The organism is Tardiphaga sp. 285_C5_N1_2 (genome assembly GCF_052076065.1).
Taxonomy (GTDB): Bacteria; Pseudomonadota; Alphaproteobacteria; order Rhizobiales; family Xanthobacteraceae; genus Tardiphaga; species Tardiphaga robiniae.
On the sequence record NZ_CP197241.1, the window covers coordinates 4,939,948 to 5,053,620 of the forward strand.

Genomic DNA, 113,673 nt, shown 5'->3' on the forward strand with positions numbered 1-113,673 from the left:
AACCGGTCGCCACTTTTCGGGATCATGCGCGCGGCGCCAATAGCCGTAACAGATCGATCTCCGTCTCCGACGAGCGCCGTCCGATCATCGCGCGCTCCATCGAATGATCCGGGCCGAGACGAAACCGCTGCATCATGCCAACGCACATCACGCCCCAGCGCAGCGTGCCCATCACTTCCCAGAATTTCACGCGTGCCACATCGACGGCGATGCCGCTGGCCGCCTCATAACCCGAGAACAATTCCTCATAGACGCCGAAACCGCCGACCGGCTTGTCGATGACGCCGAAGCGCCAGGAATTGACGCAGATCCAGCCGAGATCCTCCATGGGATCACCGAGATGCGCCAGCTCCCAGTCCAGCACCGCGCAGACGCCATCGGGCCCGATCATCAGATTGCCGTGACGGAAATCACCGTGCACCAAAGTGACGCGCTCGGATGGGCCGGGATCGTTGTCGCGCAACCAGCGCAGCGCCAGCTGGAACACCGGGCGCGGCCAGCCAAAACCGTCGATCTCACGCTGTAATTCGGCGATTTCTGCGGCGGCAGTCATGCGGCGCAGTTGCGGCAGGCTTGCAGCGGACAGCCCGTGAATGCCGGCAAGGATCTCGCCGCATTGCCGGGCGAGTTTGGGCCGTGCGTCGGCGAATTCTTCGTCGCGCAAAATCTTGCGCGGGATGGTTTCGCCAGCGACTCGCTGCATGATGAAGCCCGTTCCCAGATCGTCATCCGGTCTGAGAACGTGCAGCACCTTCGGCGACGGTACGCCAGCATCAAAGGCCAGCTGCATTAGCACCGCTTCGGCATCGAGCCCTGCGGCTCGGCCGGGCGCAGCACCATAGCCCGACGGGGCGCGACGCAGGATTGCGCCGATGGCGCCATCAGGATGCGTGATGTCTAACGACCACGTCTCTTGGCTGGCGCCACCAGACAAACGCTTTGCATCCGTCACGCCGGTGGCGCCATTGCACCACGACGTGACGCTGCGTGCGAGCAGCTCCGCGACGGAAGCTGAGCTCAAGGCCTATTTGCCCGTGAACTTGGCCGGACGTTTTTCCAGGAACGCCGCGACGCCTTCCTTGAAGTCCGGCGACGCACCGGCCGCGCGCTGCGATTTGACCTCGAGATTGATCTGGTCCTCGAAGGAATTCTCCGGGCTTTCCCAATAGAGCTTGCGGATCAGCGACAGTGCGATGGTCGGGCCGTTGGCGAGTTCATGGGCGAGCTTCATGGCTTCATCCATCAGCGCCGCATCGTCATAGACGCGGTTGACGAGGCCCCATTCCAGCGCCTTCTCGGCCGGCAGCTTTTCACCAAGCAACGACAGTTCGACCGAACGCGCCTTGCCGATCAAGCGCGGCAAGATCCAGGTCGAGCCGCAATCCGGCACCAGGCCGATACGGCGGAACGCCTGCAGGAAATAGGACGAGCGCGCGCACAAAATGAGATCTCCCATCAGCGCGAAGCTCATGCCGGCGCCGGCGGCGGGACCATTCACCGCAGTAACGATCGGGCAATGCAGGTTCTGCAGCCGGCGCAGAAACGGATGGAAGGCGGTCTCCAGCGTGGCGCCGGCGTTGCTGCGCGCCTTTGTGAGCTGATTGTTGCGCCCCTGAAGATTGGCGCCCGTGCAGAAGGCACGGCCGGCACCGGTGAGGACCACGCAGCGCACGTCGGCCTTGCGATCATCGATCTCGTCCAGCGCCTCGCCCAGGCCGCCGAGCATGTCGACCGACACCGCGTTCATGACCTCCTGATGATCGAGCTTCAGGATGGCGACATTGCCGTCGAAATCGAGCGTGACGTGTTTGAACTGCATGGTTTCCTCACGAGATGATCCGCGTGTTTATTCCGCGGTGTGGAAGCTTTGTCTGGGCATGATCTGATCCGAAAACCGGCATCCACTTTTCGGGATCATGCGATTGTATGTCTAGCGGCATATTTGATTTTTCGGACGCGCTTGTCCATGCTTCCTGGGGAACACCAGCCCACCGACGGACGCACGGCATAACGTGCGCCAAACATGGAAACGCTGACATGGCAACGTCTACACAGATATTCGACCTCAGCGGCCGCGTGGCCGTCATAACCGGCGGCAATGGCGGTATTGGCCTCGGCATCGCGCAGGCGCTGGCCACCGCCGGTTGCAACGTCTCGATCTGGGGCCGCAACGCCGAGAAGAACAAGGCCGCGGCTGCCACCATGGCGGACTGCACCGGCAAGGTCGACACGCTGGTCTGCGACGTCACCGACACCGCCTCGGTGAAATCGGCGATGGATGCCACGCTCAGGACATTCGGACGCGTCGATGGCTGCTTCGCCAATGCCGGCATCGGCGGCGGCGGCCGGCACAATTTCATCGACCGCACCGAAGAGCAGTGGCGCACCATGTTCGCGACCAATCTGGACGGCGTCTTTCATGCCTTCCAGGTTGCCGCGCGCCACATGACCGAACGCGCCGAAGCCGGTGACAAGTTCGGCCGGCTGGTTGCGACATCGAGCCTTGCCTCGATCTTCGGCACCGCGCGCAACGAGCACTATGCGGCGACCAAAGCGGCGATCAATGCGCTGGTGCGCGCGCTGGCCGTCGAACTGGCACGGCAGGGCGTGACAGCCAATGCGATCCTGCCGGGCTGGATCAAGAGCGACATGACGGCCGGGATCATGGGCAACGAGAAATTCGTCGCCAATGTCATGCCGCGCATTCCGGTGCGCCGTTTCGGCGAACCATCGGATTTCGGCGGCATCGCGGTCTATCTGATGAGCAAGGCGTCATCGTATCACACGGCGGATACATTCGTGATAGATGGCGGGTATACGGCGTTCTAACCACAAACGCTGTCATGCCCGGACTTGATCCGGGCATCCATCTTTGCCCCTGCAGCCAATGAAGATGGATGGCCGGGTCAAGCCCGGCCATGACGACCGAGGGGACCTAGTTTCTCGGCCCACCTCTACAAGGCCACCGCCTCCTTTGGCCGCGCGCCCACCGTCATCGCAAATCCCTCATAGTCCTTCGTCGCCACATCGTTACAAATCTGCCGGTAGACCCCGACGCCGCCGATATAGGGCATGAATATCTGCGGCTTGCCGGGGATATTCGCGCCCATATACCAGGAATTGGCCTGCGGATAGAGCGTGCCGGCCGCGACCTCATTGACATGCGCGACCCACTTGTCCTCCGCGGGATGCGTTGCCTCGATCACCTCTGCGCCACGGTCACGCATGTAGCTAAGGCAGTCGGTGATCCAGTCGACATGCTGCTCGATGGACACGATCATGTTCGACAGCACAGACGGCGAGCCGGGGCCGGTCACTATAAAGAGGTTCGGGAAGCCGGCGCTCATCAAGCCGAGATAGGTTCGCGGACCTTCCGCCCATTTGTCATTCAGCGTCTGGCCGCCGCGGCCGCGAATGTCGATCTTGGCGACCGAGCCGGTCATCGCGTCGAAGCCGGTGGCAAGCACCAGCGCGTCGACCTCGTAATCCTTGCCGCCGGTGCGCACGGCATTCGGCAGAATCTGCTCGATCGGATGGGCCTTGATATCGACCAGCGTCACATTCGGGCGATTGAAGGTCGCATAGTAATCTGTATCGACGCAGATACGCTTTGAACCAACCGGATGATCGGTCGGCTGCAGCAGCCTTGCCGTTTCGGGATCGCTGACGATCTCTGAAATTCTCTCACGGATAAAATCGGCGGCGGTATCGTTGGCGCGCTGATCCAGGACTAGGTTATTGTAGACGCCCATGAAGGTAAGCCCGCCCGATGTCCATCGCGCATGATACTTCTCGCGCCTTTCATGCTCCGGATCGTCGAGCGCGCCGCGATCCGGAATCGGCTGCACGATGCCGTTCTTGAAATCCTCACGCGCCTGCCGGCGAATCTCCGGATAGTTGTCGCGAAACGATTTGCGCTCATCATCGGTGAGCGGCGCGTTGCGCGCCGGCACGCTGAAATTTGCTGTGCGCTGGAACACAGTGAGCTGGCTCGCCTGCTCGGCGATTAGCGGGATCGACTGGATTGCTGACGATCCGGTGCCGATGACGCCGACGCGCAGACCGGTGAAATAGACTGTCTCATGCGGCCAGTTGCCGGTGTGATAGACCTTGCCCTTGAAATCCTTCATGCCCCTGAATTCGGGCGTACGCGCATTCGACAGACAACCCGTCGCGAGCACGACATGCTGCGCGGTGGTGGCCTGACCATCGGAAGTCGTTACCGTCCATCGATTGGCGCGCTCATCGAATACCGCGGATTTCACCGTCGTATTGAACTGGATGTCCTTCCTCAGATCGTAGCGATCGGCGACATGGCCGGCATAGCGCAGAATTTCGGGCTGCGGCGCGTAGCGCTCGCTCCAGTCCCATTCCTGCTGCAATTTGTCATCGAACGAGAACGAATATTGCATGCTCTCGACGTCGCAACGCGCGCCGGGATAGCGGTTCCAGTACCAGGTGCCGCCGACATCGCCGCCCTGTTCGAACACCTTCACGGCGAGGCCGAGGCCACGCAATTTGTATAGCAGATAAAGCCCCGCGAACCCTGCGCCGACGACCACGACATCGATGCGCGCGTTGTGATGCGAGACAGGTTGCGGCTGAGCAGCGGCCATGCGTTCACTCCCGTATTTTTTGCTTTGCTTGTTACAGGTAGCATTTCCCGCATGACGCGAAAGCGCAAGCAGGAAATCGGGCGTCGTTGCCGCGGTATTTTGCCAGGCGGAATGCCCCTCGTCCGCTTGGCATCGCCCTTCCCCATACGCTAGCGTTCATCACGAACTCGCCACATGAAGCGGGTCACAAGAGATTCAGGGAGACACGCCGATGAAGTCGCCAATCTGCGAGATGCTGGGCATCGCGTTTCCGCTACTCGCCTTCAGCCATTGCCGCGACGTGGTTGCTGCCGTCAGCCGTGCCGGCGGCTTCGGTGTGCTCGGCGCCACCGCGCATTCGCCGGAGACGCTGGAGCAGGAACTGAGGTGGATCGACGATCATGTCGATGGCAAGCCCTACGGCATCGACGTGCTGATTCCGGAGAACATCTCCACCGCAGGCGAGAAGGATGTCACCTGGAAATCGCTGGAGCGCCGCATCACGCCGGAACATCGCGCTTTCACCAGGAGCCTGCTGAAGAAATACGGCGTCGATCTCACGATCACCGAAGTCTCCTCCGATCAGCCGCAGCCATTCGACGGCGAGACCGCGCTGCGGCTGCTCGACGTCTCCTTCAATCATCCGATCCGGCTGATCGCCAATGCACTCGGCGTGCCGCCGAAGGCGATGATCGAGATGGGCAAGGCGCATGGCGTGCCGGTGGCGGCGCTCGTCGGTGCCAAGGAACATGCGATCCGGCAGGTTGCAGCCGGCGTCGATATTCTCGTGGCGCAGGGCACCGAGGCCGGCGGCCATTGCGGCAAGGTCTCGACCATGGTGCTGGTACCGGAGGTGATCAAGGCCATCAAGCCGATGCGCGAGGTCCCGGTGCTCGCCGCCGGCGGCATCATGACCGGGCGGCAGATGGCCGGCTGCATGGCTATGGGCGCGGCAGGCGTCTGGACCGGTTCGGTGTGGCTCGCGACCACGGAATCCGAAACCTCCGAAATCTTTCGCGAGAAAATGATTGCCGCCTCGTCGCGTGACGCGATCCGCTCCAAGGGACGCACAGGCAAGCCCGCACGGCAATTGCGCTCGGTCTGGACCGATGCCTGGGATCGCGGCGAAGACAGCCCCGGCGCGCTGCCGATGCCACTGCAGAGCCTGATCAGCCGCGACGCCTTCGCCTCGATTGATCGTTCCGCAGCCGCGGGCAATGCGCAGGCACGGGATCTGGTCAGCTATTTCGTCGGGCAAGGCGTCGGCCTGATTGACAGCGTCAAGTCGGCAGGCGCAGTTGTGCAGGAATTCAAGGAGGACTTTGCCGAAGCGGCAGAGCACCTCACCATGCTGGTTTCCGAATAGAGGCAAGAGCAAGAACAATGGCAGTGTCGAACCAAGCTGAAGACCGCATCCCCGTCATCGTCGGCGTCGGCGAATTCTCGGATCATCCGAAGGAGCTCGCCGAAGGTCTCGAGCCGCTCGCGCTGATGATCGAGGCGCTGAAGCGCGCGGAGCAAGACTCTGGCGGGAAGCTGCTTGGGGATATCGACTCGCTCGACATCGTGAACTTCCTGAGCTGGCGTTACACCGCGCCGGAGAAGCAGCTCAGCAAGAAGCTCGGCATCGCGCCGAAGCACGCCTATTACGGTCCGGTCGGCGGCGAGAGTCCGATCCGTTACATTCATGAAGCAGCCAAGCGTATCGCGCGCGGCGAATCGCACGTCGCGGCGATCACGGGCGCGGAATCGCAGGGCACGGCCACCAAGGCCGAACGCGCCAAGGTGGATCTGCCCTGGACGCCGTTCGCCAAGGATGCGCCGGAGCCGCTCCGCGGTGCCAACTATCAGAAGCCGATGGCGACCAAGCTCGGCGTGGCCAAGCCGGTCACGGTCTACCCGTTCTATGAAGCCGCCTCCGCCGCGCATTGGGGCCAGACGCCGCGCGAGGCCCATCGAGAGTCTGGAGAATTGTGGTCGCGCTATGCAGGCGTCGCGGCGACCAATCCGGAAGCGTGGAACAAGAAGGCCTTCGCGCCCGACGAGATCACAACGCCGACGCCTGACAATCGGCTGATCGCCTGGCCCTATACCAAGCTGATGGTCGCCAATCCGATGGTGAACCAGTCGGCCGCCATCCTCGTCACCAGCCTTGCCAAGGCGCGCGCTGCCGGCGTGCCCGAGGATCGCATCGTGCATATCTGGGGCGGCGCTTCAGCCGAGGAGCCGCGCGACTATCTCGACCGCGACCAGTATGTGGAGAGCCACGCGCAGAATGCCGTGCTGAAAGTCGCGATGGATCTGGTCGGCGGCTCTGGCAAGAATTTCGGCGCCATCGAGCTCTATAGCTGTTTCCCCTGCGTGCCCAAGATGGCCCGCCGCACCCTCGGCCTTGGCAGCGACGTGCAACCAACCGTGACCGGCGGTCTCACCTTCTTTGGCGCGCCGCTGAACGACTACATGGCGCATGCCGCCTGCGCGATGGTCCGCAAAATCCGCGCGGGGACCAAGACGGGCCTGCTCTACGCGCAGGGCGGCTTCGTCACCAAGCACCACGCATTGGTGGTGTCGAAGGAGGCACCAAAGGAGACGCTCGCGCAGGACACCAATGTGCAGGCGGACGCCGACCGCAACCGCAAGCCGGTCCCGACATATGTCACCGAGGCCTCGGGCAACGGCACTGTCGAAAGCTTCACGGTGATCTACGGCCGCGGTGGCGAGATCGAACATGGCGTGGTGATCCTACGCACCGCGGCCAATGAACGCGCACTGGCGCGTGTGCCGGTACAGGACCAGGCGACGCTGGCGTTTCTGATGGATCAGGACAAGACGCCCGTGGGATCGTCAGGCGCGATCAGCACGGCGGGTGATGGCGTGCTGGAGTGGCGAAAGGCGCAATAAGGCGAGATGACCAAATTCATTCCAAAGGATGCAAACTTCGAGGCCCGTGTGCAGGCGAGCTTCGCCCGCCAAACGGCGATGACAACACTGGGTATCGAAGTTGCGCGTCAGGCAGCCGGCGAAGTCGAACTAAAAATGCCGTACAAGACCGCCTTTACGCAGCAGCACGGGTTCATTCATGCCGGCATCATCACGACAGCGCTGGATACAGCCTGCGGGTATGCCGCATTCTCGCTGATGCCCGACGATGCCGCGGTTCTGACCGTCGAATTCAAGACCAATTTTCTGGCCCCGGCCCGCGGCGAGCAGTTCCTGTTTCGGGCCCGCGTGCTCAAGCCCGGCCGAACCATAACGGTTTGTGAGGGCCAGGCCTTTGCGGTGGAGAGAGGCGAGGAGAAGCTGATCGCAACAATGAGCTGCACCTTGATGGCGCTATTCGATCGCGAAGGCATCACGCACTAGATAATCGTAAACGGAGGGGGCGCTATGCCCGGCATACGAGCCCGGCATAGCGCGGCGTCAACGCCCTACCCCTTCACTTCCTTCTTGTCCGTCTCGGCCGTCGGCTTGCCGTTTTTCGGAGTACCGCTGCCGCCAGTGATACGGACCTTGTCGCCGTCGTTGAGGCCGTCCGGCGGGGCAATGACGATGCGATCGTCGGCGGCGATGCCGGATGCGAGCTCGATGTCGCGGCCGAGATCCCTGGCGATTGTCACGGTCTTGAACAGGATCTTGTCGTCCGGTCCAACGGTCGCGACGCGCATGCCGCTCTTGTTGAAGATCAGCGCCGAGGCCGGAACATGGAGCGGCGCGGAGTCGCGCGCCAGGCTCATCTTCACATTCGCATAGCCACCCGGCAGCAACTCGCCGCTCGGATTATCGAGCACGAGCTGCATGCGCGTGGTGCCCGATGCCACATCGACCGATTGCGACGAGGCTTCCACCGTGGCCGGGAATGTCTTGTTCGGATGATCTGGCACGCTAATGATCGCCTTGGCGCCTAACCTGATCGCCGGCACATAGCTCTGCGGCACGTCGACATAAACGCGCAGCTTCTTGATATCAGATACCACAAACATCGCGGCGCCGGTGCCGGTGCCGCCCGAGATCAGCGCGCCGACGTCGGTATTGCGCTGGGTGACTACGCCATCGAACGGCGCAGTGATCTTCTTGTAACCGGCCAGCGCTTCCAGCCGCTCGACATTAGCCTGGCCGGAATTCACGGCGGCGCGCTTGTTGTTCAGATCGGCGGTGCGCTCGTCGATTTCCTGCGCCGAGACGAAATTCGACGCCACTAGCGTCTTGCGGCGGTTCAGCGTCGCTTCCGACAGTTTGGCGCTGGACTGCTGACTGACGAGATCGGCGCGGGCCTGCAGCAACTGCTGATCGAGATCCGGGGCTTCGATCTCGGCGATCACCTGGCCGGATTTGACCTGTGCACCGATATCGGCGCTCCAGCTCTTCAGATAGCCCGAGACGCGGGCAAAAATCGGCGCGCGGTAATAGGCTTCGAGCCGGCCGGGCAGATCGAGCGACGCGTTGAGAACGCGGGCATCCGGCGGAGCCACAGCCACCGTCGGGATCGCCTGATCGTCGGTCCAGGCCTTTAAATCGCTCTCGGTCTTGGCGCGGGCCATGATGCCGGTGACGACGATGGCGCCTGCGGCGCACAGGCCAATCACTCCGACCAGGCCGAGCTTGCGGCGCGATACCGGGGGGGTCTGCTCAGTGGGCATGCAAAGTCTCCGAGGTGGCCGCGTCCGGCGCAGGCTGCTGTTTCTTGTGAACCATGCTGAACACCACCGGCACGAACATCAACGTGGCGATGGTAGCAAAAATCAGGCCGCCGATGACAGCGCGGCCAAGTGGCGCATTCTGCTCGCCGCCTTCGCCCAGCCCGAGCGCCATCGGCGCCATGCCGATGATCATGGCCAAAGCGGTCATGAGCACAGGGCGGAAGCGGACGAAACCGGCTTCCGAGGCGGCCTTGATGGGGTCGCCGAGGATTGCGTAGCGCTCGCGGGCGAAGGAAATCACCAGCACCGAGTTGGCCGTCGCGACACCCATACACATGATGGCGCCGGTTAGTGCCGGAACCGACAGCGTCGTCTGCGTCGTGAACAGCATCCAGACGATGCCGGCCAATGCCGCCGGCAGCGCGGTGATGATCACGAACGGATCGGACCAGGACTGGAAGTTCACGACGATCAAGAGATAGATCAGCACGATAGCGCCGAGTAGGCCGAACAACAGGCCGGCAAAGGCGCTGTTCATGGTCTGCACCTGACCGAGCAGCGCCACATTGCTGCCCTTCGGCACATCCGCCTTGGTCTCTTCGAGCACCTTGTAAATATCGTTGGACACGGAACCGAGATCGCGCCCCTGCGTGGTGGCATAGATCTGCACCATCGACTGGATGTCATATTGCGACACCACGGCATTCGAGGTCGAGCGATTGATGCTGGCAATGCCGCCGAGCATCGGGGAGTTGTTGCTGGCATTCACGGCCGTGATCGGCAGCGTCTCCAGCGCACCCAGCGAATCCAGTTTGTATTGCGGCGTCTGCATCACGATGGAATAGGACACGCCGTTATCAGGACTGAGATAATAGGTCGGCGCGACTTGCGACGAACCTGCGAGGTTGACCACGAGGCTGTTGGTGACATCGCGCTCGGTCAGGCCGACATATTGCGCACGGGTGCGGTCCACATCGATGTTGAAGCCGGGATTGTTCGGCGACTGCTGGAGCCGTGCATCGGCAATGCCGGGAATGCGACGGATCTTGCCGAGCAGCTTGTTGGCATATTCGAAGTTCGCCGCGAGATTCGCACCGCGGATCTGCAGGTCGATCGGGGCCGGGGCGCCGAAGTTCAGGATCTGGCTGACGATGTCGGCGGGCAGGAAGGCAAAGCTGACGCCTGGGAACTGCCGCGGCAGTTGCTCGCGCAATTGCCGCACATATTCCTCGGTCGGCCTGTGGCCTTCCTTCAGCTTGATCTGGAAGTCACCATCCTGCGGGCCGATCACGCCGGTGTTGTTATAGGTGAGATTGATGCCGGAGACGGGCATGCCGATATTGTCGGTCATGGTCTCGATCTGATCCGGCGGGATGATCTTGCGCACCGCCTTGGTGATATCGGCGAACTGGTTCGCGGTTTCCTCGATGCGGGTGCCGACCTGGGCGCGGACATGCATCAGGATGGCGCCGCCATCGACCGATGGGAAGAAGTTGCGGCCAAGGAACGGCACCAGCAGAAACGACACGCCGACGACGCCGAGGAAGCCGACCACAAAGACCGGACGCCGCGCCAGCGCCATATCCAGCAGGCCGTGATAGCCGCCGCGGATACGCTCGAAGCCGGCCTCAAAGCCACGCTGGAAGCGCACCAGCGGATTGCGGGTCGGCGGCTTCTCGCCGTCATGATGGACATGCGGCTGCAGCAGATACTTGGCCATGGTCGGCACCAGCGTGCGCGACAGCAGGAACGACCAGACCATCGCAAACATCACCGCTTCGGCCATCGGCACGAACAGGAATCGCGCGATGCCGTTGAGGAAGAACATCGGCACAAAGACGATACAGATACACAGCAGCGACACGAAAGCCGGCGTCACGATCTGTGCCGCACCGTCCATGATCGAGGTCTCGACGTCCTTGCCCTGCTCCAGATGGTAATTGATGTTCTCGATGGTCACCGTCGCGTCATCGACGAGGATGCCGACTGCGAGCGCCAGACCGCCCAGCGTCATGATGTTCAGCGTTTCGCCGATCATCGACAGCATGATGATGGCACCGAGCACCGCCAGCGGGATCGACACCGCGATGATGACGGTGGAACGCCAACTGCCGAGGAACAACAGGATCATCACCGACGTCAGCAAGGCCGCGATGATGCCTTCCACGGCCACGCCCTCGATGGCGCCGCGCACGAAGCCGGATTGGTCGCCGATATAGCTGATTTTCAACGCGTCCGGCAGCGCCGCGCGATAGTCGATCACCTTCTGCTTGATGCCGGATATGATATCGAGCGTGGAAACCGAGCCAGCCTTCAACACCTGCATCAGCACCGAACGATTGCCATCCACATGCACGATATTGGTCTGCGGCGGATTGCCGTCGCGCACGGTGGCGACGTCATCCACATAGACCATGGCGCCGTTAACGCTCTTGATCGGCAACCGTCCGAGCTCTTCGATCTTCAGCGGCGAGTTGTTGAGATTGATCGTATATTCGAACTCGCCGATCTTCTGCGTGCCGACCGGCGTGATCAGGTTCTGCGCCGCCAATGCATTGGCGACGTCCTGACCCGAGAGACCACGCGCCTGTAGCGCGCCGGGATTGAGGTCGATCTGGATCTGGCGCTGCTTGCCGCCGAACGGATATGGAATCGCGGCACCGGGCACGGTGACCAGCGGCGTACGAAGCTGATTAATGCCGATATCGGCGAGGTTCTGCTCAGTGAGACCGTCGCCTGACAGTGCAACGTTGATGATCGGCACCGTCGAGGCCGAATAGTTCAGGATCAGCGGGGGCGTGGCGCCGGGCGGCAACTGCTTGATCAGCGTCTGTGAGATCGCGGTGACCTGCGCGTTGGCTGTGCGGATGTCGACATTGGGCTGGAAGAAGATCTTGATGATGCCGAAGCCGGCATAGGAATTCGCCGTGATGTGCTCGATGTCATTGACCGTGGTGGTCAGTGCGCGCTGGAACGGCGTGGTGATACGGCCGGACATCTGGTCCGGCGGCAGGCCGGTATACTGCCAGACCACGCCGATGACGGGGATGCGAATATCCGGGAAAATATCGGTTGGCGTGCGAAGTGCGGCCAGCGGCCCGACAATCAGCAGCAGCAGGGCCAGCACCACAAAGGTGTAAGGCCGGGTCAGGGCGATGCGCACCAACGAGATCATGAACGGGCAGTCCTCGATACATTGACGAGAGGGGCACAGCGGAAGACCCGCCTGCACGCGGTCGAATTCACCTGTTTAGAGAGATCGTCCGCATCCGATTAGTGAGCCGGGCCGGCATAAGCCTATCGGCTCGGTTCATGAATGAACGGGCAATCCTCTTGCATGAAGGGCTGCGAACGAGCGGTTTCCGCGCCTGTCCACGCCAGCAGATTTACCCGACCTGCGACAAAATAGCTAACGCGCGAAGCCTCACGGCAATTCACTTCAGCGGTATTGTTAATTGTTTCCGGGCCGCCGTGGCGTCCGCACAACAGTTTTAGGCTTAAAAAGACGCGGTTGCGGCTCGCGACATGCAAGGTGTCATGGGCCGGTCAAGATGAACTATCTGTAATGCGTGCGACGTTGGCAACGTCCTGCCGATTCGGGCAGCGTGTCGCCCCTGGATTGGGCGACAGCCATCACACCATCAGGCCAAGCGCGTCCGCGAAGAAATCCGGACCGCCGAAATTGCCGGACTTCAATGCCAGCAACATCTGGTGCTCCGCTGTACCGACCGCGCGCAACACCGGCACACCGGCGGCGATTTCCGCACCGACCAGGAAGCCCGGAATGCCCAAACGATCCACGACAGCGCCGGATGTCTCGCCACCAGCCACGACGAGCCGTTGTACGCCGGCGCGGACGAGACCTTCAGCGAGATCGGCCATCGCCTGCTCGATGGCGTGCCCCGCGGCATCGCGGCCATGGCGCTTTTGCAGGGCCGTCACCTGATCCGGCGTCGAACTGCTGGCGATCAGGACCGGGCCTTTGCCGAGCCGCTCTTTCGCCCAGCCGAGCGCGCGCTGAACTTCCGCGCCGCCGGCAATCACCTGTTCGGGATCAAGATGCAGCACTGGCATTACCTGTTCGGCGCGCGCGATCTGCTGCAGCGTCGCCTGCGAACAACTCCCAGCCAGACAGGCTGCAGCACCGCCCACAGGCGTATCCTTGATCGAAGTCGCCGCGTTCGCCTTGACGCGGCCGGACGCGACCAGTGCGCGCGCCAGGCCAAGCCCCATACCGGATGCACCGACAGAGACGCGATGACCCAGGGCGACCGCACCGATGGTTTCCAGATCGCTGGCAAACACCGCGTCGATGATCGCCGCGCCAAAACCATTCTCCGACAGCCCATCGAGATGCGTCCGCACCACGTCGGCGCCGCAGGCGACAACTCCGAGATCGACCAACCCGATATTGGTCGTGCTCTGCCGCGCCAGTACGCGGACGAGATTGGAGTCGTGCATCGGATTGAGCGGATGATCCTTTAGCGGGCTCTCGTTCAGCGGCACGGAACCAACGAACAAATTGCCCTGATAGACCGTGCGGCCGGTCTCGGGGAATGCCGGCGTCACCAGCACGATGTTGTCGCCGGAATCGATCCGCAGCGCATCCATCACCGGGCCGATATTGCCGGCATCGGTGGAATCGAATGTCGAACAGATCTTGAACAGCACATGATCCGCGCCGCGGCTGCGCATCCATTTTTCGGCGGCGCGCGATTTCTCGACCGCCCTGCTGGCCGCGATCGAGCGACTCTTCAGCGATACTACAACGGCATCGACGTCTGGCAGCTGCAGATCATCCGCAGGAATGCCGATGGTCTGCACCGTGCGCAGACCGCAGCGGGTCAGCGTGTTGGCCAGGTCGGACGCACCCGTGTAGTCGTCAGCGATGCAGCCCAGCGCCAGCGTCATGCTTTCACTCCGGCATAGGGCTTGAACCAGCCAAGTCCTGCGACCGTGTCGCCGGCCGGGCGATATTCGCAGCCGACATAATTGTCGTAGCCGAGCCGGTCGAGTTCATCGAACAGGAACGGATAGTTCAGTTCCTCACCGGACGGTTCGTTGCGCGACGGCACGCTGGCGATCTGGATATGCCCGATCCACGGCAGCATCTCGCGCAGCCGCATCGTGACGTCACCGTGCATGATCTGGCAGTGATAGATATCGAACTGCAGCCCGAGATTGGGAATCTTCATGTCAGCGATGATGTCGCGCGCGAACATGAAGTCGTTGAGAAAATAGCCGGGCACGTCGCGCGGGTTGATCGGCTCGATCACCACGTCGACGCCATGTTCGCCGAGAAAATTCGCGGCCCATTCAACGGATTTGCGGAAGGCCGCGACGGCCTTCGGATCCTTGCGATCGGCGAGACCCGCCATCATGTGCAGGCGGCGGACATTGGTGGCCAGGGCATAAGGCAGTGCCGTGTGAATGCTCTGCCGGAGCTCATCGAACTTGTCGGGACGTGCGGCAAAACCCTTTTCGCCGGCATTCCAATCGCCCGGTGGCAGATTGAACAGCACCTGCTTGAGCCCGTTGCGTTCCAGTCGTTCGGCGATCGCTTCCGGCGGATGCTCGTAGGGGAACAGGAACTCCACCGCAGTAAAGCCTGCCTTGGCCGCGGCATCGAAGCGATCGAGGAATGCGTGTTCGTTGAACATCATGCTGAGATTGGCGGCGAAGCGGGGCATCGATCGTCCTCGTGTTCTTAATTCGGCTCGCCCGGCAGCTTGGTGCCGGTGACCTTGGCATACATCCGCGCCACCGACGCGTCGTCATCGCGGCCCATGCCTGACGCCGAGGTCATCAGAAACATCTGCAAAGCCGCAGCGGAGACCGGCACGGGGAATTTCGCTGTACGCGCCATGTCCTGGATGATGCCAAGATCCTTGACGAAGATATCGACCGCGCTGCGCGGCGTGTAATCGCCATCGAGCACATGCGGCATGCGGTTCTCGAACATCCAGGAGTTGCCGGCGGAGGCGGTGATCACCTCGTAGACCTTGCGGATATCGAGACCCTGCTTGGCGGCAAACGCGATGGCTTCCGAGGCGGCGGCGATATGTACGCCTGCGAGGAGCTGGTTGATCATCTTGAAAGCGGCGCCCTGCCCGGCGGCATCACCGAGTTCGTAGAGCTTGGCGGCCATCGCATCGAGCGCCGGCCGCGCCTTGGCAAAGGCAGCCTCGCTGCCGGATGCAAGAATGGTGAGTTCGCCCTGCGCCGCGCGCTGTGCACCGCCGGAGATCGGGGCATCGAGGTAATGTCGGCCGGTGGCTTCGAGATCCCCAGCGAGACGGCGGGCGACATCGGGATCCATCGTCGCGGACGATACGAATACCGCACCTTTCGGCAGCGTTTCGGCAACGCCATCCGTCCCGAACAGGATGGTCGCCGTCTGCGCGGCATTGACGACGACGCTGATGACGATATCCGCGCCCTGCGCAGCGCCGGCCGGGGTATCAGCGCCCTGCCCTCCGTCGGCCACGAAGCGCTTCACCGCATCCGCCGAGACGTCGCAGCCGGTCACCGCGAAGCCGGCCTTCTTGAGCGACAAGGCCATGCCATAGCCCATCGATCCCAGACCAATAACGGCGACGCGTGGTCTCTCAGAACTTGGTTTTTCAGATGCAGGTGACATGCGGCAATTCCCTAGGGGTCCTCGATGGCCAGCTTGAGGCGGCCTTGCCTCTCGGTAACACGGCTTGGCCATCATGCGAAAGCGTGGGAAAAAGCATCACGAGGAAATGCCAAGAAAAGACCGAGGACATCCGGTGACTGACACAAAGCTGCGTGAAGAGATCTGCCGGCTCGGCCGCTCGCTGTTCGACCGTGGGCTGACGCCGGGCTCATCAGGCAATATCAGTGTGCGCTGCGATGATGGCGGCTGGCTGGTGAGCCCGACCAATGCGTCACTGGGCTCACTCGATCCGGCCCGGCTCTCGCGCCTCGACAGCAACGGCCGCCTCATATCTGGCGACGCGCCAACCAAAGAGGTTCCGCTGCATACGGCACTGTATGAGACACGCAGCGCCGCCCGCGCCGTGGTGCATCTGCATTCGACCCATTCGGTCGCCATCTCGATGCTGCCGGAAATCGATCCGCGCGCCGCGCTGCCACCGATGACGCCCTATTACCTGATGAAATGCGGCGCGACGGCCCTGGTGCCGTATTATCGGCCCGGTGACCCCGCCGTCGCCGACGCTATCAGGGGGCTCGCCGGCAAATATTCATCGGTTCTGCTGGCCAATCACGGCCCGGTGGTCTCCGGCGACACGCTGGAAGCAGCGGTCTATGCCATCGAGGAACTCGAAGAAACCGCGAAACTCTATCTGCTGCTCCGCGGGCTCAACCCGCGGCACCTGACGCCGGCACAAGTGAAGGACCTGGTGGCGACGTTCGGGCTGGTTCTGCCCGATCATGACGCGCATGGGCACTGACCGAAATTGACGGCATTGCCCCTCCCCCGTCATTGCGAGGAGCCCTTGCGACGAAGCAATCCAGTCTTCGCTTGTTGCTTCTGGATTGCCGCGTCGCTTCGCTCCTCGCAATGACGGGGAGAGGACGGTGAACCATCGATGTGGAGGGAGCTGTGAAAGAACCTTGCGTCTACATCATGGCCAGTCGTCGAAATGGGACGCTCTATACGGGGGTCACCAGCAATCTGCCAAAGCGCATCTACGAGCATCGCGAAGGCCTGGTGTCCGGCTTTTCCAAGTCCTACGGATGCAAGCTGCTCGTCTGGTTCGAGGTCCATGAGACAATGGAATCGGCGATTGCGCGCGAAAAACAGATTAAAGCCGGCAGCCGAACCAAGAAATTGGCGCTGATCGAAGCAGTCAATCCGAACTGGAAAGACCTTTACGGCAGTCTCTTCGAATAGCCCCGGCCCATCCTCGTCATTGCGAGCGCAGCGAAGCAATCCAGAAGCGGCAAGCGCAGATGGAACTGGATTGCTTCGTGGCTGCGCTCCTCGCAATGACAGCCGAAGCGACCGAGCGCTACAGCCCCAGATACGCCTTGCGCACATCCGGATTGGTCGCAATCTCCGAGGCCTTGCCCTGCATCTGGACGCGGCCGGTCTGCAGGATATAGGCGCGGTCGGCGATCTCCAGCACTTCGGCCATGCGCTGCTCGACGATCAGCACAGTCATGCCCGCGTCGCGGATCTTGATGACCGCCTGAAAGATCTCGTCCACCAGCTTCGGCATGATGCCCTGCGACGGCTCGTCGAGCATCAACAGGCGCGGACGGGTCATCAGTGCGCGGCTGATGGCCAGCATCTGCTGCTCGCCGCCGGACAGGGTTTCGGCGCGCTGCTCGAGACGTTCGGAAAGGCGCGGGAACAGGTCGAACACCAGCTTCAACGGCTCGTCGCGATCGGGCTTGCCGCGATACATGTAGCTGCCGAGGCGGAGGTTGTCTTCCACCGACAACCGCGGAAACAGCCGGCGGTTTTCCGGCACATAGGCGATGCCGCGCGCGGTGATGAGATGCTGCGGCACGCCGTTGATCTGCTCGCCATCGAAGGTGACGGTGCCCGAACGCGGGCGCTCGGCGCCGGCAATGGTCTTGATCAGCGTCGACTTGCCGGCGCCGTTGGAGCCGCAGACGGCGACGATCTCGCCCTTGGCGACGTCGATGGTGACGTCCGAAATGGCGACCAGCCCCTGATAGGCGGTGGTGGCCTCACGCACCGACAGCATGGCGATCCCCGAGATATGCACTGATGACTTCAGGATGCCGCACGACATCCGCGGGTTTGCCCTCGACAAGCTTCTTGCCGAGATTGAGCACGATGGCGCGGTCGACCAGCGGCATGACGATTTCCATGACGTGTTCAACCATCAGCACGGTGACGCCGGTCTCGCGGACCTTGCGGACCAGGGCCACGCCCGACTGCGCCTCGAGCGGCGTCAGGCCGGTGAGACATTCGTCGAGCATCAGGAGCTTCGGTTCGGTGGCCAGCGCACGGGCCACTTCGAGGCGACGCTTCTCCGACGGAATGAGATCCCTAGCAAGCTTGTCGGCGCGCGGGGCAAGACCGCAGAACTCAAGCACCTCATGTGCCTTGCGCCGCGCATCGCGCATCTTTTCGTTGCGGATCAGCGCGCCGACGATGACGTTGTCGATCACGGTCATGGTCTCGAAGCTCTTCACCACCTGGAAGGTGCGCGCGATACCGCGCTGGCAGCGTTCCGCCGCCGGCATCTGCGTGACGTTCTCGCCGTTGAACCAGATCGTGCCCTGCGTCGGCGGCAGCACGCCGGCGATCAGGTTGAACAGCGTCGACTTGCCGGCGCCGTTCGGCCCGATCAGGCCGACGATTTCGCCAGCGCCGACGGAGATCGAGACGTCGCTATTGGCGATCAGGCCGCCGAAGCGCTGCCAGACGCCACGGGTTTCGAGAAGAGGTGTCGTCATTGCGGCACTCCTTTCGAAGCCGGACGTCGCGAGAACAGGCCGATCAAACCATCGGGCCGCGCCAGCGAGATCACGACGATCACTGCGCCATAGAGGATGAGATCGACGCCGCGGCCGGAGCCGCCGATGAAGGAGCGCGTCAGTTCGGTCATCGGGATCAGGATGACCGCGCCGAGCACCGGGCCCCACAGCGTGCCGATACCGCCCAGCACCGCAGGCAATGCCATCAGCAGCGAGAACTGGAAGGTCATGACGCTTTCAGGATCGATATAGGAGACGAACTGCGCATAGAAAGCGCCGCCGATCGCGGTGAGGAAGGCCGAGACGGCCGCTGCGCCCATCTTGGAATTGAACACCACGACGCCGAGGCTTTCGGCCGCATCGGGATTATCCTTCACCGCGCGCCACCAGAAGCCCCATTTGGAGTCTTCCAGCCACCAGGTGATGAACCAGGCGACGCAGCAGAACACCAGCGCGAAGTAATAGAACGGCAGCTTGCTGCGCGTGAACTGGAACTTGGCCCAGCTATCGCCGCGCACCGGGATGTCGATGCCGAGCGCCGCACCGGCATAGTCCCAATTGTGGAACAGCAGGAAGCCAATTTCGGCGATGACGATTGTGGCGATGACGAAGTAATGGCCGCGCAGGCGGAAGGTCGGATAACCCAAGGCGAGCGCGATCAGCGCGGAAATGATGCCACCGCCGAGCATGCCGAACCACGGCAGCACGCCGAATTTGGTAAACAGCAGCGCCGTCGTATAGGCGCCGAGGCCAAAATAGAGCGCGTGGCCGAGCGAGATCTGGCCGCAATAACCGCCAAGGATGTTCCAGGCCTGCGACAGCGCCGCATACATCAGGGTCAGCACCATGATGTTCTGGACATAGACGTCCTTGACGAAGAACGGCACGCAGGCGGCGATGGCCGCAAGCGCGGCGGCGAGAATGAGGTCGCGGCGGCGACGTTGGGTGAAGCTGTCCATCAGATCGATCCGAACAGGCCGCGCGGCCGGACAAAGACGACGAGAAGATAGACGGCATAGATGCCGACCGATTTGAGCGACGGCGGCAGGATCATCGCCGTGGTCGCCTCGACCAGACCGACGATGATGCCGCCCGCGAACGCGCCGAACACGCTGCCAAAGCCGCCGAGCGCCACGGTGACATAAGCGATCAGCGCAAAGGACGCGCCCACATCAGGGTAGATATAGAAGAAGATCGCCATCACGCCGCCGGCCAGACCGATCAGCGCCGAGCCGAGGCCCCAGCCGAGGGCAAACACCTTGTTCTTGTCGATGCCGACCAGCGCCACGGCACCGGCATCCTCACGGGTCGCTTCCAGCGCGCGACCGAAATCGGTCTTCTTCATGAAGAAGTAGAGTGCGCCGAAGGCGGCGATCGAGATCAGCGCACCGACCAGCTGCGGCACCGGCAGGAACACCCCGAAGATCGAGATCGTCTTGCCGCCGAGGAACGAGGCCGGGATGCTTCGATAATCCGGGGTGAAGAAGAACTGCGCGAGGCCGCGCATCAGGATGGCGAGGCCGAAGGTTGCGAAGATCTGCACCATGCCGATATTGGCCTTGGCTCGCATCGCGAAGCGTATGATCACGAGATAGATCACCGCGCCGAACACGAACATGCCGGCGGCCACCAGCGGGATCGACAGCAGTGGATCGACCGCCCAGAACATGAACAGGAAGAAGGTGAGGTACATCGCCAACATCAGGAATTCGCCATGGGCGAAGTTGGTGACGTCCATCAACCCGAAGATCAGCGCGAGGCCGACCGCGAGCAGGCCGTAGAGCAGCCCCATCAGCAATCCGCTGGCAAGGCTCTGGATGATGGTCGCGGCGGTCACGAAGTAATCCTCTCTGTCTGTCGTCCCCGCGAAAGCGGGGACCCATAACCACCGACATCACAACTGGGCAATGCCGGTCAGACCAGGTGCAAACCAATCCTTCGGAGGATATGGATCCCCGCCCCCCGCACGCCTTCGGCGTGCTAGGCGGGGATGACACCGGAGTATGTGGTGGCATCGTCGAGTCCGACGACGCCACCACATGCGTTTAGAGAACGCGCCTTACGGCATCGGCCAGATCGCATCCGCCACGGCGGCCTGCGGCGGGAAGATGGTGACGAACTTGCCACCATTATACTGCAGCAGTACCGGATCGGCGTTGTTGTTCTGGCCCAACTCGTCGAACTTGACCTTGGCCCACGGCATGATCGTGCTTTCGCCCGGCATGTCGGTGGCGACCAGCGCTTCGCGGATTTTCTCACCATCGGTGGACTTGGCACGATTGATGGCATCGGCCATCACGATCAGGCCCATGAACTGGCGCGAGGAGTAGTCGTTGAAGTCCTTGCCGGACTTCTCCTTGAACATGTCGTTGATCTTGCCGACCATCGGACGCTTGGCGGCGAGATCGAGCGAGAACGAACCGCGCGAGATCACGCCCGGAATCTTGTCACCGACCGCATCATACAGCGCCTTCTCGGAGAAGCCGGCGTCCTGTGCGACGATGTTCTTGGCCTTGTAGCCGAGTTCGCCCATGGTCTTGATGAGCAGGATGCCATCGGTGGTGTAGCTCGACGGCATCAGCACGTCGGCATTGGCAGCCTTGAGCTGCTGCACTTCGGCAGTGAGTGACGGCGAATTGGCGCGATACTTGATGTCGGCGACGATCTTGTAACCGCGATCGGCAGCGAGCTTGAGCTGCGCATTCGCGGAGTCCGTGCCGAAGATGGTGTCTTCGTGGAACAGCGCCAGCGTCTCGATCTTCTGGCCTTTTTTCTTCAGCGCATCGAAGAAATCGAACATCGCCGTCGAGAACATTTCGTCATGCGGGGCGGCGCGGAAGTAATATTTCAAACCGCGGCGATGCAGGCTTGGCGACGAGTTGTCGGCCGACAGGAACGGGATCTGGTAGCGTTCGCAGATCTGGCTGACGGTGACGGCGACGGCGCTCTGATAGGTGCCGACGATGGCCGAGACCTTCTCCTGGGTGATGAGGCGTTCGGCTTCAGCGCGGCCCTTCTGCGGATCGGCTTGGTGGTCGGCAAATACGAGACGCACCTTGGCGCCGCCGAGACCGGTGAAGCCTTCGCCCTTCGCCATCGGCAATGCGAAATCGTAATCCTTGTTGATGATGTCGGCAGCCGTTTCGAAAGCCTTCTGCGCATCGACACCGATTTGCGCGCTGGCGCCAGACAGCGGATAAATCACGCCAATCACGACTTCCTTGACCTGCGCGCGCGCGGGCTTGGCGAGAGGCAGCAGCGCGGCGGAAGCGGCGCCTCCAAGCAATACGTTTCGGCGAGAAATCGTCATGTCTTTGTCCTTTGTGACCGGCGGCTATCGATGAAACTAATCAAGGTTACGGTAAAGCCCGAAAGATCGGCAAGCTGCTTCTTATAAAACAGCCAAATGCTTATTCTTCAGGTCCGTGACGAGCATGACACCCGGCGCATGCGTAATCGCGAACGGCACGCGCGCTGCAGCAATGACCGCTTGCGGCGTGACGCCACAGGCCCAGAACACCGGGATTTCATCGTCGTTGATGTGCACCGCATCGCCGTAATCAGGCTTGTTGATATCCTTGATGCCGATCGACTGCGGCAGACCCAGATGTACCGGCGCGCCATGCACTGCGGGAAACCGCGAGGTGATCTGGACGGCACGGATCGCATCAGCCGGCTTCAGCGGTCGCATCGACACCACCATCGGCCCGGCGAACGGGCCAGCGGATTTGCAGGCGATGTTTGTGCGATACATCGGCACCAGCACATCCTGTTCGATGTGACGGATCGGCAGGTCATCGGCCATCATGGCTTCTTCGAACGAATACGAACATCCGATGACGAAAGACACGAGATCGTCGCGCCAGTACTTCGTCACCTCGTAAGGGCGATCAATCGCCTCGCCGTCCTTCCAGACGACATATTGCGGAATGTCAGTCCGGATATCGAGATCAAGACCGAGCGCGGGAATGCTTGGATTGCCGACATCCGACATGCCGATGATCGGGCACGGCTTCGGATTGAGCTGGCAGAAGCGATGGAAAGCCGCGGCCTGGGCTTCCGGCAGAATGACGAGATTGCCCTGGACATAACCCGGGGCCACTCCGGCGGTGCTGCCATATTTGCCCGCGCGATATTCGCGGCGAGCAACCGCGCTGGGCAAATCCGAGGATCGATCGTCGCTTTGCTGCGCTGCCGAAGAAATAGCCATCTTAGTGTCCTGCCTAATTCTGCCTCGACACGCACTGAAACTCAGGGCTAGTATAATGTCTAATCGTTGTTTTTAATCGATATCCATAAATCCTACTTATCTATAGCCGGATCGCATCCATGGCGGACTTCAAGGCGCTGGAGACTTTTCTCTGGGTGGTCAATCTCGGCAGCTTCCGCGGCGCGGCCCAGAAGCTCAACACGACCCAGCCGGCAATCTCCCAGCGTATCGCGCAACTGGAACACGAGATGGGCGTGCGGCTTCTGCAGCGGGACCGCCGTATGGCCTCGCCGACGACGGCCGGACGGCAGATGCTGGTCTATGCCGAAAAGCTGATCGGCCTGCGCTCCGAGATGATGGCGGCGGTTGGCGATCGCTCGGCAATGCGCGGCGTTCTGCGGCTCGGCGTCGCCGAGACCATCGTCCACACTTTGCTGACGCGGCTGATCAAGCACGTCAACATCTCGTATCCGAACCTGTCCCTCGAAATCGAGGTTGATATCACGCCGAACCTGAACGCGCGGTTGCAGGCACAGGAGATCGATCTCGCTTTCGTGCTCGGGCCGCTTTCGACATCCAACATTCGCAACCGTGTGCTGTGCGACTACCCCGTCGGCTTTCTCGCCAGCCCTTCGCTCGGGCTCGGCAATGATCTGCTCTCGATCCATGACCTCGCGAAATTTCCCATCATCACCTTCTCGCGCAAGACCCGGCCCTACGAGATCGCGCGCTCGCTGTTCAACCGGCCCGACCTGCCACCGATCCGGCTGCACGCCAGCGCGTCGCTGTCTACCGTAATGCACATGGCGATTGAGGGCTTAGGCATAGCACTGATCCCGACAGCCATCATCGAGAACGAACTCGCGGACGGACGGCTGCAATTGCTCAATACCAACCTGCAACTCCAGCCGCTGACATTTTCGGCAAGCTGGCTCGCGTCACCCGACACGGCCGCGATCGAACTCGTCGCAGGCATTGCTGCGCAACTGGCGCAGAACAGCCCATTGGTTGACGAGCCGGCATCGCCGGGTCATTGAAAAGCAGGCCTCTTCAACACAAACTTCTCGGGACAGACCGCATGACCAAGCTTGGCGACAACCTCAAAATCGATTCCGCGCGGCTCTGGGACACCATCAACGAGACGGCGAAATTCGGCGGCACGCCAAAAGGCGGTGTGCGGCGTTTGACGCTCGGCCCTGAAGATAAACTGGTGCGCAACTGGTTCCGCAAGGCGTGCGAAGATGCCGGCCTGGAGGTGCATGTCGATGCCCTCGGCTCGATGTTCGCGCTGCGTAAGGGCCGCGACATGTCGACGGCCCCGATCGGCATCGGCTCGCATCTCGACACTCAGCCGACTGGAGGCAAGTTCGACGGCATTCTCGGCGTACTCGGCGCGCTCGAAGTCGTCCGCACGCTGAATGATGCCGGCATCGAAACCGAGATGCCGATCTGCATCGCCAACTGGACCAACGAGGAAGGCTCGCGCTTTGCGCCGGCGATGATGGCCTCCGCCGCCTATGTCGGCGACTTCACCACCGACGACATTCTGTCGCGCAAGGACATTGCAGGTGTCACCGTCGGCGAAGCGCTCGACGAGATTGGCTATCGCGGCGACGTTGCGGTCGGCACGCAGAAATTCTCGGGCTTCGTCGAACTGCATATCGAGCAGGGCCCGATCCTGGAGGCCGAAAGCAAGACCATCGGCGTGGTCGATTCCGGCCAGGGCGTGCTGTGGTTCGACGGCAAGATCACCGGCTTCGAGAGCCATGCCGGCTCGACCCCGATGCCGCTGCGCAAGGATGCGCTGGCGACACTGTCCGAGATCGTGCTGGCCACCGAGCGTGTCGTCAGCAATATCGGCGCGCTCGGCACTATCGGCGAAGCCGTGATCGCAAATCCGTCGCGCAACGTGATCCCCGGCGAGATCGCCTTCACCATGGATCTGCGCAGCGCCGACGCCGGCAAGCTGGACGCCATCGAGAAAGGCGTGCGCGATGCCATCAAGGAGATCGCCGCGCATCGCAAGGTCGACGTCGCCTTCGACAAAGTCTGGCACAAGCCGCCGACGCACTTCAACAAGGACTTCGTCAATGCGGTCGAGACCGCTGCGACCTCGCTCGGCTACTCGCATCGCCGTATCACCTCTGGCGCCGGCCACGACGCCTGCAACCTCAACAACATCATGCCGACAGCGATGGTGTTCATTCCGAGCAAGGATGGTATCAGCCACAACGAGCTCGAAAGCTCGACGCAGGAAGATTGCGCCGCCGGCGCCAATGTATTGATGCATACGGTGCTGGCGCTTGCCGGCGTCGCATCGAAATAACGAAGACAGACAGGGGATAGTGATGCGGGGTGTATTCGTCGATGCCAGCGAAGAACTGGCGAAGATTCTGGAACGGCTGACGCAGCCAGGCGACATCGCAATCAAGATCAATCGCGATGAGGACATCAAGTCAGCCGATTTGCCTGGGGTGCTGGACGGCGCCGAGATCGCCATAGTCGATCACACCTATCTGCCGACCGATGTGGCCAAGCAGTGCGCCGGCCTGAAGCATGTCGTGTTTCTCGGCACCGGTGCGCGTAGCTACATGCACATCGAGGAGCTCGCCGAACTCGGGATCGAGGTGCATCTGATCCGCGGCTACGGCGACACCGCCGTCGCCGAATGCGCCGTCGCGCATATGTGGGCTGCCGCGCGCGGCCTTGCCCAGCAAGACCGTGAAATGCGGGCCGGCAACTGGTTGCGCGACGAGGGCATGGAGCTGACTGGCAAAACGGTTGGTCTGATCGGCTTCGGCGGCATCGCTGCGGAAGTCGCGCGTATTGCGCTCGGTTCGGGCATGAAGGTGATTGCCTGGAACCGGTCGCCGAAGACCCATCCCGGTGTCGAGTTCACTGACATGGAAACCGTGCTGTCGCAGAGCGACGTCGTTTCAATTCATCTTCTGCTGAATGACGAGACGCGCGGCATGATAACACGCGACCGCATCGCGCAGATGAAGAAGGGCGCGATCCTCGTCAATACTGCCCGCGGCGCCGTGATCGATGAAGCGGCGATGATCGATGCGCTGCGCTCCGGCCATCTGCGCCATGCCGGTCTCGACGTGTTCGACATCGAACCGCTACCCGCGAACCATGTGCTGACGACACTGCCTAATGTGACGCTATCGGCGCATTCCGCGTTCCGCACGCCAGAGGCCAGCATCAATCTGATCGCAGCGGCGTGGAAGCATTGCCGGCGGATTGCGGCTTAAGCGCTGCGAACTCCCAAAATGAAAATGCCCGGCTCAAAAGCCGGGCATTTTTCTAGATGCGCAAGAAGCAGAATTACTCCACCATCTCCGCGACGGCCTTGCCGCAAGCGCCTGTATCGGCCTGACCGCCGAGATCGCGCGTCCGCAGCGTGCGTTCACCGAGCGTGCGTTCAATCGCCTTGACGATGGAATCCGCTGCAGCCTTCTCGCCGAGATGCTCCAGCATCATCGCGCCGGACCAGATCATACCGATCGGATTCGCGATGCCCTGCCCGGCAATATCCGGCGCCGAGCCATGCACCGGCTCGAACACCGACGGGAAATCGCCAGTCGGATTGATATTGCCGGATGGCGCGATGCCGATGGTGCCGGTGCAGGCCGGGCCCAAATCGGACAGGATGTCGCCAAACAAGTTGGATGCAACCACGACGTCGAACCAGTCCGGATGCATTACGAAATTCGCGGTGAGAATGTCGATGTGATACTGGTCCCACTTCACATCGGGATAGTTCGCGCCCATCGCCTTCACGCGTTCGTCCCAATAGGGCATCGTAATCGCGATGCCGTTGGACTTGGTCGCCGAGGTCAGGTGCTTCTTCGGCCGCGACTGCGCGAGATCGAACGCGAACTTCAGGATGCGGTCGACACCGGTGCGGGTCATCACCGTCTGCTGGGTAACGAATTCACGGTCGGTGTCCGGGAACATGCGACCGCCGACGGATGAATATTCACCTTCGGTATTCTCGCGCACCACCCAGAAGTCGATGTCGCCGGGTTTGCGACCGACCAGCGGACAGGGCACGCCGGGCATCAGGCGCACCGGGCGTAGATTGACGTATTGGTCGAATTCGCGCCGGAACTTGATCAGCGAGCCCCACAACGAAATGTGATCCGGAATCTTTGCCGGCAGGCCGACGGCGCCGAAATAGATCGCATCGTGCTTGCCTATCTGCGCTTTCCAGTCGTCCGGCATCATCTGGCCATGCTTCTCGTAATAGTCATAGGACGAGAAGTCGTAATGATCGAAATGCACCTTCACACGATGCTTTTTCGCTGCCGCTTCAAGGACACGCAGGCCTTCCGGCATCACTTCCTTGCCGATGCCGTCGCCGGGGATGACCGCGATCCGATATTCTTTTTGTGCGCTCACGTGGGGTTTCCTTCGCCAGTAATTCTGCCTGCAGATGTGGACCAAAGCCGGCCTGCGATCAACGCTGCACTGCAATGTTGACCGGTTTTGCCGCAGGGGCCTAACTCTGTCGCAGACAATCCCTTCTGCAATCCAGAGGCATTCCATGGATCTTCATTTGCGCGGCAAGCGCGTCCTGATCACGGGCGCATCCAAGGGTATCGGCGCGGCGGCCGCGGAAGCGTTTGCCGAAGAAGGCTGCGATCTCCGCCTCGCGGCCCGCAATGTGGAGCAGATGCAAGCGCTGGCGGACCGGCTGCGATCCAACCACCAGATCGACGTCGCCGTGCATGGCGTCGATCTGCGCAAGCCGGACGATCTGGCCGCGCTGGCGGTCGCAACTGGCGATATCGACATCCTCGTCAACAATGCCGGCGATATTCCCGGCGGATCGCTCGACAGGATCGACGAGCCGACCTGGCGCCATGCCTGGGACCTCAAAGTGTTCGGCTTCATCAATCTGACGCGCCTCGTCTATGCGCAGATGAAGGCGCGCGGTCATGGCGTGATCGTCAACGACATCGGCGCTGCCGGCGAGAAGTTCGACGCCAATTACATCTGCGGCAGCGCCGGCAATGCCGCGTTGATGGCGTTCACGCGGGCGCTGGGCGGCAAGAGCCTGAAGGACAATATCCGCGTCGTCGGCATCAACCCGGGCCCGGTGGAGACCGAGCGCCACATCACGCTGATGAAGACCCGCGCCAAGGCGCAATTCGGGGACGAGAACCGCTTCCGGGAATTGCAGCAGGGCTTGCCACTCGGCCGCGCTGCGAAACCGCGCGAGATCGCCGACATGATGACGTTTCTGGCGTCAGATCGCGCGGGCTATACGACCGGCGTGATCTACACGGTGGATGGTGGCTACAGCGCAGGCTGGGGTAGTTAGTTGCTTTTCTTAACCTCGCCCCGCTTGCGGGGAGAGGTCGGAGCACGAGCGGCAGCGAGTGATCCGGGTGAGGGGGAGCCAGTGTTTCACTCGCTGGCTCCCCCTCACCCGTCGCGGACTTCGTCCGCGCCACCCTCTCCCCGCAGGCGGGGCGAGGGAAAAAGCGCGCTAGCTCAGCGCGCCGGCATGCACCCACCACAGCGGGTGGGCGAGTTGAATGGCACCGGCCGCGCGCTGCGCATCGGTGTCGTTGCCGAACAGCGCAAAACAGGTCGCGCCCGAACCCGACATGCGAGCCAGGCGAACGCCTTCGGCACCGCGTAAGGCCGACAGCACGGTGTCAATCGCGGGCTCGACCTTCAGCGCAGGCGCTTCGAGATCGTTGGTTCCGGCATTGAGCGCATCGATCCAGGCATCGAGTGAGCCGCCTTCATTCGGCCAGGTGGCCCGTTTCAACACGTCCTTGACCCCGACACGCAGCTCGCCATTCTTCAGACCGAGCTCCTTGAACACATCCTTGGTCGCTACCGGCACGCGCGGATTGACCATCACGCAGGGTAAACGCGGAATGCTGAGCGGCAGCAGGTTTTCGCCCACACCCGTCATCACGCAGGCGTGCGACGGCACGCAAACCGGCACATCGGCGCCGGTCAGGCGCGCCACTTCGAGCACGCGGGGATCGTCCATTTCGAGATTGTTGGCGCGCACCAGGAGGCGGAGCGCTGCGGCAGCATCCGCCGACCCGCCGCCAATGCCGGCGGCAACCGGCAAGTGCTTGTCGAGTGCAAAGCGCCCGAATGTAAGATCCTCAACCCGCTCGCCGAGCAAGCGCGCGGCCTTGATAACGAGATTATCGGCGGTGTCGCCACATTCCTGCGCGCGCGGACCGGTGGCCGTGAGCGACAGATCGCCGCCAGCTTCCAGCGTCAATCTGTCGGCGCAATCGGCAAAGGCCACGACGCTTTCGAGATCATGATAGCCGTCAACTCGACGGCCGATGACGCGCAGGGTCAGATTGACCTTGGCGCGCGCATCTTCTTCGAGAACCGGGCTCGTTGAACCGGTCGTGCCCCCAACCATGGAATTAGCCGCCTTTGCCGTCTTCTTTTTTCTTGTCGTTGGATGCGGCCGAAGACGAAGGTTCGTCCGACAGACCGTTTTCCATCTTGGCTTCGATCTTCGGAATCTCTTCGGCTTCAGGCTTCAGGTCCTTGGCGTGCTGCCACTGGAACTTGGCTTCCAGCTTGCGACCGACGCGCCAATAGGCATCGCCGAGATGGTCGTTGATGGTCGGATCTTCCGGCTTCAGGTCGATGGCGCGCTCGAGCTGTTTCACAGCGTCGTCGAAATTACCGATGCGGTAATAGGCCCAGCCGAGCGAGTCGACGATGTAGCCATCGTCCGGACGCTGGTCGACGGCGCGCTTGATCATCTTCATGGCGTCGTCGAGGTTGATGCCCTGATCGATCCAGGAATAGCCGAGATAGTTCAGCACGTGCGGCTGCTCGGGCTGCAATTCGAGAGCCTTGCGCATATCGACTTCAGCCTTGGCCCACTGCTTCGAACGCTCAAGGCAGATGCCGCGGAAGTAGAAATACACCCAGTTCGGCTTGTCCTGGTTGGCGGCGATGACATCGATGCCCTTGGTGTAGGTTTCGGAGCAGTCCGCAAACTTCTTGCGCCCGCGTTCGATATTGCCGAGCGCCATGATGGCTTCGAGATCCCGGGGATCGTCGGCGACAACACCCTTGAGAATCTTGATGCCTTCATCGCTGCGATCAGCCGCATCGAGATCGGTGGCCTGCTGGATCTGCGCATTGCGCTTCAGCGCCGAATTGGCGGGCACGCGCTCATAGACCTTGATGGCCATCTGCGGCTTCTTCACCGACTCATAGAGGTCGGCGAGCGACAGCAGCGCCAGCGAATGATCCGGCTTGAGATAAAGCGAGAGCTGCAGATAGACCAGCGCGAGGTCTTCACCGCCGCGGCGGGTTAGCGATGCGCCGATGCCATAAAGTGCTTCAGCAGCGCCAGCCTGCGGGCTGTCGACCAGCGGTGCCAGTTTCTTGCCGGCCTTGGTTTCGCGGATACCTTCCAGCACCAGCGGATGACGAGCGAGCTTTTTGTTGAAGGTCTCGTAGATGCCGAGCGCCGCAGCATCGTCCTTGTTGCGCGAGGTCCAGCGGCCATAGGCGTCGACCACGCGCAGCGCGGAATCGTCGAGCTTGTAGGCGCGCTCGAAACGGGCGCCCGCATCCTTCTGCTTGTTGGCAAGATCGAGGATCAGGCCAGCATGCAGATCCTTGAAGATCGGATACCATTCCGGACCGGCCAGCTTGTCGATATTGGCAATCGCCGTCTTGCTCTCGCCGGCGCCGTAGCCGGCCCAGGCCGACAGCAGCGTCGCAACGAGGTCGGTGATCGGGCCGCGCACCGACTGGTTGATATTGGTCTGCGCGGCAGCGTATTTCTTCAGCTTGAGATCGCGCACACCCACAACGAGACGGGCGACGCGGTTCGACTTGTCGATGGTGAGGATGCGATCGGCGAGCTTGACGGCCTCTTCGATATCGCCATCAGCGAGCGAGGAGATGAAGGCGCGATCGAGCAGTTCGTTGTTCTTCGGATCGGTACGCAGCGCGGAGCGGTAAAACGCCGCAGCCGAGGTGGCGTCGCGCTCGACGCTGGCGTGGCGGGCGGCCAGATAGCTGCCGGCGGTGGTGAGCGACTTCAGATCGCGGGAGGTGGGAAACTGGGCGGCGGAGCTATCGCCGGTATGATCCGGGGTTTGCGCTAGCAGCTGACCGGGCATCGCGAGGACGGCGACCGTGGCGGCAGCGAGCGTCAAACGATTGAAACGGATGGACAACATAGGGTTCGCCTAGCTCCAGGATTTACGGGCAGGATATCGAGCAAAATGCGAGCAAGACTGCAAGACAGGCTCGGATGCGCAGCCGACCCGGCAATAGTGCGCATGCCAACAATGCCGCGTTTGGCGGTCAATCGCAAGGATCGGAGGCGCGATCGCACCAGTGGCACCTTGAAGCCTGTCAGCAATTGGGCCGCCGGATTGCGCCACTGCCCCTGAGAACGCTCGCACTGTGGCGTTATCGTGACATCCGGCCGGTGTAGCGGCCCGCCTACGGGCGCCGCCGCTCACACAATCGTAATCAGCGAACCGGTTACATCGCCTCGTAGTTCGGGCCGCCGCCACCTTCCGGCGGAACCCAGGTGATGTTCCCGTTGGGATCCTTCACGTCGCAGGTTTTGCAGTGGACGCAATTCTGCGCATTGATCTGGAATCGCGCACCGCTCGACTCTTCAACCCACTCATAGACGCCTGCCGGGCAATAGCGATTTGACGGGCCGGCAAAGACGTCGTGCTCCGACGACTTCTGCAGTGCCATGTCGGCAACCTTGAGATGGATCGGCTGGTCCTCCTCGTGATTGGTGTTCGACAGAAACACCGAGGACAGGCGATCGAAGGTGATCTTGCCGTCCGGCTTCGGATAGACGATCGGCTGATACTGCTTGGCGGGCTTGAGCGCCTTGCGATCAGGCTTCTCATGCTTCTGCGTGCCGAACAGCGAGAAGCCGAACGTGTTGCACCACATGTCGAAGCCGCCGAGCGCGTTGCCGAGGAGGGTCCCGAACTTGGACCACAGCGGCTTGGCGTTGCGGACCGGATAGAGATCCTTGCCGATCGAGGACAACCGCCAGCCGGCCTCGTATTCCATCAACTCGTCATTGGCGCGACCTGCAGCCAGCGCAGCGGAGACGTGCTCGGCAGCCTGCATGCCTGACGCCATGGCGTTGTGAACACCCTTGATGCGCGGCACGTTGACGAAGCCTGCGGCGCAGCCGATCAGCGCCCCGCCCGGGAAGACCAGCTTCGGCACCGACTGGTAGCCGCCCTCGGTGATCGCACGCGAACCGTAGGCGAGGCGCTTGCCGCCTTCGAATGTGTCGCGGATCAGCGGATGGGTCTTGAAGCGCTGGAATTCCTCGAACGGATAGAGATAGGGGTTTTCGTAGTTCAGGTGCAGCACGAAGCCGACAGCCACGAGGTTATCGTCGTAGTGGTACAGGAACGTGCCGCCGCCCACGTCATTGTCGAGCGGCCAGCCGAACGAGTGCTTCACCGTGCCCTTCTGGTGCTTGGCCGGATCGATCTGCCAGACTTCCTTGATGCCGATGCCGAACTTGCCGGGCTCGCAATCCTTGTCGAGGGCGAATTTGGCGATGATCTGCTTGGTCAGCGAACCACGCGCGCCTTCGGCGAACAGCGTGTATTTGCCGAGCAGTTCCATGCCTCGGGTGAACGAATCCTTCGGCTTGCCGTCGCGGCCGATACCCATGTCGCCAGTGGCGATGCCGCGCACGGCGCCATTGTCGTCATACAGCGTCTCGGCAGCCGCGAAGCCGGGATAGATTTCGACGCCAAGCGCTTCCGCCTTCGCACCCAGCCAACGGCACACCATGCCAAGCGAGGTGATGTAGCAGTGATGATTGTTCATCAGCGGCGGCATCAAGAAGTTCGGTAGCTTGAAGCCGCCGGTCTTGGTCATGAAATAGAACTGGTCGTCCTTGACCTGGGTCTTGAGCGGGCAGTCTGCATCTTCGCGCCAATCCGGGATCAGCTTGTCGAGATTGACGGGATCGATCACCGCGCCGGACAGGATGTGCGCACCGACTTCGGAACCCTTTTCCACCACGACAATGGACAGGTCCGCATTGAGCTGTTTCAGCCGGATCGCGGCCGACAGACCGGAGGGCCCGGCACCGACGATGACGACGTCGAATTCCATGGACTCGCGCGGCGGAAGTTCTTCAGTGCTCATAATCTCGTCTCAGACCCGTTTCCAACCCGTTCAGAACGCTTCTAAGGGCTGTTGTTTCCGATTTTTGACGGAAGAACAACCACCTAAATGCACAGGGGGCGTTTCGCTGGGCGGCGATCCGGCCTAGATTGCTGGCATGCCTGTGACCCCCCTCTCATGACGCCTGAACCCCACCCCAGCGTTGCGCAACTGCTCGCCTTTTATCTGGAGGCCGGGGTCGATTGCGCATTGATGGATGAGCCGGTGAACCGGCTGTCGGACGACCTCCCGCCGCCTGCCCGGGAGCTGTCCGACAGCGCGCCGAAGCGACCACCGCTCAATGGCATGCCGCCGCCCCCAGCACGCCCACCCGCCCGTGTCGAGGTCGCCCCAGACATTGCCATCGCTGCCGCCCGGGACGCCGCACGCACCGCGCCCTCGCTTGAGGTGCTGCGTGGCATGCTGGATAGATTCGACGGCTGCGCCCTGAAATCGACTGCGACCCAACTGGTGTTTGCCGATGGCAATCCGCAGGCGCGGATCATGTTCGTCGGCGAGGCGCCGGGCCGCGACGAGGACATCGAAGGCCTGCCCTTTGTCGGCCGCTCCGGCAAACTGCTCGACCTGATGATGCGCGCCATCGGCCTGAAGCGCACCGACGTCTATATCGCCAATGTCATTCCATGGCGGCCGCCGGGCAACCGCACGCCGACGCCGCAGGAGACGCAGATCTGCCTGCCGTTCATCCAGCGCCAGATCGAGCTGGTGAATCCGGACATCCTCGTGACGCTGGGCAATCCCTCGACACAGACGCTGCTGCAGACCCGCGACGGCATCATGAAGTCGCGCGGCCGCTGGGTCGATTACGACACCGGCACCCGCAAGATCAAAGCGCTGGCGACGTTCCACCCCGCCTATCTGCTGCGCTCGCCGTCTTATAAGCGGATGACCTGGATGGATCTGCGTGCGATCGCAAAGGCGCTGGAAGCACCGTCGGGCAGGACCAGCTAGGGCGCCTTTGGCCGCACGATCGCCCAGCCGATCCGCAGCAAGGGTTGCCGGCCATTCACCAGACGTTCGAAGGCGCGCGGGACTTCCGGTACGAGGTTAGGGAAGCGCTGCGCGATCTCCGCGGGCGGCGTGCCGATCGTATCTGCCGCGCGCCACACCACGACGCCGCCGGTCTCGGCGAACTTCGCGGGCGTGATCCATGGCGTGCGCGAAGGCACTGCATCGTTCAGCAAATGCGGCCGTGACGCGCTCATCCCGATCAATGCTGCGAGTTGCGCATCGCCGGCCACCGCCGGCAATGACTTATTGGTCCGGCGCTCGAAGCTCTCGCCGAAGAAGCGCCCGATCTCGCGTGCAGGCAGCGCCGTCACATCTTCGGGGCCGTCGACCCAAGGCAGAATCACAAGACTGGCGAAGGCTGCGAGGGCCGGCGCGATGATGGCGAAGGCCCAGACCTTGCGCAGCACGCGCTGGCGCCGCAGCGCGATCAGATCGCCCGACGCCACGACGACGGCCAGACCCGACATGACCAGAGCAATGCCGGCGCCGCCGACAACGCGATCGAGGCCGTAAAGCGCGCCGAACAGGCTGCCGAGCAATCCCGGCGCGAGTGCGAAGAAAAACACATAGCCCCGCGCCGGCGGATCGACCGGTGGGCGGAAGATGATGGGAGCTTCCTCGGTCTTCGGAACGATGCGGCCCCAGTTCATCACCGTGAGAACGATCACGCCGGTAATTGACGCAAGCAGCCAGGCCATCAGCACGCCCCACTGCCGCGCCTGGCCGGCGATATCGGTCAGTTGCGGCGGTACAGGCACAATCGGTGCCCCGGCCCGGATCACCCACATGGCCCATGGCAATGTCAGCACCGCGATGACCAGTAAGGCATAAAGCGGGTCGAACGACGTCAGGTTACGGCGGCCACGCGAGGTCGCGAGACCGAAGACGAGCGGCAGCGGCAACAACCACATGGCATGAGGCGTGGTCAGCAGCAGCAGGCCGGCCTCGATGGACAGCGCGAACCAGGCATTGCGACGGCCCTGCCCGATCGCGAGCCAGGCATGCAGCAGGAACATCGCCCAGAGCGGACGCGCCAGGATCAGCGGGCCGAATTCGATGCTGGGCGTGCTAAAGGCCGTAACCGTCATAGTGAGCAGCACGGCGATGACAGCCTGCGGGCCGCCGACGATGGCACTGCCCAGCTGATAGACCGCGCGGAAGGTGAGGACGGCGCAGATCTGCGCCAGCAGATAGACACCGAAAACATGATTGCCGGCGGCCCGAAAGGCGATGTCGGCCAGCCAGAACGCCAGCGGCGGTCCCATATGGGTACCGACTTGATATTCCCGGCCATAGGCCAACACGGTGGCGAGATCGCCCGGCGGTCCGCGATACAGCAGCAGGGGGACGACGAGCCAGATCGCGGCCTGACACAGCACGACGATCCAGAACACCAGCCGTGGCCGGGCGCGGATCAGTTCGACGATCAGGGAGGTGAAACGCATTGAACGTCTGAACCGGCCAGCAGGGAATGAAGCGTGCTCAGGTGATACGGCGCAGAGCCAAGAGAGGCAACCGCCTGAGCGCTCAGGCGGATATCTCGATATCGATGGTGGTGTGGACTTCGATCAGACCCGCCGCACGGACGCCAGTCTGATGACGCGCACGCGCCGCAACAACCGGCGCGAACAGGCTGCGATGATGAATGCTGGGCCCCAATTCGTTCAGCGCGGCCATATGCTGCGGCACGCCATAACCTTTGTGCACCTCGAAACCATAGCCCGGACAATCCTCGGCCAGCCGGCACATCAGCCGGTCGCGCGACACCTTGGCGATGATCGAAGCTGCTGCGATGGAGAGCACCAACGCGTCGCCGCCAATGACCGCCTCGCAATCGGCCGTCGTGTCGATCTTGTCGCGGCCATCGACGAACACATGTTTCGGCGCGTCCGGGAGCGACGCGACGGCACGCGCCAGCGCCCAGAGCGACGCCCGCAGGATGTTGTCGCGGTCGATCCGGGCGGGTGATGCGTAGGCGACGGCAAATGACGACGTAGCGCAGATTTCCTCAAACAGCGCCTCGCGCTTGCTCTCTGTCAGCTTCTTGGAATCGTCGAGGCCTTTTGGAATGTTGTTCGGGTCCAACACAACCGCGGCGGCAACGACCGGTCCTGCCAGCGGACCACGCCCGGCCTCGTCGCAACCAGCCACCGGCCAGATGCCTCTCTCCAGCAGCGCGAATTCGCGCGTAAAGCATGGCGCGACAACGATCTTGCTCTTGCGCGGCTTGGCGGGGGGCTTCTTTTTCGCATCTCGAATCATCCGGCGATCCTGCTGAAGCAGGCCAACACGCGCAACCGGGAACTCGGGATCGTGCCCGCTATTCAGATTGCCGCTTTAATCGTCCAGATGCACCCGCCGGTCGTCGCCGACCTCGATCCCCGGTGCCGTCACCACGTCCCAGGCGTGCCCGTCCGGGTCCGCAAAGTAGCCGGAATAGCCACCGTAATCGGTCTTTCGCGCTGGCTTCAAAAGCGATCCACCACAATCGACAGCGAAAGCGAGGACCGCATCGACCTCGCCTTCGGAGCGGCAATTCCACGCCAGCGTGCTGCCGCGAAACGCCTGCGGCCTTGGATGGTCAGGCAATGTCGCGTCCTGCGCCAGTTGATCCCATGGAAACAGCGCGAGGACGCTGGCGCCGGTGTCAAAAAAGGCGATGGCCTCGCCAGAGGCACGGGCCTTTCGCGTAAAGCCCAGCGCTTCGTAGAACGCAATGCTCCTGCGCATATCCGCCACGCCCAACGTGATTACCGTCATGCGCGCGATCGGCGCCGGTGGTTTCGTCATCGTCATGCGTGTCACTCCTGTACTCACTCTATAGATCGAAAAGAGGGACGTTGGCAGGCTCTGGTTTCCTGCCAACGTCCCCTCTCCACCACTCCGTACGCTGCGAGACCTGCGGAGTTAGAACAGATTCAGTTGCTGACCGGCACCGGCCGGCTTCTCGAAATGATCGAGGGTGAGTTTCGAACGACGCTTGTTGAGGCCAAGCTTCGTGCAGGCGATCTCGAAGCGGCGACCGATCATCCAGGCCATCGGTCCGGTGCCCTTCATGCGCGTGCCCCATTGCGAGTCGTAATCGCGGCCACCGCGCATTTCGCGGATCAGCGTGAAGACATGGCGGTAGCGATCCGGATAATTCGCGATCAGCCATTCGCGAAACAGATCGCGCACTTCCATCGGTAGCCGCAACAAAACGTAACTGGCTTCCTTGACGCCGGCATGCGCGGCGGCATCGAGAATGCGCTCGATCTCGCTGTCATTCAGCGCGGGGATCACCGGCGCCACCATCACCGTGGTCGGAATGCCAGCCTCGGATAGCTGCCGCAAAGCTTCCAGCCGCTTCGACGGCGTCGACGCGCGCGGCTCCATGGTGCGCGCGAGCTTCGGATCGAGCGACGTCACCGACAGCGCCACTTTGACCAGATTGCGCTTCGCCATCCGCGCCAGGATATCGATATCGCGCGTCACCAAGGCAGACTTCGTGACGATGCCGACGGGATGGCCGGTCTTCTCCAGCACTTCGAGAATGCCGCGCATCACCTGCCGCTCGCGCTCGATCGGCTGATACGGATCGGTATTGGTACCGATCGCGATCATCTTCGGCTCGTATTCGGCGGCGGCCAGCTCCTTCTCGAGCAGCGCCGGCGCATCGGGCTTCACGAACAGTTTGGATTCGAAATCGATCCCGGGCGAGAGACCGAGATAGGCGTGGGTCGGCCGCGCGAAACAATAGACGCAGCCATGCTCGCAGCCGCGATAGGGATTGATCGAACGGTCGAAGCCGATATCCGGCGACTCATTGCGCGTGATGACCTTGCGCGCGGTGTCCGTCGCAACGGTCGTCTTGAACGGCGGCAATTCATCGAGGCTCTGCCAGCCATCATCAAAGGCTACCCGGGCCTCGGCCTCGTAGCGCCCGCTGTCGTTGGACTGGGCACCGCGGCCGCGCCGCCGCTGCTTGTCGATCGCCACTGCGATCTCGGGAAAAGGGGAAAGCGCACCCGCCGGCTTATCGGAGGGCGCCGGGACCGGCGGGTGCTTGAGGGCAGCGATCTGGCGACTCATGAAGCCACGATAGCGTACACATGGAACAAAGCAAGAACATAAATAGGGTGGCACACGGCCGGGGCACTGTGCATTCTCCCGCCGCCTTGCAGGGGCGGCCGAAAGTCGAACCGCCCCGAAATTGCAGCAGCCGCCGGTGCCGCATAGACTATGACGAAATGATAACGCGGCCACCCCGTTGTTGAGAGGTATTATCCGACACCCATGCTGAGCGTGATCATCCCCACCGAAGGCGTCGAACAGCCCGCTGTTGCCACACTGGCAGCGCTGGTGCCGGGCGCTGCTGCCGGTGTGATCCGCGAAGTGCTGCTGGTCGATCGCGCTGGCACCGATGTCATCGAACGTGTCGCCGATGTCGCCGGCTGCGGCTTCCTGACCTCGCAGGGATCGCGCGCCGCGGCGATGGCCGCCGGCGCCAAGCAGGCGCGCTCGCCCTGGCTAATGTTTCTCCATGCCGGCGCCGTGCTCGATGCCGGCTGGATCGAGGAGACCCAGCAATTCATCCAGCGCGTATCGACCAGCAACCGCCCCCGCGCGGGCATTTTCCGCTATGCGCGCTCGCCCTATGACGAGACCAATTTTCGCGATGGCCTGAAGCACCTGGTCCGGATGATCACAGGCCCCAAGGCCGATCAAGGTCTGCTGATTGCACGCGAACACTACGACCGTCTCGGGGGCTACGCACCCGATGCCCGGCGCTCCGAAGCGCGGCTGCTGCGCCAGCTCGGCCGCTCCTCACGCACATTGCTGCGCAGCCGGATCATCGTCGCCTGACCATGGCCGCCCAAGCCCCCGATGCCGTTCAGCTTGCAGTGCTACGCGATCTCCAGCCTGGCGATATCGACTGGGTCATCCGCAGTCACGGCGAACTCTATGCGAGTGAATACGGGTTCGATGCGTCCTTCAAGGCGCTGGTAGCTGACATCGCCGCAGAATTCGTCGCATCATGCGATGCCACGCGCGAACGCTGCTGGATCGCCGAGATGGACGGCGCGCCGGTCGGCTCGCTGTTTCTCGTGAAGGCATCCGACGACGTCGCCAAGTTTCGGCTCTTGCTGATCGATCCCAAGGCGCGCGGACAAAAGCTCGGCCAGCGCATGGTGACGGAATCCATCGCCTTTGCGCGGCAATGCGGTTATCGCAGGATCACGCTGTGGACCCAGAGCAATCTCGGCGCTGCGCGAAAAGTCTATCAGGATGCAGGTTTCGCGCTGGTCGCCACCGAGCCGCATCGCAGTTTCGGGCAGGATTTGATCGGCGAGACCTGGGAACTCGTGCTCTAGACCGACGCGCCCTTCGCCTTCGGGCGTCGCAAATGCTCATCCAGCCGCGGCATGATCTCCACGAAATTGCAGGGCCGCGTGCGGTAATCCAGTTGCGCGGCAAGGATGCCGTCCCAGCCATCGCGGCAGGCGCCGGGCGAACCCGGCAGGCAGAAGATAAATGTCGCGCCGGCGGTGCCAGCAGTCGCGCGGCTCTGGATCGTCGAGGTACCGATCTTGGCGTGGCTCAGCATGTGAAACGCAATCGAGAAACCATCCATCCGCTTCTCGAACAGCGGCTCGATGGCTTCCGGCGTGACATCGCGGCCGGTGAACCCCGTGCCGCCGGTCGTAATGATCGCGTCCACGCCGGGATCGGCAATCCATGCGCGCACGATCTTGCGGATCGCTTCGACATCGTCCGTGACGATCTCGCGCTTCGCCAACACGTGACCGGCCGATGTCAGCCGATCGGCCAGCGTCGCGCCGGACTTGTCGTCATCGAGCGACCGCGTGTCGGAAATCGTCAGTACCGCAATGTTGAGCGGTACGAAGGCTTTGGTCGTGTCGGGCTCCATCGTCGTTACAGTCGATCCGTCGCGAATGTATTGCAGGCCTGCACGGTGCCCTGCTGATAGCCGGTCATGAACCAGCGCTTGCGCTGTTCGGCAGAACCGTGCGTGAAGGAATCCGGCACGACGCGACCCTGTGCCTGACGTTGCAACGTATCGTCGCCGATGGCGGACGCGGTCTGCAGCGCAGCATCGATGTCGCCGGCTTCGAGGAAACCGGGGCGCTTCTTCGATTCGCGATTGACCCAGACGCCCGACAGACAATCGGCCTGCAACTCGACGCGGACCTGCAGCAGATTGGCCTCAGCCTTGCTGCCGGCCTGCTGCTGCAGGCGTGTCACGCGCGGAATGATCCCGAGCAGGTTCTGAATGTGATGGCCGGCTTCATGCGCAATGATATATGCCGCGGTAAATTTGCAGGCATTGCCCGAGCAACCGCGGAATTTGGTTTCAACCTGACGGAAGAAGCCGGTGTCGAGATAGATCTTCTTGTCGGGCGGACAGTAGAACGGCCCCATCGCCGACTGCGCATTGCCGCAGCGCCCGCCATTGGTGGCATTGCGAAACAGCACGATCTGCGGCCCGGTATATTTCTGCCCGCTCTCCTTGAAGATTTCGTCCCAGCGATCGTCGATCTCGCCGAGCACGCCGGAGATCATGCTGCCCATCTCGTCGGTGGGTGCGCCTGATTTCGTCGGCGTCGAGCGCCGATCGGTCTGATAGGTCGGCGCCTGCTGGCCGCCGGTGAGAATTTCTGCACCGCCGATAAGAATGCGCGGATCGATGCCGAACGCCCAGCCAACGAGGCCAAGCACAATCACCGTGCCGATGCCGAGACCACCGCCACCGCCCGGAATTCCGAAACCACCGCCACCTCCGCCGCCATATCCGCCGCCGCTATCGTCACGACGGTCGTCGATATTGTCGCTGCGACGGAAGTCATCGTAACGCATGAGGTAATTCCTTCATTTCAAGTCGCAGCATTTTAGACCGGTTTGACGCGATCCGAACACCATAACGCAATTGCAGCGTAAAATTTCCATTCCATTAAGCATTAACCTGCCCGGCAAAACTTGCCTAGTTCGAACTCGTTACCAATTAAGTCGATTTTTACTTTGCCCGGTCAATGTCTGCCTGTCGGTTGTTTAGTCCCGCGTCGCCGACAGCGTCGCCTGAGTCAGAGTAATTGAGTCATGGTTGTTTCGCGTCGCGGGGCGTCTGCAAGGGCGCCCCGCTCTCACTTCGAAACCTCTCCGAGCAGCAGCATCGTCATTGGTGATTGCGTCGCAGAGATGTCAAAACTCCCGGCAGGGTCGGTCGATCTGGTGTTCGCAGATCCGCCGTACAATCTGCAGCTGAAGGGCGATCTCAAGCGCCCCGATGAATCCCATGTCGATGCGGTGAATAATGACTGGGACAAGTTCTCGTCATTCGCCGCATATGACGACTTCACGCGCGCGTGGCTCCTGGCCGCACGCCGTATCATGAAGCCGTCGGCGACCTTGTGGGTCATTGGCTCCTACCACAACATTTTCCGCGTTGGCGCCATCATGCAGGACCTTGGCTTCTGGGTCCTGAACGATATCGTGTGGCGCAAATCCAACCCGATGCCGAATTTCCGTGGCCGTCGCTTCACCAATGCGCATGAGACCATGATCTGGGCTGCGCGCGATGAAAACGCGAAGGGCTACACGTTCAATTACGAAGCCCTCAAGGCCGCCAATGAAGACGTGCAGGCGCGTTCCGACTGGCTGATCCCGCTGTGCACCGGTGACGAACGCCTGAAGGGCTCGGACGGCAAGAAGGTTCACCCGACACAGAAGCCGGAAGGTCTGCTCGCCCGCGTGCTGCTGTCGTCGTCGAAACCCGGCGACCTCGTCATCGATCCGTTCAACGGCACCGGCACCACTGGCGCTGTCGCCAAGCGCCTCGGCCGCAATTACATCGGCTTCGAGCGTGACCGCGACTACGCCGCCGCTGCCGAAGCGCGCATCGCCGCGATCGAGCCACTGCCCGAGGCAACACTGGCGCCGTTCATGACCGCCCGCAGCGCGCCCCGCGTGGCGTTCTCGGAACTGGTCGAGCGCGGCATGATCTCGCCCGGTACCAAGCTGGTCGATCTCAAGAAGCGTCATGGTGCATTGGTGCGCGCCGACGGCGCCATCATGTTCGGCGACAAGGTCGGCTCGATCCATCGCATGGGCGCGATGGCCCAGGGCTCCGCCTCCTGCAACGGCTGGACGTTCTGGCACGTCGAGACCAAGAAGGGCCTGCGCTTGATCGACGAACTCCGCGCTGAAATCCGCAGCGAGATGGGCGCGGTCTAAAGTCCCCGCCCATGCCACCGGCCGGACGCATGCGCCCGGCCTTCGTCAAAACACCGCTTGCACTCCCCCTGAATTCCAAGCACGAGACGATGGTTCGCGCCCGCGGTCCTCGCCTCGCGCTTTGACGTACAAAATCCAGGGAGATTTGAGATGCTGAAGTTTTACTTCAACGGGTCGCCAAACCCGACCAAGGTCGCGCTGTTTCTGGAAGAAGCCGGCCTGGCCTATGAGCCGATCGCCATCGACACCCGCACCGGTGCGCAATTCAACCGGGACTTCCTCAAGGTCAATCCGAACGGCAAGGTGCCTGCAATCGACGACGACGGCGTCAAGGTGTTCGACAGCAACGCCATCCTGCTCTACCTCGCCGAGAAGACCGGCAAATTCCTGCCCGCCAACACCCCGGCCAATCGCGGCGAAATGCTGTCCTGGCTGATGTTCGTCGCCACCGGCGTCGGTCCGTTTTTCGGCCAAGCCGTGCACTTCAAGCATTTCGCGCCGGAGAAGGTCGACTACGCGCATAACCGCTATCAGTTCGAGGCGAAACGCCATCTCGGCGTGCTCAACGACCGCCTCGCCGGCCGTCAATATATGGTCGGTGACAGCTACACGATCGTCGACATGGATGTCTGGGGCTGGGTGCGGATGACCAACTTCATTCTCGGCGACGAGGGCTTTGCCCAATTCCCCAACGTAAAGCGCCTGCATGATGAGATCTCGGCGCGCCCGGCCGCTGCGAAGGCTGTCGCCCTGAAGGACACATTCAAGTTCAAGGCCGAGATGGACGACGAAGCCCGCGCCGCCATGTTCAAACATCTCGCCACCAGCGCAGCCTGATCACGAACCATTCGACGAAGGCCGGGCGCAACACTGCGCCCGGCATTTTTGTGTCAGGCAGGCACGCGCGCCATCTCCTCCGGGAAAGGACCCAACACCCGCTCCACAAGCGCAGTGTCGCAATATTCCTTGATCATGGTGATCTTGCCGTTCTCGACACGCCACACCATGCAATAATCGTTGTCGTAACGATCGCCGGTCTTGGTGACATTGTCGCCCTTGGCCTCGACCACCACCAGATTGCCTTCCGCAATGAAATTGGACGCGACCGTGCGCGGCCGGATGTCGAATAACGACCTGAAATGTCCCATCAGGCCGTTGAGGATCGCATCCTTCCCCTTGAACGTGCGTCCCCAGGAATACTGCCCGACGACGATCCAGCACGCATCATCGGCGAGATGATCGGCGAAGGTCGTGCCGCTGCGGTTGGCTGAATCGCTATAGACCTGCTGAATAAGCTTCTTGTTGTCTGCCGTGCTCATTGTTTTGCTCCATCGTTTGAACGATGACGCAGTATGGGTTGGACAATCCCCATTCTTCCAATCGATAGTCTGTATGATATATATTCGGCTCATGAATTTAGCCGCGCTCGATCTCAATCTGCTTGTCGCGCTCGATGCATTGCTGCTGGAAGGCAATGTCGGCCGAGCCGCGATGCGGATCGGCCTGTCGCAACCGGCGGCGAGCCACGCGCTGCGCCGGCTGCGCGACGTTCTCGGCGATCCTCTGCTGGTCCGCGTCGGCGCCCGCATGGAGCTGACGCCGCGCGCACAGGCCCTGCGCGGTCCACTTGCCCAGACACTGGAGCAAGTCCGCGGACTGTTCATCCCGGATGTCTTCGACGCCCGCCAAAGCGACCGGCACTTTCGGCTGATGATGCCGGATCTGGCCGTCGAACTGCTGATGCCGCCATTGATGAAGAAGCTCGACAGCGTCGCGCCGGGCGTCCAGATCAACGTCGTGCCATGGCGCGGCCCGGCGATCATGACGGCGGAATTCGCCCGCAGCCTCGACATGGTGATCAGCATCGGCAACGCCTTCAACGGCTTCCATCGTCAGTTGCTCTATGTCGATTCCGATGCCCTCGCCGTCCGCAGGGGCCATCCGGCGGCATCGCGCCTGAAAACGACCGAGGGGTTTCTCAAAGCCCGTCATATCGCCGTGGTGCTCCGCGGCCAGAGCGAAGATCTGATCGACGACTGGCTGCGCAGCAAGAAACTGGAGCGGCAGATCGCCCTCGTCGTGCCGAGCTATATCGAGGCGCTGCACGTTGTGGCGCGCACCGATCTCGTGGCCTTTGTGCCGCGACGCCTGATCGCCGCATTGGCTCAGCCGCTATCGCTCACAATCATTGCCCCACCGCTCGATCCCGGCATCGACGAACAATTCATGTTCACGCCGACACGCGCGCAATTCGATTCCGGATCGATCTGGCTCCGCAAGATCATGCTGGAGACCGGCCGCGAACTCGACCCGCCAAAGCGCCGCACGGCCTGACGCAGCGCGCCTCGGTCAATTTTGCCGGCAAAGCTTGCCGGCAGGCAACGCCTGACAGCTACTACAAATACCTAACCGCTTATGATTTCTGAATATTTCTGATGGCCTGATTTTTGCGTAGCGGGTCGCAAACATCTCACAGCAAGAGAAATTCAGATGTCGAACTCCATTATCTCCAGCATGCAGTCCTTCAAGCTTCCGACCAGACTGCAGCCATCCGACAAGGCCGAGAGCGGCCTCGGCAATGCAACAGTGATAGCAAAATCGCCGGAAGAGAAATTCCTCGACTACGCGAAAAAGACGCCAGCAGAAAAAATGCGCGACGCGCTGCTGTCGAGCATCGGCGTAACGGAAGAAGAATTGAACAACATGTCGCCGGAGCAACGCCGGGAGGTCGAGCAGAAGATTGCCGACAAGATCAAGGAAGCCGTGAACAAGAAGACCGAGAATGGCGGCAGCGCCAGCGGCTTCTTCACGGATATCAGCGCCTAACAGGCGCGCCTTTCACCACAAACGAAATTGGCGCCGCAACGGCGCCAATCCCAGATCATTCGAAATGAGCGGACGCGATCAGCGCGCGGCAGCCTGGCGTACCAGATTTTGCCGGGCCTCGCCGAGATAGCCGCGGATTTCCTTGGTCAGCAATCCCGACTGCGACGACAGATCGCCCGATGCCACCATGGTCGATGTGGCGAGTTGTTCGGTGTCCTTGGCCGTCGTTGCCAGCGACTGGATGTTGGTCGAGATCTCACGCACGACAGCGAAGGCCTCGTCGATGTTGCGCGCGATATCGGCCGTTGCCGCCGACTGCGCTTCGGAGGCGCTCGCGACCTTGCCGGTGATCTCGTTCACTTCCGCGATCACGGTGCCGATCTCGGTGATCGACGAGGAGACCTTGTCGGTCGCCGACTGAACCTGGCCGATTTCCTTCTCGATCTCGGCGGTAAAGTTGGCGGTCTGTGTCGCCAGTGCCTTCACTTCATGCGCCACCACTGCGAAACCACGACCGGCATCGCCTGCGCGGGCCGCCTCGATTGTTGCGTTCAGCGCCAGCAGATTGGTCTGGCTGGCAATCACATTGATCGAAGTCACGACTTCACTGATGCGCACCGCAACGGCGCGAAGCACATCGACATTGCTGGCAGCATCGGCGACCCGTTCGACGGCGCGCCCGGCAATCGCGGCCGAGCGATTGACGTCGGCGCCGACTTCGCTGGCGCTGGACGACAGCCGCGCTGTGGCCGAAGCCACCGATTGCATGTTGGCGGACGCCTGCTCGGATGCCGCCGCCACCGACGTGACGCGGGTCAATGTCGAGGATGCGCCGGTCCGCAGATTGCCTGCGGTGCTGCTCATCTCGACCGCGCCGCTGTCGAGTGCGGATACGATGCCACCCACTGTAGATTCGAGCTGGCTGGTCTGGCGCTCGAAATTCCTGATGCGGTCGGCAATATTGTCGGTCGCCGCATTCATCGCTTTCGCACCGTGCAGCAGGCCGCCATGCAATCCGCCCGGCAGGATGCGCCGGTAATATTTGTTGTCGTTGAGCGCTGCCATCGCCGCGGTGGATTCGCGCACGAAAGCATCGCAGCCGTCGATCATATCATTGACGCTGTGCAGCAACTCGCCGGTCACGCCGCGTACCGGGATTCCAAGGATACGGGCCTCGAAATCACCCTGCGCGATGCGCTGGCAGGCGACGCGTGCCTTCTCGATCAGGCGCGCCGTCTTGCCCATCAGAACAAGCGCGACAATTGCCGCCGCGATCGCAACAGCCTGGCAGACCATGGCTGCGACCGGAAGACCGAAGAACTGAAGCACCAGAGCAAGCGCAGAGCCGGCAATGACGACGAGCGTGCTAAGCTGCGCTCTTGAGAGAAAACATAAGTTCGTCATAGCTGACTTTCTGGGATGCAACGAAATCGGTTAGGGCCTTGTAGCCGGCGGCGAGGGATTCCTTGCCGTTCACGTGCCGCTTCTCGATTGCCAGCACGTCGGCATATACAGGCGCGATCGTCTTCTTGATGAGATCCGGCGGCGGGACACGGCGATTGGAATGATAGCCAGCGATCTTGCCGTCGAGACCATAGGACGGCGTGACATGGGCGAAGACCCAGTAGTGATCGCCATTGCTCGCCATGTTCTTCACAAAGGCGAAAATCTCGCGGCGCTCCTCGACCGTGTCCCAGAGCAGCTTGAAGACGCTGCGCGGCATATCGGGATGACGGATCAGGCTGTGCGGCTGGCCGAGCAGGTCGGCCTCTTCGTAACCGGCCATCTTGCAGAACAGACGGTTCACATAGGTCATGCGCCCCTTGAGATCCGTCTTGGATACGATGAGCTCCGACGCCGGAAAGAAAGTCTCGCGGCCACTCGGCTTAATCTGGTTGGACATCATTGACCTGTCGGTGACCGATTCACCCCAAAAGTAGTGCTACCGGTATTAGGGAACGCGGCTGAATTTTGCGTTAAGGTTCTGTCCACCATGAATTCGCTGCCGGCGGACGATCCGGACGCGTTTTTCCGTCGCGATCGTCCCAGTTGCCGCCATCGCCTCTCCCGTGCCATGACCTCGATCAAATCGAGGGGGAGGCAACAAAATGACCGTTCTCATTGCAGGCGGCGGAATTGGCGGACTGACGCTCGCGCTCAGCCTGCATCAGATCGGCGTGCCATGCCGCGTGTTTGAAAGCGTGCCGGCACTCAGGCCGCTCGGCGTCGGCATCAATGTGCTGCCGCATGCGGTGCGCGAGCTGATCGAGCTCGGCCTGCACGACCAGCTCGACGCGTCCGGCGTGCGCACCCGCGAACTCGCCTTCTTCTCCAAGCACGGCAAGCCGATCTGGAGCGAACCGCGCGGCATCGAGGCCGGCTACAAATGGCCGCAGTTCTCGATCCACCGCGGCAGGCTGCAGCAGATCCTGCTCGACACCGCCATCGAACGCCTCGGCGCCGAGAACATCCTCACCAGCCATCATTTGACCGGCTGGACGGAAACGCCCGATGGCGTCCGCGCCGACTTCATCGACAAGGTCACCGGCAAATCCGCTGGCAGCTATAACGGCACGCTGTTGATCGCCGCCGATGGCATCCATTCGGCGATCCGCCAGAAGCTCTATCCGGAGGAAGGCGCGCCGCTGTGGAACGGCCGCATTCTCTGGCGCGGCATCACCAAGAGCGATGCATTCCTGACCGGCCGCACCATGATCATGGCTGGCCACGAGATCCTGAAATTCGTCTGCTACCCGATCTCGCAGGAGCCGGATGCCAACGGAAAGTATGACATCAACTGGGTCGCCGAACGGCACATGCCGCCGACTTATGAGTGGCGCCGCGAGGATTACAACCGCGCGGCGCGGCTCGACGAGTTTCTGCCCTGGTTCAAGGACTGGCGCTTCGACTGGCTCGACGTGCCCGGCCTGATCAGCAACTGCCCGCACGCCTATGAATATCCGCTGGTCGATCGCGATCCGGTCGATCGCTGGACCTTCGGCCGCGTGACGCTGATGGGCGACGCCGCGCATCCGATGTATCCGATTGGCTCCAACGGCGCGTCGCAGGCCATCCTCGATGCGCGCGTACTGACGCGGGAGCTTCTTGCGCTTGGTGAAGTGCCGGCCGCGCTCGAAGCCTATGAGGCCGAACGACGCCCCGCGACCACCGACCTCGTGATGCTGAACCGCCGCAACGGACCGGAACAGGTCATGCAGATCGTCGAGGAGCGCGCGCCTGAGGGCTTCAACGTCGTCACCGACGTGCTGTCGCAGCAGGAACTCGAAGACATCGCCGCCAACTACAAGCGCGTCGCCGGTTTTCAGGTTGAAGGGCTCAACGCGAAGCCGCCGATCGTGACGCTGCCGCAATCGTCACAACTTTCCAGCGCGAGTTGATGCAGCTCGCGCGCTGGCGCGCATTCAAGCGTCCGGATTCAAACTTCAATCCAGTCCATGCGCGATGACCTTGCGCATGACGTTCGGCAGAGCTTCGTCGTCCAATGTTGCGATCGGGACCCAGCGCATCCCCTCCGGGGGGCGGGTGCGGGGGGGCACATGCGCCGTATAGACGGTGAGCTCCAGCGGGAAGTGAGTGAAGATATGGGTGACCGCGCCGACTTTGCGATGCCACGCCGTGAGATTTTTCAAAGTGGGCGCCTGCGTCAAGGCATCCTTGTCGTCGTGACCGGCGAGCCATTCCGATGACGGCACTTCGGTCATGTTTCCCAGCAGGCCCTTTTCCGGGCGGGTGCGCACCAAGAGTTCGTTGCCGCGCGTCACCACGAACGCCGCACCACGCCGCAGTGTGCCGGCCTTCTTCGGCGCCTTTCGCGGAAACGTCTCCTGATCGCCGCGCGTTCTGGCGGCGCAATCGTCATTGATCGGGCACAGCGCGCAGGCAGGTTTCTTGGGCGTGCAGATGGTGGAGCCGAGATCCATCAGCGCCTGGGCGCTGTCGCCGGCCCGCGAGGGACCAAGCAGCGTCGCAGCCAGGCCCACGATGACGGGCTTGGATTTCGGCAGCGGTTCTTCCACCGCATAGAGCCGCGACGTCACGCGCTCGATATTGCCATCTACCGGCATGCATTGGCGGCCGAAGGCAATCGCGGCGATGGCTGACGCCGTATAGGGCCCGATGCCGGGCAACGCGCGCAGGCCGTCTTCGGTATCCGGGAAGGCTCCGCCATGATCGCGCAGCACGGTGACGGCGCAGGCGTGGAGATTGCGCGCACGGGAGTAATAGCCAAGCCCGGCCCACATCCGCAGCACATCGTCCTGCGAGGCGCTGCCGAGATCGCTCACCGTGGGCCAGCGCGCCAGGAACTTGGCGAAATACGGCCCGACCGCCTGCACGGTGGTCTGCTGCAGCATGATTTCCGACAGCCAGACCCGGTAGGGATCGATGCCCTCGCCGGGCAATGGCCGCCACGGCAAGCGGCGGCGATGCTTGTCATACCAGGCGAGCAGTTGCGCCGGACGCTTGGCGGCGGCGCTTTCCCCGCTATCCCGTGCGGAAGGTTTCTTTCGTCGGGTGGCGGCGGCTGATAGACTCATGGCGACCATGTATCCAAAACGCCCGACCATGAACAAGCCCGGCTATATCTCGGCGAAACCGCTCTCCGTCCTGCTCGGCGGGGTGTTTGCCGATGCCTATGCCAAACAGGGCTTTGCTTCGCGCGAGCTGGTGACACGCTGGGCGGAAATCGCCGGCCAGCAGGTGGCGAATTTTTCGGAGCCGTTGAAGATCCAGTGGCCGCGCCCCGTCGAAGGCCAGCCGCAGGAGCCGGCGACGCTCATCCTGCGCGTCGAGGGGCCGATGGCGCTGGAGATCCAGCATTCGTCGGATGCGATCCTGCAGCGGGTGAATCGCTTTTTCGGCTGGAACGCGGTCGGCAAGATCGCGCTGCGCCAGGCGCCGCTGTCACGGCCGCAGCCTCGCCGCACCGTGAAGCCGCCGGATGCAAAGGCCATCGCCCAGGTGGCGGAAACGCTGCCCGAGGTCGAGGACGACGCCTTGCGCGAGGCACTGGCGCGGCTCGGCGCCTCGATCAAGCGAAGTTGAGGCTTTCCAGCTCGCCCGGAACCGGCGCGTGCTTGCCACATTTGTGGTTTCAAGTTAGCGAAGCGAACCTTTTCCCGGCGTCCGCCGCCGCTTTGGAGCATTCCTTTGATCATCACGCGCCGTGACTTCACCGCCGCCCTTGCCCTGACCGGCGCCGCAGCAGCCATCGGCCTGTCGCCGCTGCAGCTGATCTCCGAGGCATTCGCGCAGAACGCCGTCGACGTCGCCAAGCCGGTGTCGCTGCCCGACATGGCGCTCGGCCCGAAGGATGCCGCCGTCACCGTCACCGAATATGCCTCGATGACCTGCCCGCATTGCGCGGCCTTCACCGAGCAGGTGTTTCCGAAGATCAAGGAAGCCTTCATCGACACCAACAAGATCCGCTTCGTGTTCCGCGAATTCCCGCTCGACATCAAGGCCGCCGCCGGCTCGATGCTGGCGCGCTGCATCGCCAAGGAAGATTCGGGCAAGTATTTCGCCGTCATCGACATGCTGTTCAAGCAGCAGAACGATTGGGTGATGAAGGACACTGCCGCGACTCTGACCCGCATCGGCAAGCAGGCCGGCCTCAGCCAGCAGGCCGTGGAAGAATGCCTGAAGGACCAGGCGCTGCTCGACAAGATCGCCGCTGACCAGAAATACGCCAATGAAGTGCTGAAGGTGAACTCGACACCGACCTTCTTCATCAATGGCGAAATGCTGAAGGGCGAGCAGTCGTTCGAGGAATTCTCCAAGAAGATCACCCCGCTGCTGAAGAGCTGAGGTCTTCTTGTCCCTCCCTCGTTTTTGCGCGGGGAGGGATTCCTGAACGCCCGAGCCCTTTCATGACCCCGACCTTCTTCAACTACGCCGCCCTCGGCTGCGCCATCGTGCTGGAGACCATCGGCACGGCGCTGCTGGCGCAGTCGCAGCAGTTCACGAAGCTCTGGCCGACGTTCGGCATGGCCGTCTGCTACATCCTGTCGCTCTATTTCCTGTCGCACGCGCTGAAAGTGATGCCGGTCGGCATCGCCTATGCGATCTGGAGCGGGCTCGGCATCGTGCTGATTTCGGCGGTGAGCTATTTCGCGTTCCGGCAGGCGCTCGATCTCGCCGCCATTATCGGCATCGGCTTCATCCTGACCGGCGTTGTCATCGTCAACGCGTTCTCGGCCAGCGCGTCGCATTAGCGCGCTGCCGCGCCATCGTGTTCTCTGATTCTTCGCTTCAAACAGCCAAGCTCTCGCAGTCTCGCGGCGCTTGCGCGTCCGAGGTGTGAGCAGTCCCCCTCCTGAAACATGAGGGGCGGCGGCGCGCCATCAGGCGCAAAGGGTGGTGTCTGTCGCGATCCGCTCCACCGGAACGCCGGCAAGCTGCAACCGCGCAACGCCTTGAGGGCGCGCCACCGCGACGTCTTTTTAGCTGAGGGACCGTTCTTCCGGGTAAAGGGCAGAGCTCCGCACTCCGCTTATCCCGACGATTTCGCGCCGTTCACCAATACCACGTCCAGCCAGCATGAGTGGCAGAGCCCCGTAGTGGGCCCGGACGGTGACCCCAAGCCTCCCGAGTGTGCGGGGTACGTCATCCCACACCCGCAGGCGCCGCATCCTGTCCCACCTCAAGACGCCTCATGAAGCGCCCCTCGCGAACCGGATAAGATTTGATTATAATCTCATAGGAAAACTGTCAAGTGCCCGCCGCGCATCTTTTTGATGCCGGATGCAACTGAAGCCGCGCTCATGCGTTCATGTAGTTCACCCAAAAGAATAGTTCAGTTCCCCTCGTCCAACCCGATGAGACTTGCCCCATGCCGACACGCGCCAGCCACCTGCCGCATTATGTCGAGCGCACCGCGCTTCAGAAACTCCGCGACACGCCGGGCCTGCTCGCGCTGCATTTGATGCCTGCCGGGCCGAAGACCCTGTCCAAGATGGTCGAAAAGACCTGGATCGCGCTCCAGGCCGGCTCGCTGGTGCGTTATTGCATCACGCCCGAAGGCGAAGCCGCGCTGAAGGCCAAAATCCCGATGCCGCGCAACGCACAGACTCCGCCCGCTGACACCCTGCGATAGCAGACCGGCGACAGCCGCCAGTCGATAGCCGCGCGCCGCCGCGTCAGCCTATCTTAACGGATGACGCGCCTGCGGATTAACCCTGATTCCAGGTGTAAACGCGCGTTAAGGAACGCTTAAGCGCCATCTCCGCATTCTCGTCCCATTAGCGTGAGGGGCGTATCATGTTTGAAAATTTCATCTGCGAGATCATCGGCCTGGCATTTCTCGGCCTCTGCATCGCCGTGCTCGGCGCACCGCAGCAGCGTCGTCCGAATGGATATGCGCGGGACGTGTGAGGCACGCGTACCGATCATCATTCACGACCACAAATTTGTCTTATCCCAATCTGCCGGAAAGCCTGCCGATTTCAGGTTAACGACCGTAGAACTGGGGAAGTCAGACACGGTCGACTTGAACCGCGGCAACCACGTCGAATTCGGATTTATCGACTTCAGCAGATGCGCGCACAGACACGCCAATCCATAGATGCGTGTTTGAGCATTTGTATCACCGACAATATGCCCGAGATCAGGGACATCAACAGCAGAAGGCCATTTCGGCTGCACGACGCTGGGCTTGTTCCAAAATCGACTATGATGAGCGCAGATATTGCGAGCGACATTGATTGAACGAAGCCACGTCTCCATGACGTCGAAAGATGGCACGTTAAAAGTCTTAGCTACGGCAATCTGATCGGACTTACGCATTCCCGCATACAGAAATGACATCGTACCGAAGTCCCACAATTCTGCGGCTATCCAAATGGGAGGGATTTCACCAAAGTATTTTGTTCTAAAATGCTTCGCAAATTCCTCTTTTGACCTGTCAAACGCATCGTCGTTGCGAGCTAACCACTCGGCGTGTTGTGACTTGCCGGTTTTCTGATTTATCTGTCGCAGAAAATTGGGGTGAAGAGCCTTCGGATTTCTATGCGCATCCGCCCCTTGCTTGCCGAGTTGGAGAGTTATCTGAACACGTAGCGCTATTTCGATACGCTCAATGACGTCCAGGAAAACCAGGCGAAGCTTTTTGTCGAAGACGTACAGGTCTACGATTTCGGAGAATTTGGTACCACTTTTGAAGTCGTCGAGGACTTTCGTAATCCCGGCAACCTGCTTGGCTTCGCGATACGGATACCAGTATCCGCTGAGACGATAGTATCCGATTTTGTTGAGGTAGGACTCGGCAAGCGCCTCATCCGAAATGATCATCCCTCGCGATTTAATAAGGGCGAGCTGATCTTTTACGGTGAGGTAGGGCTTACTGTAGGCCATCAAGCGGACCTACAAAAAAGAAGACCGACCCGTACGCTTTCGCGCAGAGGGGCCGGCCATGTTGAAGAGACATATGATTCATGGGCACGAATCCGTCAAGGGGATATTTTTCTCACAACCGAGATCGATTGTTAACAACTATAAATAATCACTCAAGCGCCAGTACCATTTGCTTGGATTGTTTGGAGCCATGCCGAGAAGCTAAAGCGAAGTCTGAGGCTACTAAGTGCGGAACACGCTAACGCTCCGTAGAAATCGCGCGCTTTCCTCCCGCATCCCCCTTAAAACAAGCCCTTTTTCACGCCCTCCCCCACCTATCCCCCGCAAAACCCTTGGGAAAAGCGGGGTTCCGCGGTTGCGCCGCTGCCCTCGTCTCGCCATTGTCCGGGCCAATGAGAGCCGCGACCAGCGAGTCTCCGTCCGCGCGGCAGCTGCATTTATGCTATTGTTCGTGCTGGGGGATTCGCAATTCTCGGGGCTGTTCGGCTAACCTAGAGTACCGTATCCATGAAACTCACGCGCCTGCGCCTGCACGGATTCAAGTCGTTCGTCGAACCGACCGACTTCATGATCGAGCCCGGTCTGACCGGCGTCGTCGGCCCTAATGGCTGCGGCAAGTCCAATCTGGTGGAAGCGCTGCGCTGGGCGATGGGCGAAACCTCGCACAAGTCGCTGCGCGCCGCCGATATGGACGCGGTGATCTTCGCCGGCTCCGGCAACCGCGCCTCGCGCAACCACGCCGAAGTGGTGATGACGATCGACAATACCGATCGCACGGCGCCGGCCATGGTCAATGACGCCGAAATTCTCGAAATCTCCCGCCGCATCGAGCGCGAAGCCGGGTCACAATACCGCATCAACGGCCGCGACGTGCGCGCCCGCGACGTGCAGATCCTGTTTGCCGACGCTGCCACCGGTGCGCGTTCGCCCGCCCTCGTCCACCAGGGCAAGATCGGCGAAATCATTCAGGCGAAGCCCGAGCAGCGCCGCCGCGTGCTGGAAGACGCCGCCGGCGTCGCCGGCCTGCATGCGCGCCGCCACGAGGCCGAGCTGCGCCTGAAGGCCGCCGAAACCAACCTGACCCGCGTCGAGGACGTGATCGGCCAGCTCTCCGGCCAGATGGAAGGCCTGAAGAAGCAGGCCCGCCAGGCGATCCGCTACCGCGAAGTCGCCGGCAAGGTGCGCAAGGCCGAGGCCATGCTGTTCCACCTGCGCTGGCTGCAGGCGCATCAGGACAATGCCGAAGCCGCAACCCTGCACGACCAGTATGTCCGCGATCTCGCTGAACGTACGCGTGAGCAGGGCGAAGCCGCGCGTATCCAGGCGATCCGCGCATCTGAACTCCCTGCGCTGCGCGAGGCCGAAGCCGCCGCTGCCGCCGGCCTGCAGCGCCTGACCAATGCCCGCGACATGCTCGACCGCGAGGAAGAGCGCGCCAAGGAGCGCGCCGCCGAGCTCGACCGTCGCCTGACGCAGTTCGAGAGCGACGTCGCGCGCGAGATGAAGCAGTCGGAAGACGCTGAGTTTGCGCTGCTCCGTCTCGACGAAGAAGACGCGATGCTCAAGGAAGAGATCATGCAGCGCGTCGAGCTGCGTGGCGGCGTCGATGACCGAGTCTCCGAGGCCGAGGCTGTGCTGGCCGCCGCCGAGCGCACCTTCACCGAACTCACCACCGCGCATGCGGACATGACCGCCAAGCGCAACCAGCTGCAGTCCAACGTGCGCAGCCAGGCCGATCGGCTTGCGCGTCTGGGCCAGGAAATCGCCAGCGTCGAGGCCGAGATCGAGGCGTTGACGGCGCAGACCTCGGGCTTCGGCGATCTCGATGAGCTTGCAGCCCTAATGGAAACCTCGCAGGAAATCCTGCTGCAGGCCGAAGGCAGCGTGGCCGACAACGAGGCCGCGCATATCGCGGCCCGGCAGACGCTGGAAGCCTCGCGCGCGCCGCTGAACGACGCCGACCGCAAGGTGCAGCGGCTCGAGACCGAAGCCCGCACGATTTCGAAGATCCTCAACGGCGAGACCAAGAACCTGTGGCCGCCGATCATCGACGGCGTCAGCGTCACCAAGGGCTATGAAAAGGCGCTCGGCGCCGTGCTCGGCGACGATCTCGACGCGCCGGTCGATCCCTCGGCGCCGATGCGCTGGACCAATGCCGGCGATCACGCCAACGATCCGGCGCTGCCTGCGGGCGTGGAATCGCTCGCCTCGCATGTGAATGCGCCGGCCGAACTCGCGCGTCGCCTCAAGCAGATCGGCGTCGTCTCCAAGGATCAGGGCGCGGCCCTGGTGTCGCAGTTGCAGACCGGCCAGCGGCTGGTGTCGCTGGAAGGCGACGTCTGGCGCTGGGACGGTTTCGTCGCCGGCGCGCATGCACCGACCGGCGCCGCCCGTCGTCTCGCCGAACGTGCACGCCTGACCGATATCGAAGCCGATCTGGAAAACGCCAAGATCGACGCCATTGCCAAGCGTGAAGCGCTGGAAAGCGCCGAACAGGCGCTGAAGGCTGCGGCTTCGGCCGAAGGCGCATCGCGCGACGCGCTGCGCAATGCCCGCCGCGACGTCGACCAGGCCCGCGAGCGCCATGCCAATGCCGAGCGCGAGATCAACCGCCATGCGGCCCGCCGCGCGACGCTGACCGAAGCGCAGTCGCGACTCTCCAACGATCGCATGGAAGCGGAAGCGGCGCATGAGAGCGCGCATGCCGCGCTGGAATATCTGCCGGAAAGCTCCGACGCCGAGGCGCAGCTCGCCAGCGTGCGCGGCGAGATCGAAGGCCATCGCCGCGGCGCAGCGCAGGTGCGCGCAGAATCGCAGGCTTTGGCCCGCGAAGCTGAACTGGCCGACCGCCGCCTGCAGGCGATCATCGCCGAGCGCACCGACTGGGCGAACCGCAAGACCTCCGCCGCGTCGCAGATCGAAACGGTTGCTGCGCGCGTCGCCGAAGTGACTCGCGAACGCGCCGAACTCGAAGACGCCCCGGCGCTCTATCTGCAGAAGCGCCGCGCGCTGATCTCGGAAGTCGAGAGCGCCGAACAGGCCCGTCAGCTCGCCGCCAATGCCCTCGCCTCGGCCGAAAACGCCATGCGCGAGACCGACCGCGATGCCCGCGGCTCGCTGGAGGCTCTGTCGGCCGCGCGCGAAGCCTGCGCCCGCACCGAGGAGCGGATGGAAAGCGGCAAGCGCCGCCTGGAGGACATCGAGCGCGAAATCCGCGACATGCTGGAAGTCGAGCCGGAAGGCGTCGCGGCCCTCGCCGAAGTCCGTCAGGACGACACGCTGCCGCCGCTGGCCGATATCGAAGCCGATCTGGAAAAGCTGCGTCGCGATCGCGAGCGTCTCGGCGCCGTCAACCTGCGCGCCGAAGAAGAGCTCAACGAAGTCGAAGGCACGCATAACAGCCTCGCCACCGAGCGCGACGACCTCGTCGAAGCCATCAAGAAGCTGCGCACCGGCATCCAGAGCCTCAACAAGGAAGCCCGCGAACGGCTGATGACCTCGTTCGACATCGTCAACGGCCACTTCAAGCGCATGTTTGTCGAACTGTTCGGCGGCGGCGAAGCCGAGCTGAAGCTGATCGAGAGCGACGATCCCTTGGAAGCCGGTCTCGAAATCGTCGCCAAGCCGCCCGGCAAGAAGCCGCAGACCCTGTCGCTGCTGTCAGGTGGTGAGCAGGCCCTGACCGCGCTGGCGCTGATCTTCGCGGTGTTCCTGACCAACCCGTCGCCGATCTGCGTGCTGGACGAAGTCGACGCGCCGCTCGACGACCACAACGTGGAGCGCTTCTGCAGCCTGCTGCATGAAATGTGCGCCTCGACCGAAACGCGCTTCATCACCATCACGCATAACCCGATCACCATGGCGCGCATGCACCGCCTGTACGGCGTGACGATGGCTGAGCGCGGTGTGTCGCAGCTGGTCTCGGTGGATCTCGAAAACGCAGTGAAGATCCTCGATCAGGAAGTGGCGTAAGCTTCTTCGTTTTTAAAACGCTGACGGCCGCGTAATCCCTCCCCCCGTGCGAAGCGAAGCTTCGCTAGGCGGGGAGGGTCGGCCGAACGAAGTGGAGGCCGGGGTGGGGGTGCCCCACGCGCCGCTGAGTATGTGGCACCCCCACCCGACCGCGCTACGCGCGGCCACCCTCCCCGCAAGGGGGAGGGATAAGAAAGGGCGCGCTTAAGTTATGACCGCACCCGATCTCCCCGCCGAACTCACCGCGGCCCTCAACGCCCGCCTGCACGGCTTCTCGCGCAACGACGCGGCTGCGCGCTCCGATGCAATCTCGCAGACCTATCGCTCTGGCGGCGGCTCGACGACCATCCGTAGCGAGACCGACGCGCTGGCCTATGCGCTCGCCCGCATGCCCGCGACCTATGCGGCGGTCGTCGCCAGCCTCAATGCGCTGCAGGAGACACGACCGGACTTCGCACCGATCACGCTGCTCGATTGCGGCGCCGGACCGGGAACGGCGACATGGGCCTGCGCCGAAGCCTTCGCGTCGCTCAATGCGTTCACGCTGCTCGATGCCAATCCCGCTCTGCGCACGCTTGCGCTCGGTTTGGCGCAGGACAGCCACCGCATCCCCGCGATGAACTACACGCTCGGCGACGCTGCCGCGACAATCGCCAATGCCCCATCCGCCGATCTCGTCATCGCGAGCTATGTCATCAATGAGCTCAACGATGCCGCACGGACAAAACTCGTCGCGGCGATGTGGACGAAGACCAGTGATACGCTTGTTATCGTCGAGCCGGGCACACCGTCGGGCACTCAACGCATTCTCGATGCGCGTGCACAGCTCATCAAGAACGGCGCGCATGTGATCGCGCCCTGCCCTCATGACGATGCATGTCCGCTGGTGAAACCGGACTGGTGCCACTTCAGCCAGCGGCTGCAGCGCTCCCGTGTGCATAAACAACTCAAATCTGCAGAACTTCCCTATGAGGACGAGAAATTTATTTACGTCGCGCTGTCGCGTGCGCCTGTCGCGCAGCGGCCTTCGCGCGTGCTTGCGCAACCGGTAACAACAAAGATCGAAATCACGGCAAAACTCTGCACAAATGCAGGCGTCATCGCCGCAAACGCACCACGCCGCGACAAGGCGAAGTATGCAAAGTTCCGCAAGCTCGACTGGGGCGATGCGGTTTTCGATTCACCGACATCATCCGCGGAATAATTCTCTACGGCGGGCGTTTGTTCTCCTGACGCGACTGCGTCGCAATTCATCAGGAGTAACGCTGCAATGACCAAATCATTCGCCGCCCTCGCGGCTCTGACTCTCATGCTCGCCTCAAACGCCGCCTCGGCGCAGATGCTGAAGACCGCCGACACCGCCAAGGGAAAGACCTTCGTCGATGCCAAGGGCATGACGCTCTACACTTTCGACAAGGACGCCGGTGGCAAATCGATGTGCAACGGTCCCTGCGCCGAAAACTGGCCACCGCTGTTCGCGGTAGACGATGCCAAGCCGAGCGCCGACATGACCATCGTCGTGCGCGACGACGGCAAGAAGATGTGGGCCTATAAAGGCAAGCCGCTCTACACCTTCAAGAAGGACACCGCCGCCGGCGACACCAATGGCGACGGATTTTTGAACGGTGCGTGGCATATGGCGAAGCCGTAAGCGGCTTCTGCGCTGGAACGACCCGCTGGTCGCGAGATTGCGGCTAGCTCACTGCAAGGCCCCTCACCCGACCGGCTTCGCTGCGCTTCGCCAGTCGACCTCTCCCCGCAAAGAGCGGGGCGAGGTTAAGGAAGGTGGCGCCGTGCTTACCTCTCCCCGCTCTGCGCGGGGAGAGGTCGACATGCGCGCGTAGCGCGGATGTCGGGTGAGGGGCATGGCACCGCCCTCACCTACATTCGGTATTTGCGAATCTCGTTTTTCCTGCGGATAGCCCGCTCTCAGAACGAATGCCGGATGCGGCCCATCACCTGATGCGCGACGGCGTCGTTGCTGCCGACGATCGCATCATAGTTCACCGACAGCACCGTGAGCGGCGCAAGCTTGCCGGACAGACCGGCACCGATCACGCCGCGATCGCGCAATGCGCTGCCGGTCGCGGTGATGAACGAGCCCGGCAGTGTCGTATCGGCGAAGCTCGCATTGATGCCGCGCACGCCATCGCTGAATTCATGCAGCCAGGCCAGCCGCAATTCCGGCGTCAGCACGCCGCCATTCAGCGCGTAGTCATAGGCGAAGCGTGCGCCGACGCTGGAGCGCAGCGATTCCGAACTGTCCGAGCCGACCACCAGCGCCGCAGCGCCGCCGCGTTCAGCGAAGCCGTCGGTCATCACCCGCGTATATTGCAGGCCGATCTCCGGCGTGACGACCCAGCCGCTGACGCGCAGGTCTGTGCCGACCGTGCCGCGGATCGCATAGTGATCGCCGCTGAACGCCGCGGTGTTCGTCGTGCCGACCGCCACGCGCGTGGTGTCGTAATCGCTGAAGCCATAGAGGCCCATGGCGGTCGCGAACCAGCCGGGCGCCTGATAGGTGCCATAGCCGCCGATGGTACCGGTCGAGATCTTGGTGTGGCTGCCAACGTTGTCGATATCGCCGCGGGTCAGCGCGTAGCCACCGAACACGCCGGCGACGATGCTGTCCGTGATGCGCCGGTCGTAGCCGGCAAGCACGTTGACGGTGTTCGACTTGAAGCCCGGCGCGTCAGTTCGTGCGCCTTCGCGGGCGAAGCTGGCGCCCGACGTGATGAACAGGCCCTCTTCCGCGGCGAGAGCCACCGGACGCAGACCGGGCAGAGCCTTGGTCACCGGCGCATAGGCCATCGCATCGGCCGCATTGCCGCCCCAGCCCGCATCGGCCAGCGCAGAACTTGCGCTGCCAGGGAATCCCGTCACCGCGGCCAGCGCACGATCCGCACTGAAATTCTTGTCGAACATGCCGCCGTCGAACATCGCCAGCGCATTGCCGACACCGGACATGTCGGTGCCGAGGCCGCCGAGGCGGTTCTGCGTCAGGTGTTGGCCGACCAGCGAGGTCGTCTGGAACGCGTCATTCATGGTCATGCGGCCGAGGCCCTGATAGGCCGCGGGCGTGAGCTGCGCCAGCGCCGCGCCGACATCCGCCGAACTGGCAACGCTGTCGAGCAGATTGACCACCGAACTGCTGGTGGCGTTGGCCGGCAGATTGTCGAACAGCGAGGCGACGCCCAACGAGCCCGCGCTGGCAAAGGACGCGAACGAAGACGACGTTCCGGTGATCACCTCGAACGAGGTATAGAGTGTACCGCCGATATTCACGGTCTGACCGGCCTGCAACGCGGCGCGCTTGGCGTCGGTGAGGCCCGCTTTGTTGTAGTTCAGCGTGTCGGTGCCGACGCCGCCATCGACCAGACCGACGATGCGCGAGCCCTTCATGATGTTGACGGTGTCGTTGCCGCCTTCCATGTTCACGGCGCGACCGTTATTGCCGATGATGGTGCCGTAATTGGTCAGCACGTCGTTGCCTTCGCCCATCTGGATCGCCGAGCCGTCGCCGCGAATGAAGCGGGCGGAGCCGGTGCCGGTATAGGTGACGCCGTTGAGGGTGCCGACGGAATTGGGATCTGCCACGCCCGTATTCATCAACACGATCGCGTTCGGATCGGGGATCGAACCGTTGCCGATGATGGTGCCGTAGTTGACGATCGTGTCGTTATTGATGGCGGGAGTCGCCGTGCTCTTGTTTTCCAGACGGATCGCGTAGCCATTCTGGCCAATAATGGTGCCGCTCGCATAGTTGATAATCGTGGTCGCTGCGACGCCGCTGCGATCCACATTCGTGTCCTTATTGACGACGATCGCGGTATTTGCACCGCTTATGGTGCCGAAATTGGTGATCGTACCGCCGCCGATGGAGATGCCTTCGCTGGCATTGGCACGCCCGCCACTATCGAAACCGCCGGCGCCGGTGCCTTCGATGATGCCGTAGTTGATGATGGTTCCGACATTGTCGATATCGACGCCGTCGCCGTCGCCATTGATCTGCGCGATGCCGTCCGAGTTAAAGATGTTGCCGACACCAGCATAGGTGCCGGTGATGCGACCGTAGTTGGTGACGGTGCCGGCGCCGTCGGACCCGACGCCCGAGCCGTTGCGGCCGAGGATCGTGCCGCCGGCCGCGTTGTTGACCGTGACGTCGGTGTCTGCGGTGATGCCGTGGCGCGCGCCGGAAATCAGGCCGCCGGCCTGATTGTTGACGACGACGCCAAGATTGCCGCCGGTGTCGATGCCGTCGGACGTGCCGTTGGCACCACCGGACGTATTGGCACCGAAGCTGCGGATGATGCCGAAATTATTGATCACCGCGTTGGCGCCGGGCCGGACCGCATCGTCGGTCATCGCCTCGATCACGCCGGTCGCACGGTTGATGATGGTCATCGACGCGGCGCCGGTCATGCCGCGGAAATCGAGCGCCTGCCCGAGCGCAGCATAGCCGGTACCGCCGGCCTGGATCAGCCCGGCATTGTCGATCACGATCGTGCCAGATGTCATCGCCAGATTGAACCGGAACACGTCGTTCTGGGTCGATCGCACGATGGCGCCGACATTGTTAAGGAAGGTGAAGGTGCGGCCTGCCGTAGCACCGGTGGCATCGATGACGCGTCCCGTGCTGGTGTTTTCGATCACGCCGGAATTGGTGACGACGACGCCGGTCGATGCGCCGTTCCACCCGATGGTCGCCGTGCCGCTGGTGGATCGCAGCGTGCCGGAGGCGTCGACCGTCCCGGTTTGCGTGCCGCTGAGCGTTTTCGTCGTGGTATCCGTCGTGCCTGCAGGCACAGTGAAAGTCTGGGCCTCCGCCGTCATCGGCGCGACCAGCGCCCCCACAACCACGCCCATCGCAAGCCGGCTCGCGCCGTTACGCCATTCCAACATCACAGTTCATTCCCCAGCCCAAAGGTTAGGTTTTCATTAGGTTTTGCGCATGACGGCTGGATGACGGATAGCGCACCGGCGCTAACCCGCAGGCGCCACGTACAAGACTCTCGCAGACTGATGCATGACTGCAACGAAGTATGCCGGGGACAGTATCCCTAGGATTGCAGCACTGACTTTCTTCTCGTCATTAGCAGAATGGCGTGGGGACAACGCCGGCCATTGGCCGGGCCTCGCCACCTTGAACGTATTCCACGCTCAATGCGACCAATCCGTGCCGCGACGTGCCTGCGGCCCCTGCTCTGCGGCCGCATGATCGGCTAGGCTTTGGGTTTGATGGTTTCTTTTGGGGGTTCTCACATGTCGACCGGCTGGATCGTTCTTGGCGTCATCGTTGTCCTCGTCTTCCTGGCATTTGCTGCCTACAACCGACTGGTGGCGCTGAGCCAGCGGGTCAACCAGTCCTTTGCCGATATCGACGTGCAGCTCAAGCAGCGCCACGACCTGATCCCGAACCTGATCGAGACCGTGAAGGGCTATGCGGCGCATGAGCGCGGCACCCTCGACGACGTCATCAAGGCGCGCAATTCGGCGATGAATGCACAGGGGCCGGCGCAGGTCGGCGCCGCGGAAAACCAGCTCTCCGGCGCGCTCGGCCGGCTGATCGCGCTGTCCGAGGCCTATCCGGACCTCAAGGCCAATGCGAATTTCCAGCAGTTGCAAACCGAGCTCTCGGATATCGAAAACAAGATCGCGGCTTCGCGCCGCTTCTTCAACAATGCCGTGTCCGAATACAACACCGGCATTCAGCAGATGCCCGCGGCCCTGTTCGCCGGCACCTTCGGCTTCCATTCGAAGGAGTTCTTCGATCTCGGCGAGACCCGCAAGGAGGTCGAAGCCGTGCCGCAGGTCAAGTTCTGATCCTCAGACCCAGAACACATGCCCCTCCCCGTCATTGCGAGCGCAGCGAAGCAATCCAGAAAGCTACAAGCGAAGACTGGATTGCTTCGTCGCAAGAGCTCCTCGCAATGACGGCTGATAGTGAATCCTAGGACTGCATCATGGCCGCCTATGGTCTCTATACGCATATCGCCTCGAACAAGACGCGTTCGATGCTGCTGCTCGCAGGATTGTTCCTGCTGATTTACGTCATGGTGTTCGCCGGCGCCCTGATAGGCGAGGTGGCCGTTAACAGCAATGGCTCGGTTGCGTATTATATCAACGCCGCAACGCGCGACCTGATCAAGGCGCTTCCTTTCGCCACCATCGGCGCGGTGCTGTGGATCGTCATCGCCTATTTCGGGCATCAAAAGATGATCGACAGCATCACCGGCAGCGAAAGCGTGACGCGGCAGGAGCAGCCGCGGCTCTATAACCTACTTGAAAACCTCTGCATCTCGCGCGGCATTCCGATGCCGAAGCTCAAGGTGATGGACTCTGATGCGCTGAACGCCTTCGCCACCGGCCTCAACCCCCGGCAATATTCCGTCACGGTCACGACGGGCCTCCTGCGCGCGCTCAACGATGACGAGATGGAAGCAGTGCTCGGCCACGAGCTGACGCATATCCGCAATGGCGACGTGCAGCTGATGGTAGTCGCCGTCATCATCGCCGGCGTGGTCGGCTTTGCGGCTGAACTGTTCTTCCGGATATTCATCAATTCCGGCTTCCGCTTCGGCGGCAGCCGATCGTCGCGATCGTCTTCCTCGTCTGACAGCAACAGCAAGGGCTCCGGCGGCGGCGCTATCATCGTCATCATCATCGCCGTGGCACTGATCGCGCTGGCCTGGGCGCTGTCGCTGGTGGTGCGCTTCGCGCTCTCGCGCTCGCGCGAATTGTTGGCGGATGCAGGTTCGGTGGAACTGACCAAGAATCCCGACGCCATGATCTCGGCGCTGCGCAAGATCGAGAATCGCGGCGAACTGCCCGGCGCGACATCGGCCGTCATGGAGATGTGCATCGACAATCCCCGCGAGGGTTTTGCCGACCTGTTCGCGACGCATCCGTCGGTGGATTCGCGGGTCGCGGCACTGGTGAAATTCGCCGGCGGACACGATCCCGGCCGGATGGCACTGCCATCCGATACGGACGCGCCTGGAGAAGCCGACGACACGTCGCCGCTGCCACCGCGTTCCGGACCCTGGAGCGACGGCAAATCGACTACAGGCAGCGCACAGGACCCGCTACGGGGCCCGCTCAAAGGACCTTGGGGTCGCCACGCCTAGCTTGCTTAGTTGGTGGATTTGCGCAGCTCGAGCGCTTCGGTCTTTTCCGGCTCCGGCGTCTTGGCAATTTCCTTGGCCGGCTCGGACTTGATCGATCCGACGGCGTCGATCTTGCTGCTCTCGACGCGCGGGGTCGAGACGCGGGTCACGGTGTTGTCGGCGCCAGCGGAAGCATCGGCCGAACGGGTTGTCGACGGTGCGCGCAGCGAGCGCGGGGCCGACAGCGAGCGGGCCATCAGCATCTGGCCGCGGCCGCCCTGGTGGCGGAAATCGCAATAGGCGAAGCCCATGCCGGAGACCGAGCCACGGAAGCTGCGCTCGTCATTCTTGTTGAGATTGAAGCACGGCTCGAACGGGATGCCCTTGATCGAGGCGCAAATCGCTTCGCCGCGGACCTGCAGCGTATTGCCCGGCAGGCGCATGTTGCGCGCAGGACCGGAGCCCGAAAACTGCACAGCGCCCGCCGCACCGCCGTCGTCGAACACGCGGCCTGCGCCGCGGGTACCGTCGAAACAGGTAAAGGCAAAGACCTTGCCGGCGACGAACTTGCGGGCCTCTTCGGCCGTCATCGACCCAGCCAGCGCGGGGGTCGCCACCGTGGCGGCAAGCACCGCTCCCAACACATAACGCGCAACCATAGGATACTCCGAACAACCGAGCGCGGATGACCGCCTGATGTCTTTACCCGCTGCTTACCATACCAACCGTGGCAACAATGGAGCAGGTTGGTTGGTAAAGTCTGAACGTCGTTAGCCGATCTTTACCACGATTCGCCCGCGGACCTGCCCGGCCAGAACCTTGGCGCCGGCGTCGATCACTTGGTCCAGCGGAATTTCCTGAGTAATTTCAGCGAGTTTTGTGTGATCCAGATCCGTTGCCAGCCGTTCCCAAGCCTGCTGCCGCAGCTCGATCGGGCACATGACAGAATCGATGCCGAGAAGACACACGCCGCGTAAAATGAAGGGTGCAACCGAAGATGGCAGGTCCATGCCGGCTGCGAGACCGCAGGCGGCGATAGCGCCGCGATACTTGGTCATCGACAGGAGATTCGCCAGGGTGGTCGAACCGACGCTGTCGATGCCGCCCGCCCAGCGCTCCTTGGCCAGCGGTTTGGCCGGGCCTGAGAGCTCGTTGCGGTCGATGATCTCGCTGGCGCCGAGGCCCTTGAGATAACCCTCCTCCGAGGTCCGGCCGGTCGAGGCAATGACCTGGTAGCCGAGCTTCGACAGCACGGCGATCGCCACCGAGCCGACGCCGCCAGCGGCCCCCGTCACGACGATCGGCCCATCGGCCGGCTTCAGCCCGTGCTTCTCCAGCGCCAGTACGCTCAGCATTGCCGTGTAACCGGCAGTGCCGACCGCCATGGCGTCGCGGGTGGTCATGCCATTCGGCAGCCGCACCAGCCAGTCGCCCTTGACGCGGGTCTTTTCGGCATAGGCGCCAAGATGGGTTTCGCCCATGCCCCAGCCATTGCCGATCACCTTGTCGCCGGGCTTCCAGTTCGGATTGGACGAGGCTTCTACCGTGCCGGCAAAGTCGATGCCGGCGATCATCGGGAATCGGCGCACCACCGGCGCCTTGCCGGTGACGGCGAGGCCGTCCTTGTAATTCACGGTGGACCATTCGACCCGCACGGTGACGTCGCCGTCCATCAATTCGGCTTCGTCGAACTGCGTCAGCGCAACCGTGGTGCCTTTGTCAGCCTTGTCGATGCGGACAGCCTTGAACGTTCCCAACACGCGTCTCCCGAATTTTGCTTGTGATTTCTGCTGCCGAATTATGCCGTGCCATGGCGCGAAACGCCACCCGCACCAGCCGGGCAGGAGCTCTGCAGCCCTGCCCGGACATGGCGGCATAACGCGGCAATTGCGGCGATCAGGCCGCCAGTTGCCGCGTTGCCGCGATATTGGCGATGGTCGCCGCACAGGCTGTTGCCGCCTCGGTGCCCTTCACAACGAAATGCTCGCGGAAGAAGCGCAGGTGCTCCGCATGTTCGTGAAAGTGTTGCGGCGTCAGCACCGCCGAGATCACCGGCACCTCGCTGTCGAGCTGCACCCGCATCAACCCGTTGATGACGGCGTCAGAGACGAATTCATGGCGATAGATGCCACCGTCCACGATGAGCCCGGTGGCGACGATTGCCACATAGCGCCCGGTGCGCGCCAGCAATTTGGCCTGCAACGGAATTTCGAAGGCGCCGGGCACCTCGAAGACATCGATTTGACTGTCAGGCACACCATGCAGTGCAAGTTCGGCGACAAAACCGACACGGCATTGATCGACAATATCCTTGTGCCAGCACGACTGGATGAAGGCGATCCGCCCGGTCGATGGTGCAAGATTTACGGAAGTGGAAGTTTTGAAGTTCATCACAGGCTGATTCATGGATGCTCTCGCGGTTTGAGACCAGAATCAGGACGTACGGTCACACGCCGAGCATCCGCCGAAGCGGAGTCCGTGCGCATACCCGTTCTCTTTCATCCGGACTATGACCGTCGGCTCCGGCATCGCACCGGATCTGCTGACCCTGACGGTGTAACCCGTCAGGCGCTCGCGGGCTCCCGAGCTTGCGCCCGATTACCGCCGGTGGGGATTTTCACCCCGCCCTGAGAACGAAGGCCGCCCCGATTGGGACGGCCAAGATCAATTTTTATCGCTGGAGATCAGCGAGTCAACAACAGGCTCATGCCGGCTGTGCAATCGGACGCTTCACGGGCTCTTCCACGATCGGCAGATTGATCAGTGCCGACAGCACGCCGAACAGCACCGACAACCACCACACCGGCGTGTAGGAACCGAACTTGTCGAACACGACACCGCCCAGCCAGGCACCGAGGAAGCCACCGACCTGATGGCTGAAGAAGGCAAAGCCATACAGCGTTGCCAGCCAGCGCGTGCCGAACATCAGCGACACCAGGCTCGATGTCGGTGGCACGGTGGAGAGCCAGGCAAGCCCGCTGATGGCGCCGAACACGAGCGCCGAGGTGGTGGTCAGCGGCAGCATGATGAAGGCCACCGTCGCCAGCGCGCGGGTGAAATAGATGAAGGACAGGATATAGCGCTTCGGCAGCTTGCCCTGCACATAGCCGACCGTCAGCGAGCCGATGATGTTGAACAGGCCGATGATGGCAATCACCCAGCCGCCCACAGCCGCCGGCAAGCCGCGATCGACCAGATAGGCCGGCAGATGCATGGTGATGAAAGCGAGCTGGAAGCCGCAGGTGAAGAAGCCGAGCACCAGCAGCACATAGGAGCGATGGCCGAAGGCTTCCGTGAGTGCGCTCTTGAACGACTGCTTCTGCGCCACCGGCGCGTCGGCGGACGCGGCACTCGCGGTCGGAGTCGCCAAGGCAAGCGACAACGGGATCACCAGCAACATCAGCACCGCGAACACGGTGAGCGTCGCCTGCCAGCCGGTGTTGTCGATCATCGCCACTGTGAAAGGCGCAAAGATGAACTGGCCGAACGAGCCTGCGGCGGTGCCGGCGCCGAGCGCGATGCCGCGCCATTCCGGCGGCACCAGTTTGCCGAAGGCAGACAGCACCAGATTGAACGAGCAACCCGACAGGCCAAAACCGATCAGCAGTCCAGCGCTGATATTCAGCTCGAGCGGTGTCGAGGAATAGCGCATCATCAGCAAGCCAGCTGCATAGAGGAAGGCGCCGCCGCAGATCACGCGCACGCTGCCGAACTTGTCGGCGACGGCACCGGCGAAAGGCTGGCCGATGCCCCAGAGCAGGTTTTGCACGGCGAAGGCGAGCGCGAAAACGTCACGGCCCCAGCCGAACTCCTGGCTGAAGGGCTGCATGAAGAAGCCGACGCTGGAACGCGGCCCGAAGGTGAGCATGCCGATCAGCGATCCGCAGATGATGATCACCAGCGGGGTACGCCAGCCAAAACCAGATGCCGGGCGCGTCGCGCCGTCGATTGCCGCCATGTCGTTTCCCCGGATCAAATTCGGATTGAAAATTCAGCCGGCCCAAGAGCACAAGCCCGGTCCGGACTGGACGGAAGATTAATGCATTCGCATGGAAATCCCAATGGCGATGATGGGGATTTCGGGGGATGCATTGCTGGGATGCAGGGCCACGCAGACGTCATCCCGGCCCAGGGTCGGGATAACATTCTGCGAAATCCGGAATGGAAAGAGCGATGCCGGGCATGGCATCGCTCTTGGCAGGCTCGGAGGTAAAGTCGTGGCTGTTACGGCTTGATTTCGGAGAGCTTGGCGGAGATTTCCGCGGTCTGCGCCGCCGTGCCCCAGCTCGGCGCCTCGCTGCCGTCGCCCCAGTTACGTGGACGGTAGAAGGAGTGCACGCCGGTCTTGTACATCTTCTTCATCTCGCGGACCCAGGACGGATGCACCCAATAGGCATGGTAATGCGTGGACTTCGCGACTTCCGGCAGCCAGATCCGGCCGTCCAGCGTCGCCTTCGCGATCTTGCGGGCGCGCTCCCACATATCCGGCTCTTTCACGACATCCGGAATGCCGTCGCAGGCGAAGGTGAATTGGCAGGCCAGGCGGCGATGTTTGTTCTGATAGACGACGCCGCAGACCGTTGTCGGATAGAAGCCGGAGAACACGCGGTTCATCACCACCTGCGCCACCGCCATCTGGCCGCGCACCGCCTCGCCGCGGGCCTCGAAGTAGATGGCTTCCGTCAGACACTTTTCCTGCTTGCCGCGGGTCTGCTCGGTGAGACCCATACGTTCGGCCGGCGTCTTCGCACGCTGATTGGCGCTGTTGACCTCGCCCTTGCCGGCAACGCTTTCGCCGCCGTCGGTCGGGTTGATCGCCGCATTCGGCACCACCGCCGTAGCCTTCATGTCCGGGTCGAGGCTTGAGCCCGGCATGGCAATGCCTGGCACGGCTGTGCCCGGCACAGCTGTGCCTGGCATTACAATGGTCGGCTCTTCGCCGGGTTGCCAGCGCTCCATGGTCTCGACCGATGCGCCGAGCGACGAGCTACCGAAAAACAGGCTTGCGGTCTTCACCGAGAAGCCGTCCTTGGCCGGCGCCGGCTCAACGGGGATCACCGCTGCATCGGTCTTGGCGTCCTCGGTGGGCTGCACGGACTGCGATGCGTCGTATTGCGCAAGCGGCGGGGCACGCAGCGCTTCATCGAGTTCGGGATCGAGCGGGGCATGCTGCACGGATGGCAGCGCATCGACGGTCTTCGCGCCCATCACCGATCTGTTGTCGTCGAATGAATCCTGCTTTGCCGGCTCATCAGGCGCCACGGTCTCCGGCGCGCGGATGGCGAGGCGATCGCCCTTCAGCGAGCGATCCACTTTCGGAAAATCGGCGGCTTCATAGCGGCGGGGCGGCTGCGCCAGCGGATTGCGGGTCAGTGCACCGGTGATGTCCGTCAGCGCTCCGCTGGCGGCGATGCCGGAATTGTCGAGGCTGGCGAGTTGCAAGGTGGGATTGCGCGAGGCCGTACCCATTGGGCGGCCGAACGAGAATGTCGCAACCTGGATGGAGGAGACGGCGGGCGCGAACACGCGCTTCTGCCAGCGTTCGGTCACGCCCGGCTGGCGAGCCAGCAGCGAGGCGATGTCCTGATAGCCAGATTCTGTCGGGGCCAATGCGAAAACGCAGAGACCGAAGCCGAAGAACGCGCCACGCGCGCCCTTCGGCCGGTTACGCAGTACTAACATCGATACGCTCACGCAACGCTTACACCAGCATCGCCCTGCACGGCACTAATCTGCACATCCGTACATTTCGATCTATTTCGTTAGTACGGAATCAAAGTTGCCGCGGAGTTAATCGGCGATGCAACGACGCCACACGCAAGCTGCACGAGCGCAGTGCGAAATCATTCGAAAGCCTTGGTAAACCGCGGCTCCACAAAAGTAGTAAACATCGTGTTGACAAAGATGATGAAGAGAAATTTGCACGCGCGTGAAAATGTTTGCGAGTTCCATTCCGACGCACGAACAAACACGGCATGAGGCACGCAATAAAAATGGCCGGGGAACTCCCCGGCCATTTTTCAGATCATGAAATCAGCGAAGCACTTACGCCTGGCTAGAAATTTCCTTGCCGAGCGCAGCCTGTGCGGCAGCGAGACGCGCGATCGGCACGCGATAGGGCGAGCACGACACGTAGTCGAGGCCGATCTCATGGCAGAAGGCTACCGATGCCGGATCACCGCCGTGCTCACCGCAGATACCAACCTTGATATCAGGGCGAGTCTTGCGGCCACGCGCGACGCCAATCTTCACGAGTTCGCCGACGCCGCTGCGGTCGACCGTGATGAACGGATCGACGGGCAGAATGCCCTTGGCGATATAAGTACCGAGGAAGCTCGCGGCGTCGTCACGGCTTATGCCGAAGGTCGTCTGCGTGAGATCGTTGGTACCGAACGAGAAGAACTCGGCGGTCTCGGCAATCTCGCCGGCCAGCAAACAGGCACGCGGCAGTTCGATCATGGTACCGACCGAATAGTTCAGCTTGCCGCCGGTCTCCTTCATCACCGACACCGCAGTGGCATCGATGCGCGCCTTGATGAGATCGAACTCCATCTTGGTGACGATCAGCGGCACCATGACTTCGAGGCCGACCTGTTCGCCAGTGCGCTTGCCCGCTTCGATCGCGGCTTCGAACAGCGCGCGCGCCTGCATCTCGGCGATTTCCGGATAGGCTATCGCAATGCGTACGCCGCGGAAGCCGAGCATCGGATTGAACTCGGCGAGATCACGCGCACGGTCCGCAAGCTTGCGCGGATCGGTGCCCATGACACGCGCCACTTCCTCGACTTCACCCTGGGTGTGCGGCAGGAATTCGTGCAGCGGCGGATCGAGCAGACGGATCGTGACGGGCAGGCCCTTCATGATCTCGAACAGCTCGACGAAGTCGGCACGCTGCATCGGCAGCAGCTTGGCGAGCGCGGCGCGGCGGGCCTGCTCGTCTTCGGCGAGGATCATCTCACGCACGGTGCGGATGCGGGTCTCTTCGAAGAACATGTGCTCGGTGCGGCACAGGCCGATGCCTTCAGCGCCGTACTTGATGGCGGTGCGGGCATCTTCCGGCGTGTCGCCATTGACGCGGACCTTGAGCTTGCGGACCTTGTCGGCCCAGCCCATCAGCGTTGCGAATTCGCCCGACAATTCCGGCTCGATCATCGGCATGCGGCCGGACAGCACATGACCAACCGAACCGTCGATGGTGATGACGTCGCCTGCCTTGAACACACGACCGCCGATCGACATGGTGCCGCGGCCGTAGTCGACGCGGACGGTGCCGCAGCCAGAGACGCAAGGCTTGCCCATGCCGCGCGCGACCACCGCCGCATGCGAGGTCATGCCGCCGCGGGTGGTAAGAATGCCTTCGGCAGCGTGCATGCCGTGAATGTCTTCCGGCGAGGTTTCGACGCGAACAAGAATAACCTTCTTGCCGTCGGCCTGCAGCTTGGCGGCTTCGTCCGACGAGAACACGATCTCGCCCGATGCGGCGCCCGGCGATGCCGGAAGGCCGGTGGCGATGACGTCGCGATTGGCTGATGGATCGATGGTCGGATGCAGGAGCTGATCCAGCGACGCCGGATCGATGCGCGATACCGCATCCTTCTGCGAGATCACGCCTTCATTGGCGAGTTCGACCGCGATGCGGATCGACGCCTTGGCAGTACGCTTGCCGTTGCGGGTCTGCAGCATCCAGAGCCGGCCCTGCTCGACCGTGAACTCCATGTCCTGCATGTCGCGGTAGTGCTTCTCGAGTTGGGTGTAGATGCGCGTCAATTCCTTGAACGCCTCCGGCATCGCCGCTTCCATCGACGCCTTGTCCGAACCGCTCTCGATCCGTGCGTCTTCGGTGATGTCCTGCGGCGTGCGGATGCCCGCCACCACGTCTTCACCCTGCGCGTTGATCAGGAATTCGCCATACAGCTTGCTCTCGCCGGTCGACGGGTTACGCGTGAACGCAACGCCGGTGGCCGAGGTCTCGCCCATATTGCCGAACACCATGGCCTGCACGCTGACGGCGGTGCCCCACGACTCCGGGATATCGTGCAGGCGGCGATAGGTCACCGCGCGAGTATTCATCCAGGATGAGAACACGGCGCCGACGGCGCCCCAGAGCTGCTCGTGCGGATCCTGCGGGAAGTCCTTCCCCGTTTCGCGCGCGACGGCTTCCTTGTACTGGCCGACAAGCTTGACCCAGTCGTCACCATCGAGATCGGTGTCGAGCGTGTAGCCCTTGTTGTCCTTGTAGGTATCGAGAATGTCTTCGAAGTGATGATGTTCGAAGCCGAGCACCACGTCGGAATACATGGTGATGAAGCGGCGATAGCTGTCATAGGCGAAACGCTTGTCGCCCGACAGTTCGGCCAGCGCTTCCACGGTGGTGTCGTTGAGGCCGAGATTGAGGACCGTATCCATCATGCCCGGCATCGAGGCGCGGGCGCCGGAGCGGACCGAAACCAGCAGCGGGTTTTTCTCGTCGCCGAAGCCCTTGCCGGTGATCTTGCCGACGGCCTCGAGCGCCTTCTCCACCTGCGACTGCAATTCCTTCGGATAGGATTTGCCGTTCGCGTAGAAATAGGTGCAGACCGAGGTCGGAATCGTGAAGCCGGGAGGTACCGGCAGGCCCAGATTGGCCATTTCGGCGAGGTTCGCGCCCTTGCCGCCGAGCAGGTCGCGCAGGCCAGCCTTGCCCTCGGCCTTGCCGCCACCGAAATTGTAAACCCACTTGCCGGCCTTGATGACGTCCGTCACCGGCTTGCCGGCGGCCTTCTTGACGGCCTTGGTCGCCGAAGTCTTGGCTGTAGAAGATTTGGCCACAACCGCCTTCTTCGATGCGGGAGCCTTTGCAACAGGCTTCGGAGCAACCTTTGCTTTCACAGCCGTTTTGGCCTTCGCCGCGGATTTAGCTGCAGGTTTTGCAGCTGACTTCTTAAGCGCCTTGCGGGCCACCGACGCTACTTTGGGCGCAGCCTTGGACAACTTTGACTTCGCAGGGGCTTTCTTGGACTTCGAGGCGGTTTTGGCCATGGTTCTCAATCAATCCGCGAGAGGAAACGACAGGGAAATGTGCCGCGTTACACCACGTTTCAGGGACGTGGCGCAAGCAGCCCGGAGGTACCGCTGTAGGTAACGGCCGTGTCGAAATTTAGCCGATCTTCAACATCCTGAAGACGCCGAGTCCGGCCAGTCCGACGAAGATCAGATAGATCGCCACCACCAGATTGAGAAACCGCGGCATGATCAAAATCAGAACGCCAGCGATGAGCGCGACAATCGGCTGGATGTGAGCTGCCGTGATGACCATGAAGTGTCTCCGTGAGGGAATCGATTCGGGTGCGATGCGCCGCGGGGATTTAGCAGCATAAAGACGCCCTGCCCATCAATGGGTTCCCGCATACCTGCATGCAGTGCATCAAAAACCAGCAATTGCGCCTGGAAAATTCCGGAACGATCGCTGGCGGCATGCATTGGCGGACGGTGAATAAACCAAACCAGGCTGGATGGCACAGACCGGCGCGGCAAGCCGGACATCGTTCACGAAGGAGACGATCATGCGAAACAAACTTATTGCAGCAGCGGCCCTTGTCGGCGCGCTCGGCGCACCGCTGGCCGTGCAGGCTCAGGGCGTCACCGTCGGTGTATCCGGGGGCGATCGCGTCATCGTCGACAACAACGATCCCGATGGCATCACCGTGCAGGAGCGTCCGGCATTCCGTGAATATGTAGTGCGCGAACGCGTGCCGACCTTCACCGTGCCCGATCGCATCGTCGTCGGCACCACGCTGCCTGAAGCCGGCGTGACCTATTACGACGTGCCGCAGACGGTCGCGACGACGCCGTATCGCTACACGGTGGTGAATGGTCAGACGGTGCTGGTAGAGCCGCGCTCGCGCCGCATCGTGCAGGTCGTCGACTAGCACGTCACGTTGAAAGAAGATTCGTTCGGGCGCCGCGAATGGCGACCGGGCGAAGAAGCCCCGCCCCGGTCATCCCCCACCGGGCGGGGCTTTTTTTGTTTGCGCATGACGCCACAAGCTCCGCCTCATGGTGAGGAGCGCGACTTCGCGCGTCTCGAACCATGAATGGGTGAGCGCCGGCGTTTGCAGCCATCCTTCGAGACGCGGCGAAGATGCCGCTCCTCAGGATGAGGACGGAGTATTGCAGCACCTTCCTGTATCGACGCTTATCCGCTCTTCAGCAGCGACAGAATGTGATTGGTCGACTTGTAGCTCGCCACGGCATTGTCGCGGAAACTCGGCGTCCAGTTGGAGGCGGTCCGCTCCTCATCGCTCATCGCCGAATAGGTGTTGAGAATGCCGAGACTGAACTGGGTGGGATCGCCGCTCTTCTGGCTCGCCTGTAACGCTTCGAGAATGCTGGTGCGATTGCGCGAATCGAGAACCTGCTTGGCGGCGAAGCTCTCTTCCTTCGAGAACAGGCCATCCTGATTGAGCGAGATCGCCGAGAGCGAACGGTTGTCGACGGCGGAGAAATCCGCGAGCTGGCCGGTCTTGCGGCGGCTGTCATAAACGAGTTCGCCCTTGCCCGCCTCTTTCGCTGCCTTGGCCTGCGCATCCAGCGCCGCGCGCACACTCTTCGCCACGCTCGCGATGTCCTGCACCGGAGTCGTTGTATCCGGCTGCGCGAGATAGGCTGCGACCGGATCGTTGGCGATGCCGGATGGCGCCTTGGTCGGTGTCTGCTCGGTCGCCTGAATGCCCTTCAGCACGGCCTCGCGCTGCGCGGACCAGGCCGCCGAGACTTTCTCTTCGCTGCCGGCAGCATCGAGATAATCCAGCGCGGCCTTGTAGATGCCGCTGAAATCGCCGGTGAGCTTGGCCGTCCCCGCGGCAGGCGCCAGCGCCGCATTGAAGCGATTGCCCAGTTCGGCCTGGGCGACCTTCTGCTCGTCGGCGGTGAAGGTGCCGCCATTGTTGGTGGCCATGGCGTAGAGCGAACGGCGATCCAGCGTCGAGAGATCGATGGTCAGCTTGCCGTTGGCATCCAGCGGCCCCGTTGCCTTCGCAGCGACATAGAGGCCGGCGAGCTTGGCCCTGAGATCGGTGATGACGGTCGCGATATCCTTGTCGGAGCCGGAGCTCGCAAGCTTCGCCCGCGCCGCCTCCGACAGCGTCAGATTGGTCGCGGCGTCGGACGAAGACGACGATGCGCTCTCATTGCTGTTGAGCGCATTGGCCAACGACGGCTGGGCGGTGGCGGCGGCGCGCGCATAGGCGGAGCCGTAATTGGCATAGGGATTGAGGCCGGTATTGACCGAAGTCATGGGCGATCCTTGGGCAGTCCTGCCCGCGCTGGGAAGCGACGGTTAAGAAACCGTTACGGAACCGGACCATTTCAAGGGATGGTTAATGTAAGGTAAATGTTTCCAGAGATTGCTGGAAATATCGCGTCAGCCGACGACTGCCGCGCCCTCGGTTCAATCTCCGTCATGCCCGGCCTCGTGCCCCATGCCTCGGCGACAGAGAAAGACGTGGATGGCCGGGTCAAGCCCGGCCATGACGTGGGGAGAGGCCCGTGTGTAAGCCTTAGTCTTGGATCTTCGAGAAATCCGCCACCGCACGCGTCGCCGCACGGATCTCGTTCAGCAGCTTCAGACGATTTTCGCGGACCGCCGCGTCGTCGTCATTGACCTTCACTCTGTCGAAGAACGCATCCACCGCCGGCCGCAGCTTGGCCATGGCGGTCATCGCACCGGCGAAATCTTCCTTGGCGACAGCCGCGCTCGCTTCCGGACCGACCTCGGCAATCGCCCTGGCCAGTGCCTTTTCTTCATCGAACTTGAACAGCGCAGCATCGGGCGCGCCGTCGAACTTGCGCTTGTCCTTCTTCTCCTCGATGGCCAGAATGTTGTTGGCGCGCTTGGTCCCGGCCAGCAGGTTCTTGCCATCATCGCTGTCGAGAAATTTGCCGAGCGCCTCGACGCGGCGGACGACCATCAAGAAATCGTCACCAAAAGTTCCCCCAAGCGCATATACCGCGTCCACGAGATCATGGCGAGCACCTCGCTCTCGCAAGTAATTCTTCAGGCGGTCCGCCATGAAGAAGATAAAGTCATGATACTCTTTCAGAGCTCTCGCCGCGTTGAACTGCTGAGCAGGATTATCAAAAATCTGAACGATGTTTTTTATTTCTTCAGCGCGCACCTTCGAAGGCATGGAAGAAAGAAGCTGATCAAGACTATCCTCCCCTTCACGGAAGGGGGCTACCTTTTCCATCAACTCTCCGAGAAAGCGAGTAGAGAAATTAACAAAAGGCAAGTGAATATTATTCGAGAGAACGATCCGAAGTACGCCAAGCGCAGCACGACGCAGAGCATACGGATCTTTACTACCCGTTGGCTTTTCATTGATTGCCCAGAAGCCGAACAGCGTATCGAGCTTATCAGCGAGTGCTACTGCAATAGAAATTGGATGGGCCGGCACACCATCTGTAGGCCCTTGCGGCTTGTAGTGATCTTCACTCGCGGCAGCGACCGAAACGTCCGCACCCTGCGCGAGCGCGTAGTATTTTCCCATCAGACCTTGGAGCTCGGGGAATTCACCCACAACTTCGGTAAGAAGGTCCGCTTTAGCGAGTTGCGCTGCGCGCTGAACATTATTGAAGTAAGTCGCTACGCTTCCATTAGAAAGATTTCGACCGACCTCCAATTGCGGCTCTATAATTTCTGCCATGACGTTGGCGAGCACCATGATCCGCTTGATGCGCTCCGCCTGCGTACCGAGCTTCTCGTGAAACACGATCTGCTCGAATTTCGGCAACCGGTCTTCGAGCTTTGTCTTCAGATCCGTCTCGTAGAAGAACTTCGCATCGCTCAACCGCGCGCGGATGACGCGTTCGTTGCCGGCGATGATTGCCGTGCCGCCGTCGCTTGCTTCGATATTGGCGGTGATGATGAACTTGTTGGTCAGCTTCTGCGTCTTGGGATCGCGGACCACGAAGCACTTCTGATTGGCGCGAATGGTGGCGCGGATCACCTCGTCGGGGATCGACAGGAATTCCTTGTCGAACGAGCCCATCAGTACCACAGGCCATTCGACCAGGCCCGCGACTTCGTCGAGCAGTGCGGGGTCTTCGACCAGCTCAAAGCCCTGCGCGAATGTGAGCTGCCGCGCATCGGCCAGGATGATCTCCTTGCGGCGCTCGGGATCGAGCACGACCTTGGCGGCCTGCAGCTTCGCCACATAATCGTCGAAGCGACGCACCTGGATCGCATCAGGCGCGAGGAAGCGATGGCCGTAGGTGGTCTGGCCGACACTGACACCGCTCAGATCGAACTGCACCACTTCCGGTTCTTCGGTCTCGATGCCGAAGGTCGCGACGATGGAATGCAGCGGACGCACCCAGGTCAGCGCGCTGGATTTCGCGGAAGCCGCGCCCCAGCGCATCTGCTTCGGCCACGGGAAGGTGCGGATGATGATCGGCAGAATCTCGGCCAGCACATCGACCGTCGGCTTGCCCGGCTTTTCGGTGAGCGCGATGTAGAAATCGCCCTTCGGGTCGCGCTGGATCTTGGCCTCATCCAGCGAAGCGAGACCGGTCGCTTTCAAAAAACCCTGGATCGCGGCTTCGGCGCCGCCGACGCGCGGTCCCTTGCGTTCCTGCTTGAGGTCGGATTGGCGCGCGGGAATGCCATGCACCGTGAGCGTCAGACGACGCGGCGTCGCGAAGGCTTTTGCGCCTTCATAGACGAGACCTTCGGCAACCAGTCGGTCGGTCACCATGCGGCGCAGGTCTTCCGCCGCCTTGGCTTGCATGCGGGCGGGGATTTCTTCGGAGAACAGTTCGAGGAGAAGATCAGGCATCAGGCAGCACTTCCGGCTTCGGTATGCACCCACGCTTCGCCGCAGGCCTTGGCGAGTTCGCGGACGCGCATGATGTAGCTCTGGCGCTCGGTGACCGAGATCACGCCGCGCGCATCGAGCAGATTGAAAACATGGCTGGCCTTGATGCACTGGTCATAGGCCGGCAGCGCCATCAGATGTTCTTCGCGCTTGTCGCTCTTCCAGCCGGCGTCGAGATATTTGCGGCAGGCGGCCTCGGCCATCTTGAACTGCTCGAACAGCATCGCGGTATCGGCATGTTCGAAATTGTGCCGGGAATATTCCTGCTCCGCCTGCAGGAAGACGTCGCCATAGGTCACCTTGTCGGCGCCGTCGCGGCCGTTGAAGTTGAGATCGTAAACGCGGTCGACGCCCTGCACATACATTGCGAGGCGTTCGAGACCGTAAGTGAGTTCGCCCGCCACCGGCGCACATTCGACCCCCGCGACCTGCTGGAAGTAGGTGAACTGGCTGACTTCCATGCCGTCGCACCAGCATTCCCAGCCAAGGCCCCAGGCGCCCAGCGTCGGGCTTTCCCAGTCGTCCTCGACGAAGCGCACATCATGCAGCGCGGTGTCGATGCCGATGGCTTTCAGCGACTGCAGATAGAGGTCCTGCAGGTTCGCCGGCGACGGCTTCATGATCACCTGGAACTGGTAATAATGCTGCAGCCGGTTCGGGTTCTCGCCGTAACGGCCATCCTTCGGCCGGCGCGACGGCTGCACATAGGCGGCCTTCCACGGCTTCGGCCCCAGCGCGCGCAAGGTGGTCGCGGGATGGAAGGTGCCGGCGCCCATTTCCATGTCGTAAGGCTGCAGGATCACGCAGCCCTGCTCGGCCCAAAACCGCTGCAGAGCGAGAATGAAGCCCTGGAACGAACGTTCCGGGCGCATGTGCGGAGGCAGGGAGTCCATGGTGGTTTCTGGGCCGTTTTTCCGGGGATTCGCCAAGGGGATCAAGGCGGATCAAAGCGCGCGGACCGTATCGGCGCGGCCTTGCGGAATCAAGGCAATGCGGCCCGATTTGGCGGTAACCGGCGGGTAACCGCACCGGCACATCACCTGATCACGAGGGCTAGTCGTTAAGTCCCGCGCACTATCCTGATGGCATCGGTGGGAACGAACCCGGTCATCGGGACTTGACCCAGCGAAAGGCTCGAACGATCCAAGTCGCGCGGGCCGAAGACCTCCAAGTCTTAAGTTGTCCAAACGTCCAGGGCCAAGGGACCTCCAAGCCTGAAAGCCCAACTTTGTCGCCGGTCTCGAGGACGTGCCCCGTCCTCAGGCCGGCGCAAATGTTTTGGGGGCCCGGTTTGTGGCGGCTAACCCGGCCGATACGCGCCAGTGACGGGATCACGGCGCAGGGTCGGGACGTCCGTGGTCCCACTGCGTTCGGCGACCCGCGCCTGGCGGGCCTCTTCCAGTTCATGATTGATCCGCTTGGCGGTTCTGTAGGCCCAGCGGACAACGGCTGCGCTCCCAAGCGCGCCTGCAAGTGCGACCAGCGGCGGCATCTGTCGATTCCTGTCGTTCATCTCAAGCCCCCTGCCGATAGTCTCGCGCAACCGCCGGATTCCTGCAATTAGCTTTTAAGCCACCAAATGCCGCGCAATACCGTCCTGCTAAAAGCCGTATTTGGACCACAGCGCGCGCGTCTCCAGCGCCGAGATCAGCTGCTCGGGTAATCCCGAAAATCCGTCGAGCGAGAGCTGCGAGCCCGCGCCCGATTTGCGGCCGAGCAGACCCGACAACATGCCGGATGGCTGCGCGATCACCGGCATCTGCACCTTGTCGCCATAGCGCGCGCGCAGCACCGAGCGCAGATCGCCGATGGCATCGCTGAGGCCCAGCGCGATGGATTTTTCGCCGGCCCAGTATTCTCCGGAGAACAGCACATCCTCGGCGCCCTTCAGCCGGGCACCGCGGCTCTCCTTCACGAGATTGATGAAGATGGCGTGGATTTCGCGCTGAAGCGATTTCAGCCGCGCCACATCATTGGGATCTTCCGGCAGGAATGGATCGAGCATCGCCTTGTGCTCACCCGCCGTATAGAGACGCCGCTCGACGCCTATCTTCTTGATCAGGTCCTGAAACCCGAAGGTGCCGCCAACCACGCCGATCGAGCCGACGATCGAGGATGGATCGACGAAAATTTCATCGCCCGCGCAGGCGAGCATGTAACCACCGGACGCCGCGACATCCTCGACAAACACAAACACCGGCAGCTTCTTCTCCGCAGCGAGCTGGCGAATGCGCAGATAGATCTGCCGCGACTGCACCGGCGAGCCGCCCGGCGAATTGATCACCAGCGCAACGGCCTTGGCATTCCTGGTCGCAAATGCCTTGTCCAGCAGTCTTGCCACGCCCGCGAGCGACAATCCCGGCCGCAGCGGTGTCACCGCGCCGATCGTGCCCGACAGACGCACCACCGGAACCACTGCGGAGGCGCGACGGAAACGCGCAGGCAGCAGCCTCGTGATCACCGCCTTTAGATTGGATTCGCTCATTCGAACTTCCTCGACATTAACCAACTTTTATCACGCTGCTGTCATTGAACCGGGAGACGCTTTCAGCGTTTGAAAACCTTAACAGGCCTTTACACTGCAGCGGGAGAAGACATGAAAATCTATCTGCTGATGCTGATCATGGGCACGCTTCTGACGGCGATTCATTTCACGTCTGCGCCGCAGAAACGCTCCGAAACAGCTCCCCGATAAACCAACACACTGACTGGTCATCGCCTACAGCGACGACCAAGGCAAAGCTGCCTGCCCGGCCAGCACGCGCTGGATATGGAGATCAGGCGCGCCATCCGCATCCCGCAGCGAGATGCCGGGCTCAATTGCCGCAGGCGCGCGGCCACCCTTCACAGCACGCACCAACACCCTGATCGCAGGCGCTGTCGTGTCACCATGCACCGGCATGATCGCGACGCTGCCGAAGCCGCGACCCAGCGCCGCCAGTACATCGGCCAATCCGTCCGCTCGCCAGATCAATGTCAGCACGCCGCCGGATTTCAGCACGCGGCGCGCCGCGTGAATCCATGTCTGCAACGTGTCCTCCGTCGCGACATGGGCGATCTCGCGCAATTTGTTCGGCGAGGCGCGATGGCGCGCGGGATCGTTGAAGGGCGGATTCATCAGCACCGCGTCGGCGCTGTCTTGCGGCAGGCCTGCGGCAGCGAACAGCTCCGCGCTTGCGGCGATGTCGAGCGTGACGACATCAGCCGCGATACAGTTCGCCGCAGCGTTTTCTCTCGCTAGTTCAACAAGTTGTGGATCGATCTCGACCAGTGTCAGGGACACGCTGGAGACGCGTCTGGCCAGCGCCAGACCTGCCGTCCCTACGCCCGATCCGAAATCGACGACCTTGTGACCGGCCTGCGCTGACGTTGCGGCCGCCAGCAGGATCGCGTCATGGCCGGCGCGATGACCGGATTTCGGCTGCCGCAGCCGCAATTGGCCACCCAGGAAGCCGTCCTCCGTGGTCACGATCGCGTCAGCCATCACATCAATCCTGCGGCCGCAACTCGTGGGCCAGTCCGGCATCCGTCAGCACGCGGCGCGCCTGCAGGTCATCGTCTTCATGCACCAGGATCCGGCGCGGAATGATGCCCAGCGATCCCTCGATCACGCTCATATTCTGGTCCAGCACCAGATGGTGGATATTCGCGCCGTCGAGCAGCGCGCCCACCGCCGAGACCAGCACCACATCGTTCGTCCGCATGATTTCGCGCAATTGGAGGTCGCTCCCTGCCAGTAACCGGGTGTGTATCTATGGGGAAGTCAAGGTTCCGATGCCCTTGCCGCGCCGCTGCGCAGTTTCTATTGTGCGGCTCGATATCGGTCGACGGCAATTCAGCAGATGGGGACACCTGTTTTCAACGTGAATTCGCCCTATTTGAATATAAGCGCTGCCAGTGCCTGCCTTTTTCATGGCCCGACGAAGCGCCCTTGTAATTCGGAGAGCCCAGCGTGGCGGTGATTGTTCCCTTCGAGAGTCACGCGACAGCGTCGATCGACCAGTTGGTCAGCCTTGTCGCCTCTGACATGGAGCGCGTCAATGCGACGATCCTGTCGCGGACCGGCTCGGAAGTCACCATGATCCCGGAAGTCGCCAACCACCTGATCTCCTCGGGCGGCAAGCGGCTGCGCCCGATGCTGACGCTCGCGATGGCCAACCTCACCGGCTACACCGGCGACGGCCATATCAAGCTCGCGGCGTCCGTCGAATTCATGCACACCGCAACGCTGTTGCATGACGACGTGGTCGACCAGAGCGAACTGCGACGTGGCAAGCTGTCCGCGCGCATGCTGTGGGGCAACGAGGCCAGCGTACTTGTTGGCGACTTCCTGCTCGGCCAGGCCTTCCGCATGATGGTCGAAGTCGGCTCGCTGCGCGCGCTCGATATTCTATCCTCGGCTGCCGCCACCATTGCGGAGGGCGAAGTGATGCAGCTCGCCGCCGCCAAGAACACCGCGACCACCGAAGACGAATATCTCGCCGTCATCCGCGGCAAGACGGCTGAACTGTTCGCCGCCGCCTGCGAAGTCGGCCCGGTGATCGCCAACCGCCCGAAGGCCGAACAAACGGCGTGCCGCTCGGTCGGCATGAATCTCGGCATCGCCTTCCAGCTCATCGACGACGTGCTCGATTACGGCGGCAAGGCCGCCAAGCTCGGCAAGAATGTCGGCGACGATTTCCGCGAGGGCAAGATCACCCTGCCCGTGGTGCTCGCCTTCCGCCGTGGCAACGACGCCGAGCGCGAATTCTGGATCAAGGCGCTGGAGCGCGGCGAGATCGGCGAAGGCGACCTCGATCACGCCATCGGCCTGATGACCAAGCACCGCGCACTGGAAGACACGATCAACCGCGCCCAGCATTACGGCGCCATGGCCGTCGACGCGCTGGCGCTGTTTCCGTCGTCACCGATGAAGACTGCACTGGAGCAGGTCGTGGCGTTCTGTCTGGCACGGACGCACTAAGGCCAGACCTCACTGCACCGCGATGACCACCTTGCCCTTCGCGCGGCCGGTCTCGACATAGGCCAGCGCATCCCCGGTGTTCTCGAACGGGAACACCTTATCGACGAGCGGGCGGATCACGCCGGCTTCGATCAGGGACGCAATCTCACTTAACTGCTGCCCCTGTGCGCGCATGAACAGGAATGAATAGCGTAGGCCGAGGCGCTCGGCTTTTTTCCTCACGCCACGGCTCAGCAGACGCATGATCAGTTTCAGGAACAGGTTCAGACCGGCTTCCTTGGCGAAAGCCGGATCGGGCGGACCGGAAATGGAAATGAGCTGGCCGCCCGGCTTGAGCACACCCAGAGATTTATCGAGCGTCTTTGGATCCTGACTATTCAGCACAAGATCGTAGCCCGACAGGACCTTCTCGAAGTCCTGCGTCTTGTAGTCGATGACCACATCCGCCCCGAGACTTTTGACCAGTTCGGCATTCTCTGCACTGGTTGTCGTCGCAACTATAGCGCCGAGATGCTTGGCGAGCTGGATTGCAAAAGTCCCGACACCACCGGAGCCGGCCTGAATGAAGACCTTCTGGCCGGGCTTTACCTTGCCCACTTCGACCAGCGCTTGCCACGCCGTCAGCCCCACCAGCGGGATGGATGCCGCTTCCGTCATGCTGAGATTTTTCGGCTTCAGCGCCACGTCAGCTTCATTGATGGCGATGAATTCGGCGAACGTACCGACCCGATGATCGCGCGGCCGCGCATAGACTTCGTCGCCCACCTTGAACCGGCTGGCCCTGGATCCTGTCCTGACAACCGTTCCGGCGACGTCGTGACCCAGGATGAAAGGCGGACGATAGGGAAGAATAAGCTTGAACTCTCCATCCCGGAGCTTGGAATCTAGCAGGTTCACAGCTGTGGCGTGAACCCGGACCAGAACATCAGTGTCCTGCACTTCCGCTTCGGGCACGTTGGCCAGGCGCAGAGCGCCCTTCTTTTTGTACTTATCAACGACGAATGCCTTCATGGGCTTTCTCCAATCTCAAGTTAGCAGCGGCGCCAATCGCTCAGGAAGGAAAGAGCCTTCGGCACGAAATCAGCGTGGTACTGGAATATCCCGCCATGCCCGGCGTCTTCGTAGATCACCAGTTGCGCTCCGGGGATGCGTTCGGCCAAGTCGGTGCTGTTCACAGTCGGGACCATGATATCGTTGTCGCCATTCGCGATCAGGACGGGGATCTTGATACGGCCGAGATCCTGAGGCGCCTGTCGGCCCCAGGCTTTGATTGCCTTGAGTTGCCGCAGGAAGGCGCCAGGAGTCGGGCCCTTGTCCCTGTCCGCCTTGCGTTCCTTCAACCGCTTCAGAAAGGCCTTCGCGGCCTGGCGACCATTGGCCGTAGATGTGAAAAACAGATACAATTTCGGGTCGCGTAGCGTCAGCAGACCCTTGATCATGAGCGGCCAGGACACCGCTCCGACCTTATCGATACCTTTGCCGCCCGCAGGACCGGTGCCAGTCAGGATGAGCTTTCGCACAAGACCGGGAGCCTTGAGCGCAACATCCTGCGCCACAAATCCGCCGAGGGAAAAGCCGAGCAGATCGACCTTCTCGAAACCCAGCGCCCGGATCAGGGCAATCGCGTCGCGCGCCATTTCGTCGATAGTCACAGGTGCTGTTCCGCCCGACGCACCGATGCCGCGATAGTTGGTCGCGATCACGCGGTGTTTGCTGGCGAGGCCGTCAACGATCCGCGGGTCGAAATTGTCCAGCACCGCTCCCCAATGATTGAGGAGAACGAGCGGCACGCCGCCCCGGGGGCCTAGATCTCGATAGGCAAAGGCAGTTCCTCCGACGTTGATGGAGAGATTGGGCGCCTCAACGTAGCGCACACCAGATCCGACGTTGCCAGAAGCACTCGTCATTGTTTGCTCCATTGCCGCAGCACCTGTGCTGTCACCAACCCGACACGGCTGCGCTCTCCTGTACTCATCGCTTCTGCCTTCATTTTATCGTGGAACATCCTTGGAGACGGTGTTACTATCGAATTAATAGTAAGTCACTACTAAAAAGATACCGACATGAAGAATCTTTCGGATGAGCCATGCCTGATTGCCCGAAGCCTTGCGGTAGTGGGGGACGCATGGAGCATGCTGATCATGCGCGACGCCCATGCGGGGCTGACCCGCTTCGATGATTTCCGCAAAGGCCTCGGTATCGCGCCAACGATGCTGACGGGGCGTCTTTCAGCCCTGACCGACGAAGGGCTGCTGGAGAAACGTCGCTATTCCGAGCGTCCGCCACGGGACGAATATGTGCTGACGGAAGCTGGCCGCGACTTTCTCCCGGTGCTGTTTGCGATCGGCGCGTGGGGACGCAAGCATCGCGGCGGGGGCGACGTCACCCGGTTCTTCGACGCAGAGGCCGGAACGGAGATCGATCCCGTTACCATCGACCGCGAGACCGGCGCTCCGGTCGGAACACGTCCCATTCGCATCGCCGCAATCGAATGAGCGGCGCGGCATTCCGGCGCCATGGCCGTCAATGCGCCCGCGCTGTTTCCGTCACCGATGAAAACCCCGCTGGAGCAGGTCGTCGCTTTCTGTTTGGCGCGTACGTACTAGAAAATCGTGACGCTCCCGATCATGCGACAGCGCGTGCCTTGTCACGCGCTGCCTCGATGTCGCGCACCGGCGGCGCGCCGAACATGCGGCCATATTCCCGGGTGAATTGCGGCACACTCTCATAACCGACGGCGAAGGCCGCGCTGCTGGCGGTCGCGCCTTCCCACAGCATCAGCCGCCGCGCCTCGATCAGACGCAACTGCTTCTGAAACTGCAGCGGCGTGAGTGACGTCACCGTGCGAAAATGCTGGTGGAATGACGACGGGCTCATGCCCGCAACATCTGCGAGACGCTCGACCAGCACCGGCCGCGCGAACTCGGTGCGCAACACCGCAACCGCGCGCGCGACACGCTGCGCGTGGCTGTCCGGCCAGCCAAGCCGTCGGACCGCCGGCCCGTGGCGACCGGCCAGCAGCCAGTAATGCATCTCCCGCACCAGCTGCGCGCGCAGCACCGGCAATGACGCCGGACGATCGAGCAAGCGCATCAGCCGCAACGCCGCGTCCGCAACTTCGGCATCGGTGGGCTCGACCCGGACACGCGCGAGATCGGCGCTTGGCTCCGCTTTCATCTCGACAACCAGTTCGGCGATCACGGCCAGATCAAGTTCGAACACCAGCGAGAGATAGGGCGCGGCAATGCTCGCCCGTGTGATCTGACTGACGATCGGAACATCGGCCGTGATGATCAGCGAATCCCCGGCGGCGAAGACAAAACTCTCCGTGCCCATGGTGACATGCTTGGTGCCCTGCACGACGAGACAGATCAGCGGCTGGAAGATCGCGTGGATAATGTCGCTGGGTGTGGTTGCGCGCACGGCAGCAAGGCCGAGGATCGGCGTGGTCGCGATGCCGGCACTATCAGCATGGGTCTCTGTGTAACGGCGAACGGCATTGAGAAGCGTGGTCATGACGCCCAGCCTACATCATCGCAAATGCGCCAGCACATGATTTTGGAGGATTAGGCAAGGAACGTCGAGTTTCGGGCAACCAAGCCCGACTTCCCGGAGCGATATCGGAATGGTCACACCACAGGAGCTGACCATGACCAAGATTACCCTCGTTACCGGCGCCAGCCGCGGTCTCGGCCGCAATACCGCTCTCAACATCGCCCGTCACGGCGGCGATGTCGTCCTCACCTATCAAAGCCGCAGCGAAGACGCACAGGCTGTCGTCTCCGAAATCCAGCGCATGGGCCGCAAGGCGGTGGCGCTGCAACTCGACACCGGCAAGATTGCCGGCTTCGCCGACTTTGCTGGTCGTCTGCGAACAGCACTGCGCGAAACCTGGTCGCGCGAAACGTTCGACCATCTCGTGAACAATGCCGGACACGGGGATTATGCACTGATCGCCGATACCACCGAGGCGCAGTTCGATGGGCTGGTGAATGTCCATTTCAAAGGCGTGTTCTTCCTGACGCAGACACTGCTGCCACTAATCGCGGACGGCGGCCGCATCGTGAACCTGTCGTCCGGGCTGACCCGCATGTGCCTCCCCGGCTATGCTGCTTATGCCGCGATGAAGGGCGCCGTCGAGGTGATGACCATGTATATGGCGAAGGAACTGGGCAGCCGCCGGATCACCGTGAACACGGTCGCGCCCGGCGCAATCGAAACCGATTTCGGCGGCGGTGCCGTGCGTGACAATCCAGACATCAACAAGACGATCGCCGGCATGACCGCCCTTGGCCGCGTCGGCCTGCCCGACGATATCGGACCGATGATCGCGAGCCTGCTGTCGGAGGACAATCGCTGGGTGAACGCGCAGCGGATCGAGGTGTCGGGCGGACAGGGGCTGTAGACAAACCAATCCCGGCGCTGACGAGCGGCGCCGGGATACGTCTCACATACTCAAATTGCTGGTCTGATTCTAAATCCGCGCGACCAATTCCTTGATCAGCGTCGTGATCCGCCCCGTCGGCGATTCCAGCTCTTTCATGATCGAGAAGTGATCAGCGCCCGGGATCTCCTCATAGCTCACCGGCAAACCGTACTTTGCCCGGTGCACGGCAAGGTCCGCCGTCTGCTGGCGCAGGATCGGCAATTCGCCGCCGCCAACCACCAGCGCGAGCGGCTTGTTCGGGCCGCCATCCTGCAGCAGCGGCGACTGCCGCTTCGACATCGCCTCGTCCAGCTTCAGCTTTTCATTCAAATAGGACGCGCGGATCGGCTCGAGATCGTAGATGCCCGAAATGGCGACGCCGCCCTTCACCTTCGGATGCGACAGCGTCGTCGAGGTGAGATGACCACCGGCGGACCAGCCGGACACCACGATGCGGTTCGGATCGCCGCCGAGCGAGGGAAGCTTCTCAACCAGCGCATCGACGCCGGCATGCATCTCGGCCACGATCTCCTCCAGCGTCGCATCCGGCGCGAGTGTGTAACCAATTGCAGCGACGTTGATACCGTGGGCGATGGGACCTGCAGCGAAGCAGGTGAAAAAATCCTTCGAGCGCATCTGCCAGTAGCCACCATGGATCAGCAGCAGTGTCGGCCCGCCGTCGGCGGCCTTGATGAAATCGAACCTGTTGCGCTCGCGCGGGCCATAGGCGACGTCGAGATGCGCGGGATACTTCGCCTTCATCGCGTCAGAGCGCTGGCCCCATCCGGCGGCGATGTCGGCGCTGCCCGCAACGGCAGTCGAGTTGTTCAGACCGGCATCGAGCTGCTCGCGCGTCATCGCGCGCCAGTTGGAATCGCCGAAAGGCTTACTCATGGTTGCATCCCTGCATTGTGTGAGGCGACACTGCCTGCGAGTCCCATTTATCCAGAAAATGGTCTACACGGCTACGTCGGGATCGACATCCCAAGCATACGAATTGCTCTGCATCCGAAATTGGAGACGTGCGTGGCCTCTCAGCAAGATCTCATCAAAGCAACGGCCTGCGCCGTGGTCGATCAACTCAATGCCGGGACGGTAACGCCGCTCGACCTGCTGGACGCGCTGGAAGCGCGCATCAAGGAAGTCGATGGCCAGGTCAACGCGCTGCCGATCCTGTGTTTCGATCGCGCCCGCGATCACGCGAAGGAATTGATGAAGAAGCCGCTCGGCGAACGCGGCATCCTTGCCGGCCTGCCGGTGCCGATCAAGGATCTCACCGCCGTCGCCGGCGTGCGCACCACACAGGGCTCGCCGATCTACAAGGACGTGGTGCCGACCAAGTCCAACGTGCTGGTCGAACGCCTCGAAGAAAACGGCGGCGTGATCTATGCGAAATCCAACACGCCTGAATTCGGCGCGGGCGCCAATACGTTCAACGAAGTGTTCGGTGCGACGCTGAATCCGTGGGACCTGTCGAAGTCGGCCGCCGGCTCGTCCGGCGGCGCCGCGGCAGCACTTGCCAGCGGCACGGCGTGGATTGCCCATGGCTCCGACATGGGCGGTTCGCTGCGCAACCCCGCCAGCTTCTGCGGCATCGTCGGCCTGCGTCCGAGCGTCGGCCGCGTTGCGTCCACGCCCGCCGTGGCGCTCGCCCGGATGGTGAGCGTGCAGGGCCCGATGGCCCGCACCGTGGAAGACCTCGCGCTGATGCTGGATGCCATGAGCGGCGAACATCCCGCCGATCTGATCTCGCTGCCGAAACTGCCGACCTCGTTCCGCTCGGCCGTGCGCGCCGGTACCAAACCGAAGCGCATCGCCTATTCGCCGGATCTCGGCATCACCCCCGTGGACCCCGAAGTGGTCGCCATCACCCGCAAGGCAGCGATGGCATTCGCCGACGCCGGCGTCATCGTCGAGGAAGCGCATCCCGACCTGCGCGAAGCCCACGAATGCTTCCATGTGCTGCGCGCCTACGACTTCGCGATCTCGAAGCTCCAGCTGCTCCGCGACAAGCGCGATCAGCTGAAGCCGGAAGTAATCTGGAACATCGAGCAGGGCCTGAAGCTCACGGTCGATGACCTGGCGAAGGCGGAAGCGCAGCGTGTCACGCTGGCGGCACGTGCCTACGAGTTCTTCCAGACCTACGACCTGCTGCTGTGCCCGGCGACCATCACGCCGCCGTTCCCGATCGAGCAGCGCTATCTCGCCGAATGCAACGGCACCAAGTTCGATAACTACGTGCAGTGGCTCGGCATCGTCTATGCGATCACGCTGACCTGCTGCCCGGCGCTGTCGATGCCTTGCGGCTTCACATCGACGGGTCTGCCGGTCGGATTGCAGGTCGTCGGCCCGCCGTGCGGCGAAGCCTCACTGCTCGCCGGCGCACGCGTGCTGGAAGACATTCTGGGCCTGCGCGACTCTACGCCGATCGATCCGCGCCCGGCGAAGTAACGGAACTCCGCCCTCATACTCGCTCGTCCTGGCTGGCCTTGTGCCGGCCAGGACGATGCCTTTGGGCAGGGCCGCCCGGAGTACCGCTACCCTTCATAGACTTTTGTCTAAGCCACATTGTCACATGTCGCGGCTAGTCATGTGCGGCCGCGGCCGGGATGCGGGCATCGCCTGACAGAACGATCCTGCCAGCAGCAATGCATTCCGCGGCATTGGCTTTTCGTGCCGCGCGTGGCAACGGGACATTTCACTTCACGGAATACGAGGGTTCTACGTGGCAGATTCATTCGCACCGCCGGCGGACGGCAAACTCCATTTCGACGACGCCAAGAAACGCATCAAGGCGATCTTCATCGGCTCGATGGGCAATCTCGTCGAATGGTATGACTTCTACGCCTACACCGCCTTCGCATTGTATTTCGCGCCGGCCTTCTTCCCGAACTCCGACCCCGTCGTTCAGCAGCTCAATGCGGCCGTGCTGTTTGCCGCCACCTTCCTGATGCGGCCACTCGGCGGCTGGCTGTTCGGCTATCTCGCCGACACCTATGGCCGTCGTATATCGCTGACGATCTCGGTCCTGTGCATGTGCTTCGGCTCGCTGATCATCGCCTGCACGCCGACCTATGCCACCATCGGCATCGCGGCACCGATCCTGCTCGCGCTCGCCCGCATCATCGAAGGCCTCAGCCTCGGCGGCGAATACGGCGCCAGCGCCACCTATCTCTCGGAAGTTGCCGATCCTAAGCATCGCGGTTTCTATTCGAGCTTCCAGTATGTCACGCTGATCGGCGGCCAGCTGACCGCGATCATCGTGCTCCTGCTGCTGCAGAAGGTGTTCCTCACCGAGCAGGAGCTGAAGGACTGGGGCTGGCGCATTCCGTTCGTGATCGGCGCTGGTCTTGCGGTCTTCACCGCCGTGATGCGTCGCGACATGCACGAGACTGACCAGTTCGTTGAAGCGAAGAAGCAGGCCAAGCCAATGGGTTCGCTGCGCGCGCTGATGGCCTATCCGCGCGAATTGCTGCTGGTTGTCGGCCTCACCGCCGGCGGCACCGCAGCGTTCTATACCTTCACCACCTACATGCAGACCTTCGTGAAGCTCTCGGTCGGCCTCACCGCGGACCAGACCACCACGGTGATCTTCGGCACGCTGATATTCGCCTGCCTGCTGCAGCCGATCTATGGCGCGATCTCCGACCGCATCGGCCGCAAGCCGCTGCTGATCTTCTTCGGCGTTGCCGGCACGCTGGCGACTGTTCCGATCCTCACCACGCTGCAGACCACCAAGTCGCCATTCACGGCGTTCCTGCTGATCTGCGGCGCCTGGATCTTCGTGGCCGGCTATACCTCGATCAATGCGGTGGTGAAGGCCGAACTGTTCCCGACCAATATCCGCGCCCTCGGCGTCGGCGTACCCTATGCGCTGACGGTGTCAATCTTCGGCGGTACGGCGCCGGCGATCGCGCTGTACTTCAAGCAGATCGGTCATGAACAGTGGTTCTACTATTATCTGTCGGGCATGATCTTCCTGTCGCTGCTGATTTACGCCACCATGCGCGACACCAAGCACAAGTCGGCGATGCACCGTCACGAGTGACGGTCAACGTCTAGCCAAGGAGCGTCAGCCATGACCGAGGATCACACCCCGCCGGAATCCAAGCTGACGCAGACCAAACAGCGCTGGGCGCGCGAAGGCCGGTTTCTCACCGGCAAGATTGCGCGCCCGGACGACCAGCGGCTCCCGCCCGGCCAGCATCTGACCCAGGATTGGCCGGTACTGGATCTGGGCATCACGCCAAACATCCCTCGCGAGCGCTGGCGGCTCGATGTCTACGGCGCCGTCGAGACGCCGCTGTTCTGGGATTTCGGCCAGTTCAGCGCGCAGCCGCAATCGACCTTCATCTCAGACATCCATTGCGTCACCACCTGGTCGCGTTACGACAACCAGTGGGAAGGTCTTTCGACCCGTGCGCTGCTGGATGCGTGCCAGCCGAAGCCCGAGGCGCGCTTTGTGGTGCTGGAATCCCATGACGGCTACACCACCAACCTGTCGCTGGAAGATTTCGCTGCCGAAGACGCACTGCTGGCGCATTCGTGGCAGGGCTCCCCGATCGAGCGCGACCATGGCGGCCCCGTGCGCGTGATCGTGCCGCATCTGTATTTCTGGAAGAGCGCCAAGTGGCTGCAGCGCATCCAGTTCGTCAGCGACGACAAGCCCGGCTATTGGGAAGTCCGCGGTTATCACAACCGCGGCGATCCGTGGCAGGAGCAACGGTATTCGGACGATTGACGGCTGCGCGTTGATGAAACTCTATTTCAGCACTTCGCAAACGCTGCGATGGTCCTGACGCATGAGCCCCTCGCTGCGGCAGGAGACTTTTGCCCACCAGCCATCGAGCGACTCGCGATCGCAATGCAGCTTCACGCTCATGCCATCGGCAAATGCGATCCATTCGGCAAAGCGATGCGACGGCACTGCGATCACCACGGGGATATCGCTAGAGAGCGCGCGCTCGATCAGATAAGCGAGCCCCTTGCCCTCGCGCTCCTGCTTGCCGAACCGGTTGATGATCACGAGATCGGCGCCCTCGTCGATGGCGTCGGCGACCTGCGTGCCCGCATCGAGCAATTGCCCGACATCGAGCTTGCAGCCCTTGGCGCCGGGGCCGAGATCCTGAAACAAGCGCACGTGCGCACCGGTGTGCAGCATGACCGCAGTCAGCTTCGGCACGTCGAATTCGCGATGCCCGAGTTGCACCAATCCGACGGCGCGAATACCCTGCTTGCTCAAATCCGCCGCGAAGGTGTGCAACACTGCGTCGGGATCCTGATCCTTGTCATAGACAAGCGCAGCCAGATCGCATTGGGCGTCGAACATTGCGAAGTTCCAGTTTAGACCACGGCGCGCCACGAGCGACCAAGGATGGATCAATCCTATTCCAGAATAGAGCTATTCGAAAGCGCGATCGGGGTGACCGTCACGATATATTTATCCGGATACAACGGTGATACCGCCGGCTTGACCGGTTAGAACCTGCGCTTCTTGCCGATATCGCCCTTCAGCGCCAGCAGCTCCTTGCGCGCGGCGGTGGCCGCAGCGCTTTCGATGCCACGATAGCGCTTGATGAGCGTCAGGCCGAATGGCGTGAGGAGAGCTCCGCCCCCATTCTTGCCGCCAGTCTGGCGCTCGACGGCAGGCTGCCCGCAGATCCGGTTGAGTTCATCCACCAGATCCCAGGCGCGCTTGTAGGACATCGCCATGGCGCGGCCGGCGGCCGAAATCGAACCGGTAGCGTGAATATGTTCGAGAAGCTGAATCTTGCCCGGTCCGATCCGTCCCTCGGGATCGAGGTCGATGCGGATACTGAGGACTGGCGCGGGCGAGCTGGCTGGCTTGGACATAGCCGAAGTCTACGTCCCCAGACGCAACCTTGCCAGTCCAACAATCAAGGAACGTTTCAGTGTTGGCCGCATTCGGGGCAGACGACTTCACCCCTGGTCACATGCGCGATGCCGCGACAAAGCCATTTCCTAGCTATCGCGTGCAGCGGCCGCCGGGCCAGCTGATAGATGAAATACACGTCGAGCATGATGAAATCGAATCCGTTTGTTCCAGCATAGATAAGGCGGCGCTCTGCAATCAGAACGCCGCCTTTCTCTTGTCAGCCATCTCTTTTTAGTTAGCCACGCAGCTTAGCCGTGAAGTTTCTTGGCCGTCTCGGCGATGACCTTGCCCTGATAACGGGCACCGGCCAGTTCGTTGGCCGAAGGCTGGCGGCTGCCGTCGCCACCGGTCAGGGTGGTGGCACCATAGGGCGAGCCGCCGGTGACTTCATCGAGCTTCATCTGGCCCTGGAAGCCGTAATTGAGGCCGACGATGGTCATGCCGAAATGCAGGAGGTTGGTGATGATGGAGAACAGCGTGGTTTCCTGGCCACCGTGCTGGGTCGCGGTCGCAGTGAATGCACCGCCGACCTTGCCATGCAGCGCGCCCTTCATCCACAGGCCACCGGCCTGATCGAGGAAGTTTGCCATCTGCGAGGACATGCGGCCGAAGCGGGTGCCGGTGCCGACGATGATCGCGTCGTAATTGGCGAGATCGTCGATGGTCGCGATCGGGGCAGCCTGGTCCATCTTGTAGTAGGACGCCTTGGCGACTTCGGCAGGCACCAGTTCAGGCACGCGCTTGATATCGACGGTGGCGCCGGCTTCGCGGGCGCCTTCGGCAACGGCATTGGCCATCGCTTCGATATGGCCGTAGGCGGAATAATACAGAACGAGTACTTTGGTCATGGTCAGTCTCCGTTGGATTGGGATGAATAGGTCGGGTTGATGATTGGTGGGCGCCGTCAGGCGGCGTCCACCAGAACGAGTTCGGAATCTTCCAGCGCCTTGATCGTGACGTTTGCTTCGTCACGGATGGCGACACCGTCGCGGGCGTTGACGCGAATGCCGTTGATCTCAATCGCGCCGGCCGCCGGCACGAGGTAGCCGTTGCGCGAGCTACCCAGTGGATATTGCGCGGTCTCACCAGCCTTCAGCGTGGTTGCCAGCACCCGGGCGTCAGCCCGGATAGGCAGTGCCCCGGCGTCGTCCTTGAAGCCGCTGGCAATGGTGACGAACTGGCCGGAGCGATCGGCCTTCGGAAACGGCTTGGCGCCCCAGCAAGGCTGGCCGCCCGTTTGGGTGGGCTCGATCCAGATCTGGAAGATCCGCGTGGTCGATGCCTCCAGATTGTATTCGGAGTGCCGGATGCCCGAGCCCGCACTCATCACCTGGACGTCGCCGGCCTCGGTGCGGCCCGTGTTGCCCAGACTGTCCTGATGCGTGATCGCGCCCTCGCGGACATAAGTGATGATTTCCATGTTGGAATGCGGATGAGCGGGGAAACCGGTGTTCGGCGCGATCTCGTCGTCGTTCCAGACGCGCAAGCTGCCGTGGCCCATATTCTCGGGGTCGTAGTGGCTGCCGAACGAGAAATGGTGTTTGGCCTTGAGCCAGCCGTGGTCGGCGCCGCCGAGTTTGTCGAAAGGTCTGAGGTCGATCATGACGAAATCTCCGTCGTTTGATGCATTTGCATCCTGGGCATCTGGATATGCCCGCGCAGATGGCGCATAAATAGAAATGATGGAAACTCATCGTTTCGGATTTTGAGATGCCCAAACTTCCCGACTTCGAGGCGCTGGCGATTTTCGCCAAGGTGGTCGAACTGCGGTCCTTTGCGGCGGCGGCGACCGAGCTAACCCTGTCCAAGGCCACCGTCTCCAAGGCAGTCGGTCGGCTCGAGGATCGCCTGGGCGCGCGGCTGTTCAACCGGACCTCACGGCGGCTGGCGCTGACCGACTCCGGCAAGACGCTGGCGGTGAAGGCCGCGCAATTGCTGGCGGACGGCGAAGCGCTCGAGAACGAGGCGCTGGCGCAGTCGGCGACACCGCGCGGGCTGGTACGGCTGGCCGTGCCGATGACCTACGGCACCAATACGGTGGCGCATCTGCTGCCGGAGTTCCTCGCCAAATATCCGGAAGTCTCCATTGACCTCAGCCTCAGCGACGCCACCGTCGACCTGATCGGCGAAGGTTTCGACGCCGCGATCCGCATCGCCACGCTGCCGGACTCATCGCTGATCGCGCGGCGGCTCTGCCCGGTGAAGCGCCACATCGTGGCGGCGCCGTCCTATTTCGCGAAATACGGCCGGCCGACGCACCCCATGCACCTCGCCGACCACAAATGCTTTGGCTACACCTATCTCTCGACCCCCGGCGTCTGGCACTTCACCAATGCGGCCGGCGAACAGGCCAGCGTTCGGCCGGCCGGGCCGCTCCGCGTCAACAATGGCGAGGCGCTGCTGCCTGCGCTGATCGCGGGATTGGGGATCAGCGACCTGCCGGATTTCATCGTCGGCGATGCATTGGCGAGCGGCGCGCTGGAGGCCGTGTTGCAGGACTGGTCGCAATCGTCGAGCGGTGTCTACCTCGTCACGCCGCCGGGCGGTCCCCGCCCAGCCCGTGTCGAAGTGCTGCTGGAATTTCTTGCTGACAAACTCGCCGCTACCGGCAAACGCCCACGCAAGACATCCGGCTAGCTCGCCTTCATCATCTGCCCGTAGATGCCGAAATACTGGTCGCGCATATTTGCAATATCGAATTCGGTGACGAAATCCTTCGCCGTCCTTGCGATCTTCGCGGCAAGCTCAGGCTGCGCCGCAAGCGCCGCGATCTTGTCGGCGAGATCCTCGGCGGATCCGACCTTAAATTTGATACCGTTCGAGCCATCTACCAGCAGTTCGGCCGGGCCATCGACATCCGCGGCGATGACAGGCAGGCCGACCGCCATGGCTTCGAGCAGCACCAGTCCGAAACCTTCGAAACGCGATGGCAGGACGAAAATATCGGCCTCGTCCAGCGGACGGCACACATCGGTGCGCCCACACAGAAAGCGAATACGATCGGCGACATTTTCGGCGATCGCCTGTGCCTTCAAACTCAGGAGGGTCGACTCGTCGCCCGATGGCGGGCTGCCGACAAAATCGCAGCGAATGTCGAGCCCGCGTGCCGCGCAGAGACTGACCGCCTTGATCAGGATGTCCTGCCCCTTCTGCTTGGGATAGATGCGGGCCACGTTGATCAGCCGCAGCGGCGAGCCGAAGCGACGTTGCCGCGCCACTCTATCGAATGTCGCGAGCGGGATGCCGTTATGCACCTTGAACAGGCGCTTCAGTTTGACAGCTTCACATTCACGCTCGACCGCAGCAGAGATCGCGATGTTCCAATCGACGAAGCGCTGATGCAGCCGAAGCTTCACGCGGTCCCACCCGTTGACGAGGCCGGTATTGTGAATCGTGTAGCCGACACTCATCGGACGATACAATTTACTTAACATGGCGAAGTGCTTGGCGCCGCTGTCATGCGCATGGATGATGCGAATATCGTGACGGCGGATGATGTTGAGTAAACTTAGAATGACACGTGGATTGCGGTTCCCAGGTGGACGCTTGAGGAAGTAGACCGGATGACCTGTCGCGGAGAGCTCGGCAGCAAGATCGGGATGGAAAAAGTCGTTAATGACGACGAAAACCTGCGGAATGTCCTCTCCCGGCGTGCAACTGGCAGCGAAATTGATCAGCAGCCGCTCAGACCCGCCCACGGTCAGCGACGAAATCAATTGAAGCACACAACCCACTTTGAAATGCTCCCGGCCCGAATGCCGGGCGACTTCCAAATCCGTCGCGCTCCAAACGGCCCGATTGCGAAATAGCGCCAGGGTTTTTGTCTGTTCGGAGTAATCCATTCCCTATTTCGGCTGACGCTCGTGGCTATTCTGCGGCGCACCAAATGCGCCGCGGAAGGGAATTCTGGCGGAAAGGCGGCAGAGTTGGGCGGGAATACGCACGCAGGTTGACGGTGGGCCAAAACACATCAGATTTTCTGAAAGTGCAAAACTTCCACGCCATTTCCAGCAGCGCTACATTCGTTGCTTTCGCTCGATGATATTCAGTCAGCCATTTCATTGACTGAATCCGTGTCGGACGTAGCTTTGATGCTCGCCATTGCATCAGAGAAAGTGACCATGACCACCGCCTCCCCTACACGCCGTTTGCTATCAACGCTCATCGCCACAGCCTTCAGCGCAACGCTCGCCACCTCCGCTTTCGCGGCGGACCAGATCACGCTGCGCGTCGGCGACCAGAAGGGTGGCAACCGCTCGCTGCTGGAGATCTCCGGCTTGGCGAAGGACTTGCCTTACAAGATCCAGTGGTCGGAATTCCCTGCGGCAGCGCCGATTCTCGAAGCCATCAATGCCGGCGCACTCGATGTCGGTTACACCGGCGACCTCTCGTTCCTTACAGTCTATGCCAACGGCGCACCGATCAAGGCGATAGGCGGCACACGCTCCAATGCGGACACACAGGCGATCCTGGTGCGCAACGATTCACCGATCAAGACCGCTGCCGACCTCAAGGGCAAGCGCCTCGCAGGCACACGCGGCGGCTGGGGCCAGTTCCTGATTGAGGCGACGCTGGAGAAAGCCGGTTACAAGACCAGCGACGCAACTTTCGCGCCGCTCGGTCCCGTCGATGCCAAGATTGCACTTCTCGCCGGTTCGATCGACGGCTGGGCCGTATGGGAACCCTACATCTCCTACGCCGTGCTGAAAGACAATGCGCGGGTGGTTGCCGATGGCACGGGCCTGACCCCGACCCTGACCTTTATCGTCGCTTCCGAACAGGCAATTGCCACCAAGCGCGAGGCCGTCGCCGACCTGTTGCAGCGGCTTAACAAGGCCCGCAACTGGTCGCGCGAGCATGTCAATGAATATGCTAAAAACACCGCCGAGCTGACCAAGCTGCCGGAAGACGTGCTGGCGCGCGCCTACAAGGCGCAGGACACACGGCCGATCGCCATCGACGATGGCGTGGTGAAGGAGTTCCAGGAAGCCTCGGATCGCGCCACGCGCTACGGAATCCTGTCGAAGCAGGTCGATGTCAGCAAGGCCGTCGATCGCAGCTTCACGCAGGCTGCGCCGGCATCGAACTAGCCGACGGCTGCGCGGCGAGAATGCGCATCGTTGCAATCGCCGCGATCAGCGACAACACTGTGGCGACGCTGAACAGCGTCCCATAGCCGAGCAGGTCGGCAATGCGGCCCGATAGCATCGAGCCGATGAAGTAGATGATCAGCTGGGCGCAGGCGAGAATCGTGAAGTCGGTGCCCGGCTGATCCTTCGATGCCGCCGCCATGAACAGGCTGTAGAGCGCGACGATCTCCATATAGCGGATCAAGGTCTGGAATCCGGCCGCGCCGAAAATCGGCCAGATGCCGGTCACCACGCCCAGCGCATGCGCCGTGAACAGCGCAAAACAGATCGTGCGGAGAATGCCCAGCAGACCCAGCGTCCAGCAGGTGCCGCAGCGTTGCAACAGCCATGCTGCGCCAGCGGCACCCGCGAGGCCCGCCGTCGTCGCGGCGCCGCCGGAAAGATAACCGATCTGTTTGAGCGGCACGCCGGCATCGACGAGATAGCTGCCCTCCATCGCCTTCACGAGGCCCTCGCTCATCCGGTAGATCAGTGCGATCCAGAGAATGTTGCGCACCTCGCGGCGGCGCAGGAAGGCCATCACGGAAGGCCGCGGCTTCGACGGATCGATCTGCCCGGCTTCGTCCTCGCGCATGGCGAAAGCGGCAAAGAGCGGAATCAACGAGAAGCCGGCGATGGTCAGCAGCATACCGGTCCAACCGATCTGCGCATACAGCACCAGCCCGAGCGTGCCGCCGATCACGACACCGAACGCGACCGAGCCGCCCTGGATGGCGTTGCCGATGGCGCGATCCTCGGGCGCGAGATATTTCGCAGCATAGCCGTCGGTGGCGATGTCCTGGGTCGAGATCAGCAGTGAGCCGAACAGGCCCACCGTGATGATGCCCCAGATATTGGTTGCGCCGAGCGGGATCAAACACAGCAGGCTGATGATGACCCCGGTTTGGGTCACGATCACCCAGCCGGCGCGATGTGCGCGCGCGAACGGGCGGATGCGATCCACCACCGGCGCCCAGAAGAACTTCAGCAGCAACGGCAGAAACCAGAGGCTGAGATATCCGATCTCGCTGCGCGAGACGCCGGCTTCGCGCATGATCGGCGGCAGGGCGGCGGCGAACAGATAAGACGGGATCGCCTGTGCCAGATACAGCCCGCCAAGCACGACGAACAGACGCTTGCGTCCCATGACGGCGACCGGCGCAGATGCGTTAAGCTCTGCGGTGCTCATGCGAGGCCGCGATGTTCGGCGAGAAAGGCGCGCGCGGCGATCTCGTCCTCGAGCGCCACCAGCGGCATCGGCCAGAGCTTCCGAAACGTCTCTTCCATCTTCTTGTTGGCGCCGGGGCGTACAATCGCCACAGCACGGCAGCGCGCGGAGATATGGCCGCGCGTCGCCTTGAACCACAGCGCCTGCTCCCGCTCGCCGGCGACGGACAGTTTCCCGCCGCCCCCGAACACGGTCAGAAGTTCGAATGGCGCATCATGCTCGCCGACTCGGGCCAGCGCGGCCAGATAATCGCGCTCGTCCGACTCCGCGTAAGGCGGCAGGAACCGTAGCGTCAGCAGGCTCCCATCAATCTCCAGATCCACCATGATGGCAATTAGAACTCCCTGGGAAGTGGCCTTGGAAGGTTTGGTCTTAGAACGTCTTGCGATAGCCGACCGTCACGGTGCGGCCCCAGGAATAAACGGGCAGGTTGCGCACTGACGTCGCGGTCGGATTCTGCAGCTCCGTATCGAACAGGTTGTTAACCGCTGCATAGGCCTCACCGCCATAGACCGGCCCGCTCAGCGCAGCATTCATCGTGAAACCACCCTCGATGGGATAGACCGTATTGGTCAGGTTGATGCCGCGATTGCGAGCGGCATAGCCCTCGCCCTCGACGCGCAGCTTGATGCCGTTGTCGAAGCGATAGTCGCCGAAGATCAGACCACGCACCGGACTGCCGATCCGGTTGTTGGGCAGCCACGAGTCGAGCACACCGTCCTTGTTGGTGTCGTAGCGGCCTTCCTTGTAGCCGATCGTGGTACCCAGCGTGAAATTCCGGTTGATCGCCATCTCGCCGATATATTCGACGCCGTAGATCATTTCCTTCTGCTGCGAGATCAGGTTGGTGACTGGATCGAAGGTCACGCCCTTCTCGGACGTGCTGACGAAACCGGTGATGCTGCCCTTGTAGGGGCCGTCGCCGCCGCGGATGCCGATTTCGTAGTTATTGACGATCTGGGCTTCCGGCGCGATCGAGCTGAAAGAGATGGTCTGGCGTGCCAGCGGCAGGCAGTTCGGCGTCGCTACCGGACAGGCAAAGGCGGTGGATGACAGGCCGGCGCGGCGCGTATAGGCGCCAACATCGGGCAGCGCATAGCCCTGCGAGAAACCGCCGAACAGATCGATCTTGTTGTTGAGCTTGAAGGTCGCGCCGAGATTGTAGGTCGGCGAGGCATATTCGTACTGGCCGCCGATAACATTGAGCGCCGGCAGAACGAAGCGCGTCACGGGCGAGATCGCGGCATAGGCGGCCGGACGCAGGAAATCGTCGACGCTGAGATCGAAATGCTCGTAGCGAACGCCGCCCCGCGCGGTCAGCCGATCGGTGATCGAGACTTGTACCAATGCAAATCCGGCGGTCGTCACCTGGGTCAACGGCGTGAACACATCGCGGCCATCGGTCAGTGTCTGCCATGTCTTGTCATGGACGACGTCCGTACCCCAGGTCACCTTGGCGCCGTTCCAGATGCGGTCGAGCGGCGTATCGATCGTCAGATTGACCCCGCCGCGCTCGGAATACAGCGTGGTCTGGTTGGCCGGGCTGGTCGGGCTCAGCGGATTGCCGGAATAATAGACCAGCGAGTTATAGGGATAGGAGAACTCCGAATAGTTGAAGCGCTTCTTGATGTCATTGTAGAAGCCGACCACGCTGAGATTACCGAGCACGAAGTCGGTATCGCTGTAGCGCAATTGGAACGAGCGCGAATCTTCCAGCACGCTCTGCCCGGTATAGGGCTTGGTGAAATCCGGCTTCGCATAAGCGCCGGAATAGTCGGTGAGGTATTTCGGCGTCTGGTCGAGATAGAACTGGCTGATCGAGGCTTCGATGCGCTTGCCGCCATCGAAATCGTAACCGATCTTGCCCAGGAAATTGCCGCTGGCGAGACGATCACCACCTCCCTGCCCGAGCATGGCGTCCGATGGCAGCTCGCGGCCCGCGCCGTCATAGGTCTTCTGCGCGCCGCGGCCGCTGCCGACGAATACATAGTCGATGCCATTCGTACCCTTGCCACTGACCGTCGCCGACATTTCTGGCGCCAGCGAACCGCCGGGATCGGCGGTGAAGGTGCGCAGCGCCGTGTTGACGCTGACGCGCGGACCGCCCGGCTGCGCTTTCTTGGTGACGAAATTCACCGTACCGCCCGTCGCGCCGGCGCCATAAAGACTCGATGCACCAGCGACCAGTTCGATACGCTCGACGGAATTCAGATCGATCAGCGACAGCACACGCGAGACGTCGCGGAGCGGCGTCGTCAGCGGCACGCCGTCCATCAGCACCAGAAGGTCGCGGCCGCGATAGCTTTCGGAAGCACCGGAGATGGTCTGGTTCGAGACCGAGAAGCCCGGCAGCAATTTGGCCAGCAGCGCCGATGCGCTGCCGCTCTGCTTGAGCTGCTCTTCTATCTCCTTCTGATCGACCACCTGCACGGTCTGCGGAATATCCGAAATCGAGCGCTGGGCACGCGCGGCCGTTACCGTGATCTCGTCGAGCGTGACGCCCGCGCTCTGCTGCGCAACGGCCTGCGACGACATGAGCCCGACGGCGGGGATGAGAAGGAACTGGCTGTAACGCATGAGCTCGGAATCTTCCGTATGTTCGTGGCGACGAAGCACTGGAGAGGTCGAGCCGGTCAATTCGACCGTGGCCGCAGCAGTTTGGAATCAATGTAAATTCCAGCCGCGGCTTTACTCTTCTTACGCCTGTGCATTCCGTCTATCGTCACAGCGATACGGCACAGCCCATTGCATGACTTGGACTCGGTGAATTGATAGTCGGACTGGAGCGAACGAAGCGGTTTGGATTCGATGCTGTGGCAAACGCGCATCAGTCGCGGTCTCCATCCTGCGTCGATGCCGCTCCCGATTGCCCTCTCGTCCCGCTCTGGCTGGTTGCCGACGATATCGATGACACCCTGCGCAAGCCGCTTGAGAGCCGCCTGCCGTGGAAGACCGTGCAGCGCAATTCGCTGGGATCGTTTCGCGCGGCGCCGTTCCAGTCAAAGGCGATCCTGCGGATGCAGCCGCATCTCGGACTGATGTCGTGTTTCGATCCCGCACCACTTTGGACCATGCCCGACGACGAGACGACCGATAACTCGCCGCAGGATATCCTGGTGCTGCGGCCGTCCGACGGCGTGGTGATCGTCCAGCAGGATGGCCAGCGCCAGACATGCATGCCGCGCGAGGCGATCATTCTCGATCCCGGCCGCGCTACCACCTTCATCATGAATGATGTGAGCCGCGTCGATTGCCTGCTGCTCCCCAGCAATGGCCATGCCGGCATGCGCCACATAGCCCACGACAATGGCGGGCTGATCGCGCTTGGCCATTACGCCGCTGCCGTAATGCGCGGCTTGCTGCCGATGAATTCGGCGGCGCTGACAGGCCTTGCCATCGACTATATGAACGGCCTCGTCGCCACCATGATCGATGAGGCCGATGCGCCGGAGCGACGCGCAGCATTGCGGCCGGACCGGCCAACCATCAGTCTCTTGTCCCTCAAGGCCGATATCGAGGCCAGCCTCAGCCAGCCGACGCTGTCGCTGGAACGGCTTGCGACGACGCATGGCGTCACCGCACGTTATTTCCAGAAATTGTTCGAGGCCGAAGGGCGGACGTTTTCGGATTATCTGCTGGAGCGTCGGCTCGAGCGCGCCTTCCATATGCTGCGCGATGGCAACCGCGGGGATCGCGCCGTCAGCACCATCGCTTTCGAGGTCGGCTTCGGCGACCTGTCTTATTTCAACCGCACCTTCAAAAAGCGCTTCGGCGCCACGCCCCGCGAGATCCGTGCGCGATTTGAGACGATGCTGCTGGATACGATGCCGGATACGGACGCCTGAAGCGTCAGTTCACCTTCGCAACCGTCGTCCCGTTGCCCGGCAAAATCTCCACCGTCGCCGTGCGGCCCGCGACCAGCGTCGCACCTGCCGGAACAGCGTCGAGCGCGATGCGCACCGGCACGCGCTGGGCGAGACGGACCCAACTGAAGGTCGGGGTCACATTGGCGAGCAGGTTGCTACCCTCTGCGCGGTCGCGGTCCTCGATGCCGGCGGCAACGCTCTCCACATGGCCGGTGAGCTTGGCGGCATCACCCATCAAGTGAATGTGGACGGGATCGCCGACGTGGATCCGCGACAGCTTGGTCTCCTCGAAATAGCCGTCGACATGCAGGCTCGACGTATCGACCAATGCCATCACGCCCTTGCCGGCAGTGACATAGGTGCCGGGGCGCAGGTCCATGTTGGAGATCACGCCCGAGACGGGCGCGTGAACCTCGCTGCGATCGAGATTGAGCTGCGCCACGGCCCGATCAGCAATGGCCTGATCCAGCGACGCCTTGGCCAGCAGCTGCGTTGCAAGCACCTGCTCCTGCTTCTGCTGCGAGACGGCGGCCGTCGTCAGATCCTTATAGCGCTTCAGATCGAGATCGGCCTGCTCAAGGCTGGCCGTACGGCCGGCGACGACGGCTTCGGCCTGCTGCAGCGCCAGCGCGAAACGCGCGCGGTCAATCCGCATGATGACATCGCCGCGCGTCACCTTCTGATTGTCACGCACCAAGATCTCGGTGACGAAACCGGACACATCCGGCGCCACGGTCACCACGTCAGCGCGGACGCGGCCGTCGCGGGTCCATGGGGCATCCATGTAATAGACCCAGAGATAGTGCCCGACGGCGAGCGCGGCGACGACGGCCAGCGCGGTGACGGCGAAACGGCGAACGAAACTCACAGCATTTTTCATGACAGCAATCCGGAGGCTAAATAGACCACGCCACCCAGCAGGCAGACATACAGAGCAAGATCGAACAGCGCGCGGTGCCAGACATAGCGATAGAGGCCGGAGCGCTCTATCAACGGGCGCAGCAGTGCGCCGATGGCGTAAGTGATGACCAGCCACAGCATCAGCGATGGCAACAGCACACCGAACAGATCGATTTCATATCTCATGCAGCCACACTCCCGGCACAAAGCCCCGATTCGGGCAGATAGGCGGGTGCCGTCGGGAACAGACCACGGCGAATGCCAACGAGCCCGATCAGCGCATCCTCGCGCCCTGCCCCGCGTTCGCCCATGGCTTCCGACAGCGCGTGATCGACTTTCGCCAGCAGTGGTTCCGGCATCGCACCGCCTTTGTAGTTGCGGAAGCTCGCGGCCAGTTCGTCTAGCATCGTGTCCATCGCATTGAGCGTCGGTGACGACAGATGATGACGCGCCCGGCGCAGATCGACGATATTCAGCCCGACGCGCAATTCGCGCAGGTTGTCGACAGCACGCAGCGGCGAATCCTTCAGCGCCGTCAGCCGTGGCGCCAGAAGGCCGATGCGGTTCAGCATCAGCCCGGCAAAGGCCGCGCGGTCACGATTGCCGCGCTGTTCGGCAGCCTGCGCGATGGCGATCCAGCCGCGCCGCATCAGCCGCTTCACACTCCATTCGGAGCCGACTGAGCGGATCAACTGGATCGAGATGACCGACAGTTCAGTACCGACGAAGAAAGCCACGCTGGAATTGGCGAAACTTGCGAAGTCGGCATTGTAAGTCGTCTGCAACGCCATCAGCGTCGCGGTATTCGCCGCCAGCAGCATGCCGATGAAGAAGGTGGCGGGGCGCGCGATGAGATAGCCAAACAGCAGGAACGGCGGCGCCAGCACGGCGACCAGCACTTCGACATCGGTGATGGCCGGCAGGATCGCGAACAGATAGAGCGCGATGATCACCATCGCGGCCAGCGTCCATTTGGCAAAGCCGCGCAACCCCACCGCGGGATCATCCATGCTGGCGAAGAACGAGCAGCCGACAGCCGCCATGGTCGGTGCTGTCGCGCCATCGGTCCAGCCGGTGGCGATCCAGAACGCGCAGCAGACGAGGATGGTCACGAATACGCCTGCTGCGGACCATAGCGCCATGCCGTGATCGACATGCCGCACCGGGGCCACACCGGCTTCAGCCTGAAAGGCGAGTTTCGCGCCCGGCGGACGGCCGCCCTCGGCAATCGCCTGATTGAGGACCCGGCAATCCGCTGAGATATCGACGAGCTCGCGCATCCGCATCAGCAGGCTCGCGATCATGATCTCGGTCCATGACGACGACGCGCTCAGCTTCGGCTGCTGCGCGGCGATCATGCTGCACAGCCGCTCGGCGGGTTCACGGTCGGTGCTGTTGTCAGCAATCCAAGCGGAGACGTCGTCGATCAGCGCCATCAATTGCGGTGAGGTCGTCCGCGCGTCTTCGCCCAGCGCGTCGATGCGATCGCCCATGGATGACAGCAGCGGCAGGAATGTCAGCATGCGGGTGCGCAAGGCACGCATCCAGCGCGAGGTCTCGCGGCCGCCGAGCCGGTCATAGGCCAGATGATCGGCGAGCGTATCGATATCGACGGCATCGGCGGCGAGCTTGAGGCGCAGATCGCGGGTCGCCGGATCGGTGCTGCGACCAGCCAGCACGTCCTGCGTCAGTCTGCGCGCGCCGGCGAGCCAGCTATCGACCCGCATTGCAACCGCCGGACCGACGCTGCGCGGCAACAGGATCGTGGATACCAGCGTCGCGCAGAGAATGCCGACGATGATTTCCTCGCTGCGCGCCACGGCCGTATCGAAGATCGCGGCGGGGTCGTTGACCGAGGGAAAGCTGATCAGCGCACAGGTGTAGCCTGCCAGCATGAACATATAACCGCGCGGCGTCCTGTCGAGCAGCGACACATAAAGACAGAGACCGACCCACAGCGCGATGGCGAGGCTGAGCAGTTCTGGCGAGTTGACGAGGTTCGGGACCAGTACCACGCTGGCCGAAGCCCCAACCAGTGTGCCGATGACGCGAAACAGCGCTTTCGAACGCGTAGCGCCGGCCAGCGGCTGCGAGGCGATATAGACCGTGGCCAGCGCCCAGTAGGGCCGCGGCAGATCCATCGCAAAGCCGATCAGCAAAGCCATCATGCCGGCGATGAAGGTTTTCACGGAGAACATGATGTCGGCGTGGCGGACGAGAAACGGCGGTTGGGCAGCAGCGGAGGTCATGGCAGCGCCTCCGCCTCCTCGGCGGCCTCATACAGGCGATTGGCCGATAGCTCGATCCGTCCGAGCACATCGAAGGCGATAGCGAGTTCATCGGGCGCGATGCCCTTCATCAGGTCACCGCGCAGCCGGCGCATGACACGCCTGATCTCTTCGGCCTTGGCTTCGCCAAGCGGGGTCAGGTGCAAAACCTTGGCGCGGCGGTCGGTCGGGTCCTCGCGGCGCTCGACCAGCCCTTCGGCGGCCAGCAGGTCGATCAGCCGGACCACCGACGGGCCCTCAAGCCCCATTTCGTCAGCGAGCACGCCCTGACGCACATTCTCCCGTCCGGGCCGCGACAGGATCAGCAGCGGATGGGCCGTGGCTTCGGACAGGCCATGCGCCGACAGGGTCTGGTCAGCCTTGCGGCGCCAGACCCGTGCCAGTCGCGCAACCAGCAGACCCAGTTCGGCCTGGATATGCGCTTGGGAGTGGGGCATGGAAATTAGATAGGACCCTATCGATTAGGCTGCAATCTATTTTGTGCGTCGCATCAATCACGGTGTGGTGAGCGCCGCCGGGGACCCCGGCACCTGCAAGCCAGGTAGGGTAGCCGTAATGCGGGAAACAACGCCGGCAGCCAAATATTGAGAATTTCCCAATGATTTCCGTGGGCCATATCTTTCAGCGATTGAAATCCCCCTTGTTTCTGCCATGTTCGCGCCCAAAGCAGGCATCGGGTAGTGTTCTCCGGCGCGCGAATCTCCATCGCGCGGATGCTCCAGTTGAAAGCGGCAAAGGAATTCCATGGCGAAGCCAGCAGTGATTGTCGTCGGCGCGGACAAGGGTGGGGTCGGCAAGACCACGGTTTCGCGGACGGTTCTGGACTATTTCAGCGCCAACAACGTTCCGACGCGCGCTTTTGACACCGAAGCGCCGCGCGGCACGCTGAAGCGGTTCCATTCGGACATCACCGAAATCGTCGACATGACGACCACGTCCGACCAGATGAAGATCTTCGATACGCTCAACAGCGCGTCGCCTTCGGTGACCGTGATCGACGTCCGCGCAGGCCTGCTGTCCCGGGCGCTGGCCGATCTGCGTGACATCGGCTTCCTCGATGCCGCCAAGTCCGGCCAGATTACCTTTGCCGTTTTCCATATACTCGGCCCGTCGATCGCCTCCCTGGACGAGATCGCCGAGACCGCCGGCTTCATGGACGGCGCGAAGTATTTCCTGGTGAAGAACTTCATCAACAACACCAGCTTCTTCGAATGGGACCAGGCGACCTACAACTCCTATTTCCACCGCATCAAGGGCGCCACCGAGATCACCATCCCGAAGCTGAACGAAATGGCCTATGAGCAGGTCGAGGTCTCCAGCGTGCCGTTCCTGAAATTCGTCGCCAACAAGGGACCGCATGACGAGACCGCGAATTATTCGTTTGTGCTGCGCGGCTATGTCCGGCACTGGCTGGCCAATGTCTGGAGCGAATTCGACCGCATCAAGCTGACCGACATCGTCCACGACAAGCCCGGCGCCCGCAGCCCCGGCGAGAAGTAAGTCCATTTAACGATTGGAGCGGCGTCGGATTCGCCTGATATTGCGCCGATGCGACGCACGCCCGTTTATATCATCTGCTCGACGCGACCGATGGTCGGCAAGACCCTCGTCGCGCGCCTGTTGTGCGAATTCCTGAAGCTGCAGCGCGGCGACGTCACCGCCTTCGATGTCAGCCTGAAAGAACCGTCGCTGCTGGATTTCCTGCCGAAACTGACCGAGACCGCCGACGTCAATGACACGTTCGGCAAGATGTCGCTGATGGACCGGCTCATCATCAATGACGACGTCGCCAAGGTGATCGACCTCGGCTATTTCGCCTTCGACGAATTCTTCAAAATGACCGGCGAGATCGGTTTCGCCAAGGAAGCCGCACGCCGCGGCGTGGCGCCCATCGTGTTCTTCATGGGCGACAGCGACCGCGCCTCATTGCGCGGCTACGAGATGCTGCAGCAGCAGTTCACCCGCAATTCGCTTTATGTGATCGACAACGAACACGTGCTGCGCGGCGAAATCCCGGTGGCGCTGGCGCAGGGCCGCCTGCTGCGCATCGCGGCGCTGCCAGTGTTCCTCAAGACCTATATCGACCGGCTGAATTTCTCCTTCACCGGCTATTTGCGTTCGGAGCAGGATTCATCCACCGAGCTGCATCAGTGGATCAGGAAGAATTATTTCAGCTTTCGGGAGATCGAGCTGGGGCTGCTGCTGCAGGGGTCGTGACGGGCAATCAATGCCCGTCGAACGTCATCAACGTCCGCACCGGCACATTCATCGCCCGCAGCTTGGCCGCGCCGCCGAGATCCGGCAGGTCGATGATGAAACAGGCGGCCATCACCTCAGCACCGATCTGGCGCATCAGCTTCACCGCGCCTTCGGCGGTGCCGCCGGTGGCGATCAGATCATCCACCAGGATCACGCGTTCGCCGGGCTTGATGGCGTCGGCATGCACTTCCATCTCGTCGATGCCGTATTCGAGAGAGTAAGCGATCCGCACGGTCGTGTGCGGGAGCTTGCCCTTCTTGCGGATCGGCACGAAACCGGCCGACAACTGATGCGCCACGGCGCCGCCGATGATGAAGCCGCGCGCTTCCATGCCGGCGACCTTGTCGATCTTCAGCCCCGCCCAGGGCTGCACCAGCTCATCCACCGCGCGGCGGAACGAGCGTGCATCACCCAGCAATGTGGTGATGTCGCGAAACAGGATACCCGGCTTCGGATAATCCACAATGGTGCGGACGGAGGCTTTGAGATCGTGCGCGAGTTCGGGTGTCATCGGGGTCTTTCGGTTCTTCAGATGGACATCAGTTGGGGCGTTGCCCCAACCGAAATGCGTTTTCGACGATACGTAAGCCGACCTCGCCGCCAAGCGACATCAGCGATTCCGGATGAAATTGCACGCCGCCGACCGGCAGCGTCTTGTGTTCGATGGCCATGGCGACACCGTCCTCGGTCGAGGCCGTCACGGTGAGTACATCGGGCATGCTGTCCTGCTCGACGAACAGCGAATGATAGCGGCCGATGACGATTTCATTGGGCAGACCGTTCATCAACTTTCCACCCCGCACCTGCACGCGCGACGGCCGGCCATGCGCCGGCTGCGCGAGCTGGCCCAGCACGCCGCCGAAATATTCGCCGATTGCCTGCACGCCAAGACAGACACCGAACACCGGCAGCTTCTTTTCGAGCGCGGTATCCAGCGTTTTGCCAATGCTGAAATCCGCTGGACGGCCGGGGCCGGGCGACAGCACCAGCAGATCGAAACTCTCGCGGTTCAGGACGGTCTGTGCATGGACATGACGAACCACGCTGACGGTGGCGCCGACCTGACGGAAGTAATCCGCCAGCATATGCACGAAACTGTCATCATGATCGATCAGCAAGACCTTCTTGCCCGAACCGGTTGCATCCGGCGCGAAGGCCGACAGCCGCTTCGGCGGATCGCCGCGCAGCGCCTGGAACAGGGCTGCGGCCTTGGTCTGGCATTCCTTCTCTTCGGCCACAGGATCCGAATCGAACAGCAGCGTCGCGCCGACGCGCACTTCGGCGAGGCCGTCCTTCATGCGAATCGTACGGATGGTAATGCCGGTATTGATGCCGCCATCGAATGACACGGCGCCGATGGCGCCGGCATACCAACGTCGCGACGAGCGCTCATTGTCCTCGACGAACTGCATCGCCCAGAGCTTCGGCGCGCCAGTCACCGTCACCGCCCAGGCGTGGGTCAGGAACGCATCGAGCGCGTCAAATCCGGGACGCAGCATGCCTTCCACATGATCGACGGTGTGGAACAGTTTTGAGTAGGTCTCGATCTGCCGACGCGCCAGCACCTTGATCGTGCCGGGCACGCAGACGCGCGCCTTGTCGTTACGATCGACGTCGGTGCACATGTTGAGTTCGAACTCGTCTTTCTCCGAATTCAGCAACTGCCGGATCTGTTCGGCATCGCCGATGGCATCGACGCCACGCGCGATGGTGCCGGAGATCGGACAGGTCTCGACGCGGCGACCGTCGGAGCGCACGAACATCTCGGGCGAGGCAGCGACGAGAAATTCGCCGTCGCCGAGATTCATCAGTGCGCCGTAAGGCGACGGATTGATCACGCAGAGGCGCTGGAAAACCTCGGCCGGCGAGCGTTCGCAAGGTTCGGCAAATAATTGCCCGGGCACCGCCTCGAACAGGTCACCGCGCGCAAAGGCGGCGCGGGCGTTCTCGACCGTCTTCTGATATTCGCCGGGGGCGTGATCGGCAAAGCCCTGGCGCGGCGCCTTGTTGTAGCCGCTGTCCGGCGTATCACGCGGCAGGCCTTCGGTCGTGCGATCCTTCCAGGTGAAATCATAGGACATCAGCACGCCGCGGCCGGTGGCGCGGTCATAGGCCAGCAGCGTGTCGGGCAGATACAGCACGATGTCGCGCTGGTCGGCCTCGCGCGTGCGCTTCTGCTTCAGGTCTTCCATCTGGAACACGAGGTCATAGGCGAAGGCGCCATAGAGCCCGAGCATGGAATCGTCTGAGGAGAACAATTGCGCGACCATGTCGCGCACCAGCGACATCACGCTGGCGCGGCGGGTGCGCTGGTCTTCCTCGACCGGCGCCTCGCCGCGGATGATGTGGCCCTTGAGCTTCGACATCGTCCGCCCGTCGAGCGCGATACAGGGATCCTGCAGCGTGTCGGCGAGGAAGGCGATCAACACCTGGCCACGCTTGTTCAGCGCCGTCAGCGTGAAATCCGTCCCGGTGGTTTCCAGCAGCAGCGGCGGATCAGCGAAACCGAGATCGAAGCTCTCATAGCGACCGGGCACCGTGGTACCCGACGACAGCACCACGCCGCGGCGCTGGTCGAGCCGGACGATCAGATCGTCCAGCGCGGTGCCGCCGGTGAAATAATCAACATGGCGCGCCACGGTGAGACCCGCGCGGGTCTTGTAGGCGCTGTCAGCGGGGAGCGAAAACACAGTCCTGTTCATGGTGTCCTCTTAGGAAACATGCCGGAGGGGGCGCCACACAGAACAAACAAGCAAAGGCCGTCGCACTGCGATGGCGGCCTTCGACGATTGAAAATAAGCAAATCGCACCGACCACCTCTTCAGGAGGTGCGCCACCAACGACGGCTGTTGCGGACAGGGGTGCTCATGGCCGGCAAATCACCATGGCCGGGCCCCAAGGTCAAGGGACTAGACGGCCCCCAGCCGCTCCCGGACGAATACCGTCAGTTTGAGCGCCCCGACGCCGTCCTCGATCGGGGTCCAGCCAATGCTCTCGTACCAGGCCCGACGGGGCGGGGCAGCGCAGAGATAGACCCGGGCATGCCCCCGGGAGAAGGCCTCCAGGCAGGCCCGCTCGATCAGCGCCGGGGCGATGCCCTGTTTGCGGGCATCGGGCTCGGTCCAGACCGCCGCGACCCAGGGCGTATATTGCGGGCGCTCGTCGAGATCGGACACCAGCAGCGACGCCGTTCCGAGAAAGTCTGGCCCACGATGGGCCACCAGCGCGATCGGCAGATCGGTCCCCTGCATATTCTCGCGCAGCCGCTCGACGATATAGGCCTCAGGCACGCCATGGCGCTTCCACCACGCCTGCCAGATCCGATCGGCGACGATGTCGAAGAAGTCGGCCTGCTGGCGCAAATCGGAAATGGTGTAGTCGGATGTCATTGGCCTCGACCTACAGGGTCGGGCCTGTCGCATCAAGCTGCCACGCGGCTATGCGTCACGATGTGTGAGATTCACCGGTGAGCCGCTTCAGCATGGGAAAGGATGACGTCGTGCCGAATTTTCCCTGTGGCACTCCGCAGTCTTCATAGCCGGCAGACAGATACAGGCGATGGGCTGTCTCGGTACTGATCAGATGGCAGACATCGTTCCCATGGTCCCGTGCGGTCACCTCAAGCTGTGCCAGCATCGCCTTGCTGACGCCGCGGAACCGGGCATCCGGCGAGACGTAGTTGCACGTAATCTCGCCATCGTGTCTGACGATGCCGACGGCGAGCACTGTTTCTTCCTCGACCGCAACGAGAACGAAATTGTCCGGATGGGCGATCCAGCCCTCCACTATTTTAGGAGTCTTAATTGGCGAGCCAACGTCTCAGGATCGCCGGATCGTCATGATGATCGGCGCCGCAGAGCTCGGCGATGGAGCGGCGCAAGACATCGCATATCTCGGCCGCTTCATCGGGGCGCGCTCTGCGGATCAGCATCCGATCGTAGGACCTCAGCCCAAGTGCTTCTTGAAGAACGCGGTCGCGCGGCCCCAGGCGAGTTCGGCGGCTTCACGGTCATGTACGCTGACGCGTTGTTCGTTGACGAAAGCGTGGTCGGCATCATAGCGGAAGAATTCGGCGGACTTGCCGGCAGCCTTCAGGCCGCTCTCGAACGCATCGACCACCGCAGGCGTGCACCAGTCGTCGCGATTGGCGAAATGGCCCTGCAGCGGTACCTGCACATCGGCGGGCTTGGCGGCCTGCTCCGGCGGAATGCCATAGAACGCCACGGCGGCCTTCAATTCGGGGATCTTGC

At 62.3% G+C, this 113,673-nt stretch carries 104 protein-coding genes, 2 pseudogenes and 1 riboswitch (1 of these 107 only partly in view); of the genes and pseudogenes, 41 read left to right on the forward strand and 65 right to left on the reverse strand.

Going from position 1 to position 113,673, the window contains the following annotated elements; all coding sequences use genetic code 11:
• Positions 1-22: 22 nt before the first annotated feature.
• Together AB7951_RS23440 and AB7951_RS23445 are read right to left on the reverse strand one after the other, a co-directional pair.
• Positions 23-1,021 carry a phosphotransferase family protein gene (locus AB7951_RS23440; RefSeq protein WP_439062188.1) on the reverse strand — a complete coding sequence of 333 codons (999 nt, stop codon included), beginning with the start codon at positions 1,019-1,021 and terminating at the stop codon, positions 23-25.
• Positions 1,022-1,024: 3 nt separating this feature from the next.
• Positions 1,025-1,819 (reverse strand): enoyl-CoA hydratase/isomerase, encoded by a 795-nt coding sequence (locus tag AB7951_RS23445; RefSeq protein WP_231078070.1) that lies wholly within the window; start codon positions 1,817-1,819, stop codon positions 1,025-1,027.
• A 218-nt stretch (positions 1,820-2,037) separates the two neighbouring features.
• On the opposite strand from AB7951_RS23445, the gene AB7951_RS23450 reads away from it, so the two are divergent.
• Positions 2,038-2,829 (forward strand): SDR family NAD(P)-dependent oxidoreductase, encoded by a 792-nt coding sequence (locus AB7951_RS23450; protein ID WP_439062187.1) that lies wholly within the window; start codon positions 2,038-2,040, stop codon positions 2,827-2,829.
• A 125-nt stretch (positions 2,830-2,954) separates the two neighbouring features.
• Here the strand turns inward: AB7951_RS23450 and AB7951_RS23455 are convergent, their stop codons facing one another.
• Positions 2,955-4,616, reverse strand: a complete 1,662-nt coding sequence (locus tag AB7951_RS23455) for a flavin-containing monooxygenase (protein WP_439062186.1) — start codon at positions 4,614-4,616, stop codon at positions 2,955-2,957.
• Positions 4,617-4,827: 211 nt separating this feature from the next.
• Here AB7951_RS23455 and AB7951_RS23460 point away from each other — a divergent pair, with 211 nt between their 5' ends.
• From AB7951_RS23460 to AB7951_RS23470, 3 genes are read left to right on the forward strand one after another with little or no spacing between them, the layout of a single operon-like run.
• Positions 4,828-5,961 (forward strand): nitronate monooxygenase, encoded by a 1,134-nt coding sequence (locus AB7951_RS23460; protein WP_441256066.1) that lies wholly within the window; start codon positions 4,828-4,830, stop codon positions 5,959-5,961.
• Between the two features lie 17 nt (positions 5,962-5,978).
• Positions 5,979-7,496: an acetyl-CoA acetyltransferase gene (locus AB7951_RS23465; RefSeq protein ID WP_439062184.1), complete on the forward strand. Its 1,518-nt coding sequence runs from the start codon at positions 5,979-5,981 to the stop codon at positions 7,494-7,496.
• Between the two features lie 6 nt (positions 7,497-7,502).
• The gene (locus AB7951_RS23470; protein ID WP_439062183.1) at positions 7,503-7,958 is read left to right on the forward strand and encodes a PaaI family thioesterase; all 456 of its coding nucleotides are present in this window, start codon (positions 7,503-7,505) and stop codon (positions 7,956-7,958) included.
• 65 nt (positions 7,959-8,023) lie between these two features.
• Here AB7951_RS23470 and AB7951_RS23475 read toward each other — a convergent pair whose 3' ends face one another.
• The 5 genes from AB7951_RS23475 to ltnD all read right to left on the reverse strand — a co-directional run bounded on the left by AB7951_RS23475 (position 8,024) and on the right by ltnD (position 15,872).
• A complete protein-coding gene (locus AB7951_RS23475; protein WP_439062182.1) occupies positions 8,024-9,232 on the reverse strand; it encodes an efflux RND transporter periplasmic adaptor subunit in 1,209 nt (402 codons plus the stop codon).
• Positions 9,222-12,407, reverse strand: a complete 3,186-nt coding sequence (locus tag AB7951_RS23480; protein WP_439062181.1) for an efflux RND transporter permease subunit — start codon at positions 12,405-12,407, stop codon at positions 9,222-9,224. Before AB7951_RS23480 ends, AB7951_RS23475 begins: the two co-directional genes overlap by 11 nt.
• Before the next feature lie 458 nt (positions 12,408-12,865).
• On the reverse strand, positions 12,866-14,143 hold the full coding sequence (otnK, locus tag AB7951_RS23485; protein ID WP_439062180.1) for a 3-oxo-tetronate kinase: 1,278 nt from the start codon (positions 14,141-14,143) through the stop codon (positions 12,866-12,868).
• Entirely contained in the window at positions 14,140-14,922 is a 783-nt protein-coding gene (gene otnI / locus AB7951_RS23490; protein ID WP_439066636.1) for a 2-oxo-tetronate isomerase, read from the reverse strand. The genes otnK and otnI overlap by 4 nt, the downstream gene beginning before the upstream one ends.
• 17 nt (positions 14,923-14,939) lie before the next feature.
• Entirely contained in the window at positions 14,940-15,872 is a 933-nt protein-coding gene (gene ltnD, locus AB7951_RS23495) for an L-threonate dehydrogenase (RefSeq protein WP_439062178.1), read from the reverse strand.
• 133 nt (positions 15,873-16,005) lie between these two features.
• Between ltnD and otnC the strand changes: the two genes are divergently transcribed.
• Together otnC and AB7951_RS23505 are read left to right on the forward strand one after the other, a co-directional pair.
• Positions 16,006-16,671: a 3-oxo-tetronate 4-phosphate decarboxylase gene (gene otnC, locus AB7951_RS23500; RefSeq protein WP_439062177.1), complete on the forward strand. Its 666-nt coding sequence runs from the start codon at positions 16,006-16,008 to the stop codon at positions 16,669-16,671.
• Between the two features lie 152 nt (positions 16,672-16,823).
• Positions 16,824-17,114, forward strand: a complete 291-nt coding sequence (locus AB7951_RS23505; RefSeq protein WP_439062176.1) for a GIY-YIG nuclease family protein — start codon at positions 16,824-16,826, stop codon at positions 17,112-17,114.
• A gap of 118 nt (positions 17,115-17,232) precedes the next feature.
• Here the strand turns inward: AB7951_RS23505 and AB7951_RS23510 are convergent, their stop codons facing one another.
• The 6 genes from AB7951_RS23510 to AB7951_RS23535 all read right to left on the reverse strand — a co-directional run bounded on the left by AB7951_RS23510 (position 17,233) and on the right by AB7951_RS23535 (position 22,886).
• The gene (locus AB7951_RS23510; RefSeq protein ID WP_068733264.1) at positions 17,233-17,937 is read right to left on the reverse strand and encodes an ABC transporter ATP-binding protein; all 705 of its coding nucleotides are present in this window, start codon (positions 17,935-17,937) and stop codon (positions 17,233-17,235) included.
• Positions 17,921-18,655 (reverse strand): ABC transporter ATP-binding protein, encoded by a 735-nt coding sequence (locus AB7951_RS23515; protein ID WP_068733262.1) that lies wholly within the window; start codon positions 18,653-18,655, stop codon positions 17,921-17,923. Before AB7951_RS23515 ends, AB7951_RS23510 begins: the two co-directional genes overlap by 17 nt.
• On the reverse strand, positions 18,652-19,635 hold the full coding sequence (locus AB7951_RS23520; RefSeq protein ID WP_170849756.1) for a branched-chain amino acid ABC transporter permease: 984 nt from the start codon (positions 19,633-19,635) through the stop codon (positions 18,652-18,654). The genes AB7951_RS23515 and AB7951_RS23520 overlap by 4 nt, the downstream gene beginning before the upstream one ends.
• The gene (locus AB7951_RS23525; RefSeq protein ID WP_231081212.1) at positions 19,635-20,468 is read right to left on the reverse strand and encodes a branched-chain amino acid ABC transporter permease; all 834 of its coding nucleotides are present in this window, start codon (positions 20,466-20,468) and stop codon (positions 19,635-19,637) included. Before AB7951_RS23525 ends, AB7951_RS23520 begins: the two co-directional genes overlap by 1 nt.
• A 267-nt stretch (positions 20,469-20,735) precedes the next feature.
• Positions 20,736-21,986 carry an ABC transporter substrate-binding protein gene (locus tag AB7951_RS23530; protein WP_068733256.1) on the reverse strand — a complete coding sequence of 417 codons (1,251 nt, stop codon included), beginning with the start codon at positions 21,984-21,986 and terminating at the stop codon, positions 20,736-20,738.
• Between the two features lie 81 nt (positions 21,987-22,067).
• On the reverse strand, positions 22,068-22,886 hold the full coding sequence (locus tag AB7951_RS23535) for a putative hydro-lyase (RefSeq protein WP_175368759.1): 819 nt from the start codon (positions 22,884-22,886) through the stop codon (positions 22,068-22,070).
• A gap of 119 nt (positions 22,887-23,005) precedes the next feature.
• Here AB7951_RS23535 and AB7951_RS23540 point away from each other — a divergent pair, with 119 nt between their 5' ends.
• From AB7951_RS23540 to AB7951_RS23550, 3 genes are read left to right on the forward strand one after another with little or no spacing between them, the layout of a single operon-like run.
• Complete coding sequence (locus tag AB7951_RS23540) at positions 23,006-23,923, forward strand: LysR family transcriptional regulator (protein ID WP_439062175.1); 918 nt, start codon at positions 23,006-23,008, stop codon at positions 23,921-23,923.
• 41 nt (positions 23,924-23,964) lie between these two features.
• Positions 23,965-25,212, forward strand: a complete 1,248-nt coding sequence (locus AB7951_RS23545) for a Zn-dependent hydrolase (RefSeq protein ID WP_439062174.1) — start codon at positions 23,965-23,967, stop codon at positions 25,210-25,212.
• Positions 25,213-25,234: 22 nt separating this feature from the next.
• Complete coding sequence (locus tag AB7951_RS23550) at positions 25,235-26,143, forward strand: NAD(P)-dependent oxidoreductase (RefSeq protein WP_439062173.1); 909 nt, start codon at positions 25,235-25,237, stop codon at positions 26,141-26,143.
• 73 nt (positions 26,144-26,216) lie between these two features.
• Here the strand turns inward: AB7951_RS23550 and AB7951_RS23555 are convergent, their stop codons facing one another.
• Entirely contained in the window at positions 26,217-27,293 is a 1,077-nt protein-coding gene (locus AB7951_RS23555) for a tartrate dehydrogenase (RefSeq protein ID WP_093759542.1), read from the reverse strand.
• A 145-nt stretch (positions 27,294-27,438) separates the two neighbouring features.
• Here AB7951_RS23555 and AB7951_RS23560 point away from each other — a divergent pair, with 145 nt between their 5' ends.
• Complete coding sequence (locus AB7951_RS23560) at positions 27,439-28,218, forward strand: SDR family oxidoreductase (RefSeq protein ID WP_093759543.1); 780 nt, start codon at positions 27,439-27,441, stop codon at positions 28,216-28,218.
• Between the two features lie 168 nt (positions 28,219-28,386).
• Here the strand turns inward: AB7951_RS23560 and AB7951_RS23565 are convergent, their stop codons facing one another.
• The 3 genes from AB7951_RS23565 to AB7951_RS23575 form a co-directional block, all read right to left on the reverse strand.
• Positions 28,387-29,298, reverse strand: coding sequence for a 4-(cytidine 5'-diphospho)-2-C-methyl-D-erythritol kinase (locus AB7951_RS23565; protein WP_439062172.1), 912 nt, complete (start codon positions 29,296-29,298; stop codon positions 28,387-28,389).
• Between the two features lie 4 nt (positions 29,299-29,302).
• Positions 29,303-31,090: a tetratricopeptide repeat protein gene (locus tag AB7951_RS23570; protein ID WP_231078089.1), complete on the reverse strand. Its 1,788-nt coding sequence runs from the start codon at positions 31,088-31,090 to the stop codon at positions 29,303-29,305.
• Positions 31,091-31,400: 310 nt separating this feature from the next.
• The gene (locus AB7951_RS23575) at positions 31,401-33,059 is read right to left on the reverse strand and encodes an electron transfer flavoprotein-ubiquinone oxidoreductase (RefSeq protein ID WP_439057165.1); all 1,659 of its coding nucleotides are present in this window, start codon (positions 33,057-33,059) and stop codon (positions 31,401-31,403) included.
• Positions 33,060-33,215: 156 nt separating this feature from the next.
• Here AB7951_RS23575 and AB7951_RS23580 point away from each other — a divergent pair, with 156 nt between their 5' ends.
• A complete protein-coding gene (locus tag AB7951_RS23580) occupies positions 33,216-34,049 on the forward strand; it encodes a uracil-DNA glycosylase (RefSeq protein ID WP_439062171.1) in 834 nt (277 codons plus the stop codon).
• On the opposite strand, the gene AB7951_RS23585 is transcribed toward AB7951_RS23580, so the two are convergent.
• The 4 genes from AB7951_RS23585 to AB7951_RS23600 all read right to left on the reverse strand — a co-directional run bounded on the left by AB7951_RS23585 (position 34,046) and on the right by AB7951_RS23600 (position 38,180).
• Positions 34,046-35,554, reverse strand: coding sequence for a glycosyltransferase family 39 protein (locus tag AB7951_RS23585; RefSeq protein ID WP_120288417.1), 1,509 nt, complete (start codon positions 35,552-35,554; stop codon positions 34,046-34,048). The genes AB7951_RS23580 and AB7951_RS23585 overlap by 4 nt on opposite strands.
• A gap of 82 nt (positions 35,555-35,636) precedes the next feature.
• Positions 35,637-36,371 (reverse strand): ribonuclease HII, encoded by a 735-nt coding sequence (locus tag AB7951_RS23590; RefSeq protein ID WP_439062170.1) that lies wholly within the window; start codon positions 36,369-36,371, stop codon positions 35,637-35,639.
• 75 nt (positions 36,372-36,446) lie between these two features.
• On the reverse strand, positions 36,447-36,899 hold the full coding sequence (locus tag AB7951_RS23595; RefSeq protein ID WP_120289109.1) for a VOC family protein: 453 nt from the start codon (positions 36,897-36,899) through the stop codon (positions 36,447-36,449).
• Positions 36,900-37,016: 117 nt separating this feature from the next.
• Positions 37,017-38,180, reverse strand: coding sequence for a PA0069 family radical SAM protein (locus AB7951_RS23600; protein ID WP_120288415.1), 1,164 nt, complete (start codon positions 38,178-38,180; stop codon positions 37,017-37,019).
• Between the two features lie 204 nt (positions 38,181-38,384).
• Here AB7951_RS23600 and AB7951_RS23605 point away from each other — a divergent pair, with 204 nt between their 5' ends.
• Together AB7951_RS23605 and AB7951_RS23610 are read left to right on the forward strand one after the other, a co-directional pair.
• Positions 38,385-38,954, forward strand: coding sequence for a glycosyltransferase (locus AB7951_RS23605; RefSeq protein ID WP_089262399.1), 570 nt, complete (start codon positions 38,385-38,387; stop codon positions 38,952-38,954).
• A 35-nt stretch (positions 38,955-38,989) separates the two neighbouring features.
• Positions 38,990-39,463 (forward strand): annotated as a pseudogene (locus AB7951_RS23610) (GNAT family N-acetyltransferase); the annotation flags it as partial.
• Here the strand turns inward: AB7951_RS23610 and moaB are convergent.
• A complete protein-coding gene (moaB, locus tag AB7951_RS23615; protein ID WP_120288413.1) occupies positions 39,460-40,020 on the reverse strand; it encodes a molybdenum cofactor biosynthesis protein B in 561 nt (186 codons plus the stop codon). The pseudogene AB7951_RS23610 and the gene moaB sit on opposite strands and share 4 nt — an antisense overlap.
• Positions 40,021-40,025: 5 nt before the next feature.
• Entirely contained in the window at positions 40,026-40,967 is a 942-nt protein-coding gene (gene ypfJ / locus AB7951_RS23620) for a KPN_02809 family neutral zinc metallopeptidase (protein WP_089262405.1), read from the reverse strand.
• 240 nt (positions 40,968-41,207) lie between these two features.
• Here ypfJ and AB7951_RS23625 point away from each other — a divergent pair, with 240 nt between their 5' ends.
• Together AB7951_RS23625 and AB7951_RS23630 are read left to right on the forward strand one after the other, a co-directional pair.
• Complete coding sequence (locus AB7951_RS23625) at positions 41,208-42,341, forward strand: site-specific DNA-methyltransferase (RefSeq protein ID WP_093759553.1); 1,134 nt, start codon at positions 41,208-41,210, stop codon at positions 42,339-42,341.
• A 150-nt stretch (positions 42,342-42,491) separates the two neighbouring features.
• A complete protein-coding gene (locus AB7951_RS23630; RefSeq protein ID WP_439062169.1) occupies positions 42,492-43,178 on the forward strand; it encodes a glutathione S-transferase family protein in 687 nt (228 codons plus the stop codon).
• 53 nt (positions 43,179-43,231) lie between these two features.
• On the opposite strand, the gene AB7951_RS23635 is transcribed toward AB7951_RS23630, so the two are convergent.
• A complete protein-coding gene (locus AB7951_RS23635) occupies positions 43,232-43,660 on the reverse strand; it encodes a nuclear transport factor 2 family protein (protein WP_089262411.1) in 429 nt (142 codons plus the stop codon).
• Between the two features lie 91 nt (positions 43,661-43,751).
• Between AB7951_RS23635 and AB7951_RS23640 the strand changes: the two genes are divergently transcribed.
• Positions 43,752-44,675, forward strand: a complete 924-nt coding sequence (locus AB7951_RS23640; RefSeq protein WP_439062168.1) for a LysR family transcriptional regulator — start codon at positions 43,752-43,754, stop codon at positions 44,673-44,675.
• Between the two features lie 156 nt (positions 44,676-44,831).
• On the forward strand, positions 44,832-45,167 hold the full coding sequence (locus AB7951_RS23645) for a hypothetical protein (protein WP_439062167.1): 336 nt from the start codon (positions 44,832-44,834) through the stop codon (positions 45,165-45,167).
• A 78-nt stretch (positions 45,168-45,245) separates the two neighbouring features.
• Here AB7951_RS23645 and AB7951_RS23650 read toward each other — a convergent pair whose 3' ends face one another.
• Complete coding sequence (locus tag AB7951_RS23650; protein ID WP_439062166.1) at positions 45,246-46,571, reverse strand: methyl-accepting chemotaxis protein; 1,326 nt, start codon at positions 46,569-46,571, stop codon at positions 45,246-45,248.
• Positions 46,534-47,070 carry a PAS domain-containing protein gene (locus AB7951_RS23655; RefSeq protein ID WP_439062165.1) on the reverse strand — a complete coding sequence of 179 codons (537 nt, stop codon included), beginning with the start codon at positions 47,068-47,070 and terminating at the stop codon, positions 46,534-46,536. The genes AB7951_RS23650 and AB7951_RS23655 overlap by 38 nt, the downstream gene beginning before the upstream one ends.
• A 205-nt stretch (positions 47,071-47,275) precedes the next feature.
• Between AB7951_RS23655 and AB7951_RS23660 the strand changes: the two genes are divergently transcribed.
• Positions 47,276-48,565, forward strand: coding sequence for a flavin-dependent oxidoreductase (locus AB7951_RS23660; RefSeq protein WP_439062164.1), 1,290 nt, complete (start codon positions 47,276-47,278; stop codon positions 48,563-48,565).
• A gap of 45 nt (positions 48,566-48,610) precedes the next feature.
• Here AB7951_RS23660 and mutY read toward each other — a convergent pair whose 3' ends face one another.
• Complete coding sequence (gene mutY, locus AB7951_RS23665) at positions 48,611-49,723, reverse strand: A/G-specific adenine glycosylase (RefSeq protein WP_439062163.1); 1,113 nt, start codon at positions 49,721-49,723, stop codon at positions 48,611-48,613.
• 28 nt (positions 49,724-49,751) lie between these two features.
• Here mutY and AB7951_RS23670 point away from each other — a divergent pair, with 28 nt between their 5' ends.
• The 4 genes from AB7951_RS23670 to AB7951_RS23685 all read left to right on the forward strand — a co-directional run bounded on the left by AB7951_RS23670 (position 49,752) and on the right by AB7951_RS23685 (position 52,281).
• On the forward strand, positions 49,752-50,231 hold the full coding sequence (locus tag AB7951_RS23670; RefSeq protein WP_068733742.1) for a DUF721 domain-containing protein: 480 nt from the start codon (positions 49,752-49,754) through the stop codon (positions 50,229-50,231).
• A 105-nt stretch (positions 50,232-50,336) separates the two neighbouring features.
• The gene (locus AB7951_RS23675; protein WP_089262423.1) at positions 50,337-50,993 is read left to right on the forward strand and encodes a DsbA family protein; all 657 of its coding nucleotides are present in this window, start codon (positions 50,337-50,339) and stop codon (positions 50,991-50,993) included.
• A gap of 62 nt (positions 50,994-51,055) precedes the next feature.
• Complete coding sequence (locus tag AB7951_RS23680) at positions 51,056-51,400, forward strand: DMT family transporter (protein WP_439062162.1); 345 nt, start codon at positions 51,056-51,058, stop codon at positions 51,398-51,400.
• A 617-nt stretch (positions 51,401-52,017) separates the two neighbouring features.
• Entirely contained in the window at positions 52,018-52,281 is a 264-nt protein-coding gene (locus AB7951_RS23685) for a hypothetical protein (RefSeq protein ID WP_439062161.1), read from the forward strand.
• Positions 52,282-52,580: 299 nt separating this feature from the next.
• Here AB7951_RS23685 and AB7951_RS23690 read toward each other — a convergent pair whose 3' ends face one another.
• Entirely contained in the window at positions 52,581-53,537 is a 957-nt protein-coding gene (locus AB7951_RS23690; protein ID WP_439068738.1) for an Abi family protein, read from the reverse strand.
• A gap of 507 nt (positions 53,538-54,044) precedes the next feature.
• Here AB7951_RS23690 and smc point away from each other — a divergent pair.
• From smc to AB7951_RS23705, 3 genes are all read left to right on the forward strand, one after another.
• Positions 54,045-57,509 (forward strand): chromosome segregation protein SMC, encoded by a 3,465-nt coding sequence (gene smc / locus AB7951_RS23695; protein ID WP_439062159.1) that lies wholly within the window; start codon positions 54,045-54,047, stop codon positions 57,507-57,509.
• Positions 57,510-57,720: 211 nt separating this feature from the next.
• Positions 57,721-58,713: a small ribosomal subunit Rsm22 family protein gene (locus AB7951_RS23700; protein WP_439062158.1), complete on the forward strand. Its 993-nt coding sequence runs from the start codon at positions 57,721-57,723 to the stop codon at positions 58,711-58,713.
• 66 nt (positions 58,714-58,779) lie between these two features.
• Positions 58,780-59,160: a COG4315 family predicted lipoprotein gene (locus AB7951_RS23705; RefSeq protein WP_439062157.1), complete on the forward strand. Its 381-nt coding sequence runs from the start codon at positions 58,780-58,782 to the stop codon at positions 59,158-59,160.
• A 278-nt stretch (positions 59,161-59,438) separates the two neighbouring features.
• Here the strand turns inward: AB7951_RS23705 and AB7951_RS23710 are convergent, their stop codons facing one another.
• A complete protein-coding gene (locus AB7951_RS23710; RefSeq protein ID WP_439062156.1) occupies positions 59,439-62,411 on the reverse strand; it encodes an autotransporter outer membrane beta-barrel domain-containing protein in 2,973 nt (990 codons plus the stop codon).
• A gap of 360 nt (positions 62,412-62,771) precedes the next feature.
• Between AB7951_RS23710 and AB7951_RS23715 the strand changes: the two genes are divergently transcribed.
• Both AB7951_RS23715 and AB7951_RS23720 read left to right on the forward strand, forming a co-directional pair.
• Positions 62,772-63,332, forward strand: coding sequence for a LemA family protein (locus AB7951_RS23715; protein ID WP_439066638.1), 561 nt, complete (start codon positions 62,772-62,774; stop codon positions 63,330-63,332).
• Between the two features lie 140 nt (positions 63,333-63,472).
• Positions 63,473-64,636 carry a M48 family metallopeptidase gene (locus AB7951_RS23720; RefSeq protein WP_439062154.1) on the forward strand — a complete coding sequence of 388 codons (1,164 nt, stop codon included), beginning with the start codon at positions 63,473-63,475 and terminating at the stop codon, positions 64,634-64,636.
• Positions 64,637-64,641: 5 nt separating this feature from the next.
• Here AB7951_RS23720 and AB7951_RS23725 read toward each other — a convergent pair whose 3' ends face one another.
• The 7 genes from AB7951_RS23725 to AB7951_RS23755 form a co-directional block, all read right to left on the reverse strand.
• Positions 64,642-65,274: a hypothetical protein gene (locus AB7951_RS23725; protein ID WP_089262445.1), complete on the reverse strand. Its 633-nt coding sequence runs from the start codon at positions 65,272-65,274 to the stop codon at positions 64,642-64,644.
• Positions 65,275-65,385: 111 nt separating this feature from the next.
• Positions 65,386-66,372 carry an acrylyl-CoA reductase (NADPH) gene (acuI, locus tag AB7951_RS23730; protein WP_439062153.1) on the reverse strand — a complete coding sequence of 329 codons (987 nt, stop codon included), beginning with the start codon at positions 66,370-66,372 and terminating at the stop codon, positions 65,386-65,388.
• 139 nt (positions 66,373-66,511) lie between these two features.
• Positions 66,512-67,021, reverse strand: coding sequence for a 6,7-dimethyl-8-ribityllumazine synthase (locus AB7951_RS23735; RefSeq protein WP_439062152.1), 510 nt, complete (start codon positions 67,019-67,021; stop codon positions 66,512-66,514).
• Between the two features lie 80 nt (positions 67,022-67,101).
• A riboswitch (FMN riboswitch) is annotated at positions 67,102-67,254 on the reverse strand.
• A 65-nt stretch (positions 67,255-67,319) separates the two neighbouring features.
• Positions 67,320-68,573 carry an MFS transporter gene (locus tag AB7951_RS23740; protein WP_441256067.1) on the reverse strand — a complete coding sequence of 418 codons (1,254 nt, stop codon included), beginning with the start codon at positions 68,571-68,573 and terminating at the stop codon, positions 67,320-67,322.
• A 266-nt stretch (positions 68,574-68,839) separates the two neighbouring features.
• Positions 68,840-70,297, reverse strand: a complete 1,458-nt coding sequence (locus tag AB7951_RS23745; protein WP_439066639.1) for a cell wall hydrolase — start codon at positions 70,295-70,297, stop codon at positions 68,840-68,842.
• Positions 70,298-70,660: 363 nt separating this feature from the next.
• Positions 70,661-73,633 carry a pyruvate, phosphate dikinase gene (gene ppdK / locus AB7951_RS23750; RefSeq protein WP_175368724.1) on the reverse strand — a complete coding sequence of 991 codons (2,973 nt, stop codon included), beginning with the start codon at positions 73,631-73,633 and terminating at the stop codon, positions 70,661-70,663.
• A 118-nt stretch (positions 73,634-73,751) separates the two neighbouring features.
• On the reverse strand, positions 73,752-73,910 hold the full coding sequence (locus AB7951_RS23755; protein ID WP_089262456.1) for a DUF3096 domain-containing protein: 159 nt from the start codon (positions 73,908-73,910) through the stop codon (positions 73,752-73,754).
• Positions 73,911-74,157: 247 nt separating this feature from the next.
• On the opposite strand from AB7951_RS23755, the gene AB7951_RS23760 reads away from it, so the two are divergent.
• Positions 74,158-74,523: a DUF1236 domain-containing protein gene (locus AB7951_RS23760; RefSeq protein WP_231078116.1), complete on the forward strand. Its 366-nt coding sequence runs from the start codon at positions 74,158-74,160 to the stop codon at positions 74,521-74,523.
• A 266-nt stretch (positions 74,524-74,789) separates the two neighbouring features.
• Here the strand turns inward: AB7951_RS23760 and AB7951_RS23765 are convergent, their stop codons facing one another.
• From AB7951_RS23765 to AB7951_RS23795, 7 genes are all read right to left on the reverse strand, one after another.
• The gene (locus AB7951_RS23765) at positions 74,790-75,890 is read right to left on the reverse strand and encodes a hypothetical protein (protein ID WP_441256068.1); all 1,101 of its coding nucleotides are present in this window, start codon (positions 75,888-75,890) and stop codon (positions 74,790-74,792) included.
• Between the two features lie 262 nt (positions 75,891-76,152).
• Positions 76,153-78,429: a glycine--tRNA ligase subunit beta gene (gene glyS / locus AB7951_RS23770; RefSeq protein ID WP_441256129.1), complete on the reverse strand. Its 2,277-nt coding sequence runs from the start codon at positions 78,427-78,429 to the stop codon at positions 76,153-76,155.
• Positions 78,429-79,361, reverse strand: coding sequence for a glycine--tRNA ligase subunit alpha (locus AB7951_RS23775; RefSeq protein WP_184513429.1), 933 nt, complete (start codon positions 79,359-79,361; stop codon positions 78,429-78,431). Before AB7951_RS23775 ends, glyS begins: the two co-directional genes overlap by 1 nt.
• Positions 79,362-79,768: 407 nt before the next feature.
• Complete coding sequence (locus AB7951_RS23780) at positions 79,769-79,960, reverse strand: hypothetical protein (protein WP_116661316.1); 192 nt, start codon at positions 79,958-79,960, stop codon at positions 79,769-79,771.
• 108 nt (positions 79,961-80,068) lie between these two features.
• A complete protein-coding gene (locus tag AB7951_RS23785) occupies positions 80,069-80,953 on the reverse strand; it encodes a S49 family peptidase (protein ID WP_441256069.1) in 885 nt (294 codons plus the stop codon).
• A 234-nt stretch (positions 80,954-81,187) separates the two neighbouring features.
• A complete protein-coding gene (locus AB7951_RS23790; RefSeq protein WP_441256070.1) occupies positions 81,188-81,952 on the reverse strand; it encodes a methyltransferase in 765 nt (254 codons plus the stop codon).
• Positions 81,953-81,956: 4 nt separating this feature from the next.
• A complete protein-coding gene (locus tag AB7951_RS23795) occupies positions 81,957-82,184 on the reverse strand; it encodes a putative signal transducing protein (RefSeq protein ID WP_068733164.1) in 228 nt (75 codons plus the stop codon).
• Positions 82,185-82,420: 236 nt separating this feature from the next.
• Between AB7951_RS23795 and AB7951_RS23800 the strand changes: the two genes are divergently transcribed.
• Entirely contained in the window at positions 82,421-83,431 is a 1,011-nt protein-coding gene (locus AB7951_RS23800) for a polyprenyl synthetase family protein (protein WP_068733162.1), read from the forward strand.
• A 9-nt stretch (positions 83,432-83,440) separates the two neighbouring features.
• Here the strand turns inward: AB7951_RS23800 and AB7951_RS23805 are convergent, their stop codons facing one another.
• Both AB7951_RS23805 and AB7951_RS23810 read right to left on the reverse strand, forming a co-directional pair.
• Positions 83,441-84,442 carry a zinc-binding dehydrogenase gene (locus AB7951_RS23805; RefSeq protein ID WP_441256071.1) on the reverse strand — a complete coding sequence of 334 codons (1,002 nt, stop codon included), beginning with the start codon at positions 84,440-84,442 and terminating at the stop codon, positions 83,441-83,443.
• A 20-nt stretch (positions 84,443-84,462) separates the two neighbouring features.
• A complete protein-coding gene (locus AB7951_RS23810; protein ID WP_439089777.1) occupies positions 84,463-85,338 on the reverse strand; it encodes an alpha/beta fold hydrolase in 876 nt (291 codons plus the stop codon).
• A gap of 156 nt (positions 85,339-85,494) precedes the next feature.
• Here AB7951_RS23810 and AB7951_RS23815 point away from each other — a divergent pair, with 156 nt between their 5' ends.
• Both AB7951_RS23815 and AB7951_RS23820 read left to right on the forward strand, forming a co-directional pair.
• The gene (locus tag AB7951_RS23815) at positions 85,495-85,926 is read left to right on the forward strand and encodes a winged helix-turn-helix transcriptional regulator (RefSeq protein ID WP_441256072.1); all 432 of its coding nucleotides are present in this window, start codon (positions 85,495-85,497) and stop codon (positions 85,924-85,926) included.
• A gap of 3 nt (positions 85,927-85,929) precedes the next feature.
• Positions 85,930-86,037 (forward strand): annotated as a pseudogene (locus AB7951_RS23820) (polyprenyl synthetase family protein); the annotation flags it as partial.
• Positions 86,038-86,056: 19 nt separating this feature from the next.
• Here AB7951_RS23820 and AB7951_RS23825 read toward each other — a convergent pair.
• Entirely contained in the window at positions 86,057-86,947 is an 891-nt protein-coding gene (locus AB7951_RS23825; RefSeq protein WP_439062141.1) for an AraC family transcriptional regulator, read from the reverse strand.
• Positions 86,948-87,080: 133 nt separating this feature from the next.
• On the opposite strand from AB7951_RS23825, the gene AB7951_RS23830 reads away from it, so the two are divergent.
• Positions 87,081-87,836 carry an SDR family oxidoreductase gene (locus AB7951_RS23830; RefSeq protein WP_439062140.1) on the forward strand — a complete coding sequence of 252 codons (756 nt, stop codon included), beginning with the start codon at positions 87,081-87,083 and terminating at the stop codon, positions 87,834-87,836.
• Between the two features lie 69 nt (positions 87,837-87,905).
• On the opposite strand, the gene AB7951_RS23835 is transcribed toward AB7951_RS23830, so the two are convergent.
• Positions 87,906-88,751, reverse strand: coding sequence for an alpha/beta hydrolase (locus tag AB7951_RS23835; RefSeq protein ID WP_120288386.1), 846 nt, complete (start codon positions 88,749-88,751; stop codon positions 87,906-87,908).
• 132 nt (positions 88,752-88,883) lie between these two features.
• Here AB7951_RS23835 and AB7951_RS23840 point away from each other — a divergent pair, with 132 nt between their 5' ends.
• From AB7951_RS23840 to AB7951_RS23850, 3 genes are all read left to right on the forward strand, one after another.
• Positions 88,884-90,308: an amidase family protein gene (locus tag AB7951_RS23840; RefSeq protein WP_441256073.1), complete on the forward strand. Its 1,425-nt coding sequence runs from the start codon at positions 88,884-88,886 to the stop codon at positions 90,306-90,308.
• A gap of 361 nt (positions 90,309-90,669) precedes the next feature.
• Positions 90,670-91,905 (forward strand): MFS transporter, encoded by a 1,236-nt coding sequence (locus AB7951_RS23845; protein WP_120289104.1) that lies wholly within the window; start codon positions 90,670-90,672, stop codon positions 91,903-91,905.
• Between the two features lie 30 nt (positions 91,906-91,935).
• A complete protein-coding gene (locus AB7951_RS23850; protein WP_439062138.1) occupies positions 91,936-92,598 on the forward strand; it encodes a sulfite oxidase-like oxidoreductase in 663 nt (220 codons plus the stop codon).
• A gap of 21 nt (positions 92,599-92,619) precedes the next feature.
• Here AB7951_RS23850 and AB7951_RS23855 read toward each other — a convergent pair whose 3' ends face one another.
• Positions 92,620-93,186, reverse strand: a complete 567-nt coding sequence (locus AB7951_RS23855) for a DUF2478 domain-containing protein (protein ID WP_439062137.1) — start codon at positions 93,184-93,186, stop codon at positions 92,620-92,622.
• A 149-nt stretch (positions 93,187-93,335) separates the two neighbouring features.
• A complete protein-coding gene (locus AB7951_RS23860) occupies positions 93,336-93,710 on the reverse strand; it encodes a winged helix-turn-helix domain-containing protein (RefSeq protein ID WP_093759583.1) in 375 nt (124 codons plus the stop codon).
• Positions 93,711-93,769: 59 nt separating this feature from the next.
• Here AB7951_RS23860 and AB7951_RS23865 point away from each other — a divergent pair, with 59 nt between their 5' ends.
• Positions 93,770-93,988, forward strand: a complete 219-nt coding sequence (locus AB7951_RS23865) for a hypothetical protein (protein WP_439062136.1) — start codon at positions 93,770-93,772, stop codon at positions 93,986-93,988.
• 13 nt (positions 93,989-94,001) lie between these two features.
• Here AB7951_RS23865 and wrbA read toward each other — a convergent pair whose 3' ends face one another.
• Together wrbA and AB7951_RS23875 are read right to left on the reverse strand one after the other, a co-directional pair.
• Entirely contained in the window at positions 94,002-94,601 is a 600-nt protein-coding gene (gene wrbA, locus AB7951_RS23870; protein WP_175368708.1) for an NAD(P)H:quinone oxidoreductase, read from the reverse strand.
• 56 nt (positions 94,602-94,657) lie between these two features.
• Positions 94,658-95,356: a pirin family protein gene (locus tag AB7951_RS23875; protein WP_120288381.1), complete on the reverse strand. Its 699-nt coding sequence runs from the start codon at positions 95,354-95,356 to the stop codon at positions 94,658-94,660.
• A gap of 107 nt (positions 95,357-95,463) precedes the next feature.
• On the opposite strand from AB7951_RS23875, the gene AB7951_RS23880 reads away from it, so the two are divergent.
• The gene (locus AB7951_RS23880) at positions 95,464-96,390 is read left to right on the forward strand and encodes a LysR family transcriptional regulator (RefSeq protein WP_439062134.1); all 927 of its coding nucleotides are present in this window, start codon (positions 95,464-95,466) and stop codon (positions 96,388-96,390) included.
• On the opposite strand, the gene AB7951_RS23885 is transcribed toward AB7951_RS23880, so the two are convergent.
• Positions 96,387-97,487, reverse strand: a complete 1,101-nt coding sequence (locus AB7951_RS23885) for a glycosyltransferase family 4 protein (protein ID WP_439062133.1) — start codon at positions 97,485-97,487, stop codon at positions 96,387-96,389. The genes AB7951_RS23880 and AB7951_RS23885 overlap by 4 nt on opposite strands.
• A 387-nt stretch (positions 97,488-97,874) precedes the next feature.
• Here AB7951_RS23885 and AB7951_RS23890 point away from each other — a divergent pair, with 387 nt between their 5' ends.
• On the forward strand, positions 97,875-98,843 hold the full coding sequence (locus AB7951_RS23890; RefSeq protein WP_231078132.1) for an ABC transporter substrate-binding protein: 969 nt from the start codon (positions 97,875-97,877) through the stop codon (positions 98,841-98,843).
• On the opposite strand, the gene AB7951_RS23895 is transcribed toward AB7951_RS23890, so the two are convergent.
• From AB7951_RS23895 to AB7951_RS23905, 3 genes are read right to left on the reverse strand one after another with little or no spacing between them, the layout of a single operon-like run.
• Positions 98,815-100,071: an MFS transporter gene (locus AB7951_RS23895; RefSeq protein WP_439062132.1), complete on the reverse strand. Its 1,257-nt coding sequence runs from the start codon at positions 100,069-100,071 to the stop codon at positions 98,815-98,817. The two genes, AB7951_RS23890 and AB7951_RS23895, sit on opposite strands and share 29 nt — an antisense overlap.
• A complete protein-coding gene (locus AB7951_RS23900) occupies positions 100,068-100,436 on the reverse strand; it encodes a hypothetical protein (RefSeq protein WP_089262497.1) in 369 nt (122 codons plus the stop codon). The genes AB7951_RS23895 and AB7951_RS23900 overlap by 4 nt, the downstream gene beginning before the upstream one ends.
• Positions 100,437-100,482: 46 nt before the next feature.
• Positions 100,483-102,687: a TonB-dependent receptor domain-containing protein gene (locus tag AB7951_RS23905; RefSeq protein WP_120288378.1), complete on the reverse strand. Its 2,205-nt coding sequence runs from the start codon at positions 102,685-102,687 to the stop codon at positions 100,483-100,485.
• Between the two features lie 236 nt (positions 102,688-102,923).
• Here AB7951_RS23905 and AB7951_RS23910 point away from each other — a divergent pair, with 236 nt between their 5' ends.
• Positions 102,924-103,955, forward strand: a complete 1,032-nt coding sequence (locus AB7951_RS23910) for a helix-turn-helix transcriptional regulator (protein ID WP_439062131.1) — start codon at positions 102,924-102,926, stop codon at positions 103,953-103,955.
• Positions 103,956-103,959: 4 nt separating this feature from the next.
• On the opposite strand, the gene AB7951_RS23915 is transcribed toward AB7951_RS23910, so the two are convergent.
• From AB7951_RS23915 to AB7951_RS23930, 4 genes are read right to left on the reverse strand one after another with little or no spacing between them, the layout of a single operon-like run.
• Entirely contained in the window at positions 103,960-104,856 is an 897-nt protein-coding gene (locus AB7951_RS23915) for an efflux RND transporter periplasmic adaptor subunit (protein ID WP_439062130.1), read from the reverse strand.
• A complete protein-coding gene (locus AB7951_RS23920; RefSeq protein ID WP_439062129.1) occupies positions 104,853-105,062 on the reverse strand; it encodes a DUF1656 domain-containing protein in 210 nt (69 codons plus the stop codon). The genes AB7951_RS23915 and AB7951_RS23920 overlap by 4 nt, the downstream gene beginning before the upstream one ends.
• The gene (locus AB7951_RS23925; RefSeq protein WP_439062128.1) at positions 105,059-107,125 is read right to left on the reverse strand and encodes an FUSC family protein; all 2,067 of its coding nucleotides are present in this window, start codon (positions 107,123-107,125) and stop codon (positions 105,059-105,061) included. Before AB7951_RS23925 ends, AB7951_RS23920 begins: the two co-directional genes overlap by 4 nt.
• Positions 107,122-107,601 carry a MarR family winged helix-turn-helix transcriptional regulator gene (locus AB7951_RS23930; protein WP_439062127.1) on the reverse strand — a complete coding sequence of 160 codons (480 nt, stop codon included), beginning with the start codon at positions 107,599-107,601 and terminating at the stop codon, positions 107,122-107,124. Before AB7951_RS23930 ends, AB7951_RS23925 begins: the two co-directional genes overlap by 4 nt.
• Before the next feature lie 307 nt (positions 107,602-107,908).
• On the opposite strand from AB7951_RS23930, the gene AB7951_RS23935 reads away from it, so the two are divergent.
• Both AB7951_RS23935 and AB7951_RS23940 read left to right on the forward strand, forming a co-directional pair.
• Positions 107,909-108,664, forward strand: coding sequence for a hypothetical protein (locus tag AB7951_RS23935; protein ID WP_089262507.1), 756 nt, complete (start codon positions 107,909-107,911; stop codon positions 108,662-108,664).
• A 48-nt stretch (positions 108,665-108,712) separates the two neighbouring features.
• On the forward strand, positions 108,713-109,381 hold the full coding sequence (locus AB7951_RS23940) for a hypothetical protein (RefSeq protein ID WP_439062126.1): 669 nt from the start codon (positions 108,713-108,715) through the stop codon (positions 109,379-109,381).
• A gap of 7 nt (positions 109,382-109,388) precedes the next feature.
• Here the strand turns inward: AB7951_RS23940 and AB7951_RS23945 are convergent, their stop codons facing one another.
• From AB7951_RS23945 to AB7951_RS23965, 5 genes are all read right to left on the reverse strand, one after another.
• Positions 109,389-109,934 carry an adenine phosphoribosyltransferase gene (locus AB7951_RS23945; RefSeq protein ID WP_068733118.1) on the reverse strand — a complete coding sequence of 182 codons (546 nt, stop codon included), beginning with the start codon at positions 109,932-109,934 and terminating at the stop codon, positions 109,389-109,391.
• Positions 109,935-109,962: 28 nt separating this feature from the next.
• Positions 109,963-112,125 (reverse strand): anthranilate synthase component I, encoded by a 2,163-nt coding sequence (locus AB7951_RS23950; RefSeq protein WP_439062125.1) that lies wholly within the window; start codon positions 112,123-112,125, stop codon positions 109,963-109,965.
• Between the two features lie 207 nt (positions 112,126-112,332).
• Positions 112,333-112,812 (reverse strand): GNAT family N-acetyltransferase, encoded by a 480-nt coding sequence (locus tag AB7951_RS23955; RefSeq protein ID WP_439062124.1) that lies wholly within the window; start codon positions 112,810-112,812, stop codon positions 112,333-112,335.
• A 55-nt stretch (positions 112,813-112,867) separates the two neighbouring features.
• Positions 112,868-113,209, reverse strand: a complete 342-nt coding sequence (locus AB7951_RS23960; RefSeq protein ID WP_439062123.1) for a GNAT family N-acetyltransferase — start codon at positions 113,207-113,209, stop codon at positions 112,868-112,870.
• 159 nt (positions 113,210-113,368) lie between these two features.
• Positions 113,369-113,673 carry the end of a dienelactone hydrolase family protein gene (locus tag AB7951_RS23965; protein ID WP_439062122.1) on the reverse strand. The gene runs 370 nt beyond the window's last position, so only the last 305 of its 675 coding nucleotides appear in the window; the start codon falls outside the window, past its right edge; the stop codon is at positions 113,369-113,371.

Bases quoted from the DNA above. Each gene is read 5' to 3' on its own strand.
- AB7951_RS23915 (WP_439062130.1), bottom strand. From the start codon at position 104,856: ATGAAAAATGCTGTGAGTTTCGTTCGCCGTTTCGCCGTCACCGCGCTG.
- AB7951_RS23465 (WP_439062184.1), top strand. From the start codon at position 5,979: ATGGCAGTGTCGAACCAAGCTGAAGACCGCATCCCCGTCATCGTCGGC.
- AB7951_RS23900 (WP_089262497.1), bottom strand. From the start codon at position 100,436: ATGGTGGATCTGGAGATTGATGGGAGCCTGCTGACGCTACGGTTCCTG.
- AB7951_RS23940 (WP_439062126.1), top strand. From the start codon at position 108,713: ATGCGACGCACGCCCGTTTATATCATCTGCTCGACGCGACCGATGGTC.
- AB7951_RS23805 (WP_441256071.1), bottom strand. From the start codon at position 84,442: ATGAAGGCATTCGTCGTTGATAAGTACAAAAAGAAGGGCGCTCTGCGC.
- AB7951_RS23625 (WP_093759553.1), top strand. From the start codon at position 41,208: ATGGTTGTTTCGCGTCGCGGGGCGTCTGCAAGGGCGCCCCGCTCTCAC.
- AB7951_RS23745 (WP_439066639.1), bottom strand. From the start codon at position 70,297: ATGTTAGTACTGCGTAACCGGCCGAAGGGCGCGCGTGGCGCGTTCTTC.
- AB7951_RS23920 (WP_439062129.1), bottom strand. From the start codon at position 105,062: ATGAGATATGAAATCGATCTGTTCGGTGTGCTGTTGCCATCGCTGATG.
- AB7951_RS23460 (WP_441256066.1), top strand. From the start codon at position 4,828: ATGAAGTCGCCAATCTGCGAGATGCTGGGCATCGCGTTTCCGCTACTC.
- AB7951_RS23895 (WP_439062132.1), bottom strand. From the start codon at position 100,071: ATGAGCACCGCAGAGCTTAACGCATCTGCGCCGGTCGCCGTCATGGGA.
- AB7951_RS23835 (WP_120288386.1), bottom strand. From the start codon at position 88,751: ATGAGTAAGCCTTTCGGCGATTCCAACTGGCGCGCGATGACGCGCGAG.
- AB7951_RS23765 (WP_441256068.1), bottom strand. From the start codon at position 75,890: ATGACTTCGGTCAATACCGGCCTCAATCCCTATGCCAATTACGGCTCC.
- AB7951_RS23680 (WP_439062162.1), top strand. From the start codon at position 51,056: ATGACCCCGACCTTCTTCAACTACGCCGCCCTCGGCTGCGCCATCGTG.
- AB7951_RS23830 (WP_439062140.1), top strand. From the start codon at position 87,081: ATGACCAAGATTACCCTCGTTACCGGCGCCAGCCGCGGTCTCGGCCGC.
- AB7951_RS23605 (WP_089262399.1), top strand. From the start codon at position 38,385: ATGCTGAGCGTGATCATCCCCACCGAAGGCGTCGAACAGCCCGCTGTT.
- AB7951_RS23540 (WP_439062175.1), top strand. From the start codon at position 23,006: ATGGCGGACTTCAAGGCGCTGGAGACTTTTCTCTGGGTGGTCAATCTC.
- AB7951_RS23785 (WP_441256069.1), bottom strand. From the start codon at position 80,953: ATGAGCGAATCCAATCTAAAGGCGGTGATCACGAGGCTGCTGCCTGCG.
- AB7951_RS23480 (WP_439062181.1), bottom strand. From the start codon at position 12,407: ATGATCTCGTTGGTGCGCATCGCCCTGACCCGGCCTTACACCTTTGTG.
- AB7951_RS23650 (WP_439062166.1), bottom strand. From the start codon at position 46,571: ATGACGAACTTATGTTTTCTCTCAAGAGCGCAGCTTAGCACGCTCGTC.
- AB7951_RS23890 (WP_231078132.1), top strand. From the start codon at position 97,875: ATGACCACCGCCTCCCCTACACGCCGTTTGCTATCAACGCTCATCGCC.
- AB7951_RS23535 (WP_175368759.1), bottom strand. From the start codon at position 22,886: ATGGCTATTTCTTCGGCAGCGCAGCAAAGCGACGATCGATCCTCGGAT.
- AB7951_RS23925 (WP_439062128.1), bottom strand. From the start codon at position 107,125: ATGACCTCCGCTGCTGCCCAACCGCCGTTTCTCGTCCGCCACGCCGAC.
- ppdK (WP_175368724.1), bottom strand. From the start codon at position 73,633: ATGGCCAAAACCGCCTCGAAGTCCAAGAAAGCCCCTGCGAAGTCAAAG.
- AB7951_RS23550 (WP_439062173.1), top strand. From the start codon at position 25,235: ATGCGGGGTGTATTCGTCGATGCCAGCGAAGAACTGGCGAAGATTCTG.
- AB7951_RS23775 (WP_184513429.1), bottom strand. From the start codon at position 79,361: ATGGACTCCCTGCCTCCGCACATGCGCCCGGAACGTTCGTTCCAGGGC.
- AB7951_RS23470 (WP_439062183.1), top strand. From the start codon at position 7,503: ATGACCAAATTCATTCCAAAGGATGCAAACTTCGAGGCCCGTGTGCAG.
- AB7951_RS23700 (WP_439062158.1), top strand. From the start codon at position 57,721: ATGACCGCACCCGATCTCCCCGCCGAACTCACCGCGGCCCTCAACGCC.
- AB7951_RS23580 (WP_439062171.1), top strand. From the start codon at position 33,216: ATGACGCCTGAACCCCACCCCAGCGTTGCGCAACTGCTCGCCTTTTAT.
- AB7951_RS23630 (WP_439062169.1), top strand. From the start codon at position 42,492: ATGCTGAAGTTTTACTTCAACGGGTCGCCAAACCCGACCAAGGTCGCG.
- AB7951_RS23880 (WP_439062134.1), top strand. From the start codon at position 95,464: ATGCCCAAACTTCCCGACTTCGAGGCGCTGGCGATTTTCGCCAAGGTG.
- AB7951_RS23845 (WP_120289104.1), top strand. From the start codon at position 90,670: ATGGGCAATCTCGTCGAATGGTATGACTTCTACGCCTACACCGCCTTC.
- AB7951_RS23520 (WP_170849756.1), bottom strand. From the start codon at position 19,635: ATGGACAGCTTCACCCAACGTCGCCGCCGCGACCTCATTCTCGCCGCC.
- AB7951_RS23705 (WP_439062157.1), top strand. From the start codon at position 58,780: ATGACCAAATCATTCGCCGCCCTCGCGGCTCTGACTCTCATGCTCGCC.
- AB7951_RS23815 (WP_441256072.1), top strand. From the start codon at position 85,495: ATGAAGAATCTTTCGGATGAGCCATGCCTGATTGCCCGAAGCCTTGCG.
- AB7951_RS23445 (WP_231078070.1), bottom strand. From the start codon at position 1,819: ATGCAGTTCAAACACGTCACGCTCGATTTCGACGGCAATGTCGCCATC.
- moaB (WP_120288413.1), bottom strand. From the start codon at position 40,020: ATGGAGCCCGACACGACCAAAGCCTTCGTACCGCTCAACATTGCGGTA.
- AB7951_RS23655 (WP_439062165.1), bottom strand. From the start codon at position 47,070: ATGTCCAACCAGATTAAGCCGAGTGGCCGCGAGACTTTCTTTCCGGCG.
- AB7951_RS23635 (WP_089262411.1), bottom strand. From the start codon at position 43,660: ATGAGCACGGCAGACAACAAGAAGCTTATTCAGCAGGTCTATAGCGAT.
- AB7951_RS23645 (WP_439062167.1), top strand. From the start codon at position 44,832: ATGTCGAACTCCATTATCTCCAGCATGCAGTCCTTCAAGCTTCCGACC.
- AB7951_RS23685 (WP_439062161.1), top strand. From the start codon at position 52,018: ATGCCGACACGCGCCAGCCACCTGCCGCATTATGTCGAGCGCACCGCG.
- ltnD (WP_439062178.1), bottom strand. From the start codon at position 15,872: ATGTCACCTGCATCTGAAAAACCAAGTTCTGAGAGACCACGCGTCGCC.
- otnK (WP_439062180.1), bottom strand. From the start codon at position 14,143: ATGACGCTGGCGCTGGGCTGCATCGCTGACGACTACACGGGTGCGTCC.
- ypfJ (WP_089262405.1), bottom strand. From the start codon at position 40,967: ATGCGTTACGATGACTTCCGTCGCAGCGACAATATCGACGACCGTCGT.
- AB7951_RS23875 (WP_120288381.1), bottom strand. From the start codon at position 95,356: ATGATCGACCTCAGACCTTTCGACAAACTCGGCGGCGCCGACCACGGC.
- AB7951_RS23790 (WP_441256070.1), bottom strand. From the start codon at position 81,952: ATGGCTGACGCGATCGTGACCACGGAGGACGGCTTCCTGGGTGGCCAA.
- AB7951_RS23950 (WP_439062125.1), bottom strand. From the start codon at position 112,125: ATGAACAGGACTGTGTTTTCGCTCCCCGCTGACAGCGCCTACAAGACC.
- AB7951_RS23525 (WP_231081212.1), bottom strand. From the start codon at position 20,468: ATGGGGCTGCTCTACGGCCTGCTCGCGGTCGGCCTCGCGCTGATCTTC.
- AB7951_RS23760 (WP_231078116.1), top strand. From the start codon at position 74,158: ATGCGAAACAAACTTATTGCAGCAGCGGCCCTTGTCGGCGCGCTCGGC.
- AB7951_RS23935 (WP_089262507.1), top strand. From the start codon at position 107,909: ATGGCGAAGCCAGCAGTGATTGTCGTCGGCGCGGACAAGGGTGGGGTC.
- otnI (WP_439066636.1), bottom strand. From the start codon at position 14,922: ATGCCCCGCTTCGCCGCCAATCTCAGCATGATGTTCAACGAACACGCA.
- smc (WP_439062159.1), top strand. From the start codon at position 54,045: ATGAAACTCACGCGCCTGCGCCTGCACGGATTCAAGTCGTTCGTCGAA.
- AB7951_RS23565 (WP_439062172.1), bottom strand. From the start codon at position 29,298: ATGGTTGGGGGCACGACCGGTTCAACGAGCCCGGTTCTCGAAGAAGAT.
- AB7951_RS23715 (WP_439066638.1), top strand. From the start codon at position 62,772: ATGTCGACCGGCTGGATCGTTCTTGGCGTCATCGTTGTCCTCGTCTTC.
- AB7951_RS23515 (WP_068733262.1), bottom strand. From the start codon at position 18,655: ATGACGACACCTCTTCTCGAAACCCGTGGCGTCTGGCAGCGCTTCGGC.
- AB7951_RS23530 (WP_068733256.1), bottom strand. From the start codon at position 21,986: ATGACGATTTCTCGCCGAAACGTATTGCTTGGAGGCGCCGCTTCCGCC.
- AB7951_RS23640 (WP_439062168.1), top strand. From the start codon at position 43,752: ATGAATTTAGCCGCGCTCGATCTCAATCTGCTTGTCGCGCTCGATGCA.
- AB7951_RS23595 (WP_120289109.1), bottom strand. From the start codon at position 36,899: ATGACGAAACCACCGGCGCCGATCGCGCGCATGACGGTAATCACGTTG.
- AB7951_RS23740 (WP_441256067.1), bottom strand. From the start codon at position 68,573: ATGGCGGCAATCGACGGCGCGACGCGCCCGGCATCTGGTTTTGGCTGG.
- AB7951_RS23855 (WP_439062137.1), bottom strand. From the start codon at position 93,186: ATGTTCGACGCCCAATGCGATCTGGCTGCGCTTGTCTATGACAAGGAT.
- AB7951_RS23450 (WP_439062187.1), top strand. From the start codon at position 2,038: ATGGCAACGTCTACACAGATATTCGACCTCAGCGGCCGCGTGGCCGTC.
- AB7951_RS23575 (WP_439057165.1), bottom strand. From the start codon at position 33,059: ATGAGCACTGAAGAACTTCCGCCGCGCGAGTCCATGGAATTCGACGTC.
- AB7951_RS23600 (WP_120288415.1), bottom strand. From the start codon at position 38,180: ATGAGTCGCCAGATCGCTGCCCTCAAGCACCCGCCGGTCCCGGCGCCC.
- AB7951_RS23930 (WP_439062127.1), bottom strand. From the start codon at position 107,601: ATGCCCCACTCCCAAGCGCATATCCAGGCCGAACTGGGTCTGCTGGTT.
- AB7951_RS23590 (WP_439062170.1), bottom strand. From the start codon at position 36,371: ATGATTCGAGATGCGAAAAAGAAGCCCCCCGCCAAGCCGCGCAAGAGC.
- AB7951_RS23905 (WP_120288378.1), bottom strand. From the start codon at position 102,687: ATGCGTTACAGCCAGTTCCTTCTCATCCCCGCCGTCGGGCTCATGTCG.
- AB7951_RS23860 (WP_093759583.1), bottom strand. From the start codon at position 93,710: ATGTCCAAGCCAGCCAGCTCGCCCGCGCCAGTCCTCAGTATCCGCATC.
- AB7951_RS23510 (WP_068733264.1), bottom strand. From the start codon at position 17,937: ATGCTGTCGGTGCGTGAGGCCACCACCGCCTATCAGGGGCTGGTCGCC.
- AB7951_RS23725 (WP_089262445.1), bottom strand. From the start codon at position 65,274: ATGGTTGCGCGTTATGTGTTGGGAGCGGTGCTTGCCGCCACGGTGGCG.
- AB7951_RS23735 (WP_439062152.1), bottom strand. From the start codon at position 67,021: ATGAATCAGCCTGTGATGAACTTCAAAACTTCCACTTCCGTAAATCTT.
- mutY (WP_439062163.1), bottom strand. From the start codon at position 49,723: ATGAGTCTATCAGCCGCCGCCACCCGACGAAAGAAACCTTCCGCACGG.
- AB7951_RS23720 (WP_439062154.1), top strand. From the start codon at position 63,473: ATGGCCGCCTATGGTCTCTATACGCATATCGCCTCGAACAAGACGCGT.
- AB7951_RS23780 (WP_116661316.1), bottom strand. From the start codon at position 79,960: ATGCCGCCGCTGGTCGCACTTGCAGGCGCGCTTGGGAGCGCAGCCGTT.
- AB7951_RS23825 (WP_439062141.1), bottom strand. From the start codon at position 86,947: ATGACCACGCTTCTCAATGCCGTTCGCCGTTACACAGAGACCCATGCT.
- AB7951_RS23755 (WP_089262456.1), bottom strand. From the start codon at position 73,910: ATGGTCATCACGGCAGCTCACATCCAGCCGATTGTCGCGCTCATCGCT.
- AB7951_RS23810 (WP_439089777.1), bottom strand. From the start codon at position 85,338: ATGACGAGTGCTTCTGGCAACGTCGGATCTGGTGTGCGCTACGTTGAG.
- AB7951_RS23710 (WP_439062156.1), bottom strand. From the start codon at position 62,411: ATGTTGGAATGGCGTAACGGCGCGAGCCGGCTTGCGATGGGCGTGGTT.
- AB7951_RS23455 (WP_439062186.1), bottom strand. From the start codon at position 4,616: ATGGCCGCTGCTCAGCCGCAACCTGTCTCGCATCACAACGCGCGCATC.
- AB7951_RS23850 (WP_439062138.1), top strand. From the start codon at position 91,936: ATGACCGAGGATCACACCCCGCCGGAATCCAAGCTGACGCAGACCAAA.
- AB7951_RS23690 (WP_439068738.1), bottom strand. From the start codon at position 53,537: ATGGCCTACAGTAAGCCCTACCTCACCGTAAAAGATCAGCTCGCCCTT.
- glyS (WP_441256129.1), bottom strand. From the start codon at position 78,429: ATGCCTGATCTTCTCCTCGAACTGTTCTCCGAAGAAATCCCCGCCCGC.
- AB7951_RS23560 (WP_093759543.1), top strand. From the start codon at position 27,439: ATGGATCTTCATTTGCGCGGCAAGCGCGTCCTGATCACGGGCGCATCC.
- AB7951_RS23660 (WP_439062164.1), top strand. From the start codon at position 47,276: ATGACCGTTCTCATTGCAGGCGGCGGAATTGGCGGACTGACGCTCGCG.
- AB7951_RS23955 (WP_439062124.1), bottom strand. From the start codon at position 112,812: ATGACATCCGACTACACCATTTCCGATTTGCGCCAGCAGGCCGACTTC.
- AB7951_RS23670 (WP_068733742.1), top strand. From the start codon at position 49,752: ATGAACAAGCCCGGCTATATCTCGGCGAAACCGCTCTCCGTCCTGCTC.
- wrbA (WP_175368708.1), bottom strand. From the start codon at position 94,601: ATGACCAAAGTACTCGTTCTGTATTATTCCGCCTACGGCCATATCGAA.
- AB7951_RS23475 (WP_439062182.1), bottom strand. From the start codon at position 9,232: ATGCCCACTGAGCAGACCCCCCCGGTATCGCGCCGCAAGCTCGGCCTG.
- AB7951_RS23945 (WP_068733118.1), bottom strand. From the start codon at position 109,934: ATGACACCCGAACTCGCGCACGATCTCAAAGCCTCCGTCCGCACCATT.
- AB7951_RS23545 (WP_439062174.1), top strand. From the start codon at position 23,965: ATGACCAAGCTTGGCGACAACCTCAAAATCGATTCCGCGCGGCTCTGG.
- AB7951_RS23585 (WP_120288417.1), bottom strand. From the start codon at position 35,554: ATGCGTTTCACCTCCCTGATCGTCGAACTGATCCGCGCCCGGCCACGG.
- AB7951_RS23570 (WP_231078089.1), bottom strand. From the start codon at position 31,090: ATGTTGTCCATCCGTTTCAATCGTTTGACGCTCGCTGCCGCCACGGTC.